Genomic DNA, 115,343 nt, shown 5'->3' with positions numbered 1-115,343 from the left:
TTAATGTTTGATTATGGATATTTATACAAACAATTAAAAGCCAGAGACGAACCCGATAAGGTTGTCAGTACTGATACTCCTTTATTATTAGTCTATGAAGAAGCCCATAAGTATATACCTAGAAGTGGCTTGTCTAAGTATCGTTCGTCTAAAGAATCTATTGAAAGGATTGCTAAAGAGGGACGTAAATATGGGGTTTCATTGCTTTTAGCAAGTCAAAGACCATCAGAAATATCAGAAACTATATTTTCACAATGTAATAACTTCTTAGCTTTAAGACTAACTAATCCAAATGATCAGAATTATGTTAAAAGGTTATTACCTGATACTCTAGGAAGTTTAGCTGATAAAATGTCAGCATTAAGAGCTGGGGAGGCTTTATTGGCAGGAGAGGCTGTTGTTATGCCTTCAATTGTACAAATAGATAGATGTAGTCCAGAACCTTCTTCTACCGATATAAATTACTTTGAGTTGTGGAAGCAGGAGTGGAAAGATGTAAATATAGAAAATATTAAGGAAATTTGGGAAAATAAATAATGGAGATTAATATGACTTGCATGATTTCTTTTTTTATAATGAATTGTAATTGATTAGGGTGTAAAAATCGAAATAAAAGAGGTTAACCCAATGAATGTATACTAATTAAATTATTATAAAATAGAAAATAGGTTATAATTCATGGTGTCATTTGGAAGTTTTGTACTTCTGCTTGTCACCACGATTGTAACACTTATAAAAAAAGACGAAAAAAAATAACCCTCATAATCTTTCACCGGATTAGGGTTACTTTTTAAAATTAAGAAGTCGCCATCATTCTGGCTTTACGACTAGAGAATCATGTTGACGTATGGTTCTCTTTTCAATTTGGATTATACGCTTAGTTTTAGGATTTCGCAATACTTTAATTAACTACCATTAAGGAAAATAGTCCTTGACTATTTTGATAAACTGTTTGTATAATCACCATAGATAGAAATAAATCAAAATAAAAAAGGCACTCACCAGTCGGACGGGAATCCTTCTGATGAGCCTTGAATTAGACAGTAGTGCTGACTAATCAAGTTGCCATAGTTTATGCTACCACCATCTCTAAGAATTGTAAATATACTCGTGACTTTTTATAAAGTTTTTTTGAGATATTCTTAGGGATGCCGTGTACTTTATTTAACTATGTCAAAGAGGTTGGACGATACTGTCCAACCTCTTTTTTTGTGCGTTTAATCGCATAAGCAAGTCGGATTTATTTCTATCATTGTTGTTGAATTCAACTGTCTGTCCTTTTGTCGCGTGTCCGATACCTTGTATGTAAACAAGAATAGAGGAGGAAGTTTTATGACAAAACCGATTAATGTATTTTCGGAGATTGGTAAATTGAAAGCGGTTTTATTGCACCGTCCAGGGAGAGAGTTAGAGAACTTAATGCCGGATTATTTGGATGACCTTTTATTTGATGATATTCCTTATTTACCAAATGCCCAAGCAGAGCATGATGCTTTTGCACAGTTGTTAAGAGATAAAGGAGTAGAAGTACTATACCTTGAAGAGTTAGCAGCAGAAGCGATTTCAGAACCAGAAGTCAGGAAACAATTTATCGCAGATTATTTAGAGGAAGCCAATATCAAAGGAACAGGTTTGAAGGAACTCATCTCTGATAAATTAACAGCGATGGATGATAACCGTGAGTTGATTGATTTAACAATGGCTGGGATTGCGAAAGCAGAATTAGGTGAGTTAGAGCATAGTAGTTTAACTGACATGATTGAATCAGATTATCCGTTTGCTATAGATCCAATGCCTAATCTGTATTTTACAAGAGACCCATTTGCTACTCTTGGAACGGGTGTTTCTATTAATAAAATGTACTCAGTTACTCGACGAAGAGAAACGTTATATGCCAAATATATATTTGAGAATCATCCTCGTTTTAAAGATGGTGACATTCCAATGTTATATGACCGTAATGACACAACTCGTATTGAGGGCGGAGATGAATTAGTCCTTTCTAAAGATTTATTAGCACTAGGCATTTCTCAACGAACAGATGTGGCATCAATTGAAAAATTAGCTAAAAATATCTTTGCTAAAAAGATTGGGTTCAAACGCTTGCTTGCTTTTGATATTGGAAGCAAACGTAAATTTATGCATTTAGATACTGTGTTTACAATGCTTGATTATGATAAGTTTTCAATTCATCCAGAAATCGAAGGGGATTTAACAGTCTACTCTATTTCTGAAAATGAAGACGGTAAAATTGAGATTGTAGAAGAACATGACAATCTTGAAGCGATTTTAAATAAATACTTAGAAATCGACAATGTAAAACTGATTCGTTGCGGTGGCAATGATAAGATTGCGGCAGCAAGGGAACAGTGGAACGATGGGTCGAATACTTTAGCGATTGCTCCTGGTGAAGTAGTGGTCTATGACCGTAATACGATTACTAATAAAGCATTAGAAGAAGCTGGCGTGAAATTAAATTATATCGCAGGTAGTGAACTAGTTCGTGGCCGTGGTGGTCCTCGTTGTATGAGTATGCCATTAATCAGAGAAGACATCTAACATAAAAGGAGAGACTAACATGACAAGTATTTTTCAAGGACGCAGTATCTTATCAGAACAAGAATTAACACAAGAGGAATTGATGTATTTAATTGATTTTTCAATCCATTTAAAGATATTGAAAAAAGCAGGCATCACTCACCGTTATTTAGAAGGAAAAAATATAGCTTTATTATTTGAAAAAAATTCAACTCGAACACGAGCAGCGTTTACTACAGCGGCTGTTGATTTGGGAGCTTCACCAGAATTTTTAGGTAAAAATGATATTCAATTAGGTAAAAAGGAATCAGTAGAAGATACAGCAAAAGTTTTGGGAAGTATGTTTGATGGGATTGAATTCCGTGGGTTTAGTCAAGACGTAGTAGAAGGGCTAGCTAAGTTTTCAGGTGTCCCAGTATGGAATGGATTGACGGACGACTGGCATCCGACACAAATGATTGCCGACTTTATGACAATCAAAGAAGAGTTCGGCTATTTAAAAGGATTGAAATTAGTTTACGTTGGGGATGGTCGTAATAATGTAGCAAACAGTTTACTCGTAACATCCGCTATTTTAGGAGTAGATGTGACAATTTGTGCACCAGAATCATTACTCCCAGAAGCTAACATTTTAGCAATTGCACAAGAAAAAGCGAAAGTATCAGGGAGTACAATCTGTGTCACAAGTGATGTTGAGGAAGGTGTATCAGGCGCTAATGTGTTATATACCGATGTTTGGGTGTCGATGGGTGAGGAAGATAAATTTGAAGAACGTGTGTCGTTATTAAAACCTTATCAAATTAATCAAGACATGATTGCTAAGACAGGTCAAAGTGAAAAAGACTTGATTATTTTACACTGTTTACCTGCGTTTCATGATACGGAAACAGAGTATGGCAAAATGGTCTTCGAAAAATTTGGTGTGAAAGAGATGGAAATTACAGACGAAGCATTTAGAAGTCCATATGGTAGACAGTTTGAAGAAGCTGAAAACAGAATGCATTCAATTAAGGCAATTATGGCAGCTACATTAGGCTATTTATTTATTCCAAAAGTATAACCCACTATCCCAAGATGAGGAGGAAAAGTCATGACAAAAACAATTGTAATGGCACTAGGTGGGAATGCGATTTTGAGTGATGATCCCACAGCAGAGGCACAACAAGAGGCATTAAGAAAAACGGTGGCACATATTATTCCATTGATTAAAAAAGACTTTAGGTTAGTCATTACACATGGTAATGGTCCACAAGTAGGCAACTTATTATTACAACAAGCAGCGGGGGATAGCGAGAGTAATCCAGCTTTACCCCTAGATACTTGTGTGGCAATGACTCAAGGGAGTATCGGATATTGGTTAGAGCAAGCACTACGAAATGAATTAATGAAACACGATATAAAAAATGAAGTCGCAACGCTTGTTACCCAAGTTGTGGTGGATGAACATGATAAAGCGTTTTGTACGCCAACTAAACCAATCGGTCCTTTTTATACAAAAGAAGAAGCTGATGGGTTGAGTGCTCAAGAAGAAAGTCACTATGTTGAGGATGCAGGACGTGGTTGGCGTAAAGTTGTTGCCAGTCCGAAACCAATGGATATTGTGGGACATAGTGTGATTAGTCAGCTACTTCATCATGATGTGATTGTTATTGCGGGTGGTGGCGGTGGTGTTCCTGTTAATCATTATCCATTAAGAGGACTAGAAGCAGTGATTGATAAAGATTTTGCTTCAGAAAAGTTAGCAGAACTAATAGAGGCAGATATTTTTATTGTCCTAACAGGTGTGGCAAATGTAGCGATTGGTTATGGAACAGACAACCAAAAAGAGCTTGAAACAGTGACTATTAAAGAGCTTGAAAACTATAAAAAAGCAGGTGAATTTGCACCAGGTAGTATGTTGCCTAAAGTTGAAGCGGTGATTGATTTTGTTACCTCTGGACCTGATAAAAAAGCCATGATTACCTCACTTGAAAAGTTAGCTGATTTTACAGTTGATGGTGTTGGAACAACGGTGATTCCTTAGACTTAGCCAAACTATATGGCAGAAAGGAAGGGCTATGACAAAAGAGAAGAAGAAAAAAGAGAAAAAGGCACTATCGTCATTTAGTATCCTTTTTATAATTATTTTTGTACTGGCGATTATTACGTGGATTGTAGCAGGTAATACCTTCACACCAACCGTACCACCTGGAGGAACTGAGACAGTGGATCATGTGATCGCAGCCAAACTGTCTGATGTGATTATGTCACCTTTTAATGGATTTAAAGATGCGATAGATATTTGTGTCTTTATTTTAGTATTAGGTGGATTCTTAAATATTGTAACAGCGACAGGTGCACTTGAAGCTGGGATACAAAATGTTGTAAAAAAATTAAAAGGAAATGAACTGGTTATCATTCCGATTTTGATGGTGCTATTTTCTATTGGTGGCTCAACTTACGGAATGGCAGAAGAAACAATACCTTTTTATATCCTTATTACAGCAACACTAGTGGCATCAGGTTTTGATACGATTGTAGCAGTAGGAACGATATTACTTGGAACGAGCTCTGGGATTATTGGCTCAACCGTTAATCCATTTTCAACAGGTGTCGCAATGGATGCCTTAAAAGGAATTGGGGTTGAGGTAAATACAGGACTAATCCTATTACTCGGAACAGTGATTTGGGCAACAACGACATTATTTAGTATTCTTTATCTAATGCGTTATGCTAAAAAAGTTAAAGAAGATAAGGGCTCCACTATTTTGTCACTTCAAGAACAAGAAGTGATGGCTAAGGAATTTGGAGAAGCTGCGAAAGAGGAAGTTATCTTTACTAAAAAACATAAGATGGTACTTAGCATCTTCGCGGTGTGTTTCTTAGTTATGATTATGTCACTTATACCTTGGAGTACATTTGGATTTACTGTATTTGAAGGGTGGACATCAGTTATTACAGGTCAAAATTTTGGTGACTGGTACTTTGGTGATTTATCGATGTGGTTCTTTGTAATGGGGATTATCATTGCGTTAGTAGGTGGATTCTCTGAAAAAGAAATCATCGATATTTTCTTAGACGGTGCTAAAGATTTAATCTCTGTAGTTATGATTATCGTTGTGGCAAGAGGGGCATCTGTTTTAATGTCACAAACACATCTTGATTTATACATTTTAGACAAAGCGGCAGGTGGTTTATCAAACTTGTCACCAATCTTATTTGTTATTATGTCATACTTGTTGTATCTAGGATTGAGTTTCTTAATTCCTTCAACATCTGGTTTAGCGTATGTATCAATTCCTGTAATGGGAGGGTTAGCTCATAATATTGGGTTAAGCCCAGATGTGATGGTTATGATTTTCGTATCAGGTTGTGGGTTAATCAATATTATTACACCAACTTCAGGAGTGGTAATGGGTGGATTAGAAGCAGCTAAAGTAAATTATTCAACATGGGTTAAGTTTATCGTAAAACCAATGGTTATGATTTCATTAATGAATTTAGTTGTATTGGTTATTTCGATGTTACTTGTAACCTAAGATAAATATTGTCTGTACTCCTTATGAACTAAAAAAGAGGTGCTTCTAGTAAAACTAGAGGCACCTCTTTTAGTAGTTGTATAGGTAGTTCATTTTATTTATCATAGTTCAACGTTTTTTTATGAGCTATTCTAAGATAAATAAAACTAAAGTAAGTTAGCATAATAGCTAAAGTGATTATAGTAGATTGAATAAAGTAAAAGTTCCCAAAGCTTGTAGTAACAATCGCTAGTGCGATAAGTAGAGCGATGATGATGAGTGTTTTCAAATGTTTTACAGTATAGTTGGCAGGTAGCATAATAATGCTAAGAAGCAGTAGAATGCCAATACTGATAGTGATACTCCAAATCTGAACAGAAAAGTCAGCGTCAAAGAAGCCCGTTCCCATACCCATTATAACGTTTAAAAAAGCCATAAAGGCAATAAAGATAAAGGATAATTTAAAAATAGCTGTTCCGAAAAGTGTCATAGTGTTGTGCATTATAATCCCTCCTTATTATGAGTATAAAGAAAATAGTGTAATTAAACTATTGAGAGAATACAAGCTTAAAAAATACTTGAGTTGTATGTGGAGTTAAATATTTTTTTTACAAATAAGCTCAAAATAAAGTAAATAAAATCTCTCATGTTCGCTTTTATATCCAATCTAATAAGACTACAATGAGCGAGTAAAGAAGTTGTGATGGTGGCTATCTGGAAGTGGAGGTGGTGCTTATGAAAGTAAGTATCAAAATCTATGAAAGGAGAGGCCTTTTGTCTGTTGCGAGTTGCTTACAATTGATGTTGGCATTTGGAAGTTTTGTACTTCTACTTGTCACTACGATTGTAGGGCTCATTAAAAAAGACGAAAAAAAATAACCCTCATAATCTTTCACAGGATTAGGGTTACTTTTTAAATTAAGAAGTTGCCATCATTCTGGCTTTACGACTAGAGAATCATGTTGACGCATGGTTCTCTTTTCAATTTGGATTATACGCTTAGTTTTAGTATTTCGCAATAGGTAAGTTTCTATGGTGTCAACAAAGATAACGCTTTCATTTTAGTTATAGTATGTTATACTTTAATTGGCAATTCACCACTATTTTTGAGTCACGTTTACACTAGTCAACTGTTGAAAAGATTCATATGTATTTTCTTTTATAAAATGGAAGAGGGGTTTATATGAAAAAAGTTAAAAAAATTGGGTTAGTGGTATCGGTAGTAGCAATGAGTGTGATGGCTTTAACAGCTTGCGGGAAAGCGGAAGACAAACCTGCTGAAAAAGCGAAAGGGTCAGAACCTGTGACGATTTATTTAACACGACATGGTGAGACTTTGTTTAATTTAACATCAAAAGTCCAAGGGTGGTCTGATACACCTCTGACTGAAAAAGGTGAGGAAGTAGCGGATGCTTTAGGTAAAGGCTTGAAAGCAGAAAAAATAACATTCGACTCAGCTTACTCTAGTGACTTGAAACGAGCTTACGATACAGCGTCGCACGTCTTAGCAAACACAGGTCAAAAAGACCTAAAAGTAACCTATGATGAGGGGCTAAGAGAAGCTTCTTATGGTTCGTTTGAGGGCGATAGAATCGCAGAATCAAGTGTTAAACTAGCTGAAAAGAATGGCTATAAAGATGGCGAAGAGTTTGAAGCGAAAACAGGTAAAATGTATTGGAATGAATTAGCAAATACCTATAAAGAATTAGATGAAATAGGAATTGCAGAAGATTCTGACATGATTATTGACCGCATGACAAAAACGCTTGAAAAAATCGGTAAAACTGAAAGTGAAGCTGGCAATAAAAATGTACTTGTTGTTAGTCATGGTATGGCAATTAACGTGATGCTATCAAGTTTGTCAGATAAATACGAAGGCAAACCACTTAAAAATGTAAGTGTGACAAAAATTGTCTATGACGATGGCAAGCTAACAGTCGAAACAATCGGTGATAATCATTACTTTGAAGAAGGCTTAAAGCTGTAATAACGAAATGATAAAATATAACGTGTAACGGTGATGAAAAATGGTATAAAGGGAATTGTCAGGTTAAACTTAATTAAAAGTAAAAAACTTATAAATTATAAATAAAACGCAAAAGATCATGTAGGAGTTAACATGACCTTTTGCGTTTTTTATTTTACGTTAGACAATTTGAGCTCTCGATATTTTTCGTATTGAGATTTGGTGACACTAATCGTCAAGCTAAGGAGAATTAAGCTGATGATCGTTCCTTCTCTGACATAGATCTCTGATTGCATCACTAGAGAGAGGCAAAGGGAAGCGACAACTGAGAAGATATCTACGCTGTAACGGACTTTTGAAAAGGGAATCGCTCGGCGTTCAGATATAATCTGACAGACACTTTCAATGGGGAAAGCCAAAACTTTTAGGTTTAAAACCATCCCTGTACCAAAGCCACCGATAAGTGAGGCGATGATAAAAAGTAGCAGTCTAGTCGGGTAGTTTGTAAGTGTGATAGATCCTAAGAGTTGATAAGTGAAAAAGTTAATAACTATCCCTAAGCTAAAGACTGACAAAGCTTGTATCAGATAGGTTTTAAGCAACTTTCCTTTCGTTAAAATAATGTAGAGGATGAGGAACAAGCTGTTAACGAGTGCGGTAATAGTACCGATTTTTAGAGAGAAGAGTTCCGCTAGGCTCAGATTCATAGCATTTAGGCTACTCACTCCAATCGTAGCGATAATCGTTAAGCTAATGCCAAATCCTGTTAATGTATAAAAGAGTAAAGAGAGCAGTAATGTGTTTAGTTTTTTCATGTAAGCACCGTCCTTTCACTTGTAATTTACCGCAGTTAGCTTGATAATAATATGAGATATCTCACATTAGGAGGTTAAGATGAAAAAAATAGTGTTAAGTCAAGATGATAAACAGCCGAGAGTGTTGCAATCGGTCCGTCAGATAACCTCTTTACCTTTAGAAAAAATAGCTCATTTAGAACAGTTTGAAAAAGGAGAAACGATTATTGCGTTTAATAGTCAAACCGAGATTCTTTACGTCTTACTTGAAGGAACCGCAAAGATTTATTTTATTCATGAAGATGGCAAGCGGTCGATTATTCATTTTGTTAAGCCTGGCGAAATGATTGGTGAGCTAGGCTTATTTGGTACAGAAGATTATACGAAAGATGTCATCGCCCAGACGAGCTGCATCTGTTTGGCGATTTCTCTTAGTACTCATAAAGAGGCGTTATTAAATGACGTAACTTTCTTACAAGAAATGAACAAATATTTAGTTGAAAAGTTATTGAATAGAACGGAACGGTTTAGTGAAGGGTTAAATTACCCATTAGTAAATCGATTAGCAGCGTTTATTTTATATACAGAGCATGAGGGGATTTATCATGAAAAGCATACAGAGGTGGCAGAGTATTTGAATGTCAGTTACCGTCATTTATTGTATACCTTTGAGCAGCTACAAGAGGCTGGCTATATCAAAAAAGAGAAGCCGACTTATCGGATTATAGACCGACAAGCTTTGGAATCTTTAGCAAAGGATATTCACTCTTAAACCTTGATATAAAGCCAATGCCACAGATTGTGTCACGCGATTTTATAGACTTTTCTTAGTGGTTTCCTTTATGATAGAGAGACGCGCGTTACTTTTGAAAAGAGGTATCCGATAATACGATTCAGGGAGGAAGTTAAAATGTCAGTGATTAATAAACGTATCAGTTCGGCACGAAAAGCGAGTAACATGACGCAGCAAGAGTTGGCAGATAAATTGAATGTGTCACGTTCGACCATTTCAAACTGGGAGGTAGGACGAAATTATCCTGACCTTGATATGATTGTGGAATTAAGCGATATTTTTAATCTTTCCCTAGATTCGTTATTAAGGGAGGATACAGAGATGATTCAAGAAGTAAGTAAGGAGCAACGAAATGGCAAGAAACGAAAATGGTGGATTGCAGGGTTAACAAGTGCGCTGATTATCAGCTTCGTTATTTTAGGAATGGTATTAAAAGAGTCCACTAATTTCTTTCATTATTTCTCACCAGTCAAGATGGTGATGGTTAATAAGGAGGAGAATGAATTGGACTGGCACACGGCTACTTTTTATAAGGAGAAATTTATAGGACATTCTACAGGGGAAGATTACTTTGTGTTCAATAGTATCTTTTATGATCAGGAGATAATCAATGACTCTGATGAAGCTAGCCCGTTAAGCGTGAAAATTAGTGACTATGAAACTGGAAAAGTGGTGGCTGAGTTTGATTTGAAGCCAGCTGAAAGCCGTTCTTTAAAACAACTCAAACGCCAAGTGAAATATAAGTTGGAATTAAGAGGACGAGAGTCACAACTGATGGTTAATATAATATAAAAAGGAGAACAGCATATACGCTGTTCTCCTTTTTTCTAACCTTCTTGTTTTGTTGCTGAGATATCAATTTCGCGAATCGTTACGTTTTGTGGCATATCATAAATGAATTTAACAGTCTGAGCAACGTGAATAGGGTCTAGTGTGATACCACCCATTGTTTGTTTCCAACTATTATAATCTGAAAGAGCCTGTTGATCAGTAGTGTGAGATAACAGTTCTGTTTCAGCTGCTCCTGGAGCTACTAATGAGACGCGGACATTATGAGCTGCAACTTCTTGTCGTACTGTTTCTGTTGCGCCGTGGACACCAAATTTTGAAGCCACGTAAGCAGCGTGGTTTGTAAAGGCTTTGAAACCTGCGATTGAAGACATATTAATGATAGTTCCCTGGTTATTTTGTTTCATTGCTTCTAATACAATGCTCATCCCGTTTAAAACGCCTAGAACATTAGTTGTTAACATGGTTTCCCATTCTTTAGGAGATTGAGTCTCTAAGTTACCTAATAGCATAACACCTGCATTGTTTACAAGTAAATCAGTCGGCCCATAAATTTCTTCTGCAGCTTGAACAGCTTCTTTAAATTGGTTTAAATCTGTCACATCAACTTTTTTAGTCATAACGTTTTTAAAATCTAAGGGTAAGGCTTCTATTTTATCGATACGACGCCCAAGTAAGAGCATTGGAAAGCCTGCTTGGTTAAATAATTTGGCGATTTCTGCCCCAAAGCCAGAACTAGCTCCTGTAATAACGATTAGTGGTTTTGTAGTCATTGTTGTTCCTCTTTTCTCTGTGATATACTGTAGCATATCACTTGGAGTAAACTCCAAGTCAAGGGGGAATTATGAAAAAATATACGATCGGTGAAATTGCCCAAAAATATGATGTCTCGACAGATACTTTACGATATTACGATAAAGAAGGTCTAATTCCCTTTGTAAAAAAAGATAAGGCGAATAGGCGTTATTTTTTAGAAACTGATTTTCAGTACTTAGATACCATTCTTTGTTTAAAACGAGCAGGTATTGAAGTCAAACAAATCGCGTTATTTATTGAGATGTGTTTAAAAGGAGATTGTACTTTAGAGGATCGCTATGATTTTATTCAGGAAAAAGAAAGAGAGTTAGAGGATAAAATCGCTCGTTTTTCAGAAAGTCTAGACTATCTGAGGTGGAAAAAGTGGTACTATTCGGAAGCGAATAAAGCCAAGACTGAAGACATTTTTTTTGAAGAAGGAACAACTCAGGTTGATCCTAAATTTTATGAGAATTATTTAAAAAATATGTCTGAAAATAAAATCAATTATTAAATGAATTTTTGAATGTATTTACTAAAGTCCCGTAAGCACTTTCTTATAAGGAAAGTGTTTGATATTATAACGTTGTAAATAAAAAGTTATAGAAAAGGGAGAAATGATATGACTAAAAAAGTGGTTGCGGTTACAGCTTGTGCTGCAGGTATAGCACATACTTATATGGCTGCTGAATCATTAGAAACAGCAGGTAAAGCACTTGGTTATGATATGAAAGTAGAAACCAATGGTGCGATTGGAGCTGAAAATGTTTTAACAGCTCAAGATATTGAAGAGGCAGATGTTGTTATTATTGCAGCTGATATCAAAATTGATCCAATGCGTTTTACAGGTAAGCGCTTATTAGTAACAAAATCAATGCCAGCGATTGAAGATGCAAAAGGTTTAATCAACCAAGCATTAGAAGAAGCTGAAGTATTTGGTAAAAAAGGTGGAAAAGTTGGGAATATTCAAATCGGAAATGATTCTGAAAAAGTAAACTTCTTTACACACGTTATGAGTGGTATCTCTTACATGGTACCAATGGTTATTGCATCAGGACTTATTTTAACAATTGCTAATTTATATGCATTCCAAAAAGATGACTTAGGTCGTATCGTAAAATGGGGATTTGACACAGCAACACCTATGGGAGAGTTAATGTCAAATTTATTCCAAGTTGGTCAAGTTGGATTTAAATTAATGATTCCATTATTTGCTGGTTTCTTAGCGAAATCAATTGCAGATAAGCCAGCTATCGCTCCTGCGATGATTGGTGCTTATATCGCCAATGACGCTGAATTATTAGGAGCAAATGCTGGTGGTGGATTTATCGCTGCGATTGCAGTTGGTTTCCTTGTTGGGTACATGGTTAAAGGGCTTAAGAAAATTAAATGGCCAAGATTCATCATGCCAATCGTTCCAATCATGATTATTCCAACGATTGCAACATTAGTGATTAGCTTAATTGTCTTCTATGTTATAGGACAACCTATGGCAGCAGGTATGGACGCAATGTACAATGGTTTAACTTCTTTAAATGAAAATTATAAGAGTGCGCCAGCTATTATTGGAATTATCTGTGGTGCAATGATTGGATTTGACTTAGGTGGTCCAATTAACAAAACAGCCTTAGTATTTGGTACTGCAGTATTTACAGATACACTTGCTAAAAATGGTGTAGACGGTGCTAACTTTGTTCCACAAACAGCGACACAAGCAGCAATTGCTGTAGCGCCTTTAGGTGTATGGTTAGCTTCTATCTTATTTAAAAACAAATTTACTAAAGATGAAAAAGTTGCAGCAAGTGCTGCATTTGGTATGGGTATGGTTGGTGTGACTGAAGGAGCAATTCCATTTGTGGCATCAGATCCAGTTCGTATGATTTTTGCTAATGTATGTGGTTCAGCTGTTGCAGGTGGTTTAGCTGCTGCAACAGGTTGTAAGTTCTTCGGTGGTATTGGTTCTCCATTAGGAACCTTTGTAGGTTATGTTGAACAGCCAGTTCCATTTATTACATGGATTCTATGTATTATGGCAGGTGTCTTAGTAACAGCGGTCTTAATCGGTACTATGAAACGCCCAGTCGAAGGTACAATCGAAGCATCAAATTAATCACACTATTATAGAGATGAAAGAAGGAACTAATAATGAATATCGAAGTTTTTAATGACAAACATATTTTATTCAATGATACAGCTACAACTCAAGAAGAAGCGTTTAAAGCAATTGCTGATTTTGCAAAAGAATTAGGTTTTGTTGAATCTGCTGATGCATATTTTGAAGGCCTTAAAGAAAGAGAATTAGAAGCAACTACAGGATTTAAAGATGGGATTGCAATTCCACATTGTAAAAATGAAACAGTAATTAAACCAGGTATGTTCTTAGTAAAATTTGCTAACCCAATTGATTGGAATGCATTAGATGGCAAACCAGTTTCTGCAGGTATTGCATTATCAATCCCTGTTGAAGGTGCTCAAGAACACTTAAAATTATTAAGCTTGATCGCCCGTAAAATGATTGATGATAATTTTAGAGAAGGTATTATTTCTGGTAATGACCCAGAAGTCTTAGCTGAAATTATTAACCAAATTTCATTTTAATAATTATTAAATAGATTGGAGAGAGTATCTTTGATACTCTCTTTTTTGAAAGGAAAGAGTTTTATGAAAAAAGTACATGTGATCCCACATACTCATTGGGATTTTGAGTGGTATTTTACAAATAATGAGTCATTTATTCAGCTGATGTATCATATGGATGAGGTGATTGAATCTCTTGAAAATGATAGAATTTCTTATTATTTACTTGATGGTCAAATGAGTTTGTTAGATGAATATCTATCAGCATTTCCAGAAAAGAAAGAAACAATTAAACGATTAGTTACAGATAAAAAATTAATTATCGGACCTTGGTATACTCAAACAGATGAGTTAATCATATCAGGTGAGTCGATTGTACGTAACTTAGAGTTAGGAATTGAATTAGCTGATGGTCTAGGTGGTCATATGAAGATAGGTTATCTTCCTGATTCATTCGGTCAAAGTAAAGATATGCCTAAGATTTATAATGGGTTTGATTTCAAGCAGTCTGTTTTTTGGCGTGGTGTTCCTAACGATAAAACAACAGATCGTGAGTTTATTTGGAAAGCAGAAGATGGGTCTGAGGTAGTCGTTTCAAATATTAAAGATGGTTATTACACAGGTGGTGCCTTAATTTATTCAGATGATACTGAAAAGCTAATGGATAAAATTTCAAAAGGTGCAACATCAGAACATTTGGTTATGCCAGTTGGTGGTGACCAACGTTATGTAGATTATAATTTACGTGATCGTATGGCTTACTATAAAGAAAGACATCCTGATTGTGAGTTTGTTGAAAGTAATTATGATATCTTCTTTGATGAGTTAAACACTGATAATTTAGAGACAGTTGAAGGTGAATTTATTTCAAGTTCAGTTTCTAAAATTCATCGTTCCATTTATTCTTCTCGTTATGATCACAAATATTTAAATGATAAGATTGAACGTCGTATGATATACCAAGTTGAACCACTAATGATTATGGCAGATGATTTGGGTATTCCTTACAAAAAAGGAGCACTTGATAGAATTTGGAAACTATTGTCTAAAAATCAAGCCCACGATAGTGCAGGTGGGTGCAACAGTGATAAGACTAACCGTATTATTGTGGAGCGTTTTATTGAAGCCGACCAATTATCTTACTCAATCATTGATTATTTAACACGTAAGATTGCTGAATCACGTCAAACTGTTTCAGAGAATGATTTATTATTCTTTAATCCTAGACCAGTACCAATGAAAAAAGTAGCGAAGTTTAATATTTCGACTGAATCAGAATTTTTTGAATTAGTAGATCCAGCTGGGAATAGTGTACCTGTTCAACACCTAAATACAATCAAAGAATATAATGGATCAATTCGTAAGAATAAAGAAGATATGGATGAAACAAATTTCTACTATATTCATGAAGTATTGGCAGAGGTTGAGGTTGCTCCAATGACGTTTGCAGAATATAAAGTTATCGAAAAATCAACATCAACATTTGCAAATGAAAAAGTAATATCTCAAGATTATACAATTGAAAATGATAGCATTAAAGTAACTTATAAAGACGGGCAATTAGAGTTGTTCAATAAGAAAACAAATGACGTAGTCTCTAACTTCTTATCTATTGAGGATTCAGGTGATGATGGTGATACTTATGATTACTCACCACCAGAAGAAGACTTTATTGCACAGTTAGACTTCAAGGGAGCCGATGCTACTGTATTAAAAGGCGCGTGTCGTCAAACATTAGAAATTAATGGCGAGTGGCAAGTTCCTTATGATTTAATTAAACGTAGTGAAAAACAGTGTGATACAGCATTACCTTATCGACTAAAACTTTCTGTTGAACCTGAACATAACAGAATTGATTGTCATTTAGAAGTAGATAATACAGCGTTTGATCATCGTTTAAGAGCAGTCGTAAAAACAACAGTAAGCGCTAGTCATTCTTATACAAATACGCCGTTTGGAACAATCAAACGAGATGTTGTTGATAAGAATTTAGGAAATTGGCAAGAGCTAGGTTGGAAAGAAGAACCAACGGCAATTTTCCCAATGATTAACTATATTAATAGTCATAACGATCAAAGCAGTTGGACTGTTTTATCAAAAGGAATTAAAGAGTATCAGTTAATAGGTGATAATTTTGAAAATATCGCGTTAACCTTATACCGTTCAGTTGGATTCTTAGGTAAACCAGATTTACAAAGACGTCCAGGTATTGCCTCAGGTAATGAATTTAAGTATGTTCCTACGCCAGATAGTCAATTACTTGAAACATTGAAATTTAAATTTTCAATTGTAGTGGAAGAGGCGTACTCACCAAGCTCAATTATGAAAACATTTGAAGACTATGCGATTAGTGTACCATTCTATCAAATTCAAGAGCTAAACCGTTTCACAACGACTTTAAAATACTTTGTTTCTAACCCATTATTAACTAAAGTGGAGAAACCAAATGGCTTTGAAGTTCAACCTAATCAAACCGTTTTAAGCTCTGTTCGTAAAAATAAAGATAATAATACAGAGATACGTCTCTTCAACCCAAACATGTCAGAAGTACAAAATGGTGGAAAAATTCTCTTATCTGGAAATTCAAGCTTTGCAATGAGCGATTTATTAGGTAATATAGTATCAGAGAAACAAAATGGTACTGAGATTGATTTAGGAACTTTTAAACCTGGGGAAATTAAAACAGTATTGTTATTTTAAAAGGTGGGTTAAGAGTGAATAATAATTTATTTTTATTGATTGAATCATATCGTAAGACATATACAAATGTAGAACAGGTGGTGGCAGATTATTTTCTGTCAAAACAAAAAAGTTTAACCATTAGTGATTTATCAAATGAAATAAACGTATCCCAAGCATCCATTACGCGATTTTGTAAGAAAATAGGATTGAATAACTATAAAGAATTAACGTTTCTCTATAATCTGTCATTAGAAAATGATGGAGGAGAACAGTCGGTATCCTCTTCTGTAACAGCAACGTATCATGCTTTAGCAACTCGTAGTGATGATCGCTATGATGAAGAAACTGTAGCACGCGTTTGTGAATTACTAGCGGACACGAAATTTATTTATTTTTGGGGAATGGGATTTAATTCTTATGCGGGTTTAGATTTTCAGTTTAAATGTGCGCGTTTAGGTAAATTTGTATCTGTTATTTCTGATGAACATTCTACACGGATGTCTGCTAATTTTTGTGAGACCGACGAGTTAATTATGGTGTCTTCGTTAAGAGGTAATAGCGAGAGTCTACGTTTATCTGTTGCAACTGCAGCAGAGCGCGGAGCTAAGATTGTCCTAATAACAGGTAATCCTGATTCAGAATTACGAAACTATGCAACTGAAACACTAATAGCTGCTTCGTTGCATAAAAATGAGTCACTAGGGAATATCTCACCTCAAATTCCTATTTTAATACAATTGGATTTGATATTTGAAAAATATATTAGCCTACAAGCTTCTCAAAAATGGATTGAAACTGAAGATATTTTAAGAGAATATTAGGCATTACGAAAGGAAGTCGTATTATGTATAAATTTCCAGAAAACTTTTTATGGGGAGCTGCAACATCAGCACCACAATCAGAAGGTCATGGTAGTAAAAATGGTAAAACACCTACAACTTGGGATAAATGGTATGAGTTAAGTCCTGACAAATTCACCCCAAATCAAGGGCCCGAAACAACATCAAATATGTACAACATGTACAAAGATGATGCTAAATTAATGTCAGATATTAGTATGAATTCATTTAGAACATCAATTTCATGGGCTCGTTTATTACCAGATGGTAAGACAGTCAACGAAGAAGCGGTTACGTTTTACCGTGATTACTTTACGGAATTATTAAAAAATAACGTTAAGCCTGTTATTAATTTATTCCATTTTGATATGCCGTGGTGGTTAATGGAAAAAGGCGGTTGGGAAGCGCGTGAGTCAGTTGATGCTTTTGCCTTTTACGCTAAAACAGCCTTCGAATTATTTGGCGATCAAGTAGATACATGGGCAACATTCAATGAGCCAATCGTTCATGTGGAATGTGGGTATTTATATGGCTATCATTATCCAGCTATCCACGATTTCAAAAAAGCAATCCAAGTGGGTTACAATACAATTATGGCGCACACTAAAGCAGTTGCTGCGTACAAAGAACTTAAACAAGAAGGTAAAATTGGTATCATCCTAAACGTGTCACCCTGTTATTCTCGTGGTGAAACAGAGGGCGATGCATTAGCTGCGAAGCAAGCTGATTTGTTAAATACGAAGAGCTTCTTAGACCCAGTTGTGTTAGGTGAGTTCCCAGTTGAATTAAAAGAATTATTAGCGGCTAATGATTTATTACCAGAAACAGTTGCAGGCGATAAAGAATTAATTGCTGAAAATAAAGTTGATTTTATTGGATTAAACTATTACCAACCAAGACGTGTGCAAGAGCCTAAAGAAAAATTAGTTGGGAACGCAACAGATCCGTCTGATTTTTATATTCCTTACATTTGGCCAGAGCGTAAAATGAATGAGTACCGTGGTTGGGAGATTTACCCAGAAGCTCTTTATGACGTTGCCATCATGATGAAAGAAGATTATGGAAATATTCCGTGGTTTGTATCTGAAAATGGAATGGGTGTCGCACAAGAAGAACGTTTCATGGATGAATCAGGACAAATTCAAGATGACTATCGTATTGAATTTATGATGGATCATTTGAAAGAACTACATAGAGGAATTGAAGCAGGAAGTAACTGTTTTGGTTACCACACATGGACATTTATCGATTGCTGGTCATGGTTAAATGGCTACACAAATCGTTATGGATTCTACCGTATGGAGTTAGATGATAACTTTGAGCGTACTCTTAAGAAGAGTGGGATTTGGTTCAAAGAATTAGCTGAGACAAATGGATTTAAAGGCTAAAAAACACCACACATTAATTTTAATGTGTGGTGTTTTTTAGGTTTTAATTCAAAATTCTTGAAAATATTACACTAATCAACTAAATTGATTAGTGTAATTAGGGCACAATAGTAAATTAAAACAGTTAATTAAAACTGTGCCGAATCATCATTTTAATTGAAAGCGCTTTATAATATAATTTGAATATAGGAGTGGATGAAATGTTGAACCAACTTAGTATTGATTTATTAGAACTTATCTCAAGACATTCAGATATTGATTTGGATGAGGCTGCAGCAGTATTGGAAACAAATAAAAAAAGACTGATTTCTGAAGTAGATAAAATTAATCCAATTTTATTTAAACAGTTTGGTTTTAGTATCAATATTAAGAATAATAAATTTTCGCTCCCAAAAGACTTTAAGGAAAGGTGGTTGATGAGTAGATTAGACTTATCTAGAGAAGACATATTTTTAGTACAAGATAGAACTTCTGTTATTATTATTTACTCTTTTTTAAATAGTAATTTTATTTCAAACTATCATCTACAGGAATTATTGGGACTAAGTAAAAATTCCATATTGAATGAGGTAAGACAAGTAAAAAAAATATGTTTAAAAAATGGTATTTCCTATAAATATTCTCGAGCTGAGGGTTATGATTTTAAAGGAGATGAATTTTCCCTGGTAAGCTTGGTAGAAGAGCATTTGAATCAACTCTTACTATCTAGTATAGGGGAATGGGTCTTAGAAATAATTTTATCAAATAGTGGTATTGATTCTGAATTCTTATGGTACTGTAAACAATTTGAAACAATCATTCAGGAAGAAAATATAAGTATTGTTCCAAGTCGAAAAAAGGCGCTTATATGGTTATTTTATATAATTTCTTTAAGAAAGCAAAAGTGTAATAATGATTGGAAAACAAATTTTCCGACAAATCCTTTGAGTTCTATGAAGGAAGTAGCTAATAGAGTTGCTAAGTTATTTTTTATAAGTTACACATATAATGAATTATTATTTATTAGTTCAAGGATACTTGGTTCTTTGGATGGGATGTGCTTACCTGAATTGACAGGAGTTAGCTTGGAATATTTAACTCATAAAATTATTCGAGAAGTTTCTAATTTAATAGGAGTTACTTTCTCGGAAGATGAAAAAATACATCATAGCTTACTTCAACATGTAGGACCAGCCTATATAAGAATTAAATATGATATTCCTTTAAATTTTCCGTTTTCAGATGAGATTACAATGCAATATGGTGCTTTATTCTCTCAAGTAAAACGAGGGCTAGTACCGCTTTTTGAAAAAGAGAAGCTTAATATTTCAGATGAAGAAATTTCTTTGTTCACGGTTCATTTTGGAGGATATTTAAATAATCATAGCGTTAAATATAGGGCAATAAGAGCATTAGTTGTTTGCCCTAATGGAATTAGCAGTTCACTTATTTTAACGAGCACATTAAAAAAGTTGTTTCCAAAGTTTGAATTTAAAAAAATACATCAAATTTCAGAAATAAAAAATTTGGCAACAGATGAGTTTGATCTAATATTTTCGACGACAATGTTAGAAACGATTAAACCACTTTATGTTGTCAGACCAATTTTAGATTATGTTGAAAGCCAATTATTGATTAGAGAAGTATCAAAAGAGTTTGAGATACCTGGCAATCATTTGAGTTATAAGTTAGAAGATATAATATCAACGGTTGAAAAGTATGCAGATATTAAAGATTTAGATAAATTAAAAAGCGAATTAGTTAATTTATTGGATAATCAAAAAACTACGTTGAGGGGAGGAGCGACATTGTCAAGCTTACTAAAGGAAGAGTTTGTTAGATTTAGTGATGAGAATTTAACATGGCAACAAGCAATTGAGTTGGCTAGTCAACCGCTTATTGAAAATAAAAATATTGAAGAGTCATATGTTGAAGCGATGATTGATAGTGCGTTAAAATCAGGACCTTATATTGTGTTGGCTCCAGGTGTTGCAGTGCCTCATGCTAGACCAGAAACTGGAGTTAACAAATTGGGAATCAGTTTACTTTCATGTTCACAACCAGTAGATTTTAGTATGGGAGAAGAAGTGGATGATGATAATCAAGTTAGTTTAATATTTGTATTAGCTGCTGAGGATAATACTAATCATTTAACGGCATTACAACAATTATCAATGATATTAGAAGATGATGCTAATGTTTCTATATTGAAAAAATGTGGAAATGCACGTCTGATGTTAGATGAAATTAATAAATTAATAAAAAAAGGGGACGAATAAAATGTTAAAAGTAGTTACAGTTTGTGGCAATGGAATTGGTAGCAGTTTAATGCTAAAAATGAAAATTGAAGAAATTGCAAAAGAAAATGGTATTGAAATTTCTGCAGAATCTGCTGACTCTAATTCAGCAACAGGTAAAGATGCAGATTTATTTGTTACAGTAAAAGAATTTTCAGATATTTTTAAAAATGGTCAAAAAGTTGCTTACACTAGAAGTTATATGAATAAGAAAAAAATAACAGAAGATATTTTACCTACACTAAAAGAATTAGCTGAAGGGGGAGCTTAAAAATGGGGTTCTTAACATTTATTAAGGATATGTTGAGTGAGCCTGCTATTTTAATGGGCTTGATGGCGATGGTGGGCTTGATTGCATTAAAGTCACCAGCGCATAAAGTATTAACTGGAACATTAGGTCCAATATTAGGCTACTTGATGTTAGCAGCCGGGGCTGATGTTATTTCAGGTAACCTAGATCCTTTAGCAAAAATGATTGAATTTGGATTCAATATTAAAGGTGTTGTTCCTAATAATGAGGCAGTAACATCTGTTGCTCAAGATTTATTAGGTGTTGAAACTATGACAATCTTAGTTGTTGGTTTAGTATTCAACGTGCTAATTGCTCGTTTTACACGTTACAAATATGTATTCTTAACAGGTCACCACAGTTTCTTCATGGCATGTCTATTGTCAGCAGTATTAGGCGCTTTAGGATTTAGTAGTTGGAAACTAATCTTAATCGGTGGTTTCTTCTTAGGAGCTTGGAGTGCAATCTCTCCAGCAATAATGCAAAAATCAACTCTTAAAGTAACAGATGGTGATGATGTTGCTATGGGTCACTTCGGGAGTATCGGTTACTTACTTGCAAGCTGGATGGGTGGTTTAGTTGGTAAAAATAGTAGTAGTACAGAAGATATCGATGTACCAGAAAAATGGAGTTTTTTACGGAATACAACAATCTCTACAGCTTTAACAATGATGGCATTTTACTTAGTATCAGCAATCGTTGCTGGACCAGAGTTTGTGTCAACGTTATCAGGTGGTAAGTCACCATTCTTATTTGCTCTATTATGTGGTCTTAAATTCGCAGTAGGTGTAACAATTGTTTATTCAGGTGTTCGTATGATCTTAGCAGATTTAATTCCTGCTTTTCAAGGGATTGCAACTAAAGTTATTCCGAATGCAGTACCAGCCGTTGATTGTGCCGTATTCTTTCCATATGCACCAACAGCAGTGATCATTGGTTTCGTCAGCAGTTTTGTAGGTGGTTTAATCGGAATGTTCATTTTAGGTTGGGCAGGTAGTGTCCTAATTATTCCAGGCCTTGTACCTCACTTCTTCTGTGGTGCGACTGCAGGGGTTTATGGGAATGCAACAGGTGGTAGACGTGGAGCAATGCTGGGGGCCTTTGTAAATGGTCTTGCTTTAGCATTCCTACCAGCTTTATTAATGCCAGTATTAGGTAACTTAGGATTTGGTAATACCACATTTGGAGACGTAGATTTCGCAGTTATCGGATTAGTTTTAGGTAAACTTGGTGAATGGATGGGTAGTGTTGGTATTTACGTTATCGTAGTAGCAGTTATCGCAGTCTTAGTTTTACCAAGCATCTTACGTCCAGCTTCATATGCAGTAAACAATAAACCAGAAGAAGAATAGGAGAGATTGATATGTTAGAAAACTTAAAAGTTAAAATTTATTCAGATGGTGCCGAAATTGATAAAATGAAAGAAGCTTATAAAGAAGGTATGGTTTCAGGTTTTACAACAAATCCAACTTTAATGAAAAAAGCAGGTATCACTGATTATGTAGCATTTGCTGAAGAAGCTGTAAAAGAAATTCCAGATAAATCAATTTCTTTTGAAGTGTTTGCCGATGATTTTGAAACAATGGAAAAAGAAGCAGAAAAAATTGCATCATTTGGTGAAAATGTCTTCATCAAAATTCCAATTATGAATACAAAAGGCGAATCTTCAATTCCATTGATTGAACGTTTATCAGCAAAGGGCTTTTCTTTAAATATCACAGCTATCATGACAATTAAACAAGTTAAAGAAACGATTGCTGTTTTAGCTCCAGGTACTAAAAATATTGTATCTGTATTTGCGGGACGTGTTGCTGATACAGGAATTGATCCAACAGAGTTAATGAAACAGTCTGTTGAAGAGTGTGCTAAAAAAAATGGAACTGAATTACTTTGGGCAAGTACTCGTGAGTTAATAAATATCTTCCAAGCCGATGAAATTGGAGCAGATATTATTACAGTGCCACCAGCAATTTTATCTAAATTATCAATGGTTGGTATGGATTTAGAACAGTTATCAAAAGAAACAGTTATAATGTTTAATAGCGATATTAAAGATTTAGGGTTTACAATTTTATAAATTAGTAAGAAAAAGAGAACCGGTTATTTGGTTCTCTTTTTTGTTTAGTAAAATTTTTGAATAAAGCAATAAGGGAAACAAGAGATGCCTACACCGGCGATAGGGAGTGACTTAGTAAAGTACGTTTCAAATTTGCTCATGGTCAGTTCTCCTTTTGTGGTATTCTATAAGGGATATATAGGTTGAATTATACACCCTGTTTGTAATGCTTCAAGGGAACATGATTAAACTTAATTATTATGGAATAACAGCAATAAATTTAAAGTAAAGGTAACGATAATATGGAAGAAAAAATGAGAGAGATAAGAAAACGAAATAAAGAAGCGTTAACTTTAGTTGAAGATGTTCAACCTCTTTTAGAACAAAATTTAGACTGTGAGCGTAACAGTTTGACATTAACAAATTTAGCGGCATTTTTAGTAGAAGATAATCTTCAATTTGTCACAGAATGTGATGATATGTTAGAGGAGATAGCGTTATTAGAAGAGGCGATAACTGTTGACCCAACTAATACTAATAGCTATGCGTTATTAACGATTGTTTACTTACATTTTGGTGAGTATGAGTTAGCTAGAAAATACTATAATTCTTATAAAGAACACTTAAACGGAACCGATAAACTTGCTGGTTTGGTTGAGATACTTTTAAAAGAGGAAGCCAAAGAAAATCCTGATTTATCTGTATTATTTAGTGAGCTGTCACGCGATAGTGTGGTTATGGACTTTATCACTTATAAAGTTGGCTTACAATTACTGATGCAACGTGGGGATAAAGAGAAGTTGAACTATTATTTAGAAGCGGTCCCTAAAGACTGTTTATATGGTTCAGACCATAATCTAGACTATCTAGTACATACTCCTAATGAGCTTGCTGACTTTTACATGGGCTTAGGTGAAGAAGAAAAAGCTTTATATTATTACGATGAACAGCTTGAAGATACAGGGATTGACATAAATTGTCTAAATGGCTTAGACCGTATTGTCATTAAAAATCATTTGTTTTTGACGAAGAAATTAAAAGGTGAGAAGGCTTTTTGGAATTTGGGAGAAAAGCTTTATGACAGGATTAAAGAAGATGATAGCTATCATTATATAAGTAGCGATGTTTTTGAAGATAGAGAGGACGAAGAAGACTCACAGGATTATCGTGATAGATTGATGACGGTCGAGACATTTAACGACTGGCTTGCAGAATTTAATGAAGAGACAGACTATCGTTATCAGATAACACTTGAACCTTGTGAGAGCTACGTTTTAGCATATGACTGTTTTTATATAGAGTGTCCTATTCATCAGTAATTAAAAAAATAACTTGTTTTTATAAAGGATAATTGTTAAACTTAAGAAAATAAATTTTAAAGGAGTTGGCGCATTTGAACACTGTATTATTTAAAAGAAAAATAATTCTTATAAATAAACAGGGTCAGTGTGTCTACAACTAGATGAAAGAGAACTAGGGAATACTTCTAGTATTTTTTTAAAACACCTCTGTTTAGGCAGAGGTGTTTTTTTGTGCGCAAAGGAGGCGACTTTAGTGTTAAACAGTTAGATAAATTCAGCCTAAAAATTTAAAAGCAGGTGATAAGTATGATGATGGTAAGAAAACTAAGCATACAGGAGAGAAAGACAGGTCGGACATTAATAAAAGAGTTAGATTTGACTATCAACAAAGGGGACAAGTTGGCTATTATTGGAGAAGAGGGAAATGGTAAATCGACGTTACTTCAGGTGGTGAGAGGGACAGAGTTTGTACCTGAGTATGTTGAAGTATCAGGTGAGGTAAGCAGTCAAGCCTCTGTTATTGGTTATCTGGAACAACAGGTTAATGAAGAAGATTCTGTAAGGATAATGGATTTATTTCAAGAAGTGGATTGGAATGAGACTTTATTAAAAACGATGAAAGAATTTGGTATTGATAATTTATATAGCGAACAATTATTTAAGTCATTGTCAGGTGGCGAAAAAGTAAGGTATCAATTGTTAGCGATGCTAGCAGTAGAACCTGATTTGATTTTATTAGATGAACCGACTAACGATATTGATATTGAGGCAATCGAGTGGTTGGAGCGTTTCGTTAAAGAAATAACGATTCCAGTGGTTTATGTTTCTCATGATGAAGTATTCATTCAAAAAACAGCAACTATTATTCTCCATATAGAATTAGCGGGAAGGAAAGATATACCTCTTCATACTATTGATAAAGAAGGGTATGAGAGTTATAGGAAGAGAAGGCAGGAGCGGATTGAAAAGGAAGAGCATCAGATAAAAAGTCAGACTCGTGATATGGCAGAGAGAGAAGCAGCATTGCGTCAAGTCTGGCAAAAAGCTGAGCATCAACATCAGAATGTTAACCGAGCGGATCCGCGTTTACAAAAGAAAGTGGCTAATTTAAAGAATCAACGGACACGTTTAGAAAAAGAAAAATCAAATATTAAAGGATTTACAGCCTATGAAAAAGAAAGTTATTTTAGTTTTGATTATGCTGCTTATGTTCTGACAGGAAAAAAATTAGCAACCATCGACGTACCTGTGTTACAAAATGAGGGGAAAATGTTAGCAAAAGAAATTGTTTTACCCATTGAAACAGGTCAAAAAATAGTCATAACAGGTAATAATGGGTGTGGGAAATCTACTTTATTAAAAGAGATTTATAACCAGATACCTAAATCAAAAGTAGGGTATATGCCACAAAACTATCAAGAGGTTTTACCTATGAACCAATCAGCTGTTGAGTATTTGGTTCAGACAGGTGAGGCAGAGGAAAAGACGGCTATTTACACGATGTTAGGCAATATTAACTTCACCCATGAAGAAATGTTAGTGCCAATGAGTGAGTTAAGCGGTGGACAGCAAGCTAAGGTATTATTACTGTCAATGATTCATAGCGAAGCAGAAGTTCTAGTCTTGGATGAACCCACACGTAATCTAAGTCCAATTACCAATCCGCAACTGTACCAAGAATTATCTCAATTCAAAGGAACAGTTATTAGTGTGTCTCATGACCGAAAATATATAGAATCACTTGGTGGTATATGTTATTTATTAACTGAAAAAGGACTTGAAATTAAGGAGCAATAGGGTAATAGAGTACAAGTGTAGTAAATCTTGTGGATATTATTTTTCTTAATATGTTAAAAATGTCTAAAAAATAATACTAAGTTAGCTAAAAAAGTTGTTTCGTTATAGATACTCTTCGTGATAAAATGAACATATTGATTTAGAAGGAGTGACAGAATGAAATTTCCAGAAAATACGTATGAACCATTAAATTTATTTAGCAATTTTAAAGAGGCAAGTGTCAAGTTTCCAGAGGTAACGATTCAGTCTGATTCAGACTTACCAGCTTTTCCAGAGTTTGGTCGTGAGGTTACTTACGAAAAAGCGACAGAAGCTATCGTGAAACGTGCCAATCAATTGATAAAATTAGGTGTCAAAAAAGAAGATAAAGTCATCATTTTTAAAAGCAGTCGATTTGATACATATTTACTAGCCGTTGCTGTTTCTTATATTGGAGCAGTTCCTGCGATGATTTCACATCATTTACCCACTGAAATCATGAGTGTTTTAAGTGACCGCTTAGAAAAACCATGGTTGATTTTTGATGAAGCGACAGAGCCAGTTGCCACAGAATTAAAAGCAAGCGACCATATTCATGCTATTAAATTAGCTGATTTAGTCGTAACACCAATTGAAGAAAGCGACTATGTTGAACAGGCTTTCCTAGACCGTGACCAAATTTCTTACATAACTCATACATCAGGAACGACAGGTATTCCTAAGTTAATTGCGCATTCAGCCAATTCAATGGGCTGGCGCACGACTTGGCAACGTAATGTCTTTGATTTAATTCCAGAGAAGAAATTAATGGCTTTCCATATTTCGCCTGTTCATTCTCGCTTCAATATTGGGATTAGTTCAGCTATGTCTAAAGGCTTCCCGTTATTAAACATCTCTAACCTTGCAGAAGAACAAGTAAAAGCAACCTTAATTCAGTACCAACCGTATACATTAGAGACACATCCTAACAACTTTGTACGTTGGTCTCGTCTGGCTAAGAAAGCACCTGAAGCATTTAACTCAGTGTCTTATTTCCATTCAACATTCGATGCGATAAACAAAGGAACAATGGCTGATTTCTTAAACGCGTCAGCTGATGCTAATGCATGCTTCATGCAAGTATATGGTCAAAGTGAATGTGGGCCGATGATTTTCAAATTCCACAAAAAAGAGACGGTTATGTCAGTTGATTCTCGTGATATGGGGATTGGTATGCCAGGTTTAACAGAAGTTAAAATCGTGGATGCTGAGGGCAATGAACAACCTGCTAATACACCAGGGAATATTTTAATGTTATCAAAAGGTCGCGCCTTAACGTATTATAAAGAAGACCAGCGTTTTGCTGATAATGTCTATGATGCATGGTGGGACAGTGGGGACTACGGGATTAAAAATGAAGCTGGCGAATTATTCTTATACGACCGCCAAGTTGATTTAATCGAAACGGTAGATAGTAACTTAGCATTAGAGGATGTCTTATTGGACCAATTAGAATTCTTAGATGAAGTTGTCATTGTCAGAGGGATCGATGATAAACCACAACCGATTATTTCTGTAGCTGAGGGCTGTGACATGGATTGGTCACGTTGGTGGAATTTAGTGGCAGAGATGCCAACTTTAAATGAACCAATTATCATGACATTTGATGCTATCCCACGTACAGCAACAATGAAGGTACAACGCTTAGTATTAGAAAAAGAAATTAAAGAAGGCCGTTTAGCCTAATTTAAATAAGTGAAAGACTCTGATTAGTCAGAGTCTTTTTTTAGTGTTATATTATGTAAAGATAAAGAGATGAGAGGGATGGAAGAGATGGGATTTATTTCTATTTTTGGTAATAGTAAATACATTAATATTTGTACAGATAGCTTAGTTTATGGGGAAGGGAATCAAAAAATTGAAGACCATTCTAAGATTTTACGCTTAGATGATACCCATGCGATGACCTATACAGGCAGTGCATCTGATATGGATAAGGTGAAAGACTATGCTAGCGAACAGCTAAAAGCAGTTTCTTCTTATGATGACTGGTTAAAAGTAATGACAGACTTTGTTGCAGAGATGCCATATGAAACCGCTAGCGAAAAAGTTATGGTTTGCTTGATTGGGAAAATGCCAAATGGTTTACGTATGAGTTCATTTTCTAATAACTCAGAAGACCAATTAGATGATTTAAAGTTAACGGATAAGGGCTTAAATTATATGCTACTTGCTGATTTTGAAGATGAATCAGGCGAAGTGGTCGGTCAATTATCTAAAAGCATTAAAACCTATACTGATAAAAGTATGAAGTCACGTGATGTGATGTTAGCTCAAAAAGAACTAGCTCAGTTTGTAGCAGCTACTAAACCAGAGCATGCAAATGCTAACTTACAAACCTTAACATTTAAGTAAGAAAAACGACCCCTAGTACTAAAACTAGTGAGGTCGTTTTTTGACGTATTTTTTTGTAGCAGTTGTTTTAGCAAAACTAGTTGTTGGTGATTTTTGAGTATGACGTTTACCAGTTGTCTCTTCACCGGGCAAACTTTTACCTTGTTTCATGGCAATTAAGCGTTTCGCTTTTTCTTGTTGCGAGTTATTCATAATAGACACTCCTAATTTTTAGTAGTTAATTTATTATAGCATCTCTTGCTAAAAAAGGTCAGTCACTTGTATAAGTGGCTGACCTTTTTTAGTGACTTAAACGGCGTAGATGCTGTGAAGGTGTATAGCCAAAATAGTTTTTAAATAATTTTGAAAATGAATTAAGGGATTGAAAGCCAAGAGATTCAGAAATTTCACTGAGTGAATACTGTTGCTGTTCTATCAATTCGCAAGCTAAGTTTAGTTTTTCATGTTTGATGTAACGTGCTACAGAGGTTTTCAAGTCTCCCTTAAAGACTTTATCCAAGTGGTTTGGGCTGATAGTAAGAAAATCTGCCACATCCTCTCTTGTAATAGGCTCATAAAGATGGTTACTGATATATTCTCTGGCTTTATTGGTAATAGGACTAAAGTTTAACTGTTTTTCTTGATGAACTTTTTTAGTTAGTTCAACAAGAGCATCTGTCATTAATTTGCTAATATCAGAAATAAACTGAGTGTCTTCAAGTGCCTGAATGTAACGGTCACTCAGTGTGTAGGCAATTTCTGGAAATAAACCACCTTGAATCGCAGCACGTGTTGCTAGGGTGACCGTTGTAATACTAATATTTCGGTAATGACGCATTAAACTTTTCTTTGAGAGGATCCCAATTGAGTCATTCTCTTTATTAATGGGATTTAAAAGCAGAAGTTCTTTAACTTTGTCAATTTGACCTTCTCTAATAGCGGTTAACATCATCGCCTCTAATTCCTGTTGATGAAGAGGAATATCAGGAGTTAAGGAAGAGTGAGGTAGTGAAGGGTGAGGAACTGTTTCTAAGTCTCCTGAAAATAATAGCTTAGCCCCTTGTTTTTCAAAAATAAGATAATAGAGCAATTCTGCCAATGACCTTAATGCTACTTTTTTTAAATAAGGAAGAGAAGTCTGCTTAGAATCTATTGTGAAAGGGCCAAGTAAATAATAAAAATCAGCAGTAGGAAACATAATAAAGTTGCTATCATCATTTGACTCAACAAATAGAGGGTCTAAGTCAAATTGATGTTTTTCATAAAAACGAGTAATAAGATGTGTTTTTTCTGAATCCAAATCGGTGTGAGGGGCTATTTTTTTTAGGTCATCAGTTGAGTGAATGGCATGCAACTCAACGCCGTGTATGTCTTTGATTAGTTTTTGAACCTGTTTAAATTCCACGTGTCTGCCTCCTTGTTATCTTTTCTTAATCGTAACTTATGATGAATAAAAACGCAATTTTTGGATATTATTATCCCGTTTTACTCATTAGTTAGAAAAAGAGAGTGAAATCATCTAGTTATACCGAATTAGCAGCCGTATACTGTGTCTTGTCAGTCAGACAAATTAAAAGAAATGAGGAAGATAAGATGAGAACAGAAAAAGAAAAAATGATTGCTGGTGATTTTTATTTATCAGGAAATGATGTGGAGATTAATGCAGGGTTAAGTCGAGCACGCTCACTCCTTTATAAATTTAATCAATCACATCCACATGATGAGGAGTTACGCTACGGCATCATCAAAGAATTATTTGGTAAGACACCAGATTTATTTTTAGTTGAAACACCATTCAAATGTGACCATGGCTTTAATATTTCGGTGGGTGATTATTTCTTCGCTAATTTTGATTGTACGATGCTAGATGTTGCGCCAATTACAATTGGTGATCGTGCTTACTTAGGACCAAAAGTAGGATTGTACACAGCTAATCATCCGATTGATAAAGATATTCGTCATGAGTTTTATGAATTCGGTTCACCTATCACAATAGGAGATGATGTGTGGTTAGGAGCAAATACAATCGTAACACCAGGTGTCACAATTGGAAGTAATGTGGTTATTGGAGCGGGGTCAGTCGTGACGAAAGATATTCCAGATAACGTAATAGCAGTTGGAAATCCTTGTAAAGTTTTACGTCCGATTACAGACGAGGATAAAGCGTATTGGCAAACTCGCAAAGAAGAGTATCAAGCAGAATTAGCTGAAGGAAATCAAAAAGAAGAAAAATAAAACAGGCGGATACTCGAGTGAGCTAATTATAGCTAAAAGGAGGGTTGAAGCGATTTTATTAAGGAGGCAATGGAGTTGAATGAAACAGTAGCAACAGAATCAGGCCAAGAAGTAAGAGGGCTTAATAAAGTAATTGCGATAATTTCAGCTATTTTTACTCCCTATATAGGGATTTTAGCTGGAGCAGGAATTTTGATGGCGCTCAACACACTTTTACAAAAAATGACGATAATTTCAGCAGAATCATTAATTAGTGTGGTGTTAACATCAGTTTCATCCGGGGTTTTTACTTTATTACCAGTCTTTATTGGGATAACAACAGCCAAAGTATTTAAGAGTAACGTTTATATTGGTGTTGCATTAGCGACGGCTTTATTATTCCCCTTAACAGCAACGGATATGCCTGATGCGATTCATTTATTTGGGTTAAGTTTAGGGGTAAAAGGATATGGTGGAGCAGTTATTCCAACAATCTTAGCGGTTTGGGTAGCAGGCTATATCGAACGTTTTTTCAAAAAAATAGTACCAGACGTAGCGGAAGTAGTTGTAGTCCCAGCGTTAACTTTACTAGTAGCAGGCTTCGTCACTTTCCTAGTGATTGGTCCTTTGGGTATGGCTCTAGGTAGTTGTATTTCATGGGTATACGGTCAAGCTTATGGATTTAGCCCCTTAATAGCAGGCTTATTATTAGGCGCTTTATTTCCTTTCACATTTGTTTTCGGTATTCATTGGAGCATTTTACCAGTGGCAATGATTAACATTCAATCACTTGGTTATGACACGATTTTACCAATTATGATGATGGCAGTTTTTGGTCAATTTGGAGCGGCAGCAGGAATGATCAGACATGTAGCAAAAGAGGATAAAGCTTTGACTATATCGACATTAATACCAGCATTCTTTGGTATTACAGAACCGGCGATTTATGGTGTTAATTTGAAGCACGGCAAACCATTTATTATTGGGGCTTTTGCATCAGCACTAGGCGGAGGTTTAATTAGCTTCTTAGGTGTTAAAATTTTCCAATTTACACCGATTTTAAGTGCGCTATATTATCCGCTATTTATTGGACCAGATTCTAGTATGAGGTTAGGCATTTTATCATCGGTTGTTACGTTTGTAATAGCCTTTGTAGGAACATTTATATTTGGAAAAATCAAACAAAAAAACTAATTAAGAAAAGAGAGAGTAACTATGACAAACAATTATCAAGCATTATTAAGTGAGTTAACATTAGAAGAAAAAGCAGGATTATGTTCTGGAGGAACGTTCTGGGATTTAAGAGGAGTTGACCGTTTAGGTATTCCAGAGATTGCCTTAACAGATGGACCACATGGGTTAAGAAAACAACGCCGTGACCAATCTGATCATTTAGGTTTTATGGATAGTGAGCCAGCGATTTGTTTCCCACCTGCTGTAGGGTTAGCGTCATCTTGGAACCGTGAATTAGTGTATCAAGTAGGGGAGGCTCTTGGTGAAGAGTGTTTATCTCATGACGTTAGCGTGTTATTAGGACCTGGTATTAATATCAAACGTTCGCCTTTATGTGGTCGTAACTTTGAGTATTTTTCAGAAGACCCGTATTTAACAGCACAAATGGGTGCGGAACAAGTTAAAGGGACACAGTCGATGGGTGTTGGGACATCATTAAAACATTTTGCAGTGAACAATCAAGAAACACGCCGTATGACAATTGATGCTAAAGTGAGTGAACGTGCTCTTAGAGAAATCTATTTATCAGCCTTTGAACACATTGTTAAAGAGGCACAACCGACAACAATTATGACCTCATATAATAAAGTAAACGGGGAATATGTTAACGAAAGCAAACGTTTGTTACAAGATGTCTTACGTGACGAGTGGGGATTTGAAGGTGTTCTAGTATCAGATTGGTTGGCTGTTGATAATTGTATTAATGGGATTAAAGCCAGCCATGATGTTGAGATGCCGACAACAGGCGATTACTCACCTAACAAAATTGTTAAAGCCGTTAAAAGTGGTGAATTACTAGAGAGTGATTTAGATAAGGTAGTCCTACGTATTTTAGCGTTAATTGAAAAAACAGAAATTACGAAAAAATATGACATGTATGATCAAGAAGAACACCACGAATTCGCACGTCAAGTTGCGGCAGAAACAATGGTTTTATTGAAAAATGAAGATAATACGTTGCCGCTAAATCAAACAGATAAGGTGTTATTAATAGGTGATTTAGCTCAAAAACCTCGTTACCAAGGTAGCGGAAGTTCTCACATTATTCCAACAAAAATTGAGAATTTACGTGAAGAGTTAACGAAATTAATGCCAGAAGGTAATGTAACTTTTACAAGAGGATACGAAGCAGACCTTGATGTGTCAGAATCTAATAAGTTAGTAATTGAAGCTTGCGAGTTGGCACGTAAAGCAGATAAAGTTATTTTACATTTAGGCTTACCAGCTCGTTACGAAGCGGAAGGGTTGGATAGAACTCATCTAAACTTACCAGAAAATCAATTGGAGTTATTATCAGCAGTCTCATCTTTTAATTCAAATGTGATTGTTGTATTGTCAAATGGTTCAGCTATTGATTTATCTTGGGATGGCAAGGCGAAAAGTATTTTAGAAGCATACTTAGGAGGCCAAGCAAGTGGAGGTGCTATTGCAGATATTTTAGTAGGGAAAGTAAATCCTAGTGCGAAATTAGCGGAAAGTTTCCCTGAAAAATTAAGCGATGTATCATGCCACCATGATTTCCCAGGTGTCAGAGATGAAACAGTTTATACAGATGATATTTTTGTAGGCTACCGTCATTATGATAAGGCAGGGCTTACAACACGCTATCCATTTGGGCATGGACTTAGCTACACAGAATTTACTTATAGTGGCTTAACAATCAGTGCTAAAAATATGTCTGCAGATGAAAAAGTATCCGTGACAGTTACTGTGACGAATACAGGAAATACCAAAGGAAAAGAAATTGTACAATTGTATGTTTTACCATTAGGTGCAACAGTCCCACGTCCTATTAAAGAGTTAAAAGGATTCGATAAGGTAGAATTGGAGCCAAACGCATCTACCGAAGTCACTTTTATTGTTGATAAAGAAGCTTTAAAATACTTTGATTCAGTTGCAAATGAATGGTACGTTGCATCAGGTGAGTATCAATTAGCGGTTGGGAAGTCAGCAGATCAACTTGTATTAAAAACAAGTATTACTGTTGAAAATAATACCCCACTAGCAACACGTGTGACTCGAAATACACCAGTTAGAGATGTTGCAGCAGATCCAAAAAAATATGAAATTGCTCGTGAGCTATTTGAAACATGGTACAGTCTGATTGTTAGAGAAAAGACTAGCGATAATGACAAAGTAGATACTGAATTAGGTATTGCGACGTATAATAATATGCCATTACGAGGAATAATTAATTTTTCTCAAGGTCAGTTAATTGATGATGAAAAATTAGATAAGTTGATTACAAAATTAAATGCAGTGAAGTAAATAAAACAGGAAAAAAATAAGAGGGCATAAGCTCTCTTATTTTTTTGTTTTAAATTCTGAATGGATTTTTTATTTTTAGGATAATTGTGTTCATTAATTGATCTAAATAGGATTTTTATGCATAAAAATAAGCTGAAATAAAAAAAGTTCAAAACTGAGCACATAAATATTATACATTTTTGACAATTAATGTTATTTTAATTATATAATAAAAAAACAAGAGAAGATGTTGGATAAGTCATTGTATATAGACGTTTCGTAACCAAGTGTCTAAATATGGTTTATTTAGTAAGCGCAGACATTGGTGAATGTTTTATCTAACTTCCTGTATTATAAAAAAAGATGCATAAAAAGTATCGATATAGTCACAGTACTCATCCCTTGTTTGAGAAAGGTTGGTTTTGTATGAAGAAATGGAGTTTTTTATTTATTGCAACAACATTAATGGTATCACCTTTAATAGGAGTGAGTGCGGAGATAGCTAATGAGAAACAAGTTGAAACAATTACAGAGCCAAAAATAGCATCACCACTGGCAAAGATTGAAAAACAGCTAGCAAGTATCACGAAAGGGAAAAATCCAGAAAAGAGTAAGGGCAAAACTGAAAATGGAAATAGAAAAATTTCAAAAAGTAGTGGCGAAGTAAGCGCGAAAGGAACTTGGGGGACGTCGAAGTGGAAGTTTTCCAATGGTGTGCTTACATTAGGAGCAGGTCAACTAGGAGAGAGCAGTGAAGCACCTTGGATTTCTATTTTAGAAGATGGAGTAGATGCTCGTTCTATTGATGAAGTAGTTTTTTCTGGAAAAGTGAAAGCACCAGCCAATAGTTCGGGCCTGTTTGCTTCATTAATTAGTGTTAAAAAATATAAGAATATTTCAAATTTAGATACAACATTGGTAGTCGATATGAGTGAAATGTTTGCTGACAATTATGAATTAACTGAATTAGATGTCTCACATTTTGACACATCTAAAGTGACAACATTAGAAGGGACGTTTCAAAATACAGCCAAGTTAAAAAAATTAGACGTTAGTACATGGAAGACATCTAATGTGAAGACTATGCGTTACTTATTTTATAATGCGGGGATGGATAGTTTAGATGTAAAGGATTGGGATACTTCCAGTGTTGAAAATATGTCAGCTACTTTTTCTGGAACTAAGTTCAAGACACTAGATGTAGGAAAGTGGGATACAAGTAAAGTTACAGAAATGGTTGCAACTTTTTCAAGTTCAAGACTTAAAGAATTAAATTTTGAGAATTGGAGCACGGAAAGTGTTACAGAATCATACGATATGTTTAATGTGGGTAGTTCAATGGATAAACGACTAAATGGCTTAGCTAAATTTACTATAGGTGACAAATTCCAATTCGTTTCATCGAATCGTCATTTTTCACCTTCAGAAAGCTTGCCAACAACAGGAAATTGGGTGAAAGAAGACGGAACTGGTCAAGCGTATACTCCTTATCATTTTGTACAGTATTATGGGACGAATTCTACTAGTACGAATAAACCTGAACCAGGAACATATGTTGCGGAAGTTGATAAAGATGCTGATTTATCAAAACCGGTAACAGTGGAATACTTAGATGCTTCAACTTATATTCCAATAAGCGAAGAACGCATAGTTAAAGGTTCTATCGGAGAAAAAATCTCAATTAGAGTCCGAGAGATTGATAACTATAAATTTAAAGAAGCTGATGCAGATTTAGATGTCGTAATTACTGATAAAGAACAAACCCTTAAATTATATTATGATTTTGCTAGTGATGTTACATCTGGAACTTGGGGGAGTGCTCCTTGGGAATTTAAAGATGGTATTTTGACAGTCAAAGCAGGGGAATTAGATAGACATCCAACTGCACCTTGGAGAGGACATTCTAGAAATCTTCCGGAAATTAATGCAAGTGAAATTAAAGAAATTGTTTTTGAGGGTAAGGTAAAAGCACCAGTGGATTCACAATTTTTATTTTCAGGACTAGAACAAAATGAAGGTGGAAGTCAGAGATTAGCAAATTTAGAAAAAATAACAAATTTAGAAAATTTTGATACATCTGAGGTGACCAACCTTTCACGGATGTTTGTCGGAGCAGTCAAATTAAAAGAGTTGGATTTAACGAGTTGGAACACAGAGAATGTCACGAATATGAGTGAAATGTTCATGAATACACCAAGTTTGGAGAAATTATCTATCGACACGTTTAAGATGTCTAAGGTGACGACTATTGCTAGTATGTTTAGTGGATGTGGCGCTAGGAGTCTTGACATAGCAAATTGGGATACCTCAAGTTTAACAACGATGAACAATGCTTTTTATCACGCAAAAATGACTAATTTAGACCTAAGTGGATGGGATACTTCTAACGTAACTAGTATGAGGCAAACTTTTATGCAAAGTACAATTCGCGATTTAAACCTAGCGAACTGGGATACCAGTCAGGTTGCTAATAATGGGATGACTCGTATGTTTAATCCAGATCCTGAAAGAGATCTACATAGTGGCTTAACGCGAATCACTTTAGGCAAGAATTTTGAATTTAAAGGTTATAAGATGCAGTACACAAACCCTGCATTGAATCCTTGGCTAGGGATGGGGATAGGTGAATGGATTAGAGAAGATGGTTCAACAGCGTCTTATTTACCAGAAGACTTTATGGAACAATACGGGAGTGGTGAACTTGTTCCTGGAACCTATGTGGTTAGACCGGCTAAATCGTTAGTTGAAAGACCGATTACAGTGTATTACGAAGACGAAGATGGGAATGAAATTAAATCACCAGACAAACTTACTGGAGAATATGGGGATAAGAAAAAGATAGAAATTCCTGAAATTGAGGGGTATAAATACATAAAAGCGGATAAATCACTAGATATGTCAATAAACTGGGATCAACAATCGATTACATTGACTTATAAAGACATGGATGAATCTAGTATCAACGTAAAAAATACAACTATTGCTCAGGGAAGTAAATGGTTGCCAGAAGACAATTTCATTGGTGGAACAGATGAAAAAGGAAATGAATTGAATTTTAAAGATGTTGAGGTCGAAGGAGAGGTTGATACATCTGTTTTAAGTCATTATTTTGTTGAATATAAATACGGGAAAGTAAGTGAAATGGCTGTTATAACAGTCGTAGAAAAACCAGAACGCCCAGAAGTATGGCCAGGTGTCGGTATTAATAAAACAAGTGTGGAAGCAGAAAACTCAACAATCGTGGTAGACAGTAAGTGGGAAGCGAAAGATAACTTTATTAAAGCGACAGATAAACTTGGTGTAGAGGTTAAATTAGAAGACGTAAACGTAACAGGAAAAGTAGATACGTCAACAGTCGGTAAATACGATGTAATATACGAATACGGCGGTGTTTCTACAGTGATTACAGTCACAGTCGTAGAAAAACCAGAACGTCCAGAAGTATGGCCAGGTGTCGGCATTAATAAAACAAGTGTGGAAGCGGAAAACTCAACAATCGTGGTAGACAGTGAGTGGGAAGCAAAAGACAATTTTATTAAAGCCACAGACAAACTTGGTAAAGAAGTTAAATTAGAAGATGTAAACGTAACTGGAAAAGTAGACACATCAAAAGTTGGTAAATACGATGTAACATATGAATACGGCGGTATGAAAACTGTCGTTACAGTCACAGTTGTAGAAAAACCAGAACGTCCAGAAGTATGGCCAGGTGTCGGCATTAATAAAACAAGTGTAGAAGCAGAAAATTCAACAATCGTGGTAGACAGCAAGTGGGAAGCAAAAGACAACTTTATTAAAGCGACAGATAAACTTGGTGTAGAGGTTAAATTAGAAGATGTAAACGTAACTGGAAAAGTAGACACATCAAAAGTTGGTAAATACGATGTAATATATGAATACGGTGGAGTTTCTACAGTGATTACAGTAACAGTCGTAGAAAAACCAGAACGTCCAGAAGTATGGCCAGGTGTCGGCATTAATAAAACAAGTGTGGAAGCGGAAAACTCAACAATCGTGGTAGACAGTGAGTGGGAAGCAAAAGACAACTTTATTAAAGCTACAGATAAACTTGGTAAAGAAGTTAAACTAGAAGATGTAAACGTAACTGGAAAAGTAGACACATCAAAAGTTGGTAAATACGATGTAATATATGAATACGGTGGAGTTTCTACAGTGATTACAGTCACAGTCGTAGAAAAACCAGAACGCCCAGAAGTATGGCCAGGTGTCGGCATTAATAAAACAAGTGTGGAAGCGGAAAACTCAACAATCGTGGTAGACAGTGAGTGGGAAGCAAAAGACAACTTTATTAAAGCTACAGATAAACTTGGTAAAGAAGTTAAACTAGAAGATGTAAACGTAACTGGAAAAGTAGACACATCAAAAGTTGGTAAATACGATGTAACATATGAATACGGCGGTATGAAAACTGTCGTTACAGTCACAGTCGTAGAAAAACCAGAACGTCCAGAAGTATGGCCAGGTGAAGAAATTAATAAACTTAGTATTGAAGTTTGTAGTTCAACAATTGTCGAAGGGAGCGAGTGGCATTCAGAAGATAATTTTATTAAAGCGACAGACAAACTAGGTAAAACTATTTCCTTTGATCAAGTCAAAGTGACTGGTAGTGTTGATACTTCAAAATTAGGAGAGTATCAAGTCTCTTACACATATAAAGGAATGACAGTTACGGCAACAATCTCTGTAGTGGCTAAACCAGAACGTCCGGAAGTGTGGCCAGGTGAGGAAATTAATTTGACAAGTATTGAAGCGAAACCTTCGACAATTACTGTTGGAAGTACTTGGAAAGCAGAAGATAATTTTATTAAACTGACTGATAAATTAGGTAAAGAAGTTGCATTTTCTGAAGTAAAAGTTATCGGTACAGTAGATACTTCAAAAATTGGTGAGTATGATGTAACGTATGAATACGAAGGAGTTTCTACAGTGATTACAGTCACAGTAGTAGAAGAGCCAGAGCGTCCAGAAGTATGGCCAGGTGAAGAGGTTAACCTGACAAGCATTGAAGCAGCGAACTCAACAATTGTTGTAGGAAGCGAGTGGCATGCAAAGGATAATTTTGTTCAAGCGACAGATAAATTAGGTAACGACGTATCGTTGGATAAAGTTAAAGTGAACGGGATGGTAGATACTTCCAAACCAGGAGAATACCAGATTAGCTATAGCTACGAAGGTATGAGCATTCGTGTAACAGTAACGGTGGTAGAAAAACCAGAACGCCCAGAAGTATGGCCAGGTGAAGAGATTAATCTGACAAGTATTAATGTTCAAAACAGTATGGTAACAGTTGGAACAGCTTGGGAAGCGAAAGATAACTTTGTGAGTGCAACAGATAAGCAAGGTAAACCAGTTGGTATAGGCGCCGTCAATGTTTCGGGTGAAGTTGATACCTCAAAAGTAGGCGATTATAACGTTACTTACACTTATGGCGGAATGAGTATTAGTGCGATTGTAACGGTAGTTGAAGTGCCGGAACGTCCAGAAGTATGGCCAGGTGAAGAAATTAATCAAACGAGTCTACTGGTTCAAAATTCAACACTGACAGTTGGAAGTGAATGGACAGGTAATGATAATTTTATTCAAGCTACGGATCGCTTAGGTAATCCAATAGGTTTTGACCAAATCAAGGTTGAAGGAACAGTTGATACAACTCGAACAGGTGAATACCAAGTTACTTATAGAAACCAAAACGTGATAGCAATCGCTACAATAACTGTTGTAGAAAAACCAGAACGTCCAGAAGTATGGCCAGGTGAAGAGGTTGATTATTCTGATATTAACGTTCAAAATTCAACACTAGCAGTTGGGACAGCTTGGGAAGCGAAGGCTAACTTTGTGAGTGCAACAAATAAGCAAGGTCAAGCAGTTGAGTTTTCTCTGGTTAAGGTTGATGGACACGTAGACACAACCAAAGTTGGAGAATATCAGGTTGCTTATTCATATGCGAATCAAGTCGCGACTGCTACGATTACGGTAGCAGAAAAACCAGAACGTCCAGAAGTATGGCCAGGTGAAGAGGTAAATAAAACGAGCCTACAAGTTCGAAATTTAGTCCTAGAAATTGGAAGTAAGTGGGAAGCAAAAGATAACTTTATTAAAGCTACAGACAAACTAGGTAAAGATGTATTATTTAAAGATGTGATTGTATTAGGTGAAGTAGATACTTCAAAAGTTGGTGAGTATGAACTTACATATAGTTACGGTGGTCTAAAAGCAACAGCGGTTGTTATGGTTATAGATAAAGAAGATCAAGACAAAGATAAAGAGCAAGACAAAGACAAAGATCAAGATAAAGACAAAGACAAAGATCAAGATAAAGATAAAGACAAAGATAAAGATAAAGATAAAGATAAAGATAAAGATAAAGAGCAAGACAATAGCGAAGGGAAAAATCAAAATAATGACCAGAACGGAGACAAAAATAAAGGTCTCGGTTTAGGAAGTAATAATGGGATTAACAAAGGTGTACCGCAACTAGGAACAACTAATAGATCATTGGGAGGTGGCGTAACGAATAGAGCTAATTCAACAAGAGCAGTTTCAGGAAATGATGCAAGAACACAGTTACAAAAAAAATTAGGAACAACTCTCCCAGCAACTAATAAAGTCATTAGTCAAAAAGGGTTGCCACAAACAAGTGAAAAAAATGAGCCATGGTTGGTTCTATTAGGTGGAATGTTGTTGAGTTTAGTTTTCATATTTAGAAATAAAAATAAATAGTAAGAGTTAAAAAAGGACCCATCTAGTAGATGGGTCCTTTTGTTTTAAAAGCCATAAGAGTCTTCTTGCTCTTGCCAAGCGGCTTGATAGGTTTTAGCTAGGACAAGACTGTCTTCTGCTAACTTGTGTAGTCGTCTTGTAACGTCATCGTTAGTAATGGTTTGTTGATAAAAATTAACATCTTCAATAAAAACATAGTTAGAAACAAGAGTTCCTTTCATATAATGGATAATTGGTTTTAATTGTGTTTCAGCGACTAAAAAATGCTTTGGAGAGCCTGCTGTCATTACAATCCCTACAATTTTTCTATCAAGAGCATTTTGAGGGAGCAAATCAAAAATATTTTTTAGTGTGGCTGGAATCGAAGCTTGAAAAGTAGGCGACCCGATTAAAATAATATCCGCTGCCATAAGTTCAGCTGTTACAAAACCAGCATCTCCTGGATAATCAAGATAGTTGCGTCCATCACTAAAGGGTAAATCGTAGTCTTTTAAATCTAAAAGTACTAAGTCATGGTCAGGTGCTGTTAGTTTTAAGTGGTCGTATAAATAAGTCATAGCTGTTTTGGTTTTCGTTCCGACGGTTGAGCCAGAGAGTAATACAATTTTCATTAAGACGTCACTTCTTTCTTTGTATATTTCTTAATTGCAGGAACAATTTCATTTCCTAAAAGTTCGATATTCTTCATAATTTTATCAAAGGGAACACCACCAAAATCTAATTGTGCAATGTAACGTTGATTATTAAATACTTCATGTTGATAAAGTATTTTTTCAATAATTTGTTGAGGAGAGCCAACATTGATAATACTTTCTCTCTCTTTGCCATGAGCAAAAGCAGGCTTTGGAAAACCTTGTCCATTAGCTAAAGTTAGGCCTTGGTTAACATGAGGGTAGTAGTCTTTAAAAGCATCTTGACTATCTTCTGAAGCGTAGAAGAAACCTCCAGTTGCAACGGTTAACTCCTCAGGTTTAAAACCGGCATGTTCACCTGCTTGTCGGTAATAATCAAGTGTTGGTTTAAATGAAGAAGCGGGACCGCCTAAGTGTGCTAAATACAGCGGCACACCAGCTCGTCCTGCGTTCATCGCACTGGTAGGTGTGCCACCAACAGCACGCCAGATTGGTAAGTGAGCGTTTTGTGGACGAGGAATAATGTGAGCATCCGTTAATGATTTTCTAAACTCGCCATTCCAAGTCACTGTTTCTTCCTGATTAATTTTTAAAAGTAAGTTAAATTTTTCTTCAAACAAGGCTTCGTAATCCGCTAAATCATACCCTAGTAAATCGAACAATCCGACGCGTGAGGCCCGACCTGCTACTAATTCCATGCGACCATTTGATAATAAATCAAGAGTTGAAAAATCTTCAAAGACTCTTACAGGGTCAGAGGTACTTAGCATCGTAGCAGAACTTGATAATTTAATGGTGCTCGTTACGGCTGCGATATTAGCTAAAATAATACTATGGGCTTGAGATACAAAATGTTTTTGATGACTTTCACCTAAAGCAAAGACATCCAAGCCGGCTTGTTCGGCCAAAACAGCCATTTCTTTAATTTCATTTAAACGTTGTTGTGGGCTAATTAATTGTTTAGTGTGAGGATTAGGCATGTGGTCACCTAGTGTGTAGATACCTAGTTCTAATCCTTTTGTCTCATCAATGTGTGGAGACGTTGTGAATGTGTTTGTCATAAGGAACAGTCCTTTCTTTCGTAAACACTTAAACGAGTGGTTTAAGATAGTCCTAGTATATATCGCTTACTTAAAGTAAGCAAGTTGTTTGTTTGTGTCTCTGTTTTAAAAACAACTTGCTATTAGTTAGGTACCTAATTATAATAAGTGAGTAGCTTTATTAAGCAAGGAAGAAGGAAGAAAACATGAATTATCGTGATGAAGAAGTTGTTGAGCTGTTTTTTGAGGTCACTAAATTAAACCGACAACAATCAGATAAGAAATTTGGAAATATGAATCCTTTTAGAGGACAGTATCGTTGTTTATTAGTATTAGAACGAAAAGGTCAGCTAACATCGAAAGAATTAAGTCAAGAATTGGGGATTAAAGCCTCATCTGTTAGTGAATTAATAGGAAAGATGAGTGAAAAAGGGTGGGTGTCATCGCATCCTTCTGAAAAAGATAAGCGTGTGATGTTTACGACTCTTACCGAAAAAGGAAAAGAGGAAGCGGCAAGTATAGCAAAAAAACGAGCAGCTGTTCATGCGGATATGGTAAGCCCCCTCACTGAACAAGAAAAGGTGGCATTTGCAGAGTCTCTAGAAAAGATTAAAGCTTATTATCTAAATGGGGGTGAAGAAGCTAATGTCTAATGCTGTTCTAGTTAATGATAAAAAACGAACACTGATTTTTATTAATATTGTCATTACTTGTATTGCGTTGACAATGTTGTCGACGGCCTTAACTACGGCTTTGCCGGCGATAATTAATGATTTAGACATTAGTGTGACAACGGGGCAATGGCTAACTAGTGCATATGCCTTAACGATGGGAATTGTGATGCCGTTATCTGCCTTTCTAATCACAAGATTTCCAACCAAAAAATTATATGTGACATCGTTAATTATTGCTTTGGCTGGTTTATTATTATGTGCGGTTTCAGTTAATTTTCCGATGATGATGATGGCACGAATTTTACAAGCCATAGGGAATGGGTTATTGACTTCAATGGCTCAAGTTATTCTTTTGACCATTTATCCACCTGAAAAACGAGGGTCTATTATGGGATGGTATGGGTTGTCGCTAAGTGCAGCACCAGTCATTGCGCCAACCTTGGCAGGGATGATAGTTGATAAATGGAGTTGGCAAGCTATTTTCTATCTATCAAGTGTGATTATTTTACTTTCATTGCTTTGGGCAGTGATGGTCTTTGAAGATGTCCTTGCCACAAAATCACAACAATTTGATGTGGCTTCGTTTATATTAAGTGCTTTATCATTTGGTGGTGTGACGTTAGCTATTGGAAATATCGGGCAGTACGCCTTTTTCAGTCTGCATGTCCTTGGCTTATTGAGCGTAGGGATTGTAGCAACAGTTTTATTTGTTTACCGCCAATTTAGTCGACCGGAGCCATTTTTAGAATTACGTATTTTGAAAAATCGGTCATACGCACTTAGTGTTATTGGAAGTATGATTTTATATTTAGTTATGATGGCTTCAACGATGTTATTGCCATTGTACGTCCAATCTATTATGGGAAAATCGGCAACACTGTCAGGTTTAATCGTCTTGCCTGGCTCACTTGTCATGGCCTTTATTAGTCCTTTTGCAGGACGTTTATATGACAAAGTAGGGATTAGATTGTTATTTATTGTAGGAGCAGCGATGATGGTTGCGAGTAATTTAGGTATGGTTTTCATTACCCCGGAGACCTCGGTTTGGGTGGCTGGCTTTTATAATGCGACACGCTGTATTGCGATAGGATGCTTAATGATGCCTCTTGTAACGTGGGGGACAAGTCAAGTTAGTCAAGATTTAACCGCACATGCGACCGCTCTTTTAACCTCACTTAGAACAGTTGCTGGTGCAATTGGGACTGCGGTCTTTGTTGGGATTATGACAACAGTTAGCCAATCTTCAGTTAAGACATATGGTGAGAATGCCTCGTTACATGGTCTTAATGTAGCGTTCTTATGGATGACGGCTGTGAGTGTTATTTTACTAGTCATGGGTATCTTTTTAGTTAAAACGCCCAAACCATTAAACAACGACTAAATCAAAAGCTTATCATTTCGGTGATGAGCTTTTTTATTTTTCTAAAATTAGGCCTTGCTATGAAACGAGTTTCATACTCTATACTAAGGGTAACATCAATTGAAAGAGGGTATGAGAGATGAATACTTATATGAAAGTTAACGATCAGTTCTACAATGCAACGGTCCATTTTTCAAATAATTGTTTGCGTGTGATGACTTACTTAGGTGCATTTAAACGTGATATCAGCACACTTGATTGTCGAGAGATTTACTATGCAACCTCAACTCCAGTATTTGGTGGCAAACAAATTCGTTTTGTTTATGAAAATAAACCCTATATCTTGTATACTCAAGGAGAAGGTATGGCAGAATACATTGAAACAGAATTAGGTATTTAAAAAGTGAGGGACAGACATGGCGACGATTCGTGATATTGCAAAACTAACAGGGTATTCCATTACAACCATTTCGAGAGTGATTAACCATCATCCGTATGTAGCTAAAGAAAAGCGTGATGAGATTTTAGCTGTTATGAAAGAGTTGGACTATGTCCCTAATCGTTCGGCTCAAAATTTAAGTACGGGTCAAACCAAAAATATCGGAGTCTTGATTCCTTTTACAAATCATCCTTATTATGACCAGCTACTTTTAGGACTAACGAAAGCGGCTTTTGAAAAGGGGTATCGTGTCACCTTATTACCAACTAATTATGAAGCAGAGTTAGAAAAACAATATTTAGATGAGTTTGCTGCAAAAACTTTCGATGGCCTTATTGTAACAACACGTGCGAATACCTTAGATAAATTTATTCCCTATTTACATGAAGGGCGAATTATTTTTTGTGAAGAGTCACCTGATGTTTCGGTTGGGTGTGTGTACACGGATTTAGAAGGAGCAATTCGTGAGATGATAGCCTCTTTACAAGCTAAAGGATTAAATAAAATTGGGTTGACACTAGGTCGAAGCAAGCGGTTGAGTTACAATTCACGTTTGATTTTAGACTTGTGTGAGGAATTGATTCCTGATTTTTCAAAAGAGTGGATAAAATGGGATTGTATTCATGCGGCGGAGGGGATTGAAGCTGCGCGTTATTTTGAGAAGCTAGGTGTAGAGGCTGTCTTATCAAATGGTGATGAGGTAGGAGCGACTATTTTGCAGCATTACAAAAAGCAAGGCAAGACACCACCACTTGTTATCGGTCGCGATAATTTACTCATTAGTGAGGTCCTTAATTTTTCAACGGTTAATCACCATTTAGTGGAATGTGGTGAAACAGCATTTAGATTGTTTTATGAAGACAGTAAAGAAAAAATTAAATTACCCTATGATTTAATTTGGCGGTAATAAAAGCAGGAAAGCAGATTTGTTTGAATGGCTGTTTTTTCAAGGTAAACTAGTGGTAATAGACAATAAGGAGGCGTTCATATGAGTGAGCCTAAAATTTTTAAGATGTCAGTTGCAAGTGTTTACCCTCTCTATTTAAAAAAAGTAGAGAAGAAAGAACGGACGAAAGCAGAGCTTGACCAGGTTATCTTATGGTTAACAGGTTATACAGAATCAGAATTACAGCATCAACTTGAAAAAGAAGTCGATTTTAAAACTTTCTTTGAAGAAGCTCCGCAGCTTAACCCGAATGTGAGCCTAATAAAAGGTGTAATTTGTGGTTACCGAGTTGAAGAGATTGAAGACTCCTTGATGCAAAAAATCCGTTATATGGACAAGCTAGTCGATGAATTAGCTAAAGGGAAAAAAATGGAAAAAATCTTGCGAGAAAGTTAGATTTTAAGATAAGAATAAGGTGAAAGAAATGGGATTAACAGGGAGTTTTATACGATGACGATGCTCTATAAATAAAACGAAAGACCACATTTTTGTGGTCTTTTATTTTTGTTAAACAATACATTTTTATTGTTTTGCGATAAAAATGTATTGACGAAGAATAAATAAAGGTGTAAGATAAGCTCATATCAAGTTAGGGAGTGGAGAGCAATGGATTATTCAGTATTAGGTAAAGGGTTAAAGAAAGTTGTGAATAGTATAGGTGGAATTTCGTTATTTTTAATGGCATTAGCAGGTGTATTAACAGGATTGTCTTTAACAAATACAACTATTAGAGAGAGCTTTAGTAGCAATAAAGAGTTTGATTTGTTAAATTTAACCATAAAAGGTGACCATTTATTAGATGAATCAACGGTACTAGAACATTTGAAGATAGAATTAGTTCTGATTATTGTGGCAATAATTGGCGTGTTAGGTTTTCTTTATTTTATTAATGGTTTGATTAATGCAGCGATAAAGCGTGGGCTATTTTCAAAAGAATTTTTAAATTATTTTAGAGGTTTCATTTTATTTTCAGTCGTGATGTCGATTATTGTTAATGTTATTTCGTCAGTTTCTGATAATATTGTATTAGGTGCGATTAGTCAGGCTTCTCAGGGAGTGAATTTAATCGCTAAGGTCGATTATATTTCAATTATCTGTGAGTTGATTATTTTATTAGTTTTACACTATGCGATTCGCAAAGGGATAGAAATTAAAAGAGAACAAGAACTAACCATTTAATGAGGAGATGCTACTGTGATTAAAGTGAATTTAAATATTGTCATGGCTCAAAGGGGAATGTCCTCAAATGAGTTAGCAGAAAAAATAGGTATAACGCCAGCCAATTTATCTATTTTAAAAACAGGAAAAGCTAAAGCTATTAAATTTTCAACGTTAGAAAAAATCTGTGAGGCATTAGAGTGTCAACCAGGCGATATTTTAGAATATTGCAACGAGTAAAAATCCCCTCTGAAAGGGGATTTTTTTGTGAATTAAGATTACCTTAACTAAATCATCAGAAAGTCTATATAAACTCCTCCTTATTTTTTGTTTTAATAGAAGGAGGAGGCGAATACGATGAAAAAACACTGGAAAGTACTTATTGGAGTAGTGATAATAGGTTTAGGTATTGGCTATTATTTAGTTTCGACGAATCAGTTGACTGTAGGATTGTCTAATGAAAAAGTTAAAATGACAAATGGGAATAGAATAAAATTAACTAGCCAGCAGGCCTTGTTAATGACAGCTGATGGTCAAGTTTTACTTGATAAAGGAAAAGATAAACGGATAAAGCCAGCATCATTGGCTAAGATAATGACGGCAATTTTGGCTATCGAATTAGCAGACCAATATGGTCAAGAGTTAACCAAACCGGTTCTTGTTTCAGGTGATGCGAATGAGCGATTGTTAATCGAAGGCGCATCTGTTGCAGGATTTCAACCGAATGTCTACGTGACAGTTGAAGAAATGTTATACGGATTAATGCTACCATCAGGAGCTGATGCAGCGATAGCACTTGCTATAACAACAGCAGGGTCAGAAGAAGTATTCACAGATTTGATGAATGAAAAAGCAAAAGAATTAGAGATGATGAACACTCATTTTACAAATGGTTATGGAACAGAAGAAGCCAACCAGTATGCCACATTATCAGATTTAGCGAAGCTATTATTATACAGTTTAAAAAATGAGACGTTTAGAACAGTTTTCACGACAGACTATTATCAGGATGAAACATACTCCTTTACGAGTTCTTTATTTAGTAAGTTTGGAGATCCACAGCTTAAAAATGGTCATCTATTAGGTGGTAAAACAGGTTATACAGAAGAAGCAGGACTTTGTTTGGCTACGCTTGCTGAGGTTAAAGGGCAGGAATATATTTTGATTACGGTTGGCGCAAAGGGTGACCATACAACGGAACAATTTAATATGATAGATGCACGAACAGTCTATGATTCTTTATAAAAATAAGTAAAAACTCTTTTGGATAGGCAAGAGAGTTTTTTTTATAAAAAGATTGACCCTTGGGTTACCCTAGGGTTTATACTCTAAGTAGAGGTGATAGAAATGGAAGAGGAATTACTAACTATATCAGCGTTTGCAAAAATGTTTGGTACGACACACCATGGTATAAGACATTATGAAGAAAAAGGCTTGTTATTACCGGCAAAGATTGCTGAAAATGGCTATCGTCAGTACGGTATGTCAGAAGCGTATGAGTTATCTTTTATTTTATTTATGAGAGAGCTGGGGTTGTCGGTAAAAGAAATTAAAGATAGTATGGCAGATAATTCTGAGGATAGTTATTCAGATCTATTAAAAAATAAAAAAAGTGAGATTAGAGATGAGATATTACGACTCACTCAATTAGAAGAAAAAATAGATGACCAACTTGTGTTAACCGAAGAAGCATTGCAGCAAAACTATATCATAAAAAATCCAGTTTACTTAACTGTCATTAAAACATTAGAGTTAGAAGAACCGATGGATTTATCCGTCTTAACTATATTTGAGCAGCCATCTGATTTTATGATGGCTAAAGTTTACTATATCATCCGAGAGAAGTCTTATGATGTATGTGTTGAAACGACAGAGAAAACAAGTATGGTTTTACCTGAAGGGACTTATTCATACCAAACCCTAACAGCTGAAACCACAGAAGAGTTCGAACAAAAGCTAGAAGATTTCCTAACGATATCAGCTCTGCCTATAGTTATAGTGGAAGACAATAGTAGGTTCTTATCAGTAGGTAAGCAGTTATCATTAAAAGTATTGGAGCTCACCTATAATGATTAAAATTGAAAAATTAGAGAAGTTAGATGAGAAAGAACTGTATTTAATGTTTGAATCTTTTATCAGTAAGTGGAGCAGAATGATTAGGCCGTGTGATTTTGAAAATTTTTACAGATTATACAAGGAGCTTGACCAGACTGAGTATGTCTATGGTGTATTTGATCAAGATGAGTTGGCGGGAGTATTCGGTTTAAGTGGTTCTTTTGTGGAACCTATGCCTAAAATAAAAAAATCATTTGCACTAAAAAATTGGCGTTGGCACTTGGGAGTGAAACTGTTAGGAGAATCGGTTCATCCTAATGAGTGTTATTTGTCATTTATAGCAGTTGCAAAGGAATATAGAGGAAAAGGGATTGGCCAAAGTTGTCTGGCATTTATTGAAAAATTTGCTATGGGACAATCAGATATTAACACAGTCTCCTTGATGGTAGCCGTTGATAATAAAAAGGCATTAGCCTTGTATAAAAATAGAGGATTCAAAGTGATTGGACAATTAAATTCTTGGCTCACAAGAGGGATTTTAGGAGAAAGAAGTTGGTTGAAAATGGTTAAGGAGGTGGATTAAATGAAGAAAATTATAATGGGATGTACGACTGTTATTTTAGTTTTAATTGGTGTGATATTATACCAAAATAATTTTGATATGAAACTAGAGGATGAGGTACTCGAAACGAAAGAAGGCAAACTTCAATTAGAATATGCCTTACCTCAGAAAAAAACGAAAGAAAAGCCAGGTATTATTTTCTTTATACATGGAGATGGTCCAACAACTAAAAATGCCGATGAAGGGTATTATCCAGCATGGGAAGTGTTAGCAAAAGAGAATTATATTAGTGTGAGTTGGGACAAAAGAGGGGTAGGAAATTCGGAGGGAAACTGGTTAAGTCAAAATATGGTTGACCGTGAAAAAGAAGCGAATGATGTTATTGAATGGGCTTTAACTCACTTTGATATTGATAAGAAAAAAGTTGGTGTATGGGGTGCTAGCCAAGGGGGATGGGTTATTCCAAAAGTATTGAATCATAATAATAAGGTGACATTTGCTATAGGAGTAGCTCCAGCTGTTAACTGGTTAAGACAAGGAAGATACAATACAATCGCTGCAATGAAAGAGGAAGGGAAGATTGAAACTGAAATTGAAGCGAAATTAAAAAAAGAAGAAATAGTTAATAACTATTTAGAAAAAGACGATTATGACGGTTATCTGGAGAGTAAGTGTGATGATGAGCCATTATCTAAAGAGAGATGGGATTTTATTGTCAAAAATAGGAGTCTTGATGTGACGAATGACTTGAAAAAAATAACAAAACCATACCATTTAATAATAGGAGATGCAGATATCAATGTTGATGTATATGAAACAGAAAAGATTTATAAGGAAGAGCTTCCAGGTGATAGTTTAACAGTTCATCACGTGAAAAATGGGACACATCAAATGCTAAAAAAACGTCATCAAACGACTCATACAGGGACAGTTTTAGAAGCCATCTGGAACCCTCGCCAGATTTTTTCACCTGATTATTTTAAGGCGTTAAAAGAAAGTTTGCCAAATTAACAGGTTATTCTTTTACAAAATGATTATTATTTGTTTAAATTAATGTATAAAGAGAAACATGATAGTCAATCGACTGAAACAGGAACATGCTTCTTTTTTAATTTAAAACTCAGAGGAGAGTGGAAATAATGGCAAACAGAAAAATTGGTGTTATCGTAGGTAGTTTAAGAAAAGGGTCTTATAATCGTCAGATCGCAACAAAATTAATGAGCTTATTTCCATCAGAGTACCAAGTAGAGATGATCGAGATTGGTAGCTTGCCTCTTTATAATGAAGATTTAGATACACCGGGAAATGTCCCACAAGCCTGGACTGATTTTAGAGAAAAAGTAGCGGAAAAAGAAGGGTTCTTATTTGTAACACCTGAGTATAATCGTTCGATGCCTGCTGCTATGAAAAATGCATTAGATGTAGCATCACGTCCGTTCGGTGAAAATGCTTGGGGCGGAAAACCTGCGGCTGTTGTTAGTGGCTCAATAGGCGCAACAGGTGGATTTGGAGCACATCATCATTTACGTCAAACCTTAGTTGTACTAGGCGTGACAGCTGCTCCACAACCAGAAGTTTATTTAGGAAATGTGACGTCATTTATTAATGAAGATGGAACTATCACGAAAGAAGATACAGTTAAATTCTTCCAAGGTATAGTAAATGGGTTTGTGTTATTTACAGAACAGTTTTACAAATAGAGATGAGGTTAACTAATGAAGTTAGAAACAGAATGCTTGATTCTTCGACCGTTTAACTCGAGTGATGCTCCCTCATTATACAAGTATGCAAGCAACCCTAAGGTTGGGCCGCAAGCAGGATGGCCAGCCCATACAAGCGAGGAAGAAAGTCTTGAAATCATTCAAACAGTCTTAACAGGAGAATTGATCTTTGCAATAGTCTCTAAAGACAACCTTGATGAAGTCATTGGTTGTATTGATTTAAATATCGGGAAACGTGATTTTATGTCAGATGCTGAAGGTGAGATAGGCTACTGGATAGCTGAAGACTATTGGGGTAAAGGCTTAATACCAGAAGCGGTTCGAGCCGTGTTAAATCAGGGATTTGATATTATAGGGTTAGACTATATCTGGTGCGCTGCGTTTACGGATAATTTGAATTCAAAACGTGTTCAAGAAAAAATAGGATTTAAGTATATAAAGACTCTAGAAGATGTTGAATTTAAGTTAATAAATCAAACTAAGACGGAAGACTTAACGAGATTAAGTCGTTCAGAGTGGTATACAATACGTTAAATTAGAACTACCCTTTTTAGGGTAGTTCTTTTTACTGTTATTTTGACCAACTACTAAAAATGAATCCTTGACTCTACTGAGGTTTAGCGCTTACAATGGGATGACTCAAAGAAATAGAAAAATAAATAGGATTGTGAATACAATCAATTGACCGATAATCAAGGAAGTCGCAAGTTTTTGCAAAACCAACTTTTAAAAAGAGTAGAGCCTCTTTTCGGTAGATTGATCAGAGTACATACCTAAGTTGTTAGTGTAACTAGACTTGAGGCACCGGATTAGTTGTCCGGTGCCTCTTTTTTATTTGGAACAAGAACAATTATATAATTTCAACTGACTGATCCTTTATGCAAATTAATTGTTTATAAACAGTTTTCAACCATGAATTATAAGAGTTGAAGACTGTTTTTTTAGAGAAGGAGATAATTTATGTCTAAGAAATTACCATTTTCGTATGTGTTAGTTTTAGGAATGATGTTATTCGCCATGTTCTTTGGAGCAGGTAATTTAATTTTTCCAGCAATATTAGGACAAGAAGCAGGAACAAATGTTGTGACAGTAATGGTAGGTTTTGTATTAACTGGAATATTTTTACCGTTAGCTTCTGTTTTAACCTTAGTTTACAGCGGTAAAAATGATGTGGAAGAGTTGGCCGCCAGAGTATCTCCGAAATTTGGGATTGTTTTTGCTGTTGTGATGTACTTGTCTATCGGTCCATTTTTCGCCATGCCACGTACAGGGACGGTTGCTTTTGAGATTGGCATCAAACCGTTTAGTACGCAATTAGGAGAATCAACCACTTTGTTCATATTTACCTTAATTTTTTTCAGTATAGCTTGTGTCTTATCTTTAGCCCCAGGTAAGGTTGTTGATGTGGTGGGGAAGTATTTAACACCGGTTAAAATTTTATTGATTACTCTATTGGTGGCAGTTGCAATACTTTATCCCATGGGACGTATTCAAGCGCCAACGCCTGCTTTTGAATCAGGTGTCTTTGGTAAAGGCTTTAAAGAAGGGTACTTAACAGTGGATGGGATTGCGGCTTTTGCCTTCGCTCCCATCATAGTGAGTGGGGTTCGAGCCAGAGGAACAACAAGTCTTAAACATGTTTCATCTGCTATGAGTAAGGCATCGGTCATTACGGGAGCTCTATTGTTAATCATGTATGGTGCCTTGTCGTATATGAGTGCCACGAGTGTTAATGTAATCGGCTATCAGTCAAATGGTGGTGAAGTTTTAGCGAAAGTTTGTAATTATTACTTTGGCTTATATGGCAGTATTATTCTGGCAGCTATAATTACTGTGGCTTGTATGACAACAGCGATTGGTTTGGTATCATCATGTGCGTTATATTTTAATAAAATTCTACCAAAAATCAGCTATAAAAAATTTGTTGTCTTCTTTTCATTATTCAGTTTCGGTGTATCAAATTTAGGATTAACAAGTTTGATAAAAATTTCGGCTCCCGTATTAAATGGTATTTATCCCGTGGCCATTTGTTTAGTTGTCCTAATTATAATAGACAAATTATTTCATGGTAAAAAGCGTGTGTATCAAGTGGCTATTCTATTTTCTGCAGTAGTTGGGTTCTTCGATGGTCTTAAATCGGCTGATGTATCTTTCTTTGGTCTTTCAGATAAATTAGATGCCATACTGCCTTTATCTGCAATCAGCTTAGGATTTGTTGTTCCCTCTATTATTGGTGGGATACTCGGATATCTATGGAGTGGTATAGAGGAAAAGAATCGTAGTTAATAGTAGTTAGTGTTATTTTATAGAAATAGGGGTATGACCAGCTTGCTTATGGTTGAAATGTATTTTAAACTTAAAGTGAACTAATCGTTCGTTTAATAAACGATTAAGCAGGAAAGTTTAAAAGGAGCGTGACCTAAAGTGGAAGTATTGCTAAAAGAACTACTTGAGATGTTAGAGACGAAAGAGCAAGAGATGATTGAGATTAGACGTCATTTACACGAAAATCCTGAATTGTCATTTGAAGAAACTGAAACAGCCAAATTTATTAAAAATTTTTACAAAGATAAAGAGTGTACGGTCACAACTGATATTGGAGGACAACACGGTATTCTTGTGGATATTGAGGGAGGTCTTCCGGGAGATATGCTAGCCATTCGTGCCGATTTTGATGCACTGCCTATTCATGAAGAGGCGGATGTACCTTTTCGTTCTAAGGTGGACGGTGTCATGCATGCGTGTGGCCACGATGCTCATACCGCGTATATGTTAGTGCTAGCAGAATGTTTGATTTCTATTAAAGACCGCTTAAAAGGAACCGTTCGTATTATCCACCAACCAGCAGAAGAAGTGCCACCAGGTGGAGCGATTACGATGGTTAAAGAAGGCTGTCTAGATGGTGTCTCACATGTCTTTGGTATACATGTTATTAGTACGATGCCAACAGGTGTGATTGCGTATCATGCAGGATCGGTTCACACAGGACGTGCTACTTTTAAAATTAAGATTCAAGGTAAAGGTGGTCACGGAGCTGTTCCTCATGAAGCCAAAGATAGTATTTTAGCAGGAGCGGAATTTGTAACAGGCATTCAAAAAATAGTCAGTCGTAAAATTAACCCGATGGACACTGTCACTGTAACAATTGGTTCATTTGATGGTCGAGGAACGGCCAATATTATCAAGGATTCAGTGGTATTAGAAGGCGATATTCGTATGTTAAAAGAAGAGTCGCGTGAGATTGTAGAGCAAGAATTTAGACGTATTCTTGAAGGGGTTTGTATAGCCAATGATATGACGTATGAGTTAGATTATAAAAATGATTATAAAGTCTGCGTTAATGATGAAGCGACAACAACCCGTATTGTCACAGCACTTTCGGAAGCGAATTTACAAGAAGTTTCTTCTATTGTAGATTGTGGGGCACAAAGTCCCTCAGAAGATTTTGCTTATTATGCAGAAAAACGTCCAAGTTGTTTCTTTTTTGTAGGTGCACATGAGCCAGGTACAGAAGCTTATGGGCATCATCATCCTAAGTTCAGAATTGACGAGAAAAGCTTATTAATCTCATCAAAATCAATGGCAGTGGCTGTTTTAAATTATATGGAAAAAGGTATTTAAGAAAAGAGCTAGTTCATCTAGCTCTTTTTTTATTGAACTGTTGCAAGACGCAAGAAGGTCGCTTAAACTGAATGTAGGACTATTTTCCTTTTTGTTGCAAGAATTTTGGCAAAAGAAGTTAATCAAATGAACGTTGGTTGGTACTCTGAAAGGAGCAACAAGAATGACGGACACATCTAAATTAGGGTTTAAGCAATCATTTTTTTATGTATTAAACGGGACAGCAACAGGGATAGTTGTAGGATTAATACCCAATGCAGTCTTAGGAGAGGTCTTTAAAGCTTTTGATGGTCGATTTTTTGAAATAGCGTATCAAGTTGTCTATTCATTGCAATTCGCAACAGCTGCAGCTATCGGTGTTTTAGTCGCTGTTAATTTTGGATTTAACACAATGCAAGCGGCAACTGTTGGGACTGCTTGTTTTGTCGGATCAGGTGCTGTTACGTTTAAAGATGGGATTTGGTCAGGAGGGGGAATCGGTGATTTAATCAATGTCATGATTACGGCTGGAATAGCCTGTTGGATTATTTTAAAAATAAAAGATAGAATTGGGTCATTTAATGCGATTGGGATGCCTATTTTTGGTGGTGCTGTGCCGGCCTTTATTGGGGTACTGCTTCTTCCTTATGTTAGTTTGATTTCTAAAACTATCGGAGATATTATTAATAGTTTTACTTTATTAGAGCCAATGACTATGAGTATTTTAATCTCAATAGCTTTTTCACTGATTATCGTATCGCCTATCTCAACAGCCGCAATAGGAATAGCCATCGGTTTAGAAGGTTTATCAGCAGGAGCAGCAGCTATTGGGGTAACAGCTTGTACAGCGATTTTATTGATTTCGTCTGTTAAGGTTAATAAAATAGGGACAACTCTTGCGATCTTATTTGGTGCAATGAAAATGATGTTACCCAATCTTGTAAGAAATCCCATCATGCTAGTTCCGGTTGTTGCGACAGGAGCAGTTAGTGGAGTCGTTGCCTCGCTCTTAAATATCCAAGGTATACCAGCTAGTGCAGGATTTGGCTTGGTAGGATTGGTAGGTCCAATTCATGCCTTTCAATTAGTTCAAGGGAGTTTTGGAGTAGCTTTACTTCACGTTGTGATTGCCTTTATCATCGTACCCTTTGGTGTAGGTTTTATTATGGATTATATTTGTAGAGTTGGGTTAAAGTTATATACGGTTGATATCTTTAAATATGAAGAGTAATAGAGCATGATATAATGAGTTAAACATTTTCAATCGAGGTGAATAAAAGTGGAAATCAGAGCCTATCAAGAGTCAGATTGCCAAGAAACGATACAGTTATTTAGAGAAACAGTGGTGGCTATCAATAGTAAAGATTATACAGACGCTCAAATTGCAGTATGGGCTGGTGACGAAAAAACAATTGAGTCAGCTGAATGGAACGAGTCCTTGTTAGCCAATAAAAGCATTGTGCTGACGTCAGATAATCAGTTAGTCGGGTTTGCGGATATGACATCGTCTGGTTATTTAGACCGGTTATACGTTCATAAAGAGTACCAAGGTCTAGGAGTAGCAAGAAAGTTAGTGAAGGAATTAGAACGGCTAATAGACAGTGCGACTTATACAACACACGCTTCGATAACAGCTAGACCTTTTTTTGAACGAATGGGATATAGGGTAGTTAAAGAGAATGATGTTAGAATAGGAAATGAAGTATTGCGTAATTACATAATGGAAAAGCAATTATAAGGTTATTCTTTTAATGTTGCTTATTTGTACGGTAGCCGTTATAATATAATTTAATATTAACGAAAGGGGTGAGATGATGACTACTTATGAATGGATAAAAGTCATGATACCACCGTTTCCCTGTAAAGGATGTTTTTTCCTCAGATTACAATAATTAGGAGTTTAAACAATGAGAAAAAACATCAAAAAACAACCAGGAGTTCTATTACTAATTTGTTTAGTAGGATTTCCTCAAATCAGTGAAACAATTTTTACACCTTCTTTACCGCAAATCGCTAGTGCTTATGGCGTGAGTATGAGTACAGCTCAGCTGACGTTAAGTGTTTACTTTTTAGCCTTTGCTTTTGGCGTCTTTGCGTGGGGATGGTTATCAGATAGTATTGGTCGCAGAAAAGCGATGAATTACGGAATTTTAATGTATGGTGTAGGGAGCTTGATGTGTTATTTATCAGGTTCAATCACGGGATTATTAGTGGCACGATTTATTCAAGCATTTGGTGCGAGTACAGGTTCCATTACAACTCAAACGATTTTACGTGAAAGTTATGAAGGAAATGAACGTCATCAATTATTTGCTAAAATATCGGCAGCTTTAGCCTTTACACCTGCAATAGGACCACTTATTGGTGGCTTTGTAGGACAAGCCCAAGGGTACCGTGCGGTATTCTTTACCTTAGTTTTAATGAGTATAGGTATCTTTATTTATAGTTACTTATCATTACCTGAAACCTTTATACCAAGTAAGTCACAACAAAAAGTATCGATTTTAGAGGTGGCAAAACGTCTTATTACGAACCCTCGAGTGATTACATTTGGGATTATTATTGGTGGGATAAACGGTTTGTTATTCAGTTATTATGCTGAAGCACCCTTTGTCTTTATCGAGCAATTCGGTCTATCTCAATCAAGATATGGGTTTTTAGGTATCGTGATTGCACTTGCGACGGTTCTAGGTTCACTGCTATCTAAACAGTTATTAAGTCGATTTAAACCAGAGCGAATTATTCGTCTTGGTTTATCAGTTGCTTTGTTAGGTGCTATCGTATTATTAGGTGTAAGCTATCTATTTAGTGATGTTCCTTTAGTACAAATGATTGCTTATATTATGAGTGTCTTTATAATGCTTGTTGGTACAGGTATTGCCTTACCAAACTGTTTAAGTTTAGCACTTGTCGATTTTAAAGATGTAGTGGGAACAGCTGGGGCATTATTTAGCTTAGGGTATTACTTATTAGTAAGTGGATGTACATTTATGATGAGTGTTCTACATAATGGGTCACTGTTAACATTGCCCTTGTATTTTATAGCCTTGCTTATTATTCAACTAGGACTAAGTAAACGATATATTAAATAAAAAAGTTGTAAAAGACAGTTGCCATAAGGTAGCTGTCTTTTTTTATATCAATTTGATCATTTTATACCAAAAAAGTATACACTTTTGAAGGAGTCTTGTCCGAAACTCCATTATTAATTGAATCTAGAGCGATTAGTTTATACCAAGGACTTGAGAATAGTGAGATTGATTACAATAAAGAGTTATATGATTTTTATCAAAATAGTGGTTTTGTAAAAAAAGAAGGTAATGATGTCGGATTAGTTCAAGTTGCTAAAGGTATGATTAGTCCACAAGGTCCGGATGAGCCAGAGATTGATTATTTGGATGACAAGACAATGAAGCAAGCTGCAGAATACTCCGACCAAGCCATGATTGTCATTAATAGTGCTGGGGTAGAGGCTAAAGATTTAGAGGCGAATGAGATTCGTTTAACAGCTAACAAAAAAGAGTTGATTAAGAAAGTAAGTAAGTATTTTGACAACATTACATTAGTTGTAAATGCTGGTAATACATACGAGCTTGGTTTCATCGATGAGTTTGATGCGATAAAATCAGTTGTTTGGGTTGGCGTACCAGGGCCATTTGGAATGAATTCATTGGGTAAAGTTGTTGCTGGTGATTTAAATCCATCAGGACGTTTAGCTGATACTATGGCTTATGATATTACTAATAATCCCGCTAGCAAAAACTTTGGTGATTATAAATATGATAATAGTAAGATGGCATTTATTAATTATCAAGAAAATATTTACATTGGGTATCGTTATTATGAAACAGCTTATGCTGATGATGAAGAAGCGTATCGTAAAGAAGTACAGTTCCCATATGGTTATGGTTTAAGTTATACGGATTTTGAATGGAAAGTGACTAAAAAGTCATTTGATAAAGAAAAACTATCACTTGATGTAGAAGTGACAAATAAAGGCGACAGTGCAGGTAAAGATGTTGTTGAATTATATTTCACAGCACCTTATACAAAAGGTGGAATTGAAAAATCAGCTATTGAATTAGCAACGTATGCGAAAACAAATGAGATTAAGCCAGGTGAAAAAGAAACGGTCTCATTATCATTTGATACAAAAGACTTATCGTCTTATGATATGACTAAAGGGGCATATGTTTTAGAAAAAGGAAATTATAACATTAAGTTAGCAAAAAATGTACATGAAATTGTAGAAACGTTACCGTATAAAGTGGATGAAATAGTCATTTACGATAAAGATGAAACAACGGGTGTAGCCTATAAAAATCGCTTTGAACATGCAGCAGGTGAAGAAAAACAATTATCTCGTGCGGATTTCAAAGGAACGTACCCTAATCCAGATGAGTTATCTTATACGGCACCGCAATATGCATTAGATAAAGAAAATAAAGAAATTACAGAAACAAAAGGTGATATGCCGACTGTTGGTAAAGATAATGGTATTAAATTAGAAGAGCTAAAAGGGCTAGATTATGATGACCCTAAATGGGAAGAATTTTTAGACCAATTAACATTAGAAGAGATGCAAGAATTAGTAACTAACGGCGCTTATAAAACAGTGGCAATCGACCGATTAGGTGTTCCTAAGTCAGTCTTAATGGATAGTCCAGCTGGATTAAGTTTCTTCTTTAAAAAGGTAGAAGCTGCCGCATACCCAGGTGAGGTTGTTATTGCTTCAACATGGAATGACGAGTTAGCTAAAAAAATGGGTGAAGCAGTCGGAAAAGAAGCACGCGCTTATGGTGTACAAGGATGGTATGCTCCAGGTATGAATTTACATCGTACAGCTTTAGGTGGTCGAAACTTTGAATATTTCTCAGAAGATCCTGTTTTAACTGGTAACATTGTGTCTTCAATGATTAAAGGTGCTCAAGATCAAGGTGTTATTGTCTTTATGAAACATTTTGTTTTAAATGACCAAGAAACAAATGCTCGTTCGGGAATTTATGTTTGGGCAAATGAACAAGCTATGAGAGAATTATACTTACGTCCATTCGAAATGGCGGTTAAACAAGCAGATGTTCACGGTGTAATGTCTAGTTTCTCATTAGTAAATACGAAATGGTCAGGTGGAAACCCAGAGTTACTAAATGATGTTTTACGTGGCGAGTGGGGATTTGAAGGGGTTGTATCAACTGATGCAGTCTTTGGATTTATGGAAGCTCAGAAAGCTATCGTATCTGGTAATGACTTGATGTTAGATGTTATGAGTGTTGGTAAAAATAACAAACGAATTGATAAAGCCTATAAGAAAGACCCAGTAGGTATTACACAAGGTTTAAGAACAAGTTCTCACCATATTCTACATACATTATTAAAAACATACTTATTTGAATAGAGGTTGAGATGAAAGAGGTGGCTTTAAAATGGCTTATGAAGAATTAATAAAAGAAATGACATTAGGAGAAAAGGTATCCTTAATGTCTGGAGAAAATTTTTGGAACACCAAGTCGATCGAACGACTTGGTATTCCGAGTATTATGTTGACAGATGGGCCACATGGTATTAGAAAGCAAGGTGGTAAAGCCGATCATTTAGGTTTAAATAAAAGTCTACCGGCAACGTGTTTTCCGACGGCTGCCACATTAGCAAATAGCTGGGATAGACAGTTAGTTTTTGAAGTTGGAGAACATCTAGGGAAAGAAGCAGCTATTCAAGATGTTAATGTTCTTTTAGGACCAGGGTTAAATATAAAACGTAATCCGTTGTGTGGCCGAAATTTTGAATATTTTTCAGAAGACCCTTATTTAACAGGAGAGTTAGCTAGTGAGATTGTTAAAGGAATTCAATCTAAAGGTGTGGCAGCTTGTCCGAAACATTATGCGGTTAATAGCCAAGAACATATGAGAATGTCTATTGATGAGGTAGTGGACAAGAGAAGCTTACATGAAATTTATCTTGAAGGCTTCAGAAAAGTAGTAAAACAAAGCGCGCCTCAAACAATTATGACCTCTTATAATCGCGTTAATGGCATTTATGCTAATGAAAATCCATATCTTATGACGGATGTTTTGAGAAAAATGTGGGGATTTGATGGTGTTGTTGTAACGGATTGGGGTGGAAATAATGACCGTGTTGCAGCGTTAAAAGAAGGTAATCAATTAGAAATGCCAGCTACAAATGGCATTACGGATGCGGAAATTAGAAAAGCTGTTGAATCAGGTGCCTTATCTGAAGAGGTATTAGATAAAGCAGTAGAAGAGATGTTAACCCTGATTTATACCACAGAAGAATCTAAAAAAAATAAGCAAACGGTTCACTATGATTTACATCATGAAATGGCGATTAAGGCAGCGGTAGAGTCTATTGTCTTATTAAAAAATAACGAGCAGGCTTTGCCGTTAAATAAAACAGAAAAAATTGCGATTATAGGAGATTTTGCTGATAATCCACGCTATCAAGGTGCAGGCAGTTCGTTAATTAATCCTACTCAAATAAGTAGTCCTTTAGAGAGTTTGAAAAAAAGCGGTCTAACATTAGTGGGATATGCTAAAGGGTTTGAAAGAGCAGGTAAACGTAAAGGAAAACTTATTAAACAAGCCTTAAAATTGGCTAAAGAAGCTGATAAAGTAGTCTTATTCCTTGGATTAGATGAAATTGCAGAAGCGGAAGGTGTAGACCGTAGCAGTCTGTCATTACATGATGATCAGTTAGAGTTGGTTGATGAGCTTTCAAAAATAACACCTAATATTGTTGTTGTTCTAGCAGGTGGTGGTCCAATTGAATTACCATTTGAAAATAAAGTAAAAGCGATTATGCATACCTATTTAGCTGGGCAAGGTAGTGGAGAAGCGATTTCACGTTTATTGAGTGGAGAGGAAAATCCAAGTGGGAAGTTAAATGAAACCTTCCCACTTGTTTACTCAGATGTTTCTTCAGTTAACTATTTCCCTGGAAAAGAATTAACTTCTGAACACAGAGAGGGTCTTTTCATTGGGTATCGTTATTATGATACAGTTGGGAAAGAAGTAAGGTATCCTTTTGGTCATGGGCTATCGTATACAACCTTTGAGTACAGTGACTTAACTATCGCAGGGGATGTAGCTACTGTTAAACTAACAAATACAGGAAATCAAGCAGGCTCTGAAATTGTGCAACTTTATATTGAAAAAGAAGATTCAAAAATAGTCAGAGCCAAACGCGAGTTAAAAGAATTTGCTAAAGTAAAACTTGAGCCTGGTGAGATGAAAGAACTTAGTTTTACTATTGAAGATGAGTTTTTCCATGTATTTGACGATGAGACAGAGACATGGTGTATTGAACCTGGAAAATATGATATTCAGATAGGGGCATCAATTGCCGATATTAGGCTAAGAGCTTCTCTTGAAAAAGAAGGCATACTAACTGAAGGGCATACCTTAATTACTAAGAAAGAAAATTTACCTCATTATAGTAAAGGGCAAGTTGAAAGTATTTCTGATAGTGAGTTTGAATCACTGTTAGGGCATCCTATTCCAACCTCTACATGGGATAGAAAAGCGGCTCTAACTATGGACGATACAATCGCTCAAAGTAAGTATAAAAATTGGGTTGGAAAATCATTGTATGGTTTATTAATTGGAAGTAGTAATTTCTTAAAGTTAATTGGAAAACCTTTAGTAGCAAACAATGTTTACTTTGTTTTAAATATGCCATTCAGGAAAATCAATACCTTCACAGGTGGCAAGTTTAGTGATAAAAAAACTAAAACATTATTGAAATGGATTAACCGTTAAAAAATAAAAAACTCTTTCGCTAAAATGCGAAAGAGTTTTTTGTTTATTTTAAGATATCATAAATTTCTTTACTCAAAATAGAAATTTGTTCGTAAGTAATATAGTTTTGTGTCATAACTGCTAAAATGTAAGGTTCTTTAGCATAAACAATAGCAATATCATGTCTATAATCATCTAAATCACCAATTTTATGACCCACTTTTACAGGTAAATATTTTGGTATACGTTGATTATCATAGACTGTATTTTGTAAGTATTTAACAGCATTCCCACCTTGAGCATCTATTGCTTCAATTAATTTAGCATTTTCTTTGGCAGTCACATTAAACTGACTATACCAAGTTCGACCAACAATTTTTGAGATGTCATTTTTCATTGTTTGTGAAAATTGACTGGCTCCGTAGTAGCCTAAGAAATTTGCGCCTTGGTTATCTGAATACTTAATCGTCCAATTTAAAATAGTGTCTAATTTATGCATTGACCCATAAGCATAGTTTTGTAAAATTCCGGCCCCACCTGGTTGGTAAGAAAGTGGCATATTATTGATCGCATATTTCTTTTCATAGTAGGTATTGCCATTCAATTTTCCTTGATTAATCATTTTTTGAGTATAGTAAATCGCAGGAAGTTTACCTGTACTTGCTGCGTAAAAATTTGAGTTGGCATGCATTTCTGCGGTGCTACTATTACTTAATGATTTGACATAAATACCATAATTTTTTGAATTATATTTTTTATTTAAAAGAGCTTGAACTTTTTTCATTTTTTCTGAGGATGTATCAAATGCAGAGAAATGAACCCAAACATTAGGTTTTGCTTCGTAATAGATACCGTTAGATGTTTTAGCTTGACGCTTAATCGTATATGTAGTTCCTACTTTTAGATTATCCTTAGCTTTTCCTAGTGATTTATAGCCAAAGTAGTTATATGGTTTATCCCAAGCGAAAACCGTTCCTTTTTTTAATTTTGCTTTAAGAGATACTTTTGAGATGGCTGGTTTATCTAATTTTTTAAAAGCAGAGTAATGAACCCAAACATTAGGTTTCGCTTCGTAATAAATACCGTTGACAGTCTTAGCTTGTCGTGTGATTTTGTAATCAGTATTCAGCTTAAGATGGTCTTTAGCTTTTCCAATAGCTTTATAGTCAAAGTACTTGTAAGGTTTATTCCATGCGAAGACACCATCTTTAATCAAACGAGTTTCCAAATTGACGTTTGAAATAGCCGGTTTATCTAGTTTTTCAAAAGCAGACTGATGAACCCAAACATTAGGTTTTGCTTCGTAATAAATACCGTTGACAGTCTTAGCTTGTCGTGTGATTTTGTAATCAGTATTCAGCTTAAGATGGTCTTTAGCTTTTCCAATAGCTTTATAGTCAAAGTACTTGTAAGGTTTATTCCATGCGAAGACACCATCTTTAATCAAACGAGTTTCCAAATTGACGTTTGAAATAGCTGGTTTATCTAATTTTTGGAAGGCAGAGAAATGAACCCAAACATTAGGTTTTGCTTCGTAATAAATACCATTGACAGTCTTAGCTTGACGTGTGATTTTATAATCAGTGTTCAGCTTAAGATGGTCTTTAGCTTTTCCAATAGCTTTATATTCAAAGTATTTATAAGGTTTATTCCATGCGAAGACACTATCTTTAATCAAACGAGTTTCCAAATTGACAGTAGAGTATTCAGGTTTATCTAATTTTTCAAAAGCAGAGTGATGAACCCAAATATTTGGTTTAACTTCATAATAAATGCTATTTTTAGTTTTGGCTTGACGCGTGATTTTATAATATGAATCCACTTTAAGGTGATCTTTAGCTTTACCTATAGACTGATAACCTGGATAGTTATAAGGTTTATCCCAAGCAAAAAGGTTTCCTTTTATTAATTTAGTTTCTATATCAACGGTTGCATATGAGGGGGCATCTAACTCATTAAAAGCAGAGAAATGAATCCAAACATTAGGTTTTGCTTCATAATATACGCCATTTCGAGTTTTAGCTTGTCGAGTAATGTGGTAGTCACTATTGACTGCAAGTAATTCTCCAGATTTCCCTATATCTTTATATCCTTTATATTTATAAGGCTTATTCCAAGCGAAAACATTTCCTTTAACAAGACGAAAATCTTTTGATAGAGGGGAATAGTCTTCTTTATCGAAGTCATCTTTGGAATGGTTAATGACTTCAGGTTTAATTTTTTCTTCAGAGTCCGTGTTGTGTGTTTTTTCAGTAGATTCTGGATGTGAAGAAGAGGGCGTTGACTCACTTTCTGTAGAAGGAGTATTACTTATGTCAGTTTCTGATAATTGAGAAGAATCTTGAGTTTTTACTTCAGTATCTTTAGATGTATTAGATTCTTCAGGCACCGCCTCAGTTTCTTCTGTAATGATATTGTTACTTTCTGTTTCGTTAATAGAAGATGAGGTAGCGACTTCTGATGTGAGAGTGGATTCGCTATTATTCAGTTCAGAGTTAGCCAAACTTTCAGATGTTTTAGTCTGAACTTTTAATTCTTCGGTTTGTGTAGTTATTTCATCTACCGAAATAGCTACTGATAAGACAGGTGAAGCAAATAATGTTAGTGCAGTTAATAAAGTGAGCGTTTTTTTCATTATTTTTACCTCCAGTTAAATTTAAATAAACACTTACTATCATTGTATCAAATTATCAGAAGAAAATGGCTTTATAGTGTTATTTTTAATGTAATAGTTCTCGTTAACATTTTGTTAACATTGCCCGTTTAAACTAATCTTATGATTAAGAAATGAGGGAGAGTATTATGAGTAAAATAAAAAAACAAAATAAATTATTTGAGATGGCTCAGCCTAATAAAAAGTTAATGGCTGTTGCTATTGCATTAAGTGCAATGAGTGCGATTTTTGGATTAATTATTCCATTGGTTATCCAAAAAGTGATTGATGGAACGGGAAGTAGACCTACTTTTGCGATGGGAGTAGTGGCTGTAGCGGTATTTTTACTTGAAATAGCCGTCAGTGCGTTATCGTATTATTTACTGACATGGATTGGCTTAAAGATGGTTAAAGGGTTGCGTGAACGTATGGTTAAAAAGACGACGGCCTTCGAATTATCTTATTTTCAAATTGAAAAGCCTGGAGAATTGGTTAGTAGAACTATTAATGATACAAATCTAATTAAAGAATTTGTGGGTGAGAAGATTCCACAATTGATTTCTGGTGTTGTTACACTAGTCTTTACCGTGATTATATTGTTCTATATGGACTGGAAAATGAGTGTTTTAATCGTAGTATCTATGCCTTTATGTGCATTATTTATGTTACCTTTGGGTAAAAAATTATTTGCGATTTCAAAAAAAACACAGGATAAAATCGCAGGATTTACAGCTGATTTCACACAAGTATTATCTGCAGCAGAGCTAGTTAAAGCATCAAATGGTGAAGCCGCTATGGTGAAGCAAATGGAAGATGAAATAGAGTCGTTATTTGCTTATGGGAAAGAAGAAGGAAAAGTTAACTCAATTTTACAACCCTTAATGATGTTTGTTGTTATGGGAATGATTATGTTTATCGTAGCTTATGGTGGATACCGAGTGTCGCAAGGAACATTATTACCAGGGAAATTCATCGCGTTTATGATTTATATCTTCCAAATTATTGGGCCTGTGGTATCATTTAGTACTATTTTTTCTGGCTATCAAAAAGTCAAAGGCGCAACGAATCGTATTCAAGAATTAGACCAAGTTGTGACAGAAGATTTAATGAAAGGTGAAACTGTGGATGTTGAGGGGAAAGATATTGAATTTAATAATGTAACGTTTGCTTATAACGATGAAAAAACAATTTTAAAAAATGTCTCATTCAAAGCCAAACAGAATCAAACTATTGCTTTTGTCGGACCGAGTGGGAGTGGTAAAAGTACCACCTTTAATTTAATCGAACGCTTCTACCGTCCAACGACAGGAGAGGTATTAATTGGAGGGGAGAATGTCGAAAACTATTCATTACAATCCTGGCGTGAGCAAATTGGTTATGTGCCACAAGCAAGTACGTTATTATCAGGGACTATCCGTGATAATTTAACCTTTGGTTTAAACCGAGAAGTGACGACGGAGGAACTAGATGATGTGATGAGGCAAGCCTGTGGGTCTGAAATTGTCAACCGATTACCAAAAGGGTATGATAGTGAAGTAGGAGAACGAGGCAGCTTATTATCAGGTGGTGAACGTCAGCGTGTGGCGATTGCGAGAGCATTTTTACGCCAACCAAAGATTTTATTATTAGATGAGGCAACAGCAAGTTTAGATAGCCGTTCTGAAAAAGTGGTGCAACAAGCGTTAGAAAATCTAATGGAAAATAGAACGACCTTTGTAATTGCCCACCGCTTATCAACGGTAGTCGGTGCGGATAAGATTTTATTTATCGAGCAAGGTGAAGTCACTGGAGAAGGGACACACCAAGAGTTATTAGCGCATCATGAGTTGTACCGTGAATTTTGTAGTCAACAATTAGCAGATTAAAGGAGTAGAAACCATGCCAACTATTTTAGTTATTGATGATGATAGACGAATTAATGAGTTTATAACGATTGCTTTAGAACAGGAAGGCTTTCACGTTATATCGGCATTGGATGGAGAAGAAGGACTGTCTATTATTGAAAAAAATACCATTGATTTAATCGTCTTAGATATTATGATGCCTAAGGTAGATGGCTGGGAGGTCGCAAGCTACTTGCAGCAACTGAATCTGGATTTACCTGTATTGATGTTGAGTGCTAAAGGTCAGTTAGAAGATAAATTACAAGGCTTTAAATTAGGAATTGCAGATTATTTACAAAAACCTTTTTTAATTGAAGAATTAGTTGCAAGAATTCATGCGATTTTATCACGTTATCAAAAGGGAATAGAGGAAAAACAAGTCATTGGTAACACGACTCTTGATAGTGGAGCAGCTCAACTTGTGGTGGCGGGTGTGTCTCATAATCTGCCTAAGAAAGAGTTGAAGTTACTTCAGTATTTTTGGCAACATACAGGACAAGTATTGAGTAGAGAACAAGTACTTAATCAGGTTTGGGGACTAGATTTTGAAGGGGATGGACGTACATTAGATGTACACGTCAAACGGTTAAGAGATAAGTTGATTTCAAGTGACTTACAGATTACCTCAGTAAGAGGATTAGGCTATAAGTTAGAGGAGCACGTGGATGAAAAAAATTAGAAAAGTAGTAGAGTTTAGTCTAGTATTATCCGGTATTGTATTACTATTTTTATTAGTCGTCTATGTGATTAACCGTCTCCCTTTTCAGTTGGAATGGTGGGGCGCTTCAATGTTGTCTATATTAATTTGGATAGGGCTTATTATGGGAATCGGCTTTCTCTTTTCAGGACCAGAACGATTCTTCTTTAATAGCTTAAATAAAAGTTTATTTGAAATGGGACGAGGAAATTTTAATATTGATTTGTCTTCAGAGAAGAAAAAGATGGCACGTTATGGAGAATGGGTAGAGTTTTTAAATAAAATTGAAGAAACAAGCGACAATTTAGCAGAAATGGAGAAGCTAAAACAAAGCTTTATCTCAAATGTTTCCCATGAAATTAGAAGTCCATTGACCTCTATTTCAGGATTTGCTCAATTAGCTCAGAGAGAAAAGAATCCAGAAAAAAGAGCGTATTATTTAGAAACCATTCGTAGTGAATGCATGAGATTATCAAATCTAAGTGAAAGTTTATTACGACTGACTGAATTAGAGGGGACAGCAATCTTGTCAAAAAGCGAGTTTGATTTAGCGGAATTACTGGAGAAAGTTAAATTAGGATTTTCTGTTCAGTTATCAGAAAAAAATATTGAACTGAAGTTAGTAACTGTTCCTGTTATCTATAATGGCGATCCCATCTTATTTTATCAAATTTGGCAAAACCTACTTGGCAATGCGATTAAGTTTTCAGCACCAGACTCTGAAATAAAGCTGAGTCTGACAGGAAATGCTGATGACTGGAAAATAGTTTTAGAGGATAATGGTCAAGGGATACCCAATGAGAAATTAACCTATATTTTTGACCGTTTTTATAAAGTAGATGATTCACGTAACTCTGATATTGAAGGTAGTGGATTAGGGTTATCGATAGTGAAAGAAATTGTGACGCTTCATGATAATTTGAAAATAGATGTTACAAGTGAAGAAAATAAAGGAACAACTTTTATCTTAAGTTATCCTAGTTTTTAGGAAACAGAACTCTTGCAATAGTGAGAGTTCTTTTTATTTGATCAAAAATAATATCTACTTTTAACGAGATTGTTTATACTAAAGATAGCTTGAAAAAGGCTCTATTATAAGCATGCTAGTAAGACTAGCATGCTTATAATGGCGAGCTAGAGAGACTATCTTGTTAATTGTAGTAGTGAAAGGTATAACTGAATCAGGAGGAAATGATATGGAATTTGCTAATCAAATAAAAAAAATAAGAGCAACACATAATTTAACACAAGAACAATTAGGTCAGAAATTAAATGTTTCTCGCCAAACAATTTCCAGTTGGGAGACGGGGAGAAATTTACCGGATTTAGAGATGGTTGTGACGTTAGCGAAATTATTTGAACTCTCTCTAGATACCTTGATTTTAGGAGATGATACAATGGAAACAAAATTAATTAAAGATAGTGATTTAGTGAAGCGTTCTAAGTACAATATGGGTAGTATTGCTTTAGTTGTAATTGGCTTAATGTGTCTAATCTTAAAGTCATTCACTGAAACGACAGTATTAGAGAGTGGGCTATTGCATGAGCCTTATTTTTTCCTTCTACCCATTGGCTTTTTATTAGTATTCAGTGGTGTTATTTTGGTAATATTACGTGTCATTTTCTTTGGAATAAAAAAAATAAAGAACAAGAAAAAAACCACTGATTAGAGAAATCAGTGGTTTTTTAAGTCATTAGTTCCAAATTAAAAAAACATTTAAAAAGGCAACACCCACAATGAGTGGTGGCAAAAATCCTGTAGGGTCTTTGTGTAAGGCAGGAACAGGATTTTTTTTGAACATTTTATTTATGATGCTAAAGATGAGGTAGCCTAGTAATGTCCCAAACGTATTGGTTAGTAAATCATTAATATCTGTTGCTCTGTACAATGTAAAAAGTTGACTGATTTCAATAGATAATGAGAACAAGAATCCAAGTAGGACTGTTTTGTACCATTTTGAGTAGGTAGGACTAATCATTGGAACTAAGAAACCGAATGGCATAAAGGCAATCACATTTAGAATGAAACTAAAACTAAAGCCATCTGCTAAAGGCATCATTTCAAGATTTGGGTTGAAAAGTGGTTGTCCTAAAGAAGTAAGACGTGATAGTTCCATTACAGTCGGAATACCAAAGACATTGGTTAGAGAAAGAACGAGATAACAGTAAAATAATAAGCAACTTATAATAGTTTGGACTTTATTTGTGAGTGTTCTATTCCTCAAAAGAAAACCAAGAGAAATACTAACAATAACTAAGCCGATAATTGAAGTAGGATGAACCATAAGTAAATCAGAAAATGACAGGTAAAACGGTAGCATTTGGGACTCTCCTTTTAGTAATTTAGACTAACACTGTAGTATTAAGCGTTGTTTAAATTATCTTTTAATTCTTTTAGTTGAGTAAGTGTGACGGTTTCAAGGGTAAGCGTTGCGATATGTTCAGTAATCCACTCGATATCTTGTTCCCACCAAGCAAGTTGTTCTAAGGACTCAATAATCTCTGGGGTAAAGCGCTGTTTGATTGGTTTAGCTGGATTTCCTCCGACAATTGTGTAAGGTGGGACGTCACGTGTAATAACACTGTTAGCTCCGATGATAGCACCATTCCCAATAGTGATACCAGGTAAGACTGTGACATTTTGACCAAACCAAACATCATGACCAACGTGGGTATCTCCTTTTAAAGGCAGGTCACTAATAGCGGGTGCTGCTTTTTCCCAACCGTTGCCCATAATATTGAAAGGATAGGTTGTAACACCTGACATTACATGATTTGATCCGTTCATGATAAATTCAATCCCAGAGGCAATGGCGCAAAATTTACCGATAATGAGTTTGTCACCAATAAAATCATAGTGATGGGTGACACGGTCTTCAAATGTTAGACCTGTATTGCCTAAATCAAAATAAGTATAATCACCAACTTCAATAGTTGATCGGGTAATTGCATTTTTTAAGAAAATCAAGTCCTTAATCATCGGATTCGGATTAAGTTGATTTGGGTTTGGATAATGGCTCATTAATAACACTCCTTTGTTAAAATAGTTGCTTTAGTATAACACAGGTTATACTAAAACAGATCGAAACTCATTTTTTCTTAAGATATCAGACCTTGGTACGAGGTGTTATTTATTTTATACGGTATACTAGAAGTATCATTGGAGGAGGGGCTAGTATGAAGAAGAATTTAGTAATGGTTAGTATTTTTGGTATAATAGGGCTGACCTTTTTAACAGGATGTGAGAATAAAGAGGTTAAGACCCAAGTAAAAGAAGATATTACTGAGAAGAAATTAGATATTGAAGAGTTAGTGAAGCCTGATCCGAATCCAGAAGGCGTAAAAATAGAAGTCACACTAGCAGATGCGATTACACGTTATCAAGAGCTAACAAAAGATGCGACAGTTACCGAAGTTGAATTAGAAAAAGAAAGAGGTAATTGGGTCTATAAAATTGAGGGTAAAGATGACACTAATGACTATAAAGTAGTCTATGATGCTGTTACAAAAGAAGTATTGGATAAAGAAACAGAGCCTTTGGATAGAGAAGAACAGGATGAATCGGTTCTTGATGCACAAGCAATTGAGATAAGTAAGTTAGCTGAAGTTGAAGAAATTTTAAAAGTAGCAGAAGAAAAGGTCAAAGGCAGCCGCTTAGAGGAGATGTCGTTGGAAAAGAATCTCGGAATAACGTATTGGGAAGTCTCAGTTAGAGCGGATAATAAGAAAGTGAAATTAAAAATAGATGCTATTTCTAAAGAATTACTGGAAATTAAATTTGACGATTAATTCATAAAAACTTAATAAATAAAGTAAGGTCAAAATAAGATGAACTTGTTATACTTTATTTAATGGTATTTTATTGAATGAAATGAGGAACACTTAAATGAAAGTGAAGCAAGTAATATTAGGACTAACTTTACTGGGGATTATTGGGTTATCTGGTTTATTGGTTTACTTATCGCAGGTCTCAACACCCACTACTGCAGAAAAACAAACTAACACGACAGAAACAGAAGAATTTGAAAGTAAAATTTATGACAAAAATGGGAAGTTAGTCTATCCTGTCAAATAAGGTATTTTAGTAGAGAAATTATAAGTAAAAAAACTGACTATTAGAGTTAGAGATTAAAACTTCAATTAAGCTATTCGATTTAATAAAAAAAGCGCAATCCATCGTGGATTGCGTTTTTTTATTTTAGTGATAGAGAAATGATATCTAAGCTACATTTATAGTTGTCATCATACCGCCATCTTCATGGTCGAGGATGTGACAATGTAGCATCCATTCCCCAACACGGTCAAATTGAATTAGAATATCAGTGTAACCATTAGGTGCAACGTCGATGGTATCTTTCCAAATGTTATCAGTTACAGGCGTGCCATCTTGTGAGAGAATTTTAAAGTGTGCGCCGTGAATATGCATAGGATGGTTACTCATGTGATTATTATTTTTAAAGCGAATCACGTAAGGTTTGTCTTTTTTTAAATCAAATGATTCTGTATCTGGGAATACCTCACCATTAATTGTCCATTCGTGACCGTTCGAGCTCATTTGGCTATCCATTTCAACAAAGATATCTGGCTTAGTTAAATCTTTTTCCCCTGTCTGTATTTCTTTATGGGAAGTAGCAGATTTAGTGAAAGTAGGAGCTTCTTTTACTTTAGCGTCATAGTGGTAGTTAATAGGGATACTGAATCCTTGGTCGCGGTCATTTTTTATATCGAGTGTTTTATCTTTCGTTCCAGACAAAATCATTTCTACATCATAACGCTCTCCAGGTGCTAATGTCAGCTCTTTTGTATAGATAGGTTTTTCTAAAGGCATCCCGTCTGTATGAGTGATGAGAATTTTTTCTGGGAAGAAAAGGGTTGTACTTTTAGCTGTAGCAGCTTGAACAAATCTAAGTTTTGTTTTATCACCATTTGTCACTGTAAGTGGTTCAATATCTTGTCCGGTCAGTCCGTTAACAGTATCAACATCGCCTTCAACTTGCATATGACCTTCTTCGTTATTAACAACCCAATCATCTAAAACAAGTAGTTGATCGTTAGTATACTTTTTATCTGTGTCATCTAAAATAACAAGAGGACCGTACATGCCATTATCAACTTGATCGCGAACGGGACGATTGTGAGAATGATACCAATAGGTTCCAGTGTAGTCTGGTGTGAAGTTATAAGTGAAGGTGCCACCATTTTTTTTAATAAGAAGACCAGGGCCGTCTTGATCATTCGGTAAGGCTAAACCATGCCAATGAATATTTGTATCAGCAGAGGTATTATTTGTTACTGTAATGGTAGCTTGTTGTCCTTTGTTTAGAATAAGAGGCATACCAGCATAATAAGGTGTGTTATTTTTATCTGTATACACCCAACGTTTAAAGGTTTTACCATCAAGTTCGTAGTCAATTTCATTTATAACTAAATCGATTTTCTTAACAGGATCATTACTTACTAATGCAGTGTAGTCAAGTGAATACAGACCGGGTGTTATCTTGCTATCATCGGAATGATTATTTTGCTTCACTGTTGGGTGTGACTTAGTTTCATTATCTTCTGGTAAGGCTTCTTTTTTTGTGCATCCAGCCCCAACTAAAAGTAAGGTTAAGAGTGGGACTATTTTTTTGATTATCACGAGTAAATCCTCCTTCGTTTTCTAAGGTTGAGTATAATATAATAACACTTCGAGAGATAGGAATTTTCTTTGAAGAAAGTGAGAGTAAAAAGTCACTGATAGATGGTTATTATATAATTGTCTTATAATAAGCAGAAATATAGGTTTTTGATGGTGTAATCTTTAAAAGTAACTTATAATTTTTTATATAAACATAACTAAAGGGAGGCTATACCATGGCTAGACCGACAACAAAAGAAAGTTTAGTGACCTTATCATCAGAAAATTATAGTAAATTAATGGAACTTATTGAGTCAATGACAGAGGAAGAACAAGAAGCGATTTTTCCTTTTGAAGACCGAGATCGCACAATTAGGGATGTGTTGTGTCATTTGCATGAGTGGCATAAGTTATTTTTAACGTGGTACGAGGTCGGTATGTCTGGAGAAAAGCCTGTTATGCCCAAGGAAGGGTATACATGGAAGACAACACCTGATTTGAATCAGTGTTTTTGGGAAGCGTGTCAGGATATAAGTCTGTCGCAAAGTAAACAATTAGTTTTAGACACACATGAAAAAGTCATGGCTATTATTTCTTCACATACAAATGAAGAGTTATTTACTAAGAAATATTATAAGTGGACTAATACAACCTCATTAGGGGCATATCTAGTGTCTGCAACATCTAGTCATTATGACTGGGCATTGAAAAAAGTTAAAAAATATAAGAAGTTAATTAAAGAAAAATAGAGCCAAGCAGGCTCTATTTTTTTAGTCTTCTTTTAGTGTTTCAAGTTGTGAACATCGCGGATCATTCATCTTGGAGATGGCAATCGTATGATCCAGATTTTTTTGGTAATTTAGAGAAAAGATACATGAGTATAGCGTATCTAGTAGAAAATAGATAGAGTAGTGACTGCTGAATCCCCCGATTTTAGAGTACAATTTTTCTCGAGTTGAGATTTTTAGAGAACAATCAGCATTAGCTGCAATGGTATTCTCACCCATATTGGTTAAAGCGAGTATTTTTACCTTATTTTTTTTCAGTATAGGCAATAGATGCGTGATGGATCGTGTTTCACCACTATATGAGATTAATAAAGCTAGGACAGAACTGTCAGAATTGGTTGCTTCAAAAACTTGCTCGCCATCTAAACTAATAATGGAGACATTTTTATTGATACGTTTCATTTTATGACAAAAATCTTGAGCAAGGTAAACGTTGATGTTACTCGTAAATATTTTAATAGTGGGGGCATCTTCCATTAAACGAATGGCTTTGGCCAAGTCGTCGTGGTGAAGTAAATCAAGGCTATCTGTGATGGTCTCTTGAAGGAGCGTCCCAAGTTTATTTGCAATAGTTGTGAATGAATCTTTTTCTGTAAAAGGAAAGTTAGCATCGATTTCTTGAAAATGAGTATCTAGATAGTTTATTTCAGCTAAGAATGCTTTTTTGAAATCAGTCCAACCGCCAAACTCCATCTTGTTTGAGATGCGAATAAGAATCGAAGGACTTGTATAAGTTTCTTCAGCAATCATTTTTATCGTTTGATTGGCTATTAGTGAGCGTTTGTCTAATAAATAGTCAACAACCACTTGTTCAGTAGGTGAAAATAGAGTTTTCTTTAATTTTTCTGTTAACAGCATAAGATAAGCTCCTTCACTTTTAGTATAGCGTTTACATTAATTGTATCTTAATTAATGTAAAATGTCTCTTTTAATTAAATAGAGAGACAATCTGTAAAAAATATTCTGTCTGCTTCTAGTATAAAAAATAACATTCTGTAAATTCTTTTTTTAAATCATTGTTTCGAATTGTATGATTAGGCGTAACACTTTACTCTTTATATGTAAACGTTTACAACAACTGAATAAGAGGAGTGTTTAATCGATGGATAAATTTCTAGAAGCAGTAGAAAATAAACTTGCACCACTGGCTCAAAAATTAGACCGAAATAGATATTTAACAGCAATTAAAGATGGATTTTTTGTGGTTATGCCACTACTTATTATCGGTTCAGTCTTTTTATTGATTACTCAGCTACCGTTTCAACCGTATCTTGATTTTATGGAAGGGCTTCTTGGAAAAGAGTGGCCGAGTTATTTTTTAACTGTTAACACAATGACGATGAATATTATGACGTTGTTTGTCATTTTAGGAATATCAAGAAGTTTAGCTAAGGAATATAAAATAGATATTGTAGGTAGTCAAGCAGTATCGCTATTAGCTTTCTTTATTTTAACACCTGTTATGAAAGATTCTACTGGAGCAGAAGGCTTACCGATTGCTAATTTTGGTGCAGCAGGCTTATTTATTGGGATGATAGTGACCATTTTATCAGTTGAATTATTTAGATTAGTGATCAAGCGTGGGTGGGTTATCAAGATGCCAGAGTCTGTACCACCGAATGTAGCGAACTCGTTTTCTGCACTAATCCCTGGATTTATTGTTGTTGTTATCGTTAATTTAATTCGTATTGGATTTTTATTAACGCCGTTTGAAACAGCACATAATTTTATATTTGAAATATTACAAAAACCACTATTATCATTAGGTAGTTCATTACCTGCACTTATTGTTTTAATATTATTCGAAGCGACATTATGGGCATTTGGGATTCATGGTTCAAACATTATGTTAGCAGTTATGACACCTATTTGGACAGCGCTAGCGGTAGAGAATGCAGAAGCTTTTGCTAGAGGTGATGTCCTTCCGAATATTGTTAACATGCAATTCTATAGTAACTATATAAAAATTGGTGGAGCAAGTGGGACAATTGGATTAGCAATTGCATGTATGTTTTTTGCAAAATCAAGTCAGTTCAAAGTATTGGGTAAATTATCATTTGGACCTGCTATTTTTAATATCAATGAACCCTTGATTTTTGGGATGCCGATCGTATTGAATCCGATTATGTTAATTCCGTTTGTTCTTTGTCCTCTTGTATTAGGAATCTTAACGTATGTCGTCATGGCACTGGGGATTGTACCGTTAACCAATGGACTACAGTTACCTTGGACAATGCCTCCTATTTTCTCAGGTTTTATTTTATCAGGCTGGCGGGGAGCTGTTTTCCAAGTTATTGAAATTTTTATAAGCTTCTGTATTTTCTTCCCGTTCTTCAAAGTGGAAGATCAGAAAGCTTTGAAAGTAGAAAAAGGAGAAATGTAGTAGGGAATTGGAACAAAATTTACAAAATGTTTACTAGATTATCATTAATTTGTAAATATGAGTTTCGTTTTTTAAAAACTAACGACGCATCAAAAGAAAAGGCTTACAATTGACTCATAACAAAACTACTAAGGAGTGACGACAATGACAGAAAAAAACGGCATTAAGATTGCAACAATTGGTGGAGGCTCTAGTTATACACCAGAATTGATGGAAGGCTTTATTAAACGTTACGATGAGTTACCAATCCGAGAAATTTGGTTAGTAGATATTGAAGCAGGTAAAGAAAAATTAGAGATCGTTGGGGCGATGGCAAAACGTATGTGGGATGCCTCTCCATATGATGTAGAGATTCATTTGACTTTAGATAGAGAAGAAGCATTAAAAAATGCTGACTTTGTAACCACTCAATTCCGTGTTGGTTTATTAGACGCTCGTATTAAAGATGAACGTATTCCAGGTTACTACGGTATGATCGGACAAGAAACAAATGGAGCGGGTGGGATGTTTAAAGCATTCAGAACTATTCCTATTATCTTAGATATTGTTGAAGATATGAAACATTTATGTCCAGACGCATGGTTAATCAATTTTACAAATCCAGCAGGTATGGTAACAGAGGCGATTGTTCGTTATGGTAAATGGGATAAAGTCATGGGGTTATGTAATGTTCCTGTAGGGGCTATGATGATGGAACCCAAAATGTTAGATACAACATTAGACCAGTTAGTTTATAAATTTGCAGGACTTAACCATTTCCACTGGCACCGTGTAACAAATTCAGATGGCGAAGATGTGACGCTTAAAATTATTGATAAAATGTACAGTGAAGATGCTGGGCTTCCAGCAAATATTTTCGATGTTGCATTCTTTAGAGAGCAACTAGAACAAATGAAAGCTATCCCGTGTGGCTATCACCGTTACTACTATAGAGAAGAAGAAATGTTAGAGCATTCTCTAGAAGAGTACAAAACAGTAGGAACACGTGCACAACAAGTAAAAGAAACAGAAGCAGAATTATTCGAGCTTTATAAAGACCCGAACTTAGACCATAAACCAGAGCAATTAGCTAAACGTGGCGGAGCTCATTACTCAGATGCTGCTTGCGAAACAATTGCATCAATTTACGGCAATAAAAATACTCACATTGTTGTATCAACTAAAAATAACGGAGCAGTTCCAGACCTACCAGCAGATTGCGTAGTTGAAGTATCAGCATTTGTTGGAGCAGCAGGCGCGTTGCCAATTGCCTTCGGTTCATTACAACCAGCAGAAAAAGGTTGGTTACAAGTGATGAAGAATATGGAATTAACAACAATTGAAGCAGCGATTACAGGGGATTATGGCTTAGCGTTACAAGCCTTCACTATTAACCCATTAGTCACAGCAGGTGAAACAGCTAAACGTATTTTAGATGAATTATTAATCGCACATAAAGAGTTTTTACCAAACTTTTCAGAAACAATTGCACGTCTTGAAAAAGAAGGCGTTACTGTAAAAGATCCAGTTGTAAGTGAAATGTTGTCTAAATAAAAGTGTAAAGCCACGATCTAGGTCGTGGCTTTTTTGCTAGTTTAAAACGTGTTATAGTGAGGCATAAATAAAGCTTAATTGATGGAGGCCTATATGAGAACAGATAAAGAGATGCTTGAACAAATTATGACTTTTGCACAAAATGACGAGAGAGTTCGTGCCGTAACGTTGGACGGATCTCGTGTTAATCCCTCAGCGACTCGTGATAAGTACAGTGACTTTGACTGTGTCTTTTATGTAAAAGATATACAGTCATTTACAAAAAAAGACGATTGGTTAGATGTCTTTGGTGAGCGATTAATCATGCAAAAACCGATGGACTGGTTTTCAGAGCCTTATGATTTTGAGGGGATTGAGAAATTTGCCTATCTTATTCAGTTTGAAGATGGTCACCGTCTTGATTTGACGTTGTGTGATGTAAGGAAACTATCAGAAGAGTGTAACAAAGAACCGCGTCAGATTTTACTAAATAAAGATAATTTTTCAGAATTAGTTCCTGTCGAAACAGAGGCTCACTTTTATATTAAAAAGCCAACCGAAAAAGAATTTTTAGATACAGTGAATGAGTTCAGATGGTTATGTCTTTCTGTGACGAAAGGGATTTGTCGCAAGGAATTAATGTATGCCAAGCATAACTATGACCAGTTTGTGGTGCCGATGGTAATCGAGATGGTTAATTGGAAGATAGGATTAGCTCATGAGTTTAAAGTCTCAACTGGGGCATTTGGTAAATATATTGGTAGATATCTTTCAGAAGACGAAATGACTCGCTTTCAAGGGATTTTCCCAAACGGTGATTTTAAAGATATTTCTAACAAGCTAATGCTAATGTTTGATTATTTTGGCGAGCTTGAAGATAGTGTAGCAGAGCAGTTAAACTTTAGAGTAGATGAAGCTGAACGTCAGAACGTAAGAGACTTTATGCAAGAAAGACTATCAGAACAATAAACTGTTATTCTAAATTCAGTGCGTGTGGTATACTATTGTCATTATTTAAAGGTGGTGATCACAGATGCCAATTAAAACGCATCGCTCTGTACAGTCATCCATAATCGGGAATGATTAGTACAGTGAGTTTAAATTAAGCAACTCCATTAGTCAGGACCGATTTTAGCTGTGTTAACACTAAAGGAGGAAACAGAGATGACTAAATTTATTAAACCTTATCAATACAATATTATAGAAGAGCAAGCTATAACCATTACAACAAGCCAGCGTTCGGTGAACGATACACAAACGGTGGCAACTTTAAAAGCGTTAGCTATAGAGAAAATCATGGCAGAGTTCCCAGAAGCAACAGCAGAACAAAAAGAACTTTTAAAAGAGCCGTTAAACTTAGGGAAAGCGCAACGTGATTTAGAGCGTTATCTTATGAAAGTTAAAACATACGTTATTCCGTTTAAAGTACCGAGTGATAAAGGATTACAAAAAGTTTTTGCTAAGACGAAAAAGCTAAGTATTCCTAAATGGGAAGAAGTTGACTTAGCCCATCAAACTTTTTATGGCTGGAATGATAGTGGAAAACAACGTAAGTACTTGATTAGTTATCAAGATGATAAACTAGTAGGTCTTGAAGGAACACTATCGCCTGACGTTAAAAAAGGAATTTGTGCGATTTGTCATGGCACATCTGGTGTTAGTTTATTTATGGCAAAAGGAAAAGTCTCGAAAGAAGGGAACTATTTAACTAAAGGAAACTATATTTGTCACAATAGTGATACGTGTAATCGTCAGTTACAATCATTAGATGAATTGGCACGCTTTTTAAAAATAGTCACACCTAAAAAATAAGCAAAGGACGCTGTTGAAGCGTCCTTTTTATTATGTAGATCGATTGAGGGAAGACATGCTTAGTGCTATAATTAAAAACTAACTAAAAAAAGGGAGTGTGAAACCAAATGAAAGTATCAATTATGGGATACAGTGGCAGTGGTAAATCTACTTTGGCTAAAGCAGTTGCTAAGTCATATGAGTGTGAGGCCCTTCATCTAGATACCGTCCAATTTTTAGAAAATTGGGAAGTCAGACCGATAGAAGAGTCACAAAAGACAGTCTCTAAATTTTTAGAGAATGAATCCTGGGTAATAGATGGCAATTACAGTAACTTTCATTTGGCAGAGCGCTTAGATAAGTCGGACCAAATTGTGTTGCTTTTATTTTCAAGGTGGGCTAGTCTTCGCCGTGCGACGGCACGTTATTTTAAATACCGCGGAAAAACGAGACCGGATATGGCTGCAGGGTGTGAAGAAAAATTAGATGCAGAGTTTGTCTGGTGGTTACTGTACCAAGGCAGAGACAAGAAGCGCCGACAGTTCTTTAAGGATATACAAAAAAATCATTCTGAAAAAATAGTAATCATAAAAAATCAACGACAATTAGATAGATTTTATAAGGAACTTGAAGCAAAATAAAAAGAGCGAATTTAATCGCTCTTTTTATTTTTTAGGTTGATAATGGGTGTGAATCATACCATTAACAGCACATTGTGACAGTAACTCCAGTGGGAATTGTTTTGGTTTGGGTGAAAATAATGGAATTCCTTCACCTAATAAATAAGGAGTGATACTGATGTGGTAGTCATCAATTAGATTGGCTTCAATAAGTGGATTAATGATACTTGCCCCACCAACTAACCAAATATCTTGACCAGCCGTCTCTTTCAGTTGAGAGATAAGTGTGGTGATATCTTCATTAATGACTGTCACATTTTCTTTTAGTGGTAAGCCTATTTGACTGCTTAGGACGTAAGAATTCATTTCTTTATAAGGATAATCATCAGGTGATAAGTCATTAATTACTTGTAGATAGGTTGTACTACCAAGAATAACAGTATCGATTGAGTTAATAAACGTTTCGTATGTATTGTCCTCTTCTGTTTGGGAAATACTTTCTAGGAAATGAATCTGCCCTTTCGTATCTGCAATATAGCCATCTAAGCTTATGGCAATAAATAATTTAATCGCTCTCATGTTAGGTGAGCTCCTTTCTATTTCATTCTATAATCAGTATAATAGACTAAATAAAAAATAACATCCGACAGCTTTAGTAGAGTGTCGGGAAAAGAGGATAAAGAGTATGAAGGATACGATTTGGAAGACCGTATACAATGAGTGTGTCGTTGAAAAGAAAAAATACAGTAAGCTTTCAGTACGAGCAATTTGTCAAAAAGTTGGCATTCATCATACAAGTTTTTATTATCATTTTGAGGATAAAGAAGCCATTTTTAAATATGGTATAGGTCTTTTGATGTCAGACTATCTAGAGATTTCACTTACAGAACGTTATCAAACGCCCTTTAGTAGTGCAGAGAGATTTTTTGCTAACTCCTCTTTACAAAATCTGATTATCTCTCAAACACATGATTTAGAAGGTAGTCACCTTATAACCAAGTGGACGAAAGCCATTATGGTAGAAGAAGCTATGCGTTATTTAGAGTCGCGTTCAAGTTATATAGAACCTAAAGAGTTAACGGCGAGGCAACTTGTTGAGACTATCTTTATAATAAGTGAGTGGTCACAAGAAGAAGGAGTAAGACGCCACACAGAAAGACCGGATGATTTATATTTACAGTACACACGACATTTAACAGAGAGTAAAAGGCAGAGCGAGTAATCGCTGTGTCTTTTTTTTGTTGACACTATCAGGTAAATCTCGTAAGATTAAAAACATACCGATTGAATGTTTTTTAGAAAGGGGATTATTATGGCTAAAAAATACACAGCAGAACAGGCAAGACGATTGATTTTAGACACTTCTACCCGTTTGTTTGTTGAAAAAGGTTATGAAAAAACATCAATACAAGATATTGTAAGAGAACTGGACGGCTTATCAAAAGGAGCGGTTTACCATCACTTTAAGTCGAAGGATGACATTATTGAAGCTGTTGTAAGACGATTTTTACTGAAAGAAGAGGAGCTTGCAGGGATAGTGGCATTGCCTAATAAAAATGGCTTGGAAAAAATCCAAGAATTGATGTTTCAAACAATGTTTAATAGTGATTTGGGCGGCACTCGAGATTTGTCATTTAGTTTGTTAGAGAATCCAAAGTTTTTTGCGCTGTATGTCTTATCTAATAACGAGGTTATGGCCCCTTTAATTGAAAAATGCTTAATCGAAGGAAATGAAGATGGATCAGTAAACGTTAGCCAACCTAAACAATCGGCTGAGTTAAGTTTATTAATCGTAAGTACTTGGTTTATTCCAGCATTATTTCCCAATACAGTAGAAACGTTTATGGACAAATTAAAAGCAGCATCAACGATATTAGAGCAAGCAGGTATGCCAATCTTGAATGAAGAGATGATGACACGCCTTATGAATGAGATTGAACGAAAGGCGGCAGAATTAAATGAGCAAGCAAAAAAGTAAACAAGAGGGATCAAGAGGGAAACGCTTATTAAAAAGAATAGGAAAAGTTATGCTAAGTATTATCCTCGTGTTGATTTTATTAAGTGGCTCTGGTTATATCATTAACAAGGTGAGTTTAAAACGAGAAGCTAGTCAAATTGAGACTTATGGAGAAAAAATCTCGTTATTTGATGGAGAGGTCAATATTGTAGATGTTGGGAAAGGTCAGGAGACGATTGTCTTACTTCCAGGGCAAGGTACAGCGAGTCCGTATCTTGATTTTAAGCCCATGGTTAACGAATTAAAAAAGAAGTACCGAGTGATTGTAGTAGAACCATTTGGATACGGGCTAAGCAGTCAAACGAATCGTAAACGTTCGGTTGCCAATATAACAGAAGAAATACATGAGATAGTTAAAACATTAGGTATTAAAAAGTATACCTTAATGGGCCATTCTATCGCAGGATTATACGCTGTTAATTATGCTCAAAAGTATGCTGATGAAATGAAAGGTTTTATTGGAATTGATTCGAGTGTAGCCGATCAACCTTGGCCTGGGATTGATATGAGACCTTTAGATTTCTTGAAAGAGGTCGGTGTATTACGCGCAATGATAAAAGTTAATCCGGAAGGTGCCTTAGGAATAAAAAAATCTAATCCTGATTTTAACCAAATTCGGTTACTCACATTGAAAAATATGAGTAGCGAAAACCTTAAAGAAGAGCTTAAAGAATTAAATAATAGCTTTCCGTCATCACGAGGGTTGATGTATCCGAAAGATATGCCCGTGTTATTGTTTGTGGCAGATAATGACCAATCTATGACTAATTGGATTAAGATGCACGAGGAGCAGATTTCCAACTTAACAACATCTAAACTAGTTCCTTTAAAAGGGACACATTATTTACACCATACTCAGACACCTAAAATTGTTAAAGAAGTTAACTCGTTCTTTTCTAATTGACCTTTAGGCGTTTAAAGATTACACTATAGAAACTATTATTAAAAGGGAGTTTTATAGCATGGTAAGACGATTATTAAAATTCAAAAATGTTGCGACCGTAGTAAGCTTCTAAGTTAACCATTAAATAAAACTTAGAAGCGAGGAAACAAACATGACAACATTTAATCATTGGTCAGAGACTAAATATATAAAAGATAGTATAACAAATCCACTAATTGAAGTAGGGGGCTATTCTTATTATTCAGGTTATTATGATAACCCGAATTTTGAAGACGGCTGTGTCCGTTACATGTGGGGCGATAAGGTGTCCCGCGAATTATTTAACCCTATAGAGGATATGGGGTGGCATGTTGATAAATTAATTATCGGAAATTACGTGTGCATCGCTAGTGGTGTTATTATTTTGATGGGTGGTAATCATAATCATCCAACAGATAGTATCAGTGTCTACCCTTTTGCAGAAACAATTGGAGAGACATATGAACCTAAGGGGGATACGGTTATTAAAAGTGATGCATGGATTGGTATGAATGCCATGATTATGCCAGGTATCACAATTGGTGAAGGAGCCATTGTTGCATCAGGATCAGTTGTAACCAAAGACGTCCCCCCTTATACAGTAGTAGGAGGTAATCCAGCTAAGGTGATTAAGTCACGTTTTACTGAAGGAGAAATAGAACAGTTGCTAGAGATGAGATGGTTTGATTGGGAGCGTTCATTAATAGAAAAAGCAATCCCTATGATAACAAAAGGGTCAGTAGCTGATCTTGTCTCTTTTTATCAAAAAATATATTAGACTATTAATTAAAAGCAGAGAGCCAATAGGTTCTCTGCTTTTTTGTATCAGACTAAAGTCTTATATATACCACATAAATTTTCAGTCAAAAGTTGGATAGTCTAATGACCAGATAGTTCGTATACTTAGATATAATGAAAATAGGATGGAGAGGCATTGAAGATGGAAAAAGAGGTAAAAGGTAAGTATTTATTTATAAGTTATCTGGTTGTACTAGTTTGGATTTTATTATTTAAGATGGCAGCGTCTCCTGCAGATTTTAAAGCGTTAGTACTGTCAGGTCATCGTGTAATCAATTTAATACCATTTGGTGAGTCTGTTATTATAAATGGTAACTTGGACTTTAGTGAAATTATAAATAACAGTTTGATTTTTATTCCTTTTGGAGGTCTGTTGGGAATTATTAGTAAGCAGACAAACTATTTACAAAAAATAATGATGATACTGGGGTTTAGTGTCTGTATTGAAGTGAGTCAGTATATTTTAGGGATAGGTGCGACTGATATTACAGATGTGTTGACTAATACGTTAGGAGGAATAGTTGGTTTAGTCATTTATATAGGTCTTTCAAAGTTAGTCAAACAAGATAAATTAGATAAATTCCTTGTTAATGTAGGGAGTGTCTTATTCGCTATTCCGTTAATTTTATTATCACTGTTACTTATTTTTAATTCTTAAAACACCTACATAAATAGTCTGTTATATAAAAAAGAGTCTATTTGTGGTAGAAAACAGTTATTTAATTGCTATTTATTACCAAAATTAGTATGATAGTTCTGTTAAAGCTAACGAGGTGAAAAAGATGGAAGAAGTTCTAATAAACAAAAAACATACTAGTGATTTATCTGATGAGGAATTAATGGCAATATTTAAGTTATTAAAAGAGGTTAATGGCGACGAATTTTCAGTAGAAGAATTGTCGCATGCATTAGGCGGGAGTCATTTTTTAGCATTTAAAGAGGACCAATTAATCGCTCATGCAGCAGTTGTTCAACGCTCTATTTTATTGGATAACAAACCACATAAAGTTGGATATGTTGAAGCAATCGGGGTTAGACCTGAGTTCCAACATAAAGGAGTCGGACAGGCAATGATGCAAGAAATCAATCAAATGATTGATAAATGTTATCATTTTGGTGCACTTTCACCGTCTAGCGAAAGTAAAAAGCTTTTTGAAGAAGCTGGATGGCAAGAAATGCAAGCACCTTATTATGAATATACTTTAGTGGGAATTATCCCATCATCAGAAGAGTGTGTCATGACCTATTCAGGGCGTATAGCGTTAGAAGCAAAAAATAAATTAACGTGTGATTTTAGAGAAAGAAATGCATGGTAAAAAACCAGAGTCTACATGAAGTAGGCTCTTTTTTGTAGTGTAATAGAGATGAATGTGGAGAAAATGGCTTATTAAATAAGATTCTTTTGTGAATTAAGCATGAAAAAAACAAAATTTTGATTATACTGTATGAAAGTCTATATGAAAAAAAACATAGGTATTGTATAATAAAGTTTAAATTGAAATATTTTAGGAGTGTATATAATGAAAGTCACAAAGATGATAATTTTGTTTTCTGTTTTACTTGGCATAACAGGTTGTGCTAAAGAGGTAAAAGTAGAAAATAAACATGAAGATAAACCAACAAGTTCTGTTAATGGTCAGGAAGGTATTAAAAAGAAGCAAACCTATGAAGAAGCTATGGCGGAAGGTAAAAAAGCAATAGAGAATAAAGACTGGGATAAGGCAGAGAAGGCTTTTAAAAGAGCTTTAGAGCTAAAAAAAGACGATAAAGACGCTAAAGTTTTCACGGAACAACTTGCTATGTACAAAGAAGCGGTTAAATTGAAAGAAGATAAATCTTACAAAGCATCTATGGATAAGCTAAAAGAATTGAGACGTGTTGTTGGTGGCTCGATTGATTTGAAGAAACAAGCAGAAGAGTTAATGGATGAAATTGAAAAAGGTCCAAAAGAAGAGAAAAAAGAAGAGAAAAAAGAAGATAAGAAAAAAGACAAAGACAAAGACAAAGATAAGAAAAAGGACAAAGACAAAGATAAAAAGAAAGACAAAGCAAAAGGTAAAGTTAAGCCTTCTACAGAATTAGCATGGTCAACACAAAAAGGTGAAGCATTAGATAAATTTATGACCTCTTGGGGTAAGAAGTATGATCAAAAATATAAACGTTATTATCCAGGCAATACTGATGTTAATTTTCATGGAATGAAGTTTCCAGCTGATCTATCTAAAAATAATATCGCAGTTAATGGAAATAAAGTAACAGCGGGTGTATCAAAAGATGGCACGGGTAAAAAAGAGTATAATATTGTAGCTGTTTATTCAGATATTGAAGCAAGTAAAGACGATGCTGCTTATCTTTATTTCTTCGCGATTTCAGAGAATAAACCGAAAGTTATTGTAACATTACAAGATGAGTCAAATAGTGCAGGCTTAGTTTACTTTAGCCCTACTGATAATAAAGAATTAAAAAATGGATTTGAAGATATTGTAGCGGGTAAAGAAGTTAAAGTGGATACTGAAGATAAAGAAAAACGCCGCTGGACAAGAGATGAAGCAATAAAATTATTAGAACAAACTTATAAAAATTCAGGCGTTATTATGAATGAAAAGATTGACTGGGATAATTATGATAATAAAAACTGGTTAGTCAAAGAGAATAAAAATGATACAATTGCCATGAAGTGGAAAGGCGAATACAAAGATAAAGATAAAGACAAAGATAAAGACAAAGACAAAGACAAAGACAAAGATAAAGACAAAGATAAAGACAAGCAAAAAGAAGATAAAGAAAAATTAGAACGATCTCGTTTACACTTTGTATCTCTTACAAAATCGAAAGATGGAAAAACAGTTGAGATGAAAATTTATAGACGTGAGAGTCGTTACCCTAAAGATCCAGATATGGAATACACAGTAGATGTTAAGTTAGCTGAAGTTACAAAAATTGTAGAATGGCAAGATTAAAAAGTTCACCTCGTGTGAGCTTTTTTTTGATTTATTGAAACTTAAAATCTAAAATAAAAAAATGATTTTTTATTAGTTATACTTATTTAAGATAGAATAATACGATGAAGTGGAGGAGTTTACAAATGGAACTATTTGCAGCCAAAAATGAACTTACAAAATTCAGTCGATTGAAAAAAAGAATGGCAGCATTTTGGAATGGTTTTAACGATATAAAAGTAGTGCCATCAAAAGAGTATGCTCCTGGGTTAGATGCTATAGAAAAAAGACTGAGTCAGGCTTATCCATTGATCACCCCTATATATATTTCGATTCCAGTAGAAAAAAAAGAAAAATCACCAATTGAGGGCTTTAGAATGTATCACGTTAATAATGATTATTTTCATATCGTGAGTTTGGGAATGTCTGAACTGTATTCTAAAAAAGAAAATGTTGGTAGGAGATATAGTAAATACGGCTACGAAATCACAGCTAAATTAAAGGTTGAAACTGTTGAAGAATGCTATTGGTTATTGGATAAAATCATTGAATTTGGAGAGTATACAAAAAATACAGAGTGCTATTTTATAGAGGATCAAGTGTTAGAAGATAGTAATAAAACATTGGTATCTGAAACAGGCTACCCAACATTTATAATTTCTGAGGACCCTTTATTAGGAAAACTAGAAACGATACATGGTGAGGTTCAATTTTTACAATTAGTAGGGGCGACTGAAAAGGATGTACGTTCAATAAAAGGAGCACGTGATTCTTATAATGCTACCCAAACTTTTTTTAAACAACTGAAAAAAGATAATCCAGAGATGATTATTGATTTATTAAAAACTAAAAATTATCTTGAAAAATATAATAAAAAAGGAAACATCAAGTAAGGAAAAACAGTTCATTTATGTTACAATAAAAATACGTTTTGTGTGACTTTTAGATGGATGGATGGTTGGCTTGATGTATAAAAAGAAAAAACAGTATAAATTTTCATTTTACGAATTAAATAAAAATAACTTAGCTCTAGATTATTTATTGATGCCTTTTTTAAAAACGGATTTAGATGCGGCTAACTTTTCTAAAGAACAACAACGTGTACTTTTAAGTGAGTTTAATCGTGAAGAAGTAGATCAAGATTTATTAAAAAAAATAGAGGCAGTTAATTTAGGAAATTATACAATGAGCAGTTATGGTTTTATGGTATTAAACGATACTTTACAGAAAAATAATCAAGACACATCGATTTACTTTGATGGAGATCAAATTAGAGGGCTATTGATGATTTTGGCGAGATTGAGATGGTTTCAAAAAATAGGAAAACTATCAGATGAGGATTTTGATAACTATAGTACTCATATATTGAGAAAGCTAGTTCCTCATTTTGAATCTTGGCAAGATTATATAATTAAAATGAGGTATTATTTAGATGAAAATAGCCTTCATTTTCCAAATAATAATTACAATTACTTATTATTTACCAACTTTGATTATATAAGTGCTACAAATAGAAGGAAATTCAAAAAAATGGATTGGTTGACGGTTGAACCCAAAGAGTATCATTCGAATGAGAAAGCTCATCATTATGAAGGAATGAAGTTTTCAGAAGAAGATGAAAAAGCTTTAACAATTATGGCAATATATACTGCTTGGTCAAAGAAAGCTCCTTATTACCTTTACCCAAGGACGGCTGCCCAGTATACTGAAAGTTTAGCTGTATTAACTGAGGGATGGAATATACACTCGCGAGATGAGCTATTAAAGACAACGAATCAGTTAGTTGAAGGAAGAATTCATTATGAAACGATGAATACTAAAGACAGTTATATATCAAGTACGGATATGAAAAAGTATATTGCAACATTAAAGTATGGACGGTCTGAAAAATGGGAGTTTGAATCTGAGATAGAACGATTTCAATTTGAAAAAGAGTATCAAAAAGTGCTGACGGCTTTTAATGAGGCACATATCCAAATAGATACTATTCCTACTGAGAACTATCTAGGTGTTCAACGAATTGCTGATATGTTTTATTTAATGGCGAGTGCAGAACGTATTTTAAAGTGTTTGCTCCATCACGAAAAATTATCAGTGATAGATATGATGGAACTTGGTTTACTTGAAGGCGGTTTTAACTATCTGGATAAGCTAAATTCAACGAGACAAGCAAGTAAAATAAAATCAGTATCATTTAATGAATTGCCAAACATAAAGGCATGGGAATTGTGTCGTGCGGGCAATATTATGCTGCATGGTTATTTAGTAGGTTTTGTAGAGTTAGAAGAATTTTTCGATAGATTATCTAATGAAATCTTACCTATTGTCCGTGAAGAGTTTGAGGATTGGGACCAGTATCTAATTTCATTTTTAACAGGACGATTCTTATGGGATGCAGAGGTTACATTAAATAGTTTCGATGAATTTTATGACCGTATTGATCGTTATATTTATAACTCTGAAGATCAAGTGTTATTTAATATTTGGGAGAAGTACCCGTTATCAGAACTTTAAAAAAAGCTCGCTATGAGCTTTTTTTATTGAAAAATACTGTTTAATTCTGTCTTGAAATAGTGAGGTAGTTGGTTTAAACATGTTATAATAAGTAATAAATAGGACTTTGAAGTAACGGTATGAGTAAAGCTGTTTTTGAAGTAGGAGGAATTATAATGGGAAAAAAATATGAGGGTGGAACTGATATAGGTGGTTGGATTATTCCAGATGAAGATTTAGAAAAATATGTTGGGACTCGCAATGAATTAATGTTATTTTTAGAAAAAGAACTAGCAAAACGTTTTGCTGAAATAGAATTTGGTGGTGAAGGTTCTGAAGATGGTGATTATGTTTCTGCTCATAATCAAAGTGGCTGGGGTGTTTTTGTTCACTTTGACCCACAAGAAGTAGAGCGTTATAGTAGTTTTGAGAATAAGGAAGACTATATTCAAGAAGTTCTTTTCTTTGCAGAAGAAGACTATAAGTATTACAAATTACCAGGCAAGTTAGAGTTAGAGGGACAAAAAGGTTCGGATGATTGGTATGATTATATGTCAGCAGCATACAAAAAACGATTCAATAAAGAGTATCCATTTGAGCGTTTGATTTATTAATGGAAAAGCCTTAGTACATTTTGATATGTATTAAGGCTTTTTTATTATGAACTAACTTTGTGAGATATGACACATTGATTAAGTAAACTAACTATGTTATTATTTTGTTATTGATAGTGATAATCATTCTCAATTAAAAAATATCGAGGTGAACATAGTGTTAAAGAAAGAATTTAAATGGGTTTCAATGAGTTTAATGATACTAGTAATAGCAACTTTAAGTATGATTATTATATCGATAGCTAATGGTCAGGCAACTATCTCATTTGCTGATGTAACAGCTGTGCTAGTTAAGAAATTAACATTCAATCAGATAACGTTTGGGAGTAATTCGGTTAGTTTAGCTGATAGTAATATCATATGGTACGTGCGAGCGCCACGAGTTTTTTTAGCATTATTTGTAGGGATGGGTCTATCATTGGCAGGGGTAATCATGCAAGCGATGGTTCAAAATCCGTTAGCTGATCCTTATATTTTAGGGATTTCATCGGGTGCATCATTAGGTGCGACATTTTCAATTCTAATCGGATTTAGTTCGATTCCTTATCTTGCATCAGCAGGAATTTCATTTGGTGCATTTATCGGGTCGATACTAGCCTCACTTTTAGTATTTACATTTTCATCTATTGGCGGACGGATGACCTCTATTAAATTAATTTTATCGGGGACAATTGTAAGTTCCTTATTTGGAGCGTTAACTAGTCTAATTGTGTTTCTTTCAAATAATGCAGAAGGTATGAAAACTGTAACGTTTTGGTCAATGGGAAGTTTAGCGTCCGCAACGTGGGAAAATGTAACAGTTTTAGCACTAGTGCTTATAAGTTTAATCATTTTTTTTCTAACGCAATATAGAGTGCTTGATGTGATGTTGTTAGGCGAAGAAGCAGCGACATCATTAGGCATTAATTTACGATTTTATAGATTTTTATATATGGGATTGTCCTCTATTTTAACAGGTGCGGTTGTTGCTTTTTCAGGTATGATTGGATTTGTTGGATTAATTATCCCTCATATAGTCAGAGGTTTTTGTGGATCAAGTCATAAAAAATTAGTTCCTCTTTCAATAGTATCAGGCGGACTATTTATGATAGCCTGTGATTTAATATCACGCTTAATTTTATCAAAAAGTGAGTTGCCAATTGGAATAATAACAGCGTTAATTGGTGCCCCTATCTTTATTTATATGATAGTGAAAAAAGAATACAACTTTGGAGGAGAATAAATGAGTCTACAAGTTGAAAAATTAACGATAAAACGTCAAGCTAAGACAATTGTGAATGAAGTGTCACTCAGAGTAGTAGATAAACAATTTGTTGGAATTATTGGACCGAATGGGTGCGGGAAGTCTACTCTGTTAAAAGGAGTGGCAGGTATTCTACCTTGTGAAGCAGAGGTGATGCAACTGGATGAACTTAATCTTATGTCTACTAAGACAAAAAAAACAGCCCAGCATTTATCGGTTGTAGGTCAATTTAATGAAGTGAATTTTGATTTAAAAGTAGAAGATATGGTTTTACTTGGGAGAACGCCATATAAGAAACTGATGGAAGGCAATACAAAAGAAGATCAGAACTATGTAGATGAAGCTTTAGAAAAAACTGAACTAACAGAATATCGACATCGAAATTTCCTATCGCTATCAGGAGGAGAAAAGCAACGCGTTATTATAGCCCGTGCATTGTGTCAACAAACAGATTACATGATATTAGATGAACCAACAAATCACCTTGACGTGAATTATCAGCTCTCCTTATTAAGTGAGTTGAAAAAAATAGAGTGTGGCATATTAACAGCTTTACATAGTTTGGAGACAGCCGCACAATATTGCGATTATATATATGCGATGAAAGATGGCGAAATAGTAGCAGAAGGGCCTCCAGAAGTTGTATTAACCGAAACAATAGTGAGTGAGTTATTTGATGTTCCCTGTCATATCTACCGGAACCCAATAGATCAAGGCTTAAACTTTTATTTTAAATTGGAGGAATAAATAATGAAAAAATTAGTAGTAGGTATAGTATTAAGTAGTCTTTTATTAGTTGGATGTGGATCAAATGAATCTAAAAAAGAAAATAATAAAGCTGGTGTAACAGTGACCAATTATTGGAATAAAGCTGGAGCAACAGACTTTAAAGAAAAAGAAATGACATATAAAGAGATTCCAAAAAAGGTCTTCGTAAATACCAAACCAGCAGCTGAATTATTATTACACCTAGGTTTAAAAGATAATATAGTAGGGGTAGGAGCTGACTTTGGTCGTGGAGATAGTGAAGTAAAAAAAGAATATGAAACATTAAAAAAGATTTCGACTGATTATGTTGGTAAAGAATTAGCGATTAGTACGGAACCAGATTTGATTTTTGGGAGAGGGACATTATTTACAGAAGAAGAATGGGGAAATGGTTCTGTTGAGACGTTAGAGAATATGAAACTACCAACTTTCATTTTAGAATCCTCTATCCAAGGTGGTACTATTGATTCGATTTATTCAGATATAGAAAAAATAGGAAAAGTATTTAAAGTAGAAGACGAAGCTAACAGTTTTTCTGAAAAATTACAAAAGAAAGAAAAAACAATCAAGAAAACAATTGGAACACGAGAGAAGGCTACCTTTGCATATTTACATATGAGTACAAAAGATGAGGTTGTGGTTTATTCAGCAGCAAAAGAAACCTTTTTCCAAAGTGTCTTTGAGTTATTAAATCTGGATAATATCTTTAAAGACGAAAAAGGTAACGTCAGTGTTGAAGCATTAATTAAGGCAGATCCAGATTATTTAATTGTACCAGATTGGTCTGATGGTGAAGGAAACGGTGTGACATCAGACGAACTTATCGAGGGGATAAAAGCAGATAAGCGTTTAAGTGGTATGAAAGCTGTCAAAGAAAATAAAATATATGGCCTGGATTATAACGCGATGTTTGGATATGGTTATCAGTCATTTGACGGAATAGAGACACTGGCTAAGGAAATGGTAGAAGGTCATAATGAGTCAAATTAAAAATAAAGTAGTAGGTAAAGAAGAAAGTTTAAATTGGTTAGTTTTGGCTATTATTTTATTACCTAACCTTATTATCTCACTCAATACCTATATGCTTCAGGTAGCATTGCCTCAAATACAATTAGATGTTGGGGCAACGTTTAGCCAAGCTCAATATATCTTAAGTGCCTATTCATTAGGGCTTTCAGCTCTACTTATTATTGGTGGCAAGTTAGGGGATTTATTTGGTCAAAAAAGGTTATTAATGATTGGAATTATAGGTTTCCTAATTGCTTCAATTTTAGGTGCTTTAACAAGTAATCCGGCAGTGTTAATTTTTATTAGATTGATACAAGGGGGATTTGCTGCGTGCATACAACCTCAAGTTTTAGTTTTAATGCGTCAGGAATTTAAAGAAGAAGATCAGCCGCTTGTATTTGGCATATATGGGGTTGTTATAGGATTAGGATTTACGTTTGGCTTAATGTTTGGCGGTATAATAATGAGTGCTAATTTTATGGGATTGGGATGGCGAAATATCTTTTTGTTCAACATACCATGTTGTCTACTTATTTTACTAGGTATGAAAAGTTTAAAAGGTGGTACCAAAGTAATCAATTTGGCTAAGACGCCTAAGTTTGATTGGTGGAGTGTTGTACTTTTAGTCCCGTCAATTTTATTGGTTATCAATAGCTTATATCGAATTCAAACAGGTGTTTTTTATAAGGAACTATTTATTATTGTATTAGGTAGTGTTGGTATAGCGTTATTTTTCAAAATTGAAGTTAACCGAAAAAATCAAAATAAACCAGTTGTTGTAGACATGACTTTATTTAAAAATACTTATTACAATAGAGGCTTAATTACTGTCTTCTTCACGTATATGGCGATGTTTTCTCTATTTTTTATTATTACTTACTATTCTCAATATGGATTAAAAAAAACAGTAGGTGAGACTAGTCTTATATTTCTAACATTAGGAGTAGGTTTTATCTTATCATCGTTACTGTCAAGTCGTTTGGTAGCAGTATTAAACGACCGTCTTTTATTGATAGGATGTTTAGGAATGATTCTCACACTACTTGTTCTAAGTTTTAGTATATTGATAATACCTAATCTTTTATCTTTGCGTAATGCTGTTTTACTATTTTTATATGGTAGTTTTCTGGGTGCAACGACAACACCGTTAGTGGGCATTATATTACAAAAAGTATCGTTTAAGACATTAGGGATAGGTGGAGCATTCATTAATACCGTGATGTATTTATCCAACGTGATTGGTGTATGCGTAATTGGTGCGTTATTTCAATATTTTTTAACTAATAGTTTGGACAGAGCATTATTACAAGATTATCAGCGTGCTTTTTCTTTATCACTATGGATAATTAGTTGTTATTTAGTGGTATCAGCTATTGGCTTTATTAGAATGTTAACGAAGAATAAAATAGGTTAAAATTACTTTTAAAATAATAAAATAGACTATCAAAATAACGGTGCTAATGGTAAGATAATATTTCAGTGATTAATTCGGAGGAATGTTATGGAAAAGCGCCGTGCAGTTAAAGAGAATTATCCAGATATTATAGATATTTGGAGTAAATCGGTGGAGCATACACATGATTTTTTAAAACAAGATGATTTTGAGCAGATTAAACAAGTTATCCCTATGTACTTGGATTTACTTGATGTTCAATTGTGGTATAGACATGGTGAGATTATAGGATTTAGTGCTCTTTCTAAGGATCACTTAGAAATGTTATTTTTAGATCCTTGTTATCAAGGAAAAGGACATGGCACAACGATTATTCAAATCATGATTAATGAAGGCTTGAAGACTGTCGATGTCAACGAACAAAATACAGGAGCGTATTTTTTTTATAAATCTCACGGGTTTAAACAGATTGGTCGAGATGAAAAAGATAACGAAGGAAGAGATTATCCAATTTTACATATGAGCTTATAACTAAAAAAAGCAGACACGAAAAATCGTGTCTGCTTTTTATTATTTATCCATGACTACTAAGTAAGTGACTTCTAGAGGGCCGTGAACCCCAACTACTAATTGCATTTCAATATCTCCTGAGTTTGAAGGGCCTGAAATAAAGTGAATGGCACCAGTTTCTTCACCGCGTTCACGTTTTTCAGTGTAGTAAGCTGCTGCTTGTGTTGAACGAGGAACAATCTTACTTTTTGGAATAATTGAAATGTAGCGTTTTGGTAGGAAGTGTAAAGAACGTCCCTGCCCAGCATTTGATTCGACAACAACCGAACCAGATTCTGCTAGGAAAAATTCAGCGAATGCTACAGCCACATTAGTATCAGCTGCCACACGAATATTTTCATCGCGGAATTCATTTCCACATTTCCAAGTATGAGCGTCTTCTTTAGCAAGTAAGCTATCCAACTCAAATTCTTTAAAACGATTATCGTCTGGGAATAGTAAGTTACCATTACCATAGTCTGTGATTAGTTCTTCTAATTTAGGAAGTAAATCAGCGTAATTAACCTCAACAACGGGTGTATGGATTGTTTTACATTTTTCTTTTGCAATTTCTAGTAGTTCGTCTTGTGTTTTATCTGTTAAAGTCGTTTGAGCTAGGTCATGAACGGCTTCGATTTTTTTATCGCCTAAAGAATGACGAGGAGTTCCTAATCGGTCAGCTAAGTGATTAAGGAATTTTTCTTTATTATTAGTTGTATCAGCCATTATTTACCAGCCTCCTCTTGTTCTTTTTTGTGGCGTTTGTACCATTCTCTAAAGGCATCTTTAGATTTTGGTGGGCGAGGCAAGTCACGTACATCAGTCCAACCTTTTGCCATTGCTGGAGCTTTGTTAATATAACCACCGTGATTGTAGAAGTTTTCAACAGTTACCTCATCTTTTTTAGCCATTAAACCAGTTGCCCCGTGGTCCATCTTCATAGCCATCTTGAATAGGATAGGAGATGATGTTGCACGCCCAATAAGTTTCATTGTTTGGTGGTCCATCCCTTTAGGCATTTTTAATTCATCCGTCATCTTAGTACGGTGAGCCACTAATAATTCATGTAATGGAATTTTAACAGGACATGTATCTGTACAAGCCCCACATAGACTTGATGCGTACGGTAAATCACCAAAGTCTTCATAACCACCTAAGATAGGAGATAAAACAGCACCCATAGGTCCAGGATAGATTGAACCGTAACCGTGACCACCAATTTGACGGTAAACAGGACAAACATTTAAGCAAGCTCCACAACGGATACATTGTAACATGGATTCAAATTCAGTCCCTAAGGCATTTGAACGGCCATTGTCTAAAATAACAACGTGGAATTCTTCAGGTCCATCTGATTCCATCTCATTTTTTTGACCGGCAAAGGTAATATAACTTGTTAAGCTTTGTCCAACAGCACTACGAGAAAGTAGATTATCGACAACTTCAGCTTCTTTCATAGAAGGAACAATACGTTCCATCCCCATTAAAACGATTTGTGTTTTAGGAATACTGATACATAAGTCGGCATTTCCTTCATTAGTAACAAGGTTAATAACGCCACTGTCAGCAATCGCAAAGTTACAGCCAGTAATTCCGATATCTGCTTCCAAGAAGAATTCACGTAAGACTTCACGAGCAAAACGAGCCATATGTACAGGTTCATTGTCGCCATCATAGCCTAATTTTTCTTCAAAGACTTTTCGAATTTGTTCTCTATTTTTATGGATATTAGGGAATACGATATGTGACGGTTCATCCCAATCATCCATTTGTAAGATAAATTCAGCTAAATCAGTTTCCATTACACTAACGCCTTCAAGTTCTAAAAGCATTTCATCAAGCCCAACTTCTGTTGTTACCATTGATTTTGATTTAACGATCTTCTTCGCTTGTTTTTCAAGTGTTATTTTTTTAACGTAGTCTTGTGCCTCTTGTTCGGTTTGAGCAAAGAAGACATGACCCCCATTTTTTTCTACGTTATCAGCAAATTGTTCTAAGTAGTCGGGTAGGTAAGCGATTGTTTCTTTACGAATTTGTTCGCCTAGTTCACGCCACTGTTCCCAATTTCCTAATTGTTCACGTGATGACTCACGCTTCACCCATTGATCATCTTGTGATTTACGAACCGCAGCTTGCATAAATTTATCATCAATACTGCGCTTTACGCGATCTTCAAAAGATAAGTCACTTGTCTTTAATCCCATCTGAGTCCCTCTTTCTTCTATATAAAGTAGATATTAGTTAGTTACAGTCATGCCCGCTTTAATTTCTTCAACACGAGTCTCATCGATATTGCTGTTTAACACTTCAGCGATATGCATGATTTTGATTTCTTTTCCTTCGCGGTTGAATTTACCACCGATATTCATTAGACAGCCCATATCAGCACTGATTAGTACTTCGGCACCTGTATCGATAACGTCATTCATTTTTTCACAAACCATTTGTTCTGAAATTAGTGGTTCTTTCACTGAGAATGTCCCACCAAATCCGCAACAATTCTCTAAGTGTCCTAATGGAATCATCTCAAGTTTGTTAACATGATCTAGCATTGTAAAAGGTGTTTGCTTTTCTTTAAGTAAACGAGTCATATGACATGAACGGTGATACGTCGCGCGAGCATCGAGTGTCGCACCGACATCTGTTAATCCCAATACCTTATTTAAGAATTGAGTAAATTCATATGTTTTTTCATTTAACTCTTTAGCCATTGCCGCATACTTAGGATCATCTTCAAATAAGTGCTCATACTCTTTAAGCATGGCAACACAGCTCCCTGCAGCGCCTACTACGTAATCAGAGTCTTTAAATGACTCTAATTGGTTTACTAATGTTTTTTGAGAATCTTTTTTGTAGCCACTATTAAGAGTAGGTTGGCCACAACAGATTTGTTTCTCTGGGACATCAGTCTCCACACCAAAACGTTCTAAAACTTCTACCATGGCTATAGCCACATTTGGAAATAATAAATCAACAACACAACTTGTAAATATACTTACTTTCATCATTTTCCCTCCAAACCAACTTGTGTGACTACATAATAGAATCTTTGTGAAAATTTGTAAAGTAAAATAAACCGTTTTCTCAATTAGAATAGTCTTTATTTCTTTAATTGATAATGAACGTAATGAACAGATTTTTGTTGTTAAAAAAAGTCTAATTTCTACTAAAATTGATAGATAAAGCAATAAAAAAACAAATAAAACCTTAAAAAGATTTTTATTATACGAAAAAATATGATTTTCGTTCAAAAAACATAGGTTTAATGTCTTTTAAAAACACTAAAACACATGTTAATGTACTTTTATTAAAAAAATCTAATTAAAATAACCTATTTTAAATAATAAATTTTATAATTGGGTTTTGTTGATATTAAAGGGTTTGTCAATGGTTCTTGTTTATTAAATACAAAAAAAACAATTTTTTAGTTTGTTTTATAGATATTAAATTGACGAAAAAGTTGTTTTTATATATAATTGAACAAGAAGAGGCATTATATTATTTTGTTTTTATTTTTTAAAAATAGGATAAATTTAATGAATGTACTAGTTATACGGAGATAACTAAGGATTAGAGTAGGAGGTTTGTAGGGTGAAAAAACATAAAAGATTGACGTCATTAGTGGCGGTAGCGGTTTTAGGTTCGCAGTTGGCGACACCTGTAGCGTCAGCGATTGATACTACTGAGTCGACTAAGCAAGAAAAAACTCAGAGTGATCAAGAGCAACCGAAAATTGAAAAATTAAAAGGAACAACCGATGTTACCGAACTATTAGAAAAGATTGAAAAAAAATCTGAGGTTTCTGAGGTTAAAGAAGAAACGAAACGCACGTCTGTTGTTGAAAATGAAGAAGATGATGAAGTAGTAAAAACAACATCTGAAGAACAAGAAGAGAGTGACACTAAAGAAACAGAAAAAGAAGAAAAAACAAAAGAGACAGAAGAAAAGAAAGCGAAAGTTGCGATAAACCGTGCAGGTGAGGTTAACGTCTCTAATTGGGGAGAATTAAAAACAGCGCTTGAAACGAAAGGTACTTCTATAATAACACTAACAGATACTTTTGATTCAGGTGGGAGAAGATCTACGATTACAGCTAACACGGGTGTTCCATTGACTATAAATGGTAATGGAAATGTAGTTACACAAGTTAATGCTGATGGAAGAATTGTAGTAGAAGATGTACCTGAGATTACACTAGATAATTTTGCTGTAAAAAGTAAGGTGAAAAGTACCTTCATTACTCAATCAGCGAGCTCAACCTTAACAGATATCAATGTTGTAGGTAAAAAAAATATTTTCGATTCGTCGATTAGAGATTCGTCAATTCTGTCTATTAAAGGTAACTTGAATTTTTTAAATACCGAGGTAGCAAAAATGTCTGCAGGTCCAGATGGACGAAGTGACAATTATGCTATTCGTGCAGGGAACATTGTAATAAAAAACTCGGAATTACATTTTTATATGGGGAGTAAAATACTTGAGTCTCCTAATATTGAAATGATTGAATCTAAAATAACAACACAAGAAGAGCCATCTGCGAGAGACAGAAATTTTGCTATTCACTCATCTGAGAGCTTTAAATTAGTTAATTCTGAGATAGCTTTAAACACACCAAATGAATTTTTCATGAAGGCTAATAGCTTTATTTCACAGGAATCTAAGGTAGAAGGTGAAATACTTCAGTTTTATGAAGCAGAACCCGGAAAAAAAAGTTTGTTTGAAATTAAAGATAAATCCCAAATTATATTGCAAGGTAAAGAAGTAAAGAATCCAGTTATAAACTTTGAAAATGGAGACCCGACTATCAATATTAAAGGCAAGGGTACATCATTAGAAATATATGGGGCTAATACAGGGAATAGTACAACTAATACAGGGTTAATTTTTATTAGAGGGACTAAGGCCCAAGTTAATGTGACAGATTATGCTAATGTTGTTATTCATACAACATATAATACAGCATTAGGTATGCGTTCAGACGGTGGTGTATTTAATTTAGATAATCATGCAACACTTGATTTAGCATCGGAAGATGGTACAGGGACAAATTCAGCAACTTTAAGATTTATCTTGGAAGGTGCTAATAAATTTAATATTAAAAATGGGTCTAAAATGAGAATTACTAAAGCTAAGGGTTCGGGACCCGCTATAAGAATGTTTTCTGATGAGAATGATGTGAGTGTTTCGGGTGGAGCTGATTTTGAGATTGATGTTAAGGGGACAGGCCAAGGGATTCAGTACCCATCAGGAGGGAAAAATGGTTTTTATTTAAAAGATGAAGATTCGTCAGTAAATATTAATGCCAATAAGAATAGTGCGATTTTCTTTAAGGGTACAGGAGAGGTTGTAGCTGATAAAGGTACTTTCTACACAATGCGTGGTAATTCAGCAAATGGAGGAGTGCAAGCTAAGAGTTTAAACTTTAGTATGTCGGGATTGAAATACTTTGATTTTAGAAATCTAGGTGCTGGACCCGCGATTAATGCTGCAAATGGTGGAGTCCTGAAAAGTAATAACTCAGATTTTGCAATATGGAAAAAAGGGTCCGATTTATCTAAATCCCCAACGCATTCTTACGAAAATTTAGATTTTGAAGCAAAAGGTGCAGATTATAATACTTTAATAAGTCCAAATAGTGAGTTTGTAAAAGATGTTCAAGCAGATAAGGCTGGAATGAAGGCTTACTCACGTATGACTGCTAACAACCAAATTGGTGAATTAACAAGTCTGAGAGTACCGACTAATGCAGATGGCTATGTTTACGGTAGAGCTACAGTTCCAGAAGCAAAAGGTGAAGAATCGCGTCCAGCTTATGAAAATGAAATTAATGCTGTTGTTGAATTATCAAATCCTGATGGAACTAAACAAGAACTTGAAGGAACAGTTATTAATGATGAAAAAAACATTTATGATGATCCGTTCCTTGGAGGTGTTCTTGAATTTAAATTACCTGATGGTCAAGAATTTCTTGAAGAAGGTCAATCAATTAAATTCTTAAGAGGACGTCATGGTACAGGGTCAAAACCGAAAGAGATACAAGTTATCACTGACCAACAAGAAACAGTTGTAGATGTGACACCACCAGAAAAAATCAAAGTAGATAAAGTACCGGATGGTAAGCCTGAAGAAAGCTTAATCTCTGCGATGGCTAAATCAGTTAAAGGGGCACTAAGTGAACCGGGAACAGTTACGCTATATGGTTACGATAAAGATGGTACAACACCAAAAGGAAAACCATCAAAAGTAGAAACAGCAACAGAACCTGACGAAGATGGTTTTTATCCATTTGAAGCACCGATGGTTGAAGGGCTAGAAGAAGATGGCTACATGATAATTTCAGGTAAAAATAAAGATGGGCGTACACCGGCTAAAGTTGTATTACCACCTAAAACAAATGACCAAGAAGGGGATGAAATGCCTCTGGATCAAGACTTTAAATATCATGACCGTAAATTTACCCCAGGTACTAAAGTGAAATTACTTGGTGGAGAATTAACGATGGAAGTTCCAGACTCATTAGATTTTGATAAAACTCAAATTTCGACGAATGATTTGGTTCTAACGCCGAATGCGACAGGACATCTGATGGTATCTGATACTCGTGGTAGAAATAGAACGTCTTGGGACTTGAAGTTATCTGTGGAAGAGGGTTCATTTACAACTAATGGTATTAACCTAACGGATGGGTTTAAATATACAACTAGTCAAAATAAGGCGATTAAATTGAATAATAGTCCTCAAATTATTGAATTTGGAACAATTGACTCACCTGAAGAAACTATTTTTTCTAAAGAATGGAAAAAAGGTGGTCAAGGATTTGAATTAACAATTCCTGTAAGTAAACAGTTTAAAGCGGATTACAAAGGTACTTTCGTTTGGACGTTAACTGAGGGGCCTGAGAACAGGGAGGTTGATTAAAGTGAAAAAATTCATGTTAGCAGTTGCTCTCTTAATTTTAACGATAGTTTTTTACCCCATAAGTTTTGCTGAGGAAGAGGATGGCAATTACCATTCGAATGCTACAACAAGTTTCTATGGTAAATATGTTCCAAAGGAAGATGAGAAGCCGATTGAAAAAGATAAGGAAGATGAGGATGAGGTTGTGAAAAGACCACCTCGTGGACCATCTTCTGGCAGTGGAAGTTCTGGTTGGAGTGGGTCTGGCGGGTCAAACCATTCGAATTACTCTCCGTCAGAACGAGTCCCATCAAGAGGGTCAGGTAGTTCTTCAGGAAGTAGTTATTCTGGAAACAGTAGTGACAAGATTATTCCTAAGGCAGGAAATAAAGATTATGGCATTATCACATTAATAGGTCTTTTATCATTAGTAGGCAGTGGTTTACTAATTGGAAGAAATAAATTTAAACAATCAAACTAAAAGGAGAAATTATAATGAAAAACACATTTAAAGCAACAGCAGCGCTTATGTTATTTGGAACTATGTTAGGGACAGCGACATTAGCATCAGCAGAGGAAACACAGCAACAAGATGCTAAAACAACAGGTAAATTAACTTTGGATAACGAAGGTAAAGATCTACCTATTGATCCGGTCGATCCAGAGGTAGACCCAGGTGAAGAAATTGAGACTGATCCTAAAGAACCAGAAAAACCAGGGGAGCCAGGTACACCTGGTGGAGAATCAGCTAAGGGGTTATTAGCGGTAAACTTCGCACCAAACTTAAACTTCGGTCAACAAAAAGTGTCACAAAAAGAAGAAACATACAACGCTTGGTTACAAAAAACCAAACAAGGTGAGAAAAAAGAAACTGCTAACTTTGTTGAAGTAAAAGATATGCGTGGTTCAGGTGAAGGATGGTCTTTATCAGTAGCCCAAGTTGGTCAATTCCAAATTGGTACTGATGCAGATAAAGTGTTAAAAGGAGCAAAAATTTCGTTTAAAAATGGTGAAATCAAATCTAAAAATGACGAAAATTCAAAACCGACTATGACCTTGGGTGACGGTAATGGAGCGGCTGAATTAACTGCTGGTAAAGCAGCTGGCGAAGATGCTGAGAATCCTGCTGCAACAACAGGTCCAGCTTTACCATTAATGGAAGCTGAAAAGGGTAAAGGAATGGGCTTAAACGAATTAACGTTTGGTGATACAACTAATGATACTGCAGCAGATGCTGTAACTTTAACAATTCCAGGAAATATTAACCAATATGTTGGAGCATATCAAACAGGTTTAGAGTGGACATTAGGTGCTGCTCCAGGGAATCAAGAATAATATAAATAGAATATAAGGGGAGTTACACTAATGAAAAATACAATGAAACTAATGACAGTAGTCTTAATCTCAACATCAGTATTAGGAGCAGCAACAAGCTTTGCAGCAGGTGAAACAAGTAAAGCAACTACAGAAGGTAAAGTTCAATTCACGAACGAAGATAATAATGAAGTTGAACCTCCGGTTAATCCAGAAACAGATCCTGAAGGAGAAGTTGTAGAGCCAGGTGAAGAACCTGGTGGAGAACAAGGTACTGCTGGTCCTTTACAAATTAACTGGGTATCAAATTTTGATTTTGACATTAATAAAGTATCAATGGTTGATAAATTTTATGATGCTAAACTAACAAATGATAAGAAAACAAAAAAGCCGTTAGCTAACTTTGTCCAATTGACAGATAAGCGTGGAACAGGTGAAGGATGGTCTTTATCAGTTACTCAAAAAGGTGAATTCACCTCTGAAAAAAATATATTAGATGGTGCACGTATCCACTTGAAAAATGGGAACATCACATCTAATTTAGGCGAAGAAACTTTCCCAAGTATGGATTTAAAAGAAACGCCTGCTGAAGGTGCAGAAGAAATTAGTGGTCAAGGAACATTAGTACCGGATCAAAAACTGCCATTAATGACTGCGACTGAAAAAAAAGGTATGGGACGTTATTCATTATACTTCGGTAAAACGACAGATGGGTCAGCTGAATCATCTGTACAATTAGAAGTACCAGGAAACATTGTGAAATATGCTGATGTTGCATATACAACAGCATTAGAGTGGAATTTAGAAAGTGCTAAACCGAATATTGAAGAATAATCTTCAATTAATATAAAAATCAATATAAAAGGGAGATTTTATTATGAAAAACACATTTAAATTAGCAACAACAGCATTACTATTAAGCTCAGTGTTAGCTGCTCCAGCATTTGCTGCAGAAGATTCAGATTCATCAACGACTAAAGCGAAAGTTAGTTTTAAAGCTGGTGGTACAGATCCTGAAGGTAACGGAGAAATTAACCCTCCAACCCATCCTGATGAGCCAGGTCAAATTATTAAACCTGAGGGTGGTACTGAAGGTGAACCAGAAGTACCAGGTGAAGAAGGAAAACCAGGCACACCATCTAAACCAGGTGGAAATACTGGGAATGGTGGACCGTTATCATTAGATTTCGTTTCAAACTTCGACTTTAAAACAAATGCAATCTCAACTAAAGATGAGTCGTATTTTGCAGCAGTTCAACAAGTAAGAGAAATTGAAGATGGCGAAACTGAACCAAAACCAGATGCGCCTTTAGTAGAAGCTCCTAACTTTGCCCAAGTTACTGATAAACGTGGTTCAGGCGCTGGATGGAACTTAACTGTTACTCAAAAAGGTCAATTAGAAACTGAAGATAACAAAGTTTTAAATGGTGCTCAAATTACATTACATAATTCAACAATTATGTCATCAGTTGATGATGAAAAACAAGCTCCAGCTCTTGCAAAAGAAGGAGACATTAAAATTACTGTTGGTGAAACACCAGTAGCAACACCTTTAATGACTGCTGATAAAGAAAAAGGAATGGGTCAATTCCAAGTTAAATTTGGGACATCAAAAGCTGAAGAGACAGCTTCTAAATCTGTAGAGTTATTTGTACCGGGTAAAACTGTTAAATATGCAAAAGATTACTCAACATCATTAGAGTGGAACTTAGCTAACGGACCATTAAATACTGAAGTTTAATAAATCGAGAATTATAATCAATTGGAGGAACTATATAATGAAAAAATTTGTACAATTCGCAACAGTTATGACATTATTATCAACTGCATCAATTACAGCATTTGCTGACGTATCAAATGGAGAAAAAGGTGGAGAAAAAACAAGTAACGGTTTAGTTGAATTCTTCCCAAGTTCATCAATCACAGATCCTAAAGATCCAGAAGATCCAAATGGTAAACCAGATCCAGAAAACCCAGAAACACCTTGGGATCCTAAAGACCCAGAAAATAAACCAGAACCAGGTACTAAAGGGCCGTTATCAATCGATTTCGCGTCTAACTTAAACTTTGGTGAAAATAAAATTACCAATGAAGACGAAACGTACTTTGCGCGCGCACAAAACTTCTATGATAAAGATGGTAAAGTGACAAAAGTTCGCCCTAACTATGTTCAAATTTCAGATAACCGCGGAACAAATGCTGGTTGGACATTAACAGTAAGACAAGAAGGTCAATTTAAGGCTGAAAAGAAAACATTAAACAGTGAATTAAAAAATGCTGTTATTACATTAAAAGCACCAAATGTTCAAAGTAATTCAAATGCAACTAAACCAGAAGCTGCAAAAGAAATCGTATTAAATCCTAGTAAAGTTGAATCGCCTGTAATGTCAGCAGCTAATGAAGCTGGTGCGGGTACATGGACAAACGACTGGGGTACTGTTGAAGAAGTAACTGAAATGAACAAAAAAGGTGAAGAAGTGAAAGCTAACGTAACAAAAGAGGTAACTCTTGATGTTCCGGGTTCTACTTCTAAAGATGCTGTTAAATATGCAACTAAATTAACTTGGATTTTATCAGACCAACCTGGTAACGCAGAAGCATAGTTTGTAGACCTATTGCAAGAGAGTGTTGTGTTAAGCAGACATTTCTCTTGCTTATTATAATAAAAGGAGAGATAATTAAAATGAAAACATCATATAAAGTGTTAACTACTGCAGTATTAGTAGCTTCTGTATTAGGAGCATCTGCTTCATTTGCAGCAGAAGAAGATCAAAAAACAACATCAAAAGGTAAAGTAACATTTGAACCTGCAACAGGTGAAGGTAGTGTTACACCACCAGCAGAGCCAGAAAAACCAGGTAAACCTATTTTCCCTTGGGATCCAACTGATCCAGAAGGTAAACCACAACCAGGTGGACAAGGACCATTGTCTATTGATTTCGCATCAAGTTTTGATTTTGGTAAACAAGAAATCGTATCAGGAGATCGTCATTACAAAGCTGCTTCACAGTTAGCTTCAAAGACTCCTATTGAAGACGGAAAAGCTCCTGAAACAAGCGTTCCTAACTTCGTTCAAATTACAGATAGCCGTGGAACCGAAGCTGGTTGGACATTATCAGTAACTCAAGAAGAGCAATTTAAAACAGCTAAAAACAAAGTTTTAACGGGTGGTGTTGTAACGTTAGGTAACACTAATTTCTATAGCCATTCAGAATCTGCAGCAGCTGAAGGTAGAACTGAAGTTGTTTTAGCACCAGGTAAAAAAGAAGTAATTATGGTGGCTAAAGAGGGTACTGGTGCCGGTACTCAGTTTGCGCAATGGGGAACTGAAGAAACAGACAATGGCGCTGAAAGTGTTGATTTATTTGTTCCAGGTGGTACTACTAAATATGCACAAGAATACACAACTGTTTTCAACTGGGAATTATCAGAAGAAATCGCTAACCAAGAAAAATAATGTATCATGTTAAAATCAGTTGCTTTAGTCTAACTAAAGCGATTGATTTTTTGTGGTAGAAAAGGAGATTGAATGAATGAATAAAAAAGCAATAGGATTTTTAGCTACATTAAGTATGCTAGCAGTGACGGTATTTAGTTTTGGAGGGGCCTCTCAAGCTTCAGAGTTTAATTTTGCTGTGACACCAAAAATTCCAAAGAATCAAGTCGATAAAGAGAAATCATATTTTGACTTACTTCTAAAAAAAGGTGAAAAACAAACATTAGAAGTAGAGCTTAGAAATGATACAGATAAAGAAGTGGAAGTATCTACTACAATCAATAGTGCTACAACTAATATTAATGGTGTAGTTGAGTACGGTGCTAATGGTCTTAAACCAGATAAAAGTCTGACTTACAACTTAAAAGATTATGCAAAAGCGCCTGAAAAGGTTAAATTACCTAAAAAAAGTAAAGAAGTTTTAAAGATTGAACTATCTTCACCAGATAAAGATATGCCAGGTTCTATGGTAGGTGGTATTACATTTAAAGAAGTAAGCAAAGAGAAAGAAAAGAAGAACAAAGATGCAGGCGGCTTATCTATCAAGAATGAATTTTCATACATGGTTGCGATTGTTTCTCGCCAAAATGAAGATAAAGTAAAACCTAACTTAAACTTAACAAAAGCTTTTCCAGGGCAAGTTAATGCACGTAATGTTATTAATGCAAATCTACAAAATGACAAACCAGCATTTATCAATCAGCTTAAATTAAATACAAAAATTACAAAACGTGGTAAAGATGCTGCATTATATGAAACAACTAAAGAAGGAATGCAAGTTGCTCCTAACTCAAACTTTGATTTCCCTACTCCATTAGAAGGTCAAGAATTAAAAGCTGGTAAATATACTATGCATATTCTTGCTTTAGGTGGGAAACATGAAGATGGTAAATTTAAAGATGACAAAGGTGAAACTTACCGTTACCAATGGGAAATGACAAAAGATTTTGATATTTCAGCTGATGAAGCGGATCAATTAAATAATTCTGATGTAAGTATTAAAAAGACTAATCCGTTATGGTATGTATTAGGTGGAGCTATCTTATTAGCTCTACTAGGATTGCTTATTTTCTTCTTAAAACGTCGAAATGAAGAAGATGAAGACGAAGAAGATGATGAAGAAGAAGAAGAAACAGAGGCAAAATAATATGCCAGAAAACAATGAATCTAATCAAATAAATAAGAAACAAGACAAAGCCGCTTCTGACGAAGCGGTTCTGTCAGTTAAAGAAGAAATTGAAGTGCCTACTTCAGAATCGATTAAACAGGATACAAAAGAATCTGAAGATAAACCTCAACCTGTTAAGAAAAAGAAAAAAACATCAGGTAAAAAGAAGAAAAAAGGTAAGAAAAAAAAGAAAAAGAAAAAAGGCAAGAAGAAAAAAGAGCCATTAAATTTAAAATGGTTAGTCATTCTTTTCGCTTTAGTGTTATTTTATGGTGGTGTATTATTGATCAGTTTACCATTTTTAAAATCAACTTATCTTAATTATAAAACGGTGGATTTTGAATATGTGGTGAACAACGAATTACCAAATGTTATCAAAAAAACTGAAGAAATCCATCCTCCAACAGTAAAAGAAGCCATGGAAACAGAAAAACCAGCTCCTGAAAGTGTCATAGGTCAATTATCAATTGCTAGTGTAGACATGAATATTCCTGTTTTTGCTGGAATTACGAATCAAAATTTATTATTTGGCGCAGTTAGCATGTATGTTGATCGTGATCCTCTTATTGATAATATTGTGATTTTAGGTCATCATTTAGGATACAGTGGTAAGTTATTTAGTTCATTATTAGATGTTAAGAGGAAAGATATTATTTCTATTCGGTATCTGGGTGTAGATTATGAGTATGAAGTAAGTGAAGTTGGAATGATTCCAGAAACTGATTTATCTGTTCTTGAGACGACAAAGGATGATAAGGGTGTAATTACGTTGATTACGTGTGACCAAGCAAATGAAACAGAAAATCGTTACATTGTCAAAGGGCGTTTAATTGAAGAAGAAAACTCCAAAGCACAAAGTGAGAACGAAGCTAAAAATCAATCTACAATTAAAACAATTACAAAACAAAATTTCACATATAAAGATGCTTTACCGTTAATTTTGACTCTTGCAGCAATAATTTTAGGGACAGGCATTATTATTAGATTAATAAAATAAACATACCAATTGCGGTATGTTTTTTTTGTTAAAAAGTCGTTATAGTTGATTTGCTTACTTTTGTATAGTAATATAGGTTCAATCACTAATAAATGAGAAACATTCTCACTTGTTAGGTCAACTGATTCGGAAAAAATGAGTGGACTGAGACCTTTACTCTTATGATTGATTCGTTCGCCTGTCATTTGGTGAACACCTTAAAGGAGGAAGTAAAATGACAACCGTTTATACAGTAGTAATTTTAGCGTTATTTGTTTTAATTTTATTTGGGTTTTACCGTATGCAAAAGAAACATGTGAAGTTTTCTAATCGCGTTTTTATCGCATTGGGAGTAGGAGTGGTCTATGGTGTTATTATTCAACTGTTATTTCACCGTGAATCAGCCGTTACAACACAATCGATAGATTGGATTAACATTGTAGGAAATGGCTATGTGAGTCTTCTACAAATGCTTATTATGCCACTTATTTTTGTTTCAATAGTAGGGGCATTCACTAAGCTAGAAAGTAATAAGAATTTAGGGAAAATAAGCTTTACTGTATTAGCTACTTTATTAATTACCACAGCAGTATCAGCATTTATAGGGATTATGTCTGTTTTCTTATTTAATCTACAGGGAGCAGAGTTTACTAAGGGGGCCGCTGAAACAGCACGTATAGCAGATCTTGCAAGCCGCCAAGAAATGGTGCAAGATTTAACAGTTCCACAACAAATTGTGTCATTTATTCCAACGAATATTTTCGCAGATTTATCAGGGGCACGTGCTACAAGTACGATTGCCGTTGTTATTTTCTCAACTTTTGTAGGAATGGCTTATTTAGGAGTAAAACGTAAAAGTCCAGAAGAAGCAGAATTTTTTGCTAAATTAATTCAAAGTTTATATAAAATAGTGATGCGTATTGTGACATTAGTCTTACGTTTAACACCATACGGAATTGTTGCGTTAATGACTAAAGTATTAGCGACAAGTAACTTTGCTGCACTTTTAAATTTAGGGAAATTTGTACTGGCTTCATATGTAGCGTTAGGATTAGTCTTTATTATGCACATGCTAGTATTAGTTGGAGTAAAAGTTAACCCGTTTGTTTATCTTAAAAAGGTCATGCCAGTTTTAAGTTTCGCCTTTACTTCTCGATCTAGTGCAGGAGCGTTACCTATGAATATAGAAACACAACGTAAAGCATTAGGAGTAGATGAAACAACCGCTAACTTTGCGGGAAGCTTTGGTATTTCAATTGGTCAAAATGGCTGTGCTGGTGTTTATCCCGCTATGTTAGCGGCTATCGTTGCACCAACAGTAGGGATTGATGTCTTCAGTCCAATATATATTCTAACTATCATTGCAGTCGTAACCATTAGTTCATTCGGTGTAGCTGGTGTTGGCGGTGGTGCCACATTTGCTTCATTAATCGTACTAGGAAGTTTAGGCTTACCTGTTGCTATTGTTGGGCTAGTTATATCTGTTGAACCACTAATTGATATGGCAAGAACAGCAGTTAACGTAAACGATAGTATGTTAGCTGGAGTTGTAACAAGTAGACGTATTGGGGAATTAGATGATGAAGTCTTAAATGATACAGAAGCGACAGTAACGTCGTCATTATAAAATATAAAAGAAAAAGCAACTAACATCACTGTTAGTTGCTTTTTGTTATGTATTTTTATATTTCATTTCATACATGATGAATAGTCCTAAGAACCATAGTGGACTAATAATTAATGAGAAGCGCATGTCTGGTAAGATTGCTAAAATCACAATAATTAGTGCTAAGAAAGCTAAGCTTAAGTAGTTACTAAATGGTGCGAATGGCATTCTGAATGACCCACGCTCTTTATTTGATTTGATGTATTTGATGTGGCAGATTAAGATAATCGCCCAAATGAATAAGAAACAAACTGTCGAAATCCCTGAAATTAAACTGAATACTCCTTCAGGCATGATGTAGTTAAGTACTACTGTAATTCCTACAACCATAGTTGAGAAGTATAATGATAATGATGGATTTTTACGTTTTGTTAATTTAGCAAAAGGTTTTGGTGCATTGTCGTTAGCAGCTAAACCATATAACATACGACTTGTACTGAAAATCGCACTATTACATGCTGATAAAGCTGAACTTAGAACAACAAAGTTAATGATACTTGCAGCACCAACGATACCGATTGTTGAGAATACTGTTACGAATGGGCTCTTAGTAGGATCAATCGTGTTCCAAGGTTGGATACTCATGATAACTGCTAAAGAACCAATATAGAATAATAAAATACGGATTGGAATATTATTAATAGCTTTTGGAATAACTTTTTCAGGATCTTTTGTTTCGCCGGCAGTTAAACCAACAAGTTCAACTCCAGTGAATGAGAATACTGCTAATTGGAAGGCTAATATAAATCCTGTGAATCCTTTAGGGAAGAAGCCACCATGTTTATAAAGGTTAGTTAATGATGCTTTTCCAACTTCTGTTTCATGTTGTGTAATAATCATATAAAGACCAACACCGATTAAAGCGACAATGGCGATAATCTTAATTAAAGCTAACCAAAACTCAATTTCACCAAATAATTTAACTGATGTTAAGTTTAAAAGCATTAAAGCGATTAAAACGATAAAGGCTGGAATCCATTGTGGTAGGTTCGGGAACCAGTACCTCATGTAAATCCCAATGGCAGTTAAATCTGACATCGCCACACTAATCCAACAGAACCAGTATGTCCAACCGGTTATAAAGGCGGTTCGGCGACCTAAATATTCATGAGCCAAGTCAACAAATGAATGACAATTTAAATTTGATAATAATAACTCTCCTAGACCACGCATAATCAGGAAGATGAAACCTCCGACTATTAAATAGACTAATAAAATAGAAGGTCCGGCTAGTTCGATTGATTTACCAGATGCTAAGAACAACCCTGTTCCGATAGCGCCACCGATAGAAATCAACTGGACATGACGGTTACTTAATCCTCTTTCTAATGACAATAAAAAACACCCTTTCTTATTTCGAATCCCCTATTTTTATTTATTAATTATTTATGAAAAAAATAGGGACTTTATTAGTATAACTTATTTTTTATGAGAATCCTATTAAAAAATGTACACATTATACAAAAAAAACTGTATTCGCTTTCTTTTAACTGTTAGGTGGGGATTGATATAGACCGGTTTGTTAGTTTCTGTGCGTTTCATGAGAAAAATGTTGTTAGTTAGTTGAATTGCTAATTGGCTATGGAAAGTGTACTCTTAATAAAAGTAAAAAGAGGAGAAAGGATGTTGGGAATGCAGAATAAAATAACAGAAAGATTAGCTAAACTTTCGAAAGAATTGAATAAGTCAATTGATATAGTAAAGTTCGAAAAACAAAATGAAGAATATGCAGGTGCGATTATTGAATTGTCAGGTGTTTTAACACGGTACAGGTTAGCGAAAGTAACACCTAAAAAAGTAGGACTATTTGTAGCATTTTGGGAAAAGGATTCACAAAATAAAAATAAACCCTACGACTTGGATAGGTCTCCTGACTACCTCATGATAGAGGTGGAGGAAGAGAAAAATAGAGGCCTATTTTTGTTTGATCAGTCAGTGTTAAAAACAAAAGGAATTTATTCAACAGCTAATTCCAAAGGTAAGATGGCAATTCGTGTTTATCCTGAATGGTCTCATGATTTGAATAAACAAGCAACTCAAACACAAAAGTGGCAGTTAAATTACTTTAATTCCTTTACGATTAAATAATATTGACGATTATCTTCTATATAATGTTAAAGATGATTTTAGGGTAGGAAACAGAGCCAATAAATCAGTCTTAGGACGGAATCTATATAGTGATATGTAGCGTATACTGTGAGATAAGAGTTACCTAGTGGAGGTTATATATGAAGAAAAATAAACAAGCAATTAAGTCTAATTCTGTATTTATCGTGAGGCAGTTACTAAAAATACCAGGAGTAAAAGTTTCTAGAGAAGCTTTTTTATTGGAAGCTTTCACAGATTATGTTTCAAGTGCAGATCAAAAATCAGAACTATTAGAAAAAGGCCCAACTGAGATATTTAATCAAGAAACAGTAGATAAAATTGCATTAAAAAAAATAAAAGCAGCAACAAAAAGTGCAACTCTGATGTCATTTGTTACAGGGGTACCTGGTGGTTTTGCAATTTTAGGAACATTGCCCGCAGATACAGTACAAATATATGCTACGACGTTAAAATTAGCACAAGAATTGTCTTACATATACGGGTCAGAAGATATTTGGTATAAGGATTCAAAGGAAATAACGGAAGCAGAAGATCAGTTGTTAGTTTATCTTGGTGTCATGATGGGCGTCAATGTTGCGGCTTCGGCTACTCGTATGTTATCTAATACCTTAAGTAAAACGGTACTTGAAAAATTACCGAATCATGTTTTTCAGCAAACAGTCGTCCATCATGTTGCAAAGAAAACCTTAAAATTATTAGGGTTGAAGTCATCTAAAAAAGCACTAAGCCAAGGGTTAGCTAAAGTAATACCTTTAGCAGGAGGTATTTTCTCTGGAGGCTTAACCTATTTTGGTATCAAACCAATGGGGTATCGCCTGCAAAAAGTTTTGAGTGAAAGTGTGTATGGCTACGATGAAGAGCAAGCTTTGGATGATATAGAGTTACTTCTATTGGAGTATAATGAAGAAAGAGTAGATAGTTGTGCGATAAGAAGTCAAAAAGTTTAAAAAAGTTCATTTTACTCTCAAATTTAAGTGGTTATATTTTGAATACAAGCCCTTATCTTGAAAAATCACTATTTTAAGAGTATTATTAATAATATAAACTACAGATATAAGGAGGAGGAAGCTATGACAGAAATGAAAGTAGAAGCAGCAGTTGCACAATTGAAACAGTCAGATATCAGAATCACTCCTCAGCGGTATGCTATTTTAGAATACTTAATTGAAAGTCACTCTCATCCGACAGCAGATGATATATATAAAGCATTATCCAAACGTTTTCCGAGTATGAGTGTGGCGACGGTTTACAATAATTTGAGATTATTCACAAAAATAGGATTTGTTCAAGAGATGGCATATGGGGATTCATCTAGCCGATTTGATTTCAGTAGTCAGAAACATTACCATGCTATTTGTGAAGAATGTGGAAAAATAGTAGACACATACTATCCAGGCTTAGATGATGTAGAGGTTGCTGCTGAACAATTAACAGGTTTTCAAATAAATAAACATAGAATGGAACTGTATGGCATTTGTCCGGATTGTCAGAAAAAATAACGTAATCATATTTTTATGATTACGTTATTTTTTTATAAAATCTCAGTTATTAAAAAAATATAGATTTAGACTTGCCTTTTTATTCTAAACTTGGTATATTAATACATGTCCTTGAGACAAACAAAAAACGTGTTTAACATTTTTAAAAAGCTGTTGACACCGATTGGATCAAGTGATATCATAACGAAGTCGTTATAAATAGACGAGCTTAAAACCTTTAAAACTTAATTAAAAAAACTTTTTAAAAAAGTAGTTGACGAAGTCAACTAAACATGTTATTCTAATTAAGTCGTCAAGAACGACAACGTAGACCTTTGAAAACTGAACAAAGTAAGACGAACCAAACGTGTAGGATGTTGTTCTCATTAGTTGAGACAACAAACTAAATTTTAAGATTTTTATTAAAAATCTAAGTGAAGTAACATTCG

At 35.0% G+C, this 115,343-nt stretch carries 105 protein-coding genes (1 of these 105 running past the window's edge); 88 read left to right on the top strand and 17 right to left on the bottom strand.

Annotated features, from left to right (window positions below; all coding sequences use genetic code 11):
* From herA to CBF31_RS04900, 6 genes are all read left to right on the top strand, one after another.
* On the top strand, positions 1 to 537 hold the end of the coding sequence (gene herA, locus CBF31_RS04925) for an anti-phage-associated helicase HerA (RefSeq protein WP_126831282.1). It extends 1,194 nt beyond the left edge of the window; only the last 537 of its 1,731 coding nucleotides appear in the window; its start codon lies off the left edge, out of view; its stop codon occupies positions 535 to 537.
* A gap of 141 nt (positions 538 to 678) precedes the next feature.
* Entirely contained in the window at positions 679 to 756 is a 78-nt protein-coding gene (locus CBF31_RS11285; protein ID WP_126831907.1) for a putative holin-like toxin, read from the top strand.
* Positions 757 to 1,332: 576 nt separating this feature from the next.
* A complete protein-coding gene (gene arcA / locus CBF31_RS04915; RefSeq protein WP_126831281.1) occupies positions 1,333 to 2,559 on the top strand; it encodes an arginine deiminase in 1,227 nt (408 codons plus the stop codon).
* A 19-nt stretch (positions 2,560 to 2,578) separates the two neighbouring features.
* The gene (argF, locus tag CBF31_RS04910; RefSeq protein WP_126831280.1) at positions 2,579 to 3,598 is read left to right on the top strand and encodes an ornithine carbamoyltransferase; all 1,020 of its coding nucleotides are present in this window, start codon (positions 2,579 to 2,581) and stop codon (positions 3,596 to 3,598) included.
* Positions 3,599 to 3,628: 30 nt separating this feature from the next.
* The gene (arcC, locus tag CBF31_RS04905; RefSeq protein WP_126831279.1) at positions 3,629 to 4,561 is read left to right on the top strand and encodes a carbamate kinase; all 933 of its coding nucleotides are present in this window, start codon (positions 3,629 to 3,631) and stop codon (positions 4,559 to 4,561) included.
* A 34-nt stretch (positions 4,562 to 4,595) separates the two neighbouring features.
* Positions 4,596 to 6,056: a YfcC family protein gene (locus CBF31_RS04900; protein ID WP_126831278.1), complete on the top strand. Its 1,461-nt coding sequence runs from the start codon at positions 4,596 to 4,598 to the stop codon at positions 6,054 to 6,056.
* 94 nt (positions 6,057 to 6,150) lie between these two features.
* On the opposite strand, the gene CBF31_RS04895 is transcribed toward CBF31_RS04900, so the two are convergent.
* Positions 6,151 to 6,537 carry a hypothetical protein gene (locus tag CBF31_RS04895; protein ID WP_126831277.1) on the bottom strand — a complete coding sequence of 129 codons (387 nt, stop codon included), beginning with the start codon at positions 6,535 to 6,537 and terminating at the stop codon, positions 6,151 to 6,153.
* A gap of 233 nt (positions 6,538 to 6,770) precedes the next feature.
* Here CBF31_RS04895 and CBF31_RS04890 point away from each other — a divergent pair, with 233 nt between their 5' ends.
* On the top strand, positions 6,771 to 6,914 hold the full coding sequence (locus CBF31_RS04890) for a putative holin-like toxin (RefSeq protein WP_245977926.1): 144 nt from the start codon (positions 6,771 to 6,773) through the stop codon (positions 6,912 to 6,914).
* A gap of 304 nt (positions 6,915 to 7,218) precedes the next feature.
* On the top strand, positions 7,219 to 8,022 hold the full coding sequence (locus CBF31_RS04885) for a histidine phosphatase family protein (RefSeq protein WP_126831275.1): 804 nt from the start codon (positions 7,219 to 7,221) through the stop codon (positions 8,020 to 8,022).
* 149 nt (positions 8,023 to 8,171) lie between these two features.
* On the opposite strand, the gene CBF31_RS04880 is transcribed toward CBF31_RS04885, so the two are convergent.
* The gene (locus tag CBF31_RS04880) at positions 8,172 to 8,816 is read right to left on the bottom strand and encodes a YczE/YyaS/YitT family protein (protein ID WP_126831274.1); all 645 of its coding nucleotides are present in this window, start codon (positions 8,814 to 8,816) and stop codon (positions 8,172 to 8,174) included.
* Positions 8,817 to 8,895: 79 nt separating this feature from the next.
* Between CBF31_RS04880 and yeiL the strand changes: the two genes are divergently transcribed.
* Both yeiL and CBF31_RS04870 read left to right on the top strand, forming a co-directional pair.
* Positions 8,896 to 9,567 carry a transcriptional regulator YeiL gene (gene yeiL / locus CBF31_RS04875; protein ID WP_126831273.1) on the top strand — a complete coding sequence of 224 codons (672 nt, stop codon included), beginning with the start codon at positions 8,896 to 8,898 and terminating at the stop codon, positions 9,565 to 9,567.
* Between the two features lie 138 nt (positions 9,568 to 9,705).
* On the top strand, positions 9,706 to 10,380 hold the full coding sequence (locus tag CBF31_RS04870; protein WP_126831272.1) for a helix-turn-helix domain-containing protein: 675 nt from the start codon (positions 9,706 to 9,708) through the stop codon (positions 10,378 to 10,380).
* Positions 10,381 to 10,415: 35 nt separating this feature from the next.
* Here the strand turns inward: CBF31_RS04870 and CBF31_RS04865 are convergent, their stop codons facing one another.
* Positions 10,416 to 11,150, bottom strand: coding sequence for an SDR family oxidoreductase (locus tag CBF31_RS04865; RefSeq protein WP_126831271.1), 735 nt, complete (start codon positions 11,148 to 11,150; stop codon positions 10,416 to 10,418).
* Between the two features lie 71 nt (positions 11,151 to 11,221).
* Between CBF31_RS04865 and CBF31_RS04860 the strand changes: the two genes are divergently transcribed.
* The 14 genes from CBF31_RS04860 (at position 11,222) to CBF31_RS04795 (ending at position 28,750) form a co-directional block, all read left to right on the top strand.
* Positions 11,222 to 11,686: a MerR family transcriptional regulator gene (locus tag CBF31_RS04860; RefSeq protein ID WP_126831270.1), complete on the top strand. Its 465-nt coding sequence runs from the start codon at positions 11,222 to 11,224 to the stop codon at positions 11,684 to 11,686.
* 108 nt (positions 11,687 to 11,794) lie between these two features.
* On the top strand, positions 11,795 to 13,282 hold the full coding sequence (locus tag CBF31_RS04855; RefSeq protein WP_126831269.1) for a PTS fructose transporter subunit IIC: 1,488 nt from the start codon (positions 11,795 to 11,797) through the stop codon (positions 13,280 to 13,282).
* A 35-nt stretch (positions 13,283 to 13,317) separates the two neighbouring features.
* Positions 13,318 to 13,770 carry a PTS sugar transporter subunit IIA gene (locus CBF31_RS04850; RefSeq protein ID WP_126831268.1) on the top strand — a complete coding sequence of 151 codons (453 nt, stop codon included), beginning with the start codon at positions 13,318 to 13,320 and terminating at the stop codon, positions 13,768 to 13,770.
* Positions 13,771 to 13,833: 63 nt separating this feature from the next.
* A complete protein-coding gene (locus CBF31_RS04845) occupies positions 13,834 to 16,449 on the top strand; it encodes a glycoside hydrolase family 38 N-terminal domain-containing protein (protein ID WP_126831267.1) in 2,616 nt (871 codons plus the stop codon).
* Between the two features lie 14 nt (positions 16,450 to 16,463).
* Complete coding sequence (locus CBF31_RS04840) at positions 16,464 to 17,252, top strand: MurR/RpiR family transcriptional regulator (RefSeq protein ID WP_126831266.1); 789 nt, start codon at positions 16,464 to 16,466, stop codon at positions 17,250 to 17,252.
* A gap of 23 nt (positions 17,253 to 17,275) precedes the next feature.
* Entirely contained in the window at positions 17,276 to 18,658 is a 1,383-nt protein-coding gene (locus CBF31_RS04835; RefSeq protein ID WP_126831265.1) for a glycoside hydrolase family 1 protein, read from the top strand.
* 200 nt (positions 18,659 to 18,858) lie between these two features.
* On the top strand, positions 18,859 to 20,916 hold the full coding sequence (locus CBF31_RS04830; RefSeq protein ID WP_126831264.1) for a BglG family transcription antiterminator: 2,058 nt from the start codon (positions 18,859 to 18,861) through the stop codon (positions 20,914 to 20,916).
* Between the two features lies 1 nt (position 20,917).
* Positions 20,918 to 21,205 (top strand): PTS sugar transporter subunit IIB, encoded by a 288-nt coding sequence (locus CBF31_RS04825; protein WP_126831263.1) that lies wholly within the window; start codon positions 20,918 to 20,920, stop codon positions 21,203 to 21,205.
* 2 nt (positions 21,206 to 21,207) lie between these two features.
* Entirely contained in the window at positions 21,208 to 22,575 is a 1,368-nt protein-coding gene (locus CBF31_RS04820) for a PTS ascorbate transporter subunit IIC (RefSeq protein ID WP_126831262.1), read from the top strand.
* Positions 22,576 to 22,586: 11 nt separating this feature from the next.
* Complete coding sequence (locus CBF31_RS04815; protein WP_126831261.1) at positions 22,587 to 23,300, top strand: transaldolase; 714 nt, start codon at positions 22,587 to 22,589, stop codon at positions 23,298 to 23,300.
* A 293-nt stretch (positions 23,301 to 23,593) separates the two neighbouring features.
* Positions 23,594 to 24,598, top strand: coding sequence for a tetratricopeptide repeat protein (locus CBF31_RS04810; RefSeq protein ID WP_126831260.1), 1,005 nt, complete (start codon positions 23,594 to 23,596; stop codon positions 24,596 to 24,598).
* Between the two features lie 288 nt (positions 24,599 to 24,886).
* Complete coding sequence (locus CBF31_RS04805; RefSeq protein ID WP_126831259.1) at positions 24,887 to 26,377, top strand: ATP-binding cassette domain-containing protein; 1,491 nt, start codon at positions 24,887 to 24,889, stop codon at positions 26,375 to 26,377.
* 156 nt (positions 26,378 to 26,533) lie between these two features.
* The gene (locus tag CBF31_RS04800) at positions 26,534 to 28,081 is read left to right on the top strand and encodes an AMP-binding protein (RefSeq protein ID WP_126831258.1); all 1,548 of its coding nucleotides are present in this window, start codon (positions 26,534 to 26,536) and stop codon (positions 28,079 to 28,081) included.
* 78 nt (positions 28,082 to 28,159) lie between these two features.
* A complete protein-coding gene (locus CBF31_RS04795; RefSeq protein ID WP_148112186.1) occupies positions 28,160 to 28,750 on the top strand; it encodes a hypothetical protein in 591 nt (196 codons plus the stop codon).
* A gap of 24 nt (positions 28,751 to 28,774) precedes the next feature.
* Here the strand turns inward: CBF31_RS04795 and CBF31_RS11025 are convergent, their stop codons facing one another.
* On the bottom strand, positions 28,775 to 28,942 hold the full coding sequence (locus CBF31_RS11025; RefSeq protein WP_170167884.1) for a hypothetical protein: 168 nt from the start codon (positions 28,940 to 28,942) through the stop codon (positions 28,775 to 28,777).
* Between the two features lie 88 nt (positions 28,943 to 29,030).
* The gene (locus CBF31_RS04790; RefSeq protein WP_126831256.1) at positions 29,031 to 30,134 is read right to left on the bottom strand and encodes a helix-turn-helix domain-containing protein; all 1,104 of its coding nucleotides are present in this window, start codon (positions 30,132 to 30,134) and stop codon (positions 29,031 to 29,033) included.
* 188 nt (positions 30,135 to 30,322) lie between these two features.
* On the opposite strand from CBF31_RS04790, the gene CBF31_RS04785 reads away from it, so the two are divergent.
* The 4 genes from CBF31_RS04785 to CBF31_RS04770 all read left to right on the top strand — a co-directional run bounded on the left by CBF31_RS04785 (position 30,323) and on the right by CBF31_RS04770 (position 41,164).
* Positions 30,323 to 30,964 carry a sugar O-acetyltransferase gene (locus tag CBF31_RS04785; protein ID WP_126831255.1) on the top strand — a complete coding sequence of 214 codons (642 nt, stop codon included), beginning with the start codon at positions 30,323 to 30,325 and terminating at the stop codon, positions 30,962 to 30,964.
* 75 nt (positions 30,965 to 31,039) lie between these two features.
* On the top strand, positions 31,040 to 32,137 hold the full coding sequence (locus tag CBF31_RS04780) for a PTS transporter subunit EIIC (protein WP_170167883.1): 1,098 nt from the start codon (positions 31,040 to 31,042) through the stop codon (positions 32,135 to 32,137).
* A gap of 21 nt (positions 32,138 to 32,158) precedes the next feature.
* Positions 32,159 to 34,444, top strand: coding sequence for a beta-glucosidase (locus CBF31_RS04775; protein WP_126831253.1), 2,286 nt, complete (start codon positions 32,159 to 32,161; stop codon positions 34,442 to 34,444).
* 405 nt (positions 34,445 to 34,849) lie between these two features.
* Complete coding sequence (locus tag CBF31_RS04770; protein WP_170167882.1) at positions 34,850 to 41,164, top strand: bacterial Ig-like domain-containing protein; 6,315 nt, start codon at positions 34,850 to 34,852, stop codon at positions 41,162 to 41,164.
* A gap of 44 nt (positions 41,165 to 41,208) precedes the next feature.
* Here CBF31_RS04770 and CBF31_RS04765 read toward each other — a convergent pair whose 3' ends face one another.
* Both CBF31_RS04765 and CBF31_RS04760 read right to left on the bottom strand, forming a co-directional pair.
* Positions 41,209 to 41,775 (bottom strand): NADPH-dependent FMN reductase, encoded by a 567-nt coding sequence (locus CBF31_RS04765; RefSeq protein WP_126831251.1) that lies wholly within the window; start codon positions 41,773 to 41,775, stop codon positions 41,209 to 41,211.
* Positions 41,775 to 42,857, bottom strand: a complete 1,083-nt coding sequence (locus CBF31_RS04760; protein WP_126831250.1) for an LLM class flavin-dependent oxidoreductase — start codon at positions 42,855 to 42,857, stop codon at positions 41,775 to 41,777. The genes CBF31_RS04765 and CBF31_RS04760 overlap by 1 nt, the downstream gene beginning before the upstream one ends.
* Positions 42,858 to 43,042: 185 nt before the next feature.
* Here CBF31_RS04760 and CBF31_RS04755 point away from each other — a divergent pair, with 185 nt between their 5' ends.
* The 20 genes from CBF31_RS04755 (at position 43,043) to CBF31_RS04660 (ending at position 63,123) form a co-directional block, all read left to right on the top strand.
* Positions 43,043 to 43,489 (top strand): MarR family winged helix-turn-helix transcriptional regulator, encoded by a 447-nt coding sequence (locus tag CBF31_RS04755; RefSeq protein ID WP_126831249.1) that lies wholly within the window; start codon positions 43,043 to 43,045, stop codon positions 43,487 to 43,489.
* Positions 43,482 to 44,891, top strand: coding sequence for an MDR family MFS transporter (locus tag CBF31_RS04750; protein ID WP_126831248.1), 1,410 nt, complete (start codon positions 43,482 to 43,484; stop codon positions 44,889 to 44,891). Before CBF31_RS04755 ends, CBF31_RS04750 begins: the two co-directional genes overlap by 8 nt.
* Before the next feature lie 118 nt (positions 44,892 to 45,009).
* Entirely contained in the window at positions 45,010 to 45,270 is a 261-nt protein-coding gene (locus CBF31_RS04745; protein WP_126831247.1) for a hypothetical protein, read from the top strand.
* Between the two features lie 16 nt (positions 45,271 to 45,286).
* The gene (locus CBF31_RS04740; RefSeq protein ID WP_126831246.1) at positions 45,287 to 46,216 is read left to right on the top strand and encodes a LacI family DNA-binding transcriptional regulator; all 930 of its coding nucleotides are present in this window, start codon (positions 45,287 to 45,289) and stop codon (positions 46,214 to 46,216) included.
* Between the two features lie 81 nt (positions 46,217 to 46,297).
* On the top strand, positions 46,298 to 46,651 hold the full coding sequence (locus CBF31_RS04735) for a DUF2200 domain-containing protein (RefSeq protein WP_126831245.1): 354 nt from the start codon (positions 46,298 to 46,300) through the stop codon (positions 46,649 to 46,651).
* Between the two features lie 210 nt (positions 46,652 to 46,861).
* On the top strand, positions 46,862 to 47,434 hold the full coding sequence (locus CBF31_RS04730) for a hypothetical protein (protein WP_126831244.1): 573 nt from the start codon (positions 46,862 to 46,864) through the stop codon (positions 47,432 to 47,434).
* A 15-nt stretch (positions 47,435 to 47,449) separates the two neighbouring features.
* On the top strand, positions 47,450 to 47,653 hold the full coding sequence (locus CBF31_RS04725) for a helix-turn-helix domain-containing protein (protein ID WP_211330820.1): 204 nt from the start codon (positions 47,450 to 47,452) through the stop codon (positions 47,651 to 47,653).
* A 117-nt stretch (positions 47,654 to 47,770) separates the two neighbouring features.
* Positions 47,771 to 48,658 carry a D-alanyl-D-alanine carboxypeptidase family protein gene (locus CBF31_RS04720; protein ID WP_126831243.1) on the top strand — a complete coding sequence of 296 codons (888 nt, stop codon included), beginning with the start codon at positions 47,771 to 47,773 and terminating at the stop codon, positions 48,656 to 48,658.
* A gap of 102 nt (positions 48,659 to 48,760) precedes the next feature.
* Complete coding sequence (locus CBF31_RS04715; protein WP_126831242.1) at positions 48,761 to 49,489, top strand: MerR family transcriptional regulator; 729 nt, start codon at positions 48,761 to 48,763, stop codon at positions 49,487 to 49,489.
* Entirely contained in the window at positions 49,482 to 50,051 is a 570-nt protein-coding gene (locus CBF31_RS04710; RefSeq protein WP_126831241.1) for a GNAT family N-acetyltransferase, read from the top strand. Before CBF31_RS04715 ends, CBF31_RS04710 begins: the two co-directional genes overlap by 8 nt.
* Entirely contained in the window at positions 50,052 to 51,041 is a 990-nt protein-coding gene (locus CBF31_RS04705; RefSeq protein WP_126831240.1) for an alpha/beta hydrolase family protein, read from the top strand.
* Between the two features lie 128 nt (positions 51,042 to 51,169).
* Positions 51,170 to 51,730: an NADPH-dependent FMN reductase gene (locus CBF31_RS04700; RefSeq protein WP_126831239.1), complete on the top strand. Its 561-nt coding sequence runs from the start codon at positions 51,170 to 51,172 to the stop codon at positions 51,728 to 51,730.
* 15 nt (positions 51,731 to 51,745) lie between these two features.
* Positions 51,746 to 52,285, top strand: a complete 540-nt coding sequence (locus CBF31_RS04695) for a GNAT family N-acetyltransferase (protein ID WP_126831238.1) — start codon at positions 51,746 to 51,748, stop codon at positions 52,283 to 52,285.
* Between the two features lie 426 nt (positions 52,286 to 52,711).
* Complete coding sequence (gene brnQ, locus CBF31_RS04690) at positions 52,712 to 54,037, top strand: branched-chain amino acid transport system II carrier protein (protein ID WP_126831237.1); 1,326 nt, start codon at positions 52,712 to 52,714, stop codon at positions 54,035 to 54,037.
* 168 nt (positions 54,038 to 54,205) lie between these two features.
* Entirely contained in the window at positions 54,206 to 55,372 is a 1,167-nt protein-coding gene (locus CBF31_RS04685; RefSeq protein WP_126831905.1) for an amidohydrolase, read from the top strand.
* Positions 55,373 to 55,535: 163 nt separating this feature from the next.
* On the top strand, positions 55,536 to 56,582 hold the full coding sequence (locus CBF31_RS04680; protein ID WP_126831236.1) for a PTS sugar transporter subunit IIC: 1,047 nt from the start codon (positions 55,536 to 55,538) through the stop codon (positions 56,580 to 56,582).
* 48 nt (positions 56,583 to 56,630) lie between these two features.
* Complete coding sequence (locus tag CBF31_RS04675; RefSeq protein ID WP_126831235.1) at positions 56,631 to 57,089, top strand: GNAT family N-acetyltransferase; 459 nt, start codon at positions 56,631 to 56,633, stop codon at positions 57,087 to 57,089.
* Positions 57,090 to 57,258: 169 nt separating this feature from the next.
* Positions 57,259 to 58,443: a multidrug effflux MFS transporter gene (locus CBF31_RS04670; protein WP_126831234.1), complete on the top strand. Its 1,185-nt coding sequence runs from the start codon at positions 57,259 to 57,261 to the stop codon at positions 58,441 to 58,443.
* A gap of 95 nt (positions 58,444 to 58,538) precedes the next feature.
* On the top strand, positions 58,539 to 60,746 hold the full coding sequence (locus CBF31_RS04665; RefSeq protein WP_126831233.1) for a glycoside hydrolase family 3 N-terminal domain-containing protein: 2,208 nt from the start codon (positions 58,539 to 58,541) through the stop codon (positions 60,744 to 60,746).
* 28 nt (positions 60,747 to 60,774) lie between these two features.
* Positions 60,775 to 63,123, top strand: coding sequence for a glycoside hydrolase family 3 C-terminal domain-containing protein (locus tag CBF31_RS04660; protein WP_126831232.1), 2,349 nt, complete (start codon positions 60,775 to 60,777; stop codon positions 63,121 to 63,123).
* A gap of 43 nt (positions 63,124 to 63,166) precedes the next feature.
* On the opposite strand, the gene CBF31_RS04655 is transcribed toward CBF31_RS04660, so the two are convergent.
* Positions 63,167 to 65,737: a serine hydrolase gene (locus CBF31_RS04655; RefSeq protein WP_126831231.1), complete on the bottom strand. Its 2,571-nt coding sequence runs from the start codon at positions 65,735 to 65,737 to the stop codon at positions 63,167 to 63,169.
* Between the two features lie 167 nt (positions 65,738 to 65,904).
* Between CBF31_RS04655 and CBF31_RS04650 the strand changes: the two genes are divergently transcribed.
* The 4 genes from CBF31_RS04650 (at position 65,905) to CBF31_RS04635 (ending at position 70,005) form a co-directional block, all read left to right on the top strand.
* Entirely contained in the window at positions 65,905 to 67,620 is a 1,716-nt protein-coding gene (locus tag CBF31_RS04650) for an ABC transporter ATP-binding protein (protein ID WP_126831230.1), read from the top strand.
* 13 nt (positions 67,621 to 67,633) lie between these two features.
* Entirely contained in the window at positions 67,634 to 68,317 is a 684-nt protein-coding gene (locus CBF31_RS04645) for a response regulator transcription factor (RefSeq protein WP_126831229.1), read from the top strand.
* Complete coding sequence (locus tag CBF31_RS04640) at positions 68,304 to 69,323, top strand: sensor histidine kinase (RefSeq protein ID WP_126831228.1); 1,020 nt, start codon at positions 68,304 to 68,306, stop codon at positions 69,321 to 69,323. Before CBF31_RS04645 ends, CBF31_RS04640 begins: the two co-directional genes overlap by 14 nt.
* 208 nt (positions 69,324 to 69,531) lie before the next feature.
* Positions 69,532 to 70,005: a helix-turn-helix domain-containing protein gene (locus CBF31_RS04635; protein WP_126831227.1), complete on the top strand. Its 474-nt coding sequence runs from the start codon at positions 69,532 to 69,534 to the stop codon at positions 70,003 to 70,005.
* A 24-nt stretch (positions 70,006 to 70,029) separates the two neighbouring features.
* Here the strand turns inward: CBF31_RS04635 and CBF31_RS04630 are convergent, their stop codons facing one another.
* Together CBF31_RS04630 and CBF31_RS04625 are read right to left on the bottom strand one after the other, a co-directional pair.
* Complete coding sequence (locus CBF31_RS04630) at positions 70,030 to 70,656, bottom strand: VanZ family protein (protein ID WP_126831226.1); 627 nt, start codon at positions 70,654 to 70,656, stop codon at positions 70,030 to 70,032.
* A 41-nt stretch (positions 70,657 to 70,697) separates the two neighbouring features.
* Complete coding sequence (locus CBF31_RS04625) at positions 70,698 to 71,357, bottom strand: Vat family streptogramin A O-acetyltransferase (protein ID WP_126831225.1); 660 nt, start codon at positions 71,355 to 71,357, stop codon at positions 70,698 to 70,700.
* A 155-nt stretch (positions 71,358 to 71,512) separates the two neighbouring features.
* Between CBF31_RS04625 and CBF31_RS04620 the strand changes: the two genes are divergently transcribed.
* Positions 71,513 to 72,124, top strand: coding sequence for a PepSY domain-containing protein (locus CBF31_RS04620; RefSeq protein WP_126831224.1), 612 nt, complete (start codon positions 71,513 to 71,515; stop codon positions 72,122 to 72,124).
* Positions 72,125 to 72,221: 97 nt separating this feature from the next.
* Positions 72,222 to 72,410 carry a hypothetical protein gene (locus CBF31_RS04615; protein WP_126831223.1) on the top strand — a complete coding sequence of 63 codons (189 nt, stop codon included), beginning with the start codon at positions 72,222 to 72,224 and terminating at the stop codon, positions 72,408 to 72,410.
* Positions 72,411 to 72,554: 144 nt separating this feature from the next.
* Here the strand turns inward: CBF31_RS04615 and CBF31_RS04610 are convergent, their stop codons facing one another.
* A complete protein-coding gene (locus CBF31_RS04610) occupies positions 72,555 to 73,973 on the bottom strand; it encodes a multicopper oxidase family protein (protein WP_126831222.1) in 1,419 nt (472 codons plus the stop codon).
* Between the two features lie 215 nt (positions 73,974 to 74,188).
* Between CBF31_RS04610 and CBF31_RS04605 the strand changes: the two genes are divergently transcribed.
* Positions 74,189 to 74,701 (top strand): ClbS/DfsB family four-helix bundle protein, encoded by a 513-nt coding sequence (locus tag CBF31_RS04605; protein WP_126831221.1) that lies wholly within the window; start codon positions 74,189 to 74,191, stop codon positions 74,699 to 74,701.
* A gap of 21 nt (positions 74,702 to 74,722) precedes the next feature.
* Here CBF31_RS04605 and CBF31_RS04600 read toward each other — a convergent pair whose 3' ends face one another.
* On the bottom strand, positions 74,723 to 75,598 hold the full coding sequence (locus CBF31_RS04600) for a MurR/RpiR family transcriptional regulator (RefSeq protein WP_126831220.1): 876 nt from the start codon (positions 75,596 to 75,598) through the stop codon (positions 74,723 to 74,725).
* A gap of 244 nt (positions 75,599 to 75,842) precedes the next feature.
* On the opposite strand from CBF31_RS04600, the gene CBF31_RS04595 reads away from it, so the two are divergent.
* From CBF31_RS04595 to CBF31_RS04575, 5 genes are all read left to right on the top strand, one after another.
* Positions 75,843 to 77,123: a PTS sugar transporter subunit IIC gene (locus CBF31_RS04595; protein WP_126831219.1), complete on the top strand. Its 1,281-nt coding sequence runs from the start codon at positions 75,843 to 75,845 to the stop codon at positions 77,121 to 77,123.
* Between the two features lie 144 nt (positions 77,124 to 77,267).
* Positions 77,268 to 78,656: a 6-phospho-beta-glucosidase gene (locus tag CBF31_RS04590; RefSeq protein WP_126831218.1), complete on the top strand. Its 1,389-nt coding sequence runs from the start codon at positions 77,268 to 77,270 to the stop codon at positions 78,654 to 78,656.
* 93 nt (positions 78,657 to 78,749) lie between these two features.
* Positions 78,750 to 79,604, top strand: coding sequence for an aminoglycoside 6-adenylyltransferase (locus tag CBF31_RS04585; RefSeq protein ID WP_126831217.1), 855 nt, complete (start codon positions 78,750 to 78,752; stop codon positions 79,602 to 79,604).
* Between the two features lie 195 nt (positions 79,605 to 79,799).
* Positions 79,800 to 80,447 (top strand): FusB/FusC family EF-G-binding protein, encoded by a 648-nt coding sequence (locus tag CBF31_RS04580; RefSeq protein ID WP_126831216.1) that lies wholly within the window; start codon positions 79,800 to 79,802, stop codon positions 80,445 to 80,447.
* A gap of 107 nt (positions 80,448 to 80,554) precedes the next feature.
* On the top strand, positions 80,555 to 81,067 hold the full coding sequence (locus CBF31_RS04575) for a P-loop NTPase family protein (RefSeq protein ID WP_126831215.1): 513 nt from the start codon (positions 80,555 to 80,557) through the stop codon (positions 81,065 to 81,067).
* Positions 81,068 to 81,091: 24 nt separating this feature from the next.
* Here CBF31_RS04575 and CBF31_RS04570 read toward each other — a convergent pair whose 3' ends face one another.
* Entirely contained in the window at positions 81,092 to 81,625 is a 534-nt protein-coding gene (locus CBF31_RS04570) for a dihydrofolate reductase family protein (RefSeq protein WP_126831214.1), read from the bottom strand.
* Positions 81,626 to 81,731: 106 nt separating this feature from the next.
* On the opposite strand from CBF31_RS04570, the gene CBF31_RS04565 reads away from it, so the two are divergent.
* The 15 genes from CBF31_RS04565 to CBF31_RS04495 all read left to right on the top strand — a co-directional run bounded on the left by CBF31_RS04565 (position 81,732) and on the right by CBF31_RS04495 (position 95,772).
* Positions 81,732 to 82,268 carry a TetR/AcrR family transcriptional regulator gene (locus CBF31_RS04565; RefSeq protein ID WP_126831213.1) on the top strand — a complete coding sequence of 179 codons (537 nt, stop codon included), beginning with the start codon at positions 81,732 to 81,734 and terminating at the stop codon, positions 82,266 to 82,268.
* Positions 82,269 to 82,358: 90 nt separating this feature from the next.
* Positions 82,359 to 83,024 carry a TetR/AcrR family transcriptional regulator gene (locus tag CBF31_RS04560; protein ID WP_126831212.1) on the top strand — a complete coding sequence of 222 codons (666 nt, stop codon included), beginning with the start codon at positions 82,359 to 82,361 and terminating at the stop codon, positions 83,022 to 83,024.
* Positions 83,005 to 83,967 carry an alpha/beta fold hydrolase gene (locus CBF31_RS04555; protein WP_126831211.1) on the top strand — a complete coding sequence of 321 codons (963 nt, stop codon included), beginning with the start codon at positions 83,005 to 83,007 and terminating at the stop codon, positions 83,965 to 83,967. Before CBF31_RS04560 ends, CBF31_RS04555 begins: the two co-directional genes overlap by 20 nt.
* A gap of 151 nt (positions 83,968 to 84,118) precedes the next feature.
* Positions 84,119 to 84,763: a CatB-related O-acetyltransferase gene (locus CBF31_RS04550; RefSeq protein WP_126831210.1), complete on the top strand. Its 645-nt coding sequence runs from the start codon at positions 84,119 to 84,121 to the stop codon at positions 84,761 to 84,763.
* A gap of 162 nt (positions 84,764 to 84,925) precedes the next feature.
* Positions 84,926 to 85,441, top strand: a complete 516-nt coding sequence (locus tag CBF31_RS04545; RefSeq protein ID WP_126831209.1) for a VanZ family protein — start codon at positions 84,926 to 84,928, stop codon at positions 85,439 to 85,441.
* 124 nt (positions 85,442 to 85,565) lie between these two features.
* A complete protein-coding gene (locus tag CBF31_RS04540) occupies positions 85,566 to 86,099 on the top strand; it encodes a GNAT family N-acetyltransferase (protein WP_126831208.1) in 534 nt (177 codons plus the stop codon).
* A 204-nt stretch (positions 86,100 to 86,303) separates the two neighbouring features.
* Entirely contained in the window at positions 86,304 to 87,743 is a 1,440-nt protein-coding gene (locus tag CBF31_RS04535) for a DUF4767 domain-containing protein (RefSeq protein ID WP_126831207.1), read from the top strand.
* Positions 87,744 to 87,868: 125 nt separating this feature from the next.
* On the top strand, positions 87,869 to 88,615 hold the full coding sequence (locus CBF31_RS04530; protein WP_170167881.1) for a suppressor of fused domain protein: 747 nt from the start codon (positions 87,869 to 87,871) through the stop codon (positions 88,613 to 88,615).
* A gap of 73 nt (positions 88,616 to 88,688) precedes the next feature.
* Positions 88,689 to 90,236, top strand: a complete 1,548-nt coding sequence (locus CBF31_RS04525; RefSeq protein WP_170167880.1) for a DUF1266 domain-containing protein — start codon at positions 88,689 to 88,691, stop codon at positions 90,234 to 90,236.
* 155 nt (positions 90,237 to 90,391) lie between these two features.
* The gene (locus CBF31_RS04520; RefSeq protein ID WP_126831204.1) at positions 90,392 to 90,829 is read left to right on the top strand and encodes a hypothetical protein; all 438 of its coding nucleotides are present in this window, start codon (positions 90,392 to 90,394) and stop codon (positions 90,827 to 90,829) included.
* Between the two features lie 148 nt (positions 90,830 to 90,977).
* The gene (locus CBF31_RS04515) at positions 90,978 to 92,051 is read left to right on the top strand and encodes a FecCD family ABC transporter permease (RefSeq protein WP_245977925.1); all 1,074 of its coding nucleotides are present in this window, start codon (positions 90,978 to 90,980) and stop codon (positions 92,049 to 92,051) included.
* The gene (locus CBF31_RS04510; RefSeq protein ID WP_126831203.1) at positions 92,052 to 92,819 is read left to right on the top strand and encodes an ABC transporter ATP-binding protein; all 768 of its coding nucleotides are present in this window, start codon (positions 92,052 to 92,054) and stop codon (positions 92,817 to 92,819) included. It begins immediately after the preceding gene.
* 3 nt (positions 92,820 to 92,822) lie between these two features.
* Positions 92,823 to 93,830 carry an ABC transporter substrate-binding protein gene (locus CBF31_RS04505; protein ID WP_211330819.1) on the top strand — a complete coding sequence of 336 codons (1,008 nt, stop codon included), beginning with the start codon at positions 92,823 to 92,825 and terminating at the stop codon, positions 93,828 to 93,830.
* Positions 93,817 to 95,262 carry an MFS transporter gene (locus tag CBF31_RS04500; RefSeq protein WP_126831201.1) on the top strand — a complete coding sequence of 482 codons (1,446 nt, stop codon included), beginning with the start codon at positions 93,817 to 93,819 and terminating at the stop codon, positions 95,260 to 95,262. The genes CBF31_RS04505 and CBF31_RS04500 overlap by 14 nt, the downstream gene beginning before the upstream one ends.
* A gap of 87 nt (positions 95,263 to 95,349) precedes the next feature.
* Positions 95,350 to 95,772: a GNAT family N-acetyltransferase gene (locus CBF31_RS04495; protein WP_126831200.1), complete on the top strand. Its 423-nt coding sequence runs from the start codon at positions 95,350 to 95,352 to the stop codon at positions 95,770 to 95,772.
* Between the two features lie 39 nt (positions 95,773 to 95,811).
* On the opposite strand, the gene CBF31_RS04490 is transcribed toward CBF31_RS04495, so the two are convergent.
* From CBF31_RS04490 to CBF31_RS04480, 3 genes are read right to left on the bottom strand one after another with little or no spacing between them, the layout of a single operon-like run.
* Positions 95,812 to 96,516 carry a LutC/YkgG family protein gene (locus CBF31_RS04490; protein WP_126831199.1) on the bottom strand — a complete coding sequence of 235 codons (705 nt, stop codon included), beginning with the start codon at positions 96,514 to 96,516 and terminating at the stop codon, positions 95,812 to 95,814.
* Complete coding sequence (locus CBF31_RS04485; protein ID WP_126831198.1) at positions 96,516 to 97,994, bottom strand: LutB/LldF family L-lactate oxidation iron-sulfur protein; 1,479 nt, start codon at positions 97,992 to 97,994, stop codon at positions 96,516 to 96,518. The genes CBF31_RS04490 and CBF31_RS04485 overlap by 1 nt, the downstream gene beginning before the upstream one ends.
* A 33-nt stretch (positions 97,995 to 98,027) precedes the next feature.
* The gene (locus CBF31_RS04480) at positions 98,028 to 98,795 is read right to left on the bottom strand and encodes a (Fe-S)-binding protein (protein ID WP_126831197.1); all 768 of its coding nucleotides are present in this window, start codon (positions 98,793 to 98,795) and stop codon (positions 98,028 to 98,030) included.
* Positions 98,796 to 99,381: 586 nt separating this feature from the next.
* On the opposite strand from CBF31_RS04480, the gene CBF31_RS04475 reads away from it, so the two are divergent.
* The 10 genes from CBF31_RS04475 to CBF31_RS04430 all read left to right on the top strand — a co-directional run bounded on the left by CBF31_RS04475 (position 99,382) and on the right by CBF31_RS04430 (position 111,268).
* Positions 99,382 to 102,708, top strand: coding sequence for a WxL domain-containing protein (locus CBF31_RS04475; protein WP_126831196.1), 3,327 nt, complete (start codon positions 99,382 to 99,384; stop codon positions 102,706 to 102,708).
* A gap of 1 nt (position 102,709) precedes the next feature.
* Positions 102,710 to 103,168, top strand: coding sequence for an EF2685/EF0750 family sortase-dependent surface protein (locus CBF31_RS04470; protein ID WP_126831195.1), 459 nt, complete (start codon positions 102,710 to 102,712; stop codon positions 103,166 to 103,168).
* A gap of 14 nt (positions 103,169 to 103,182) precedes the next feature.
* Complete coding sequence (locus tag CBF31_RS04465) at positions 103,183 to 104,022, top strand: WxL domain-containing protein (protein WP_126831194.1); 840 nt, start codon at positions 103,183 to 103,185, stop codon at positions 104,020 to 104,022.
* Between the two features lie 30 nt (positions 104,023 to 104,052).
* Positions 104,053 to 104,835, top strand: coding sequence for a WxL domain-containing protein (locus CBF31_RS04460; RefSeq protein WP_126831193.1), 783 nt, complete (start codon positions 104,053 to 104,055; stop codon positions 104,833 to 104,835).
* Between the two features lie 43 nt (positions 104,836 to 104,878).
* Positions 104,879 to 105,742, top strand: coding sequence for a WxL domain-containing protein (locus CBF31_RS04455; RefSeq protein WP_126831192.1), 864 nt, complete (start codon positions 104,879 to 104,881; stop codon positions 105,740 to 105,742).
* A gap of 37 nt (positions 105,743 to 105,779) precedes the next feature.
* Positions 105,780 to 106,604: a WxL domain-containing protein gene (locus CBF31_RS04450; RefSeq protein ID WP_126831191.1), complete on the top strand. Its 825-nt coding sequence runs from the start codon at positions 105,780 to 105,782 to the stop codon at positions 106,602 to 106,604.
* A gap of 80 nt (positions 106,605 to 106,684) precedes the next feature.
* On the top strand, positions 106,685 to 107,458 hold the full coding sequence (locus tag CBF31_RS04445; protein ID WP_126831190.1) for a WxL domain-containing protein: 774 nt from the start codon (positions 106,685 to 106,687) through the stop codon (positions 107,456 to 107,458).
* A gap of 76 nt (positions 107,459 to 107,534) precedes the next feature.
* The gene (locus CBF31_RS04440) at positions 107,535 to 108,644 is read left to right on the top strand and encodes a WxLIP family cell surface protein (RefSeq protein ID WP_126831189.1); all 1,110 of its coding nucleotides are present in this window, start codon (positions 107,535 to 107,537) and stop codon (positions 108,642 to 108,644) included.
* A gap of 1 nt (position 108,645) precedes the next feature.
* Positions 108,646 to 109,662 carry a class A sortase gene (locus tag CBF31_RS04435; RefSeq protein ID WP_170167879.1) on the top strand — a complete coding sequence of 339 codons (1,017 nt, stop codon included), beginning with the start codon at positions 108,646 to 108,648 and terminating at the stop codon, positions 109,660 to 109,662.
* Positions 109,663 to 109,876: 214 nt separating this feature from the next.
* Positions 109,877 to 111,268, top strand: a complete 1,392-nt coding sequence (locus CBF31_RS04430; protein WP_126831187.1) for an L-cystine transporter — start codon at positions 109,877 to 109,879, stop codon at positions 111,266 to 111,268.
* Positions 111,269 to 111,313: 45 nt separating this feature from the next.
* On the opposite strand, the gene CBF31_RS04425 is transcribed toward CBF31_RS04430, so the two are convergent.
* Entirely contained in the window at positions 111,314 to 112,642 is a 1,329-nt protein-coding gene (locus tag CBF31_RS04425; RefSeq protein ID WP_126831186.1) for an amino acid permease, read from the bottom strand.
* Positions 112,643 to 112,939: 297 nt separating this feature from the next.
* On the opposite strand from CBF31_RS04425, the gene CBF31_RS04420 reads away from it, so the two are divergent.
* The 3 genes from CBF31_RS04420 (at position 112,940) to CBF31_RS04410 (ending at position 114,915) form a co-directional block, all read left to right on the top strand.
* Positions 112,940 to 113,395 carry a MepB family protein gene (locus tag CBF31_RS04420; protein WP_126831903.1) on the top strand — a complete coding sequence of 152 codons (456 nt, stop codon included), beginning with the start codon at positions 112,940 to 112,942 and terminating at the stop codon, positions 113,393 to 113,395.
* 140 nt (positions 113,396 to 113,535) lie between these two features.
* Positions 113,536 to 114,363: a bacteriochlorophyll 4-vinyl reductase gene (locus CBF31_RS04415; protein WP_126831185.1), complete on the top strand. Its 828-nt coding sequence runs from the start codon at positions 113,536 to 113,538 to the stop codon at positions 114,361 to 114,363.
* A 123-nt stretch (positions 114,364 to 114,486) separates the two neighbouring features.
* Positions 114,487 to 114,915, top strand: coding sequence for a Fur family transcriptional regulator (locus CBF31_RS04410; RefSeq protein WP_126831184.1), 429 nt, complete (start codon positions 114,487 to 114,489; stop codon positions 114,913 to 114,915).
* Positions 114,916 to 115,343: the final 428 nt, after the last annotated feature.

It is taken from the genome of Vagococcus fessus (genome assembly GCF_003987565.1).
GTDB lineage: Bacteria > Bacillota > Bacilli > Lactobacillales > Vagococcaceae > Vagococcus_D > Vagococcus_D fessus.
Note: the sequence above shows the minus strand (reverse complement) of the source record. Positions and strands in the feature narration are given on the sequence as shown.

Coding starts and splice junctions, on each gene's coding strand:
- CBF31_RS11285 (WP_126831907.1), top strand. CDS start 679: ATGGTGTCATTTGGAAGTTTTGTACTTCTGCTTGTCACCACGATTGTA.
- arcA (WP_126831281.1), top strand. CDS start 1,333: ATGACAAAACCGATTAATGTATTTTCGGAGATTGGTAAATTGAAAGCG.
- argF (WP_126831280.1), top strand. CDS start 2,579: ATGACAAGTATTTTTCAAGGACGCAGTATCTTATCAGAACAAGAATTA.
- arcC (WP_126831279.1), top strand. CDS start 3,629: ATGACAAAAACAATTGTAATGGCACTAGGTGGGAATGCGATTTTGAGT.
- CBF31_RS04900 (WP_126831278.1), top strand. CDS start 4,596: ATGACAAAAGAGAAGAAGAAAAAAGAGAAAAAGGCACTATCGTCATTT.
- CBF31_RS04895 (WP_126831277.1), bottom strand. CDS start 6,537: ATGCACAACACTATGACACTTTTCGGAACAGCTATTTTTAAATTATCC.
- CBF31_RS04890 (WP_245977926.1), top strand. CDS start 6,771: ATGAAAGTAAGTATCAAAATCTATGAAAGGAGAGGCCTTTTGTCTGTT.
- CBF31_RS04885 (WP_126831275.1), top strand. CDS start 7,219: ATGAAAAAAGTTAAAAAAATTGGGTTAGTGGTATCGGTAGTAGCAATG.
- CBF31_RS04880 (WP_126831274.1), bottom strand. CDS start 8,816: ATGAAAAAACTAAACACATTACTGCTCTCTTTACTCTTTTATACATTA.
- yeiL (WP_126831273.1), top strand. CDS start 8,896: ATGAAAAAAATAGTGTTAAGTCAAGATGATAAACAGCCGAGAGTGTTG.
- CBF31_RS04870 (WP_126831272.1), top strand. CDS start 9,706: ATGTCAGTGATTAATAAACGTATCAGTTCGGCACGAAAAGCGAGTAAC.
- CBF31_RS04865 (WP_126831271.1), bottom strand. CDS start 11,150: ATGACTACAAAACCACTAATCGTTATTACAGGAGCTAGTTCTGGCTTT.
- CBF31_RS04860 (WP_126831270.1), top strand. CDS start 11,222: ATGAAAAAATATACGATCGGTGAAATTGCCCAAAAATATGATGTCTCG.
- CBF31_RS04855 (WP_126831269.1), top strand. CDS start 11,795: ATGACTAAAAAAGTGGTTGCGGTTACAGCTTGTGCTGCAGGTATAGCA.
- CBF31_RS04850 (WP_126831268.1), top strand. CDS start 13,318: ATGAATATCGAAGTTTTTAATGACAAACATATTTTATTCAATGATACA.
- CBF31_RS04845 (WP_126831267.1), top strand. CDS start 13,834: ATGAAAAAAGTACATGTGATCCCACATACTCATTGGGATTTTGAGTGG.
- CBF31_RS04835 (WP_126831265.1), top strand. CDS start 17,276: ATGTATAAATTTCCAGAAAACTTTTTATGGGGAGCTGCAACATCAGCA.
- CBF31_RS04830 (WP_126831264.1), top strand. CDS start 18,859: ATGTTGAACCAACTTAGTATTGATTTATTAGAACTTATCTCAAGACAT.
- CBF31_RS04825 (WP_126831263.1), top strand. CDS start 20,918: ATGTTAAAAGTAGTTACAGTTTGTGGCAATGGAATTGGTAGCAGTTTA.
- CBF31_RS04820 (WP_126831262.1), top strand. CDS start 21,208: ATGGGGTTCTTAACATTTATTAAGGATATGTTGAGTGAGCCTGCTATT.
- CBF31_RS04815 (WP_126831261.1), top strand. CDS start 22,587: ATGTTAGAAAACTTAAAAGTTAAAATTTATTCAGATGGTGCCGAAATT.
- CBF31_RS04810 (WP_126831260.1), top strand. CDS start 23,594: ATGAGAGAGATAAGAAAACGAAATAAAGAAGCGTTAACTTTAGTTGAA.
- CBF31_RS04805 (WP_126831259.1), top strand. CDS start 24,887: ATGATGATGGTAAGAAAACTAAGCATACAGGAGAGAAAGACAGGTCGG.
- CBF31_RS04800 (WP_126831258.1), top strand. CDS start 26,534: ATGAAATTTCCAGAAAATACGTATGAACCATTAAATTTATTTAGCAAT.
- CBF31_RS04795 (WP_148112186.1), top strand. CDS start 28,160: ATGGAAGAGATGGGATTTATTTCTATTTTTGGTAATAGTAAATACATT.
- CBF31_RS11025 (WP_170167884.1), bottom strand. CDS start 28,942: ATGAATAACTCGCAACAAGAAAAAGCGAAACGCTTAATTGCCATGAAA.
- CBF31_RS04785 (WP_126831255.1), top strand. CDS start 30,323: ATGAGAACAGAAAAAGAAAAAATGATTGCTGGTGATTTTTATTTATCA.
- CBF31_RS04775 (WP_126831253.1), top strand. CDS start 32,159: ATGACAAACAATTATCAAGCATTATTAAGTGAGTTAACATTAGAAGAA.
- CBF31_RS04770 (WP_170167882.1), top strand. CDS start 34,850: ATGAAGAAATGGAGTTTTTTATTTATTGCAACAACATTAATGGTATCA.
- CBF31_RS04765 (WP_126831251.1), bottom strand. CDS start 41,775: ATGAAAATTGTATTACTCTCTGGCTCAACCGTCGGAACGAAAACCAAA.
- CBF31_RS04760 (WP_126831250.1), bottom strand. CDS start 42,857: ATGACAAACACATTCACAACGTCTCCACACATTGATGAGACAAAAGGA.
- CBF31_RS04755 (WP_126831249.1), top strand. CDS start 43,043: ATGAATTATCGTGATGAAGAAGTTGTTGAGCTGTTTTTTGAGGTCACT.
- CBF31_RS04750 (WP_126831248.1), top strand. CDS start 43,482: ATGTCTAATGCTGTTCTAGTTAATGATAAAAAACGAACACTGATTTTT.
- CBF31_RS04745 (WP_126831247.1), top strand. CDS start 45,010: ATGAATACTTATATGAAAGTTAACGATCAGTTCTACAATGCAACGGTC.
- CBF31_RS04740 (WP_126831246.1), top strand. CDS start 45,287: ATGGCGACGATTCGTGATATTGCAAAACTAACAGGGTATTCCATTACA.
- CBF31_RS04735 (WP_126831245.1), top strand. CDS start 46,298: ATGAGTGAGCCTAAAATTTTTAAGATGTCAGTTGCAAGTGTTTACCCT.
- CBF31_RS04730 (WP_126831244.1), top strand. CDS start 46,862: ATGGATTATTCAGTATTAGGTAAAGGGTTAAAGAAAGTTGTGAATAGT.
- CBF31_RS04720 (WP_126831243.1), top strand. CDS start 47,771: ATGAAAAAACACTGGAAAGTACTTATTGGAGTAGTGATAATAGGTTTA.
- CBF31_RS04715 (WP_126831242.1), top strand. CDS start 48,761: ATGGAAGAGGAATTACTAACTATATCAGCGTTTGCAAAAATGTTTGGT.
- CBF31_RS04710 (WP_126831241.1), top strand. CDS start 49,482: ATGATTAAAATTGAAAAATTAGAGAAGTTAGATGAGAAAGAACTGTAT.
- CBF31_RS04705 (WP_126831240.1), top strand. CDS start 50,052: ATGAAGAAAATTATAATGGGATGTACGACTGTTATTTTAGTTTTAATT.
- CBF31_RS04700 (WP_126831239.1), top strand. CDS start 51,170: ATGGCAAACAGAAAAATTGGTGTTATCGTAGGTAGTTTAAGAAAAGGG.
- CBF31_RS04695 (WP_126831238.1), top strand. CDS start 51,746: ATGAAGTTAGAAACAGAATGCTTGATTCTTCGACCGTTTAACTCGAGT.
- brnQ (WP_126831237.1), top strand. CDS start 52,712: ATGTCTAAGAAATTACCATTTTCGTATGTGTTAGTTTTAGGAATGATG.
- CBF31_RS04685 (WP_126831905.1), top strand. CDS start 54,206: ATGTTAGAGACGAAAGAGCAAGAGATGATTGAGATTAGACGTCATTTA.
- CBF31_RS04680 (WP_126831236.1), top strand. CDS start 55,536: ATGACGGACACATCTAAATTAGGGTTTAAGCAATCATTTTTTTATGTA.
- CBF31_RS04670 (WP_126831234.1), top strand. CDS start 57,259: ATGAGAAAAAACATCAAAAAACAACCAGGAGTTCTATTACTAATTTGT.
- CBF31_RS04660 (WP_126831232.1), top strand. CDS start 60,775: ATGGCTTATGAAGAATTAATAAAAGAAATGACATTAGGAGAAAAGGTA.
- CBF31_RS04655 (WP_126831231.1), bottom strand. CDS start 65,737: ATGAAAAAAACGCTCACTTTATTAACTGCACTAACATTATTTGCTTCA.
- CBF31_RS04650 (WP_126831230.1), top strand. CDS start 65,905: ATGAGTAAAATAAAAAAACAAAATAAATTATTTGAGATGGCTCAGCCT.
- CBF31_RS04645 (WP_126831229.1), top strand. CDS start 67,634: ATGCCAACTATTTTAGTTATTGATGATGATAGACGAATTAATGAGTTT.
- CBF31_RS04640 (WP_126831228.1), top strand. CDS start 68,304: ATGAAAAAAATTAGAAAAGTAGTAGAGTTTAGTCTAGTATTATCCGGT.
- CBF31_RS04635 (WP_126831227.1), top strand. CDS start 69,532: ATGGAATTTGCTAATCAAATAAAAAAAATAAGAGCAACACATAATTTA.
- CBF31_RS04630 (WP_126831226.1), bottom strand. CDS start 70,656: ATGCTACCGTTTTACCTGTCATTTTCTGATTTACTTATGGTTCATCCT.
- CBF31_RS04625 (WP_126831225.1), bottom strand. CDS start 71,357: ATGAGCCATTATCCAAACCCAAATCAACTTAATCCGAATCCGATGATT.
- CBF31_RS04620 (WP_126831224.1), top strand. CDS start 71,513: ATGAAGAAGAATTTAGTAATGGTTAGTATTTTTGGTATAATAGGGCTG.
- CBF31_RS04615 (WP_126831223.1), top strand. CDS start 72,222: ATGAAAGTGAAGCAAGTAATATTAGGACTAACTTTACTGGGGATTATT.
- CBF31_RS04605 (WP_126831221.1), top strand. CDS start 74,189: ATGGCTAGACCGACAACAAAAGAAAGTTTAGTGACCTTATCATCAGAA.
- CBF31_RS04600 (WP_126831220.1), bottom strand. CDS start 75,598: ATGCTGTTAACAGAAAAATTAAAGAAAACTCTATTTTCACCTACTGAA.
- CBF31_RS04595 (WP_126831219.1), top strand. CDS start 75,843: ATGGATAAATTTCTAGAAGCAGTAGAAAATAAACTTGCACCACTGGCT.
- CBF31_RS04590 (WP_126831218.1), top strand. CDS start 77,268: ATGACAGAAAAAAACGGCATTAAGATTGCAACAATTGGTGGAGGCTCT.
- CBF31_RS04585 (WP_126831217.1), top strand. CDS start 78,750: ATGAGAACAGATAAAGAGATGCTTGAACAAATTATGACTTTTGCACAA.
- CBF31_RS04580 (WP_126831216.1), top strand. CDS start 79,800: ATGACTAAATTTATTAAACCTTATCAATACAATATTATAGAAGAGCAA.
- CBF31_RS04575 (WP_126831215.1), top strand. CDS start 80,555: ATGAAAGTATCAATTATGGGATACAGTGGCAGTGGTAAATCTACTTTG.
- CBF31_RS04570 (WP_126831214.1), bottom strand. CDS start 81,625: ATGAGAGCGATTAAATTATTTATTGCCATAAGCTTAGATGGCTATATT.
- CBF31_RS04565 (WP_126831213.1), top strand. CDS start 81,732: ATGAAGGATACGATTTGGAAGACCGTATACAATGAGTGTGTCGTTGAA.
- CBF31_RS04560 (WP_126831212.1), top strand. CDS start 82,359: ATGGCTAAAAAATACACAGCAGAACAGGCAAGACGATTGATTTTAGAC.
- CBF31_RS04555 (WP_126831211.1), top strand. CDS start 83,005: ATGAGCAAGCAAAAAAGTAAACAAGAGGGATCAAGAGGGAAACGCTTA.
- CBF31_RS04550 (WP_126831210.1), top strand. CDS start 84,119: ATGACAACATTTAATCATTGGTCAGAGACTAAATATATAAAAGATAGT.
- CBF31_RS04545 (WP_126831209.1), top strand. CDS start 84,926: ATGGAAAAAGAGGTAAAAGGTAAGTATTTATTTATAAGTTATCTGGTT.
- CBF31_RS04540 (WP_126831208.1), top strand. CDS start 85,566: ATGGAAGAAGTTCTAATAAACAAAAAACATACTAGTGATTTATCTGAT.
- CBF31_RS04535 (WP_126831207.1), top strand. CDS start 86,304: ATGAAAGTCACAAAGATGATAATTTTGTTTTCTGTTTTACTTGGCATA.
- CBF31_RS04530 (WP_170167881.1), top strand. CDS start 87,869: ATGGAACTATTTGCAGCCAAAAATGAACTTACAAAATTCAGTCGATTG.
- CBF31_RS04525 (WP_170167880.1), top strand. CDS start 88,689: ATGTATAAAAAGAAAAAACAGTATAAATTTTCATTTTACGAATTAAAT.
- CBF31_RS04520 (WP_126831204.1), top strand. CDS start 90,392: ATGGGAAAAAAATATGAGGGTGGAACTGATATAGGTGGTTGGATTATT.
- CBF31_RS04510 (WP_126831203.1), top strand. CDS start 92,052: ATGAGTCTACAAGTTGAAAAATTAACGATAAAACGTCAAGCTAAGACA.
- CBF31_RS04505 (WP_211330819.1), top strand. CDS start 92,823: ATGAAAAAATTAGTAGTAGGTATAGTATTAAGTAGTCTTTTATTAGTT.
- CBF31_RS04500 (WP_126831201.1), top strand. CDS start 93,817: ATGAGTCAAATTAAAAATAAAGTAGTAGGTAAAGAAGAAAGTTTAAAT.
- CBF31_RS04495 (WP_126831200.1), top strand. CDS start 95,350: ATGGAAAAGCGCCGTGCAGTTAAAGAGAATTATCCAGATATTATAGAT.
- CBF31_RS04490 (WP_126831199.1), bottom strand. CDS start 96,516: ATGGCTGATACAACTAATAATAAAGAAAAATTCCTTAATCACTTAGCT.
- CBF31_RS04485 (WP_126831198.1), bottom strand. CDS start 97,994: ATGGGATTAAAGACAAGTGACTTATCTTTTGAAGATCGCGTAAAGCGC.
- CBF31_RS04480 (WP_126831197.1), bottom strand. CDS start 98,795: ATGAAAGTAAGTATATTTACAAGTTGTGTTGTTGATTTATTATTTCCA.
- CBF31_RS04465 (WP_126831194.1), top strand. CDS start 103,183: ATGAAAAACACATTTAAAGCAACAGCAGCGCTTATGTTATTTGGAACT.
- CBF31_RS04460 (WP_126831193.1), top strand. CDS start 104,053: ATGAAAAATACAATGAAACTAATGACAGTAGTCTTAATCTCAACATCA.
- CBF31_RS04455 (WP_126831192.1), top strand. CDS start 104,879: ATGAAAAACACATTTAAATTAGCAACAACAGCATTACTATTAAGCTCA.
- CBF31_RS04450 (WP_126831191.1), top strand. CDS start 105,780: ATGAAAAAATTTGTACAATTCGCAACAGTTATGACATTATTATCAACT.
- CBF31_RS04445 (WP_126831190.1), top strand. CDS start 106,685: ATGAAAACATCATATAAAGTGTTAACTACTGCAGTATTAGTAGCTTCT.
- CBF31_RS04440 (WP_126831189.1), top strand. CDS start 107,535: ATGAATAAAAAAGCAATAGGATTTTTAGCTACATTAAGTATGCTAGCA.
- CBF31_RS04435 (WP_170167879.1), top strand. CDS start 108,646: ATGCCAGAAAACAATGAATCTAATCAAATAAATAAGAAACAAGACAAA.
- CBF31_RS04430 (WP_126831187.1), top strand. CDS start 109,877: ATGACAACCGTTTATACAGTAGTAATTTTAGCGTTATTTGTTTTAATT.
- CBF31_RS04420 (WP_126831903.1), top strand. CDS start 112,940: ATGCAGAATAAAATAACAGAAAGATTAGCTAAACTTTCGAAAGAATTG.
- CBF31_RS04415 (WP_126831185.1), top strand. CDS start 113,536: ATGAAGAAAAATAAACAAGCAATTAAGTCTAATTCTGTATTTATCGTG.
- CBF31_RS04410 (WP_126831184.1), top strand. CDS start 114,487: ATGACAGAAATGAAAGTAGAAGCAGCAGTTGCACAATTGAAACAGTCA.